This is a genomic window from Streptomyces sp. NPDC005566, from assembly GCF_040605575.1.
GTDB lineage: Bacteria > Actinomycetota > Actinomycetes > Streptomycetales > Streptomycetaceae > Streptomyces.
On record NZ_JBEXDB010000009.1, the window covers coordinates 18,188 to 133,530 of the forward strand.

Sequence of the window (115,343 nt, forward strand, 5' to 3'; positions counted from 1 at the left end):
GAAGCAGCAGCCCGACCTCAACGTCGCCAACCCGGCGGTCCGTGACGAGATAGCGCGCATCATGGGCTTCTGGACGCAGCTCGGACTGTCGGGATTCCGGGTCGACGCGGTGCCGTTCCTGCTGGAGACCGACGGCCAGGAGGACGCGAACCTGCTGCCCGACCCGCACGAGTACCTCGCCGACCTGCGAGCCTTCCTCGGACGTCGCAGCGGTGACGCGGTGCTGCTGGGCGAGGTGAACCTGCCCTACCCGGACACCGCGAAGTTCTTCGGCGACTCGGAGTCCTCCCGCGGTGACGAGCTGACCATGTGCTTCGACTTCATCGGTATGCAGCAGATGTACCTGTCGATGGCGCGGGGCGAGGCGGCCCCTCTGGCGGCGGCTCTCCGGGAGCGCCCCGCGGCGCCCCGCGACGCGCACTGGGCGACGTTCGTCCGCAACCACGACGAGCTCACGCTCGACAAACTCGACGACGACGAACGCGCCGAGGTGTTCGCCGCCTTCGGCCCCGACAAGGACATGCAGCTCTACGACCGGGGCCTGCGCCGCCGCCTGCCGCCGATGGTCGACGGCGACCGGCGGCGCGTGGAACTGGCGTACAGCCTGCTCTTCTCCCTGCCCGGCACACCGGTGCTGTTCTACGGCGAGGAGATAGGCATGGGCGAGAACCTCGCGGCCGAGGGCCGGCAGGCCGTCCGCACCCCGATGCAGTGGACACCCGCCAAGGGTGGCGGCTTCACCGCGGGGGAGGGAGTGGAGCTGCCCAATCCCGTCGTGACGGGTGCGTTCGGCCCGACGAAGGTCAACGCGCACGACCAAGCGCACGACCCGGCTTCGCCGCTGGGTCGGATGCGGACGCTGATCGAACGCTACCGGGAGACCCCCGAGTTGGCCTGGGGCGACTACCGGGTCATCGACGCGGACGATCCGGGCGTGCTGGTCCACCTCAGTTCGCTGGAGGGCGGCGCGGTGCTCGTGCTGCACAATTTCTCCGAGCGGTCCGTCACCGCTTCCGTCGAGGTCCCGGGACTGAGGGGCGGCCGGCTGCTCACCGATGTCTTCACCGGTGACACCCTCAAGTCGGCGGCCGCCGGCCTCGTCGATGTCGCGCTGGACCCGTACGGCTACCGGTGGCTGAGGGTCAACACCCCCCTTGACGACCCGGATCGGGCGACAGCGGTGTGATCCGACGCGCGCGAGGTGTCCGGCCGCACGGAGTGGGCCGGGCACCTCGCGCGATGGTCGTCCCGCCGGCTAAGGCGCGTCCACCAGGGTGCGGCCGTCGGCGGGAACGAGCGAGGCGAGGCCGCCGGCGTAGGCGGACTCGACGCGGGATCGTTCAGTCGCGTTCGGGACCGCGTTCGTGCAACCGGTGCCCGCGGCCGACCCCGACATCAGCTGGGAGCACGGGCCGGGCTTGGTGTCGGGCAGGCCCAGGCTGTGCCCCATCTCGTGGGTGGCGATGCGGGTCTTGTCATAGCCCTGGGACACGGCCTGGCTGCCGAGTTCGACACGCACCTGGCCACCCGGGCGCACCGGTCCGAGTGTCGCCTGCGGCCAGCCACTGGTGGCGACGATCTGGATCTCGGCCCGGGTGCCGGGTGCGGCTTCGACGAGCCTGACGTTGCTGACGTTCCGGTTCCACGAGGCGACTCCGGCGGCGATCGCCGCTTCCCAGCCGCCTGCGCGGCTGTCGTCGTAGCGGAGTGTCACTACGGCAGCCACGCTTGTTGCTGCGGTCAACTCCGGTGCGGGCGCGGGTGCGGCGTGGGCTGCTGGTGCTGTGGCCAGGGCGACCGCGAAGGCGGCGCCGACCGCCTTCAGCCATGAGGAGTGCGGCATGTCTGTCCCTTCACTCGTGGGGGCTCGGCTCGCTCGGAACCGAGAGCGGGGAGGGGGCGCGACCGGCGGAGTGGCCGGTCGCAGGTTCTCCGAGGGCCTCAGAACTATGCCCATCGCTCCGCGCTTATCATGCCCCTGTCATCAAGGGAGGCCGGAAAGGAGCGGTGCGGACCGCGTCCGAGGTCCGGAGCGGGCCGCCTGCGCCGTGTGAGACGGCGCTCCTGACGGTCTGGGTGATGCGGCGTTCCCCTGCGCGGAGGGTTCTTCAGTGGAGGTACGGATTGGTTGTTCCGTAGGCCGGAATGTGTCGTTCCTCAGTGCGTGATCGCCGTCATCGGCTCCCTCGGTGCCGCGGCCCCCGCGTCATCGCCACCCCTCGCCCCACCCCGCAATCGCCGGTGGCGGCGGGGTACGGGGGAGCCGTCTCGAGTGTCGACGCCGACGCGTCGGCGGCCGGCTTCGAGGTGCAACACGCGCCCTTCGACACCTGCCCGAATCTTCTCGGTATGCCACCCGGCTGGCGTACTCCCGGCCTGGACACCCTTGACCTCGGCGACCGCCGCTCGTCACGGCAGGCGGCCAGGAGCCGCTCGCGGGTGTCCCGTCCGGCGGCGAGGTCGGCGACGGCCTGGCACGGCGGGATTTTGGCGGCGATCACGCGGGGCTCGTGCTGGTTTCGCGGCGAGGCCAGCTGTGCCGACCGGCATCCAGCGTTCCGAGGCCACTTCGGCGGCCACCCTCCGTCAAGGCTGACGGCACTCAGGCGTGACTGACGCATCGTCAATCACGCAAGATCATAATGCACGCGCGTTGCACAAGGTGCTGAAGGGTTGCGGTGATCAGTGAAAGGTGGTGAGGGCGAATATTCCCTGGTCAGCTGGCATGGCGGGGTGTTGTGCCCCTTGCCGCGAAGGGGCACGGCACCCCACCCCTCAGATGTCCCGGAAGATCTCGATCTGCGCACCCACCGAGTTGAGCCGCTCCGCCAGTTCCTCGTACCCGCGGTTGATCACGTACACGTTGCGCAGGACGGACGTGCCCTCGGCCGCCATCATCGCCAGCAGCACCACCACCGCCGGCCGCAGCGCGGGCGGGCACATCATCTCCGCGGCGCGCCAGCGGGTCGGGCCCTCGACCAGGACCCGGTGCGGGTCCAGGAGCTGCAGTCGGCCGCCGAGCCGGTTGAGGTCCGTGAGGTAGATCGCGCGGTTGTCGTAGACCCAGTCGTGGATCAGGGTCTTGCCGTGCGCGGCGGCGGCGATGGCCGCGAAGAAGGGCACGTTGTCGATGTTGAGCCCGGGGAACGGCATCGGGTGGATCTTGTCGATGGGCGCCTCCAGCTTGGAGGGCCGGACCGTGAGGTCCACCAGCCTGGTGCGGCCGTTGTCGGCGGCGTACTCCGCCGTGCGGTCGCAGTCGACGCCCATCTCCTCCAGGACCGCGAGCTCGATCTCCAGGAACTCGATCGGGACCCGGCGGATCGTCAGCTCGGACTCCGTGACCACGGCGGCGGCCAGCAGGCTCATCGCCTCGACCGGGTCCTCGGAGGGGGAGTAGTCGACGTCCACGTCGATCTCCGGCACACCGTGCACGGTGAGGGTCGTCGTACCGACCCCGTCGACCTTCACGCCGAGCGCCTCCAGGAAGAAGCACAGGTCCTGGACCATGTAGTTGGAGGAGGCGTTGCGGATGACGGTCGTGCCGTCGTGCCGGGCGGCGGCCAGCAGCGCGTTCTCGGTCACGGTGTCGCCGCGCTCGGTCAGCACGATGGGTCGGTCGGGCCTGACCTCGTGGTCGACCTGCGCGTGGTAGAGGCCGTCGGTCGCCGCGATGTCCAGGCCGAAGCGGCGCAGCGCGATCATGTGCGGCTCGATCGTCCGCGTGCCGAGGTCGCAGCCGCCCGCGTAGGGCAGCGTGAACCGGTCCATGCGGTGCAGCAGCGGGCCGAGGAACATGATGATCGACCGGGTCCGGCGCGCGGCGTCCGCGTCGATGGCCTCCAGGTCGAGGCGTGCGGGCGGCTGGATCTCGAGGTCCACGCCGTCGTTGATCCAACGGGCGCGCACGCCGATGGAGTTGAGTACCTCCAGGAGCCGGAAGACCTCCTCGATGCGGGCCACCCGGCGCAGTACGGTGCGGCCCTTGTTGAGCAGCGAGGCGCAGAGCAGTGCGACGCAGGCGTTCTTGCTCGTCTTGACGTCGATGGAGCCGGAGAGCCGGCGTCCGCCGACGACCCGCAGGTGCATGGGACCGGCGTAGCCCAGCGACACGATCTCGCTGTCGAGGGCTTCGCCGATGCGGGCGATCATCTCAAGGCTGATGTTCTGGTTGCCGCGCTCGATGCGGTTGACGGCGCTCTGGCTGGTGGCCAGCGCCTCGGCAAGCTGAGTCTGTGTCCAGCCGCGGTGCTGGCGGGCGTCACGGATGAGCTTGCCGATACGTGCGAGGTAGTCGTCTTCCATGGCTGCACGCTATCTCACATATGAGATGAAGATCGTGCGGGGGTGTGAGGTTGGAGTGGACATCAGGTACCGGACGGCGTGCCGGACGGTGCTTCCGACCGCCGAGCGGCACGCCGTCCGGCACGCGGAGCGGCGCCGGACCGCCGGCGGACGCCCGTCTACACGGTCGTTCGCGCCATGCGGTCCGGCGCGCGGGGCTCCGCCGAACGGGTGAGAGGTCAGCTGCGGCGGCGCCGGGTCGTCTTCCGCCAGCCGAAGGGGCCCGGCAGGTCCATCGACGTGGTGCGTCGGCCGGTGCTGCTGGTGGTTCGCTTCGGGCCGTGCCGTCCGCCGGTCGTGACGGACCACGAACGACGGTTGATGTTCAGCCGGACGCCAGGAAGGATCCGGAAGCTCTTGCGGAATGTGAGCGGCATCTGCGCCTCCTTCGTCAGGAGTACGGGTATCCCGAAGTCGTCCGTCCATGCCTGGGGTTGAGGGGGCGCTCCCGTCGGGAGCGCCTCTGCCCTCCCGGGGCGGCGGGCCTCTTTACCGGGTCGGGCCCCCGCAACGCGCTGTTCGGCGAGCCCGGTGCCGTCCATCCGGAGGCCTCGTACAGGGCGCGGCCCTCCGATGTCGCGGCCGGTGTGTCCACCGCGGCGCCCTGTCCCGGCGGAGGCGGAGGCGCCGGCGAGAGTGCGCGTGGTCCGCCGCCCGGGCCGCGGCGCCGGTGGGCGGACAGGTCTCCACCCTGACGGCGACGGTGGTGGCAGCGCTGGTGACAGCGGTCCGGCCGCGCGTGGCGCTAAGGCGTCTGGGGCATCAGGTGCCAGGCCTGGGGTACCCGCACTCGTGCGCCGAGGGGTTGTTCGACCTGCACCGCGCTTCCGACGGAAACCGCTCGATCTTCGCCGGGGGACGCGCGGCGTCGCGGAGTGGCGCCGGACACGGGCGCCCGGGCATGACCGCGCGGCGGCGATGTACTAGAGTTATCTCGACATCGAGATATCTGCCGAGGCGCACCGCAGTCGCCGCCGGTAAGGGTTACCTAACTAATCCTTACCTTAGCGGATGGTGGGGGCCGTAGGCGGCGCCGGCCGCACATGAGGCGCGGCGCGGTTGAACGCGCACATTGAAGAAGGAGACTGTCGTGTCGGCGAACAGCTTCGACGCCCGCAGCACGCTGCGCGTGGGCGACGAGTCGTACGAGATCTTCAAGCTGGACAAGGTCGAGGGCTCCGCGCGCCTCCCTTACAGCCTGAAGGTGCTGCTGGAGAACCTGCTCCGCACGGAGGACGGCGCGAACATCACCGCCGACCACATCCGGGCGCTCGGCGGATGGGACTCGCAGGCCCAGCCCAGCCAGGAGATCCAGTTCACGCCGGCCCGCGTGATCATGCAGGACTTCACCGGCGTCCCCTGCGTCGTCGACCTCGCCACCATGCGTGAGGCCGTCAAGGAGCTCGGCGGCGACCCGGCGAAGATCAACCCGCTGGCCCCGGCCGAGCTGGTCATCGACCACTCCGTCATCGCCGACAAGTTCGGCACCAACGACGCGTTCGCGCAGAACGTCGAGCTGGAGTACGGCCGCAACAAGGAGCGCTACCAGTTCCTGCGCTGGGGCCAGACCGCCTTCGACGAGTTCAAGGTCGTCCCCCCGGGCACCGGCATCGTCCACCAGGTCAACATCGAGCACCTGGCGCGCACGGTCATGGTCCGCGGTGGCCAGGCCTACCCCGACACGCTCGTCGGCACCGACTCGCACACCACGATGGTCAACGGCCTCGGTGTGCTGGGCTGGGGCGTCGGCGGCATCGAGGCCGAGGCCGCGATGCTCGGCCAGCCGGTCTCCATGCTCATCCCGCGTGTCGTCGGCTTCAAGCTGACCGGCGAGCTTCCGGCCGGCACCACCGCCACCGACCTCGTGCTGACCATCACCGAGATGCTCCGCAAGCACGGCGTCGTCGGCAAGTTCGTCGAGTTCTACGGTGAGGGCGTCGCCGCCACCTCCCTCGCGAACCGCGCCACGATCGGCAACATGTCGCCGGAGTTCGGCTCCACCGCCGCGATCTTCCCGATCGACGACGAGACGCTGAAGTACCTGCGCCTGACCGGCCGCGACGCGCAGCAGGTCGCGCTCGTCGAGGCGTACGCCAAGGAGCAGGGCCTCTGGCTGGACCCGGCCGCCGAGCCGGACTTCTCCGAGAAGCTGGAGCTCGACCTCTCCACGGTCGTCCCCTCCATCGCCGGCCCGAAGCGCCCGCAGGACCGCATCGTCCTCGCGAACGCCAAGGCGCAGTTCGCCCAGGACGTACGCAACTACGTGTCGGACGACGAGGAGGCGGGCAAGGAGTCCTTCCCGGCTTCCGACTCCCCGGCCGCCACCAACGGCGTCCCGTCGAACCCGGTCACCGTCACCGCCCCCGACGGCACGACGTACGAGCTCGACCACGGCGCCGTCACCGTCGCCGCGATCACCTCCTGCACCAACACGTCGAACCCGTACGTCATGGTCGCCGCGGCGCTCGTGGCGAAGAAGGCGGTCGAGAAGGGCCTGACCCGCAAGCCGTGGGTCAAGACCACCCTCGCCCCGGGCTCCAAGGTCGTCACCGACTACTTCGACAAGGCGGGCCTGACCCCGTACCTCGACAAGGTCGGCTTCAACCTCGTCGGCTACGGCTGCACCACCTGCATCGGCAACTCCGGCCCGCTGCCGGAAGAGGTCTCCAAGGCGGTCAACGAGCACGACCTGGCCGTCACCTCGGTGCTCTCCGGCAACCGTAACTTCGAGGGCCGGATCAACCCCGACGTCAAGATGAACTACCTGGCGTCCCCGCCGCTGGTCGTCGCGTACGCCATCGCCGGTTCGATGAAGGTCGACATCACCAAGGACGCCCTCGGCGTCGACCAGGACGGCAAGCCCGTCTTCCTCCAGGACATCTGGCCCTCCGAGGCCGAGGTGAACGACGTCGTCGCCAACTCCATCGGCGAGGACATGTTCAACAAGTCCTACCAGGACGTCTTCGCGGGCGACGCCCAGTGGCAGGCGCTGCCGATCCCGACCGGCAACACCTTCGAGTGGGACGCCGAGTCCACCTACGTGCGCAAGCCCCCGTACTTCGAGGGCATGACGATGGAGACGACCCCGGTCGAGGACATCACCGGCGCCCGTGTCCTGGCGAAGCTCGGCGACTCGGTCACCACCGACCACATCTCCCCGGCCGGTGCGATCAAGGCCGACACCCCGGCCGGCAAGTACCTCACGGAGCACGGCATCGAGCGCCGTGACTTCAACTCCTACGGCTCGCGCCGCGGTAACCACGAGATCATGATCCGTGGCACCTTCGCCAACATCCGTCTGCGCAACCAGATCGCGCCGGGCACAGAGGGCGGCTTCACCCGCGACTTCACCCAGCCCGACGCGCCGGTGTCGTTCATCTACGACGCCTCGCAGAACTACCAGGCCGCGGGCACCCCGCTCGCGATCCTGGCGGGCAAGGAGTACGGCTCCGGCTCGTCCCGCGACTGGGCGGCCAAGGGCACCGCGCTCCTCGGCGTCAAGGCCGTCATCGCCGAGTCCTACGAGCGCATCCACCGCTCGAACCTCATCGGCATGGGCGTCCTGCCGCTCCAGTTCCCGGAAGGCCAGACCGCGGAGACCCTCGGCCTCACCGGCGAGGAGAGCTTCTCCTTCACCGGTGTGACCGAGCTGAACAACGGCACCACGCCGCGCACGGTCAAGGTCACCACCGACACCGGTGTGGAGTTCGACGGCGTCGTCCGCATCGACACCCCCGGCGAGGCGGACTACTACCGCAACGGCGGCATCCTGCAGTACGTGCTCCGCAGCCTGATCCGCAAGTAGACGCACCGAGAAGTGAGCGAGGGCCGCACCCCCCGGGGGGTGCGGCCCTTCGCCGCTGGCGCCTCTGATCCGGCCCGATGCCGACGAATGGCCCTAGGCTCGAAGGTCTGATGAAGAACACCCTCAGCTCGCCCGCGGCCAAGGCCGGACACGAATCCGTACGGCGGCACAACCTGAGCCTGGTCCTGCGGACCGTGCGCGACGAGGGCGAGGTCACCCGGGCCAGGGTCGCGAGCCTCGTCGGGCTCACCAGGGCCGCGGTCTCCTCGCTCGTCGAGGAACTGCTCGCCCTGGACTGCCTCAGTGAGTCGGGCAAGACCTCCAGCGGGTCGGCCGGGCGCCCCGGCACCGTACTGAAGCTGTCCCGTACCGGTCCCGCCGGGCTCGGCGTGGAGATCAACATCGACTACGTGTCGGTGTGCGCCGTCGATCTCACCGGAACCGACCGGGTCCGCGTCACCGAGCACACCGATCACCGGGGCGTCCCGGCAGCCGACGTGCTGGCGCACGCGGCCAGGCTCACCAACCGGGTCATCGGCTCCACCCGCGAGCAGGAACTGCGCGTCGTCGGCGTCGAACTGGCCCTGCCCGGCCTTGTCTCCGGCGGCGTGGTCCGCCAGGCACCCAACCTCGGCTGGAACAGGGTCGCGGCCGAGGGCATCTTCGGGCAGGCGCTCAGCACGCTGCGCCCCGCCGGGCGGGCCCTGGCCGTCGGTTCCGACAACGAGGCCAATCTCGCGGCACTGGCCGAACTCTGGTTCGGCGGGCTCGGCGGCGTACGCACCTTCCTCTATCTCACCGGTGAGATCGGCGTCGGCGGTGCCCTCGTGCTGAACGGCGAAATGCTGCGCGGCGCGCACGGATTCGCGGGCGAGATCGGGCACATGGTCGTCGACCCGCAGGGCCCGCTCTGCCGGTGCGGCGCGCGCGGCTGCCTGGAGCAGTACGCGGGCCGGGCGGCGCTGCTCGAGGCGGCCGGCATCGACCCGGACACGGGGGTCCGGGGGATCGGTGAGCTGGAGCAGCGGGCCGCAGCCGGGGAGACGCGGGCCGTTACGGCGCTGCGCACCGCGGGGGACCGGATGGGCGTGGTGCTGGCCGGCGCGGTGAACCTCTTCGACCCGGAGGCGGTCGTCCTGGGCGGCATCTACCGGAACCTGATGCCGTGGCTCGAGGAGTCGGCGGACGCCCAGCTCACCGCGCGGGTGGTATCGGGCCGTTGGCACGAGAACGGCAGCCGGCTGCGGGCCTCGTCCGTCTCCGGCGACGCTGCACGGGGCGCGGCGGCCCGGGTGGTGCACGACGTACTGGCGAACCCGGGGGCGTACGCGGCGCGTTGACGGGTGATCCCGCGACCGGTCTGTCCGCGTAGGTCATCCGCGCCGATTCACACGGCCGGTGGTTTCGCCGGTGCGCGCTCGCGGGTCCCCCGGCACCGTCATGGGTGAGGGCGGGCGGACGGCCCGCCGGCAGTAGAGAGGCGTGCTCTTGATCAAGTGGCGCACAACCTTACGGCTGGTGGTGGTCTCCCTGGCCGCTGTCGTTCTGGGCACGGGTGCGACGGCGACGGCCCTCCCCGCCGAGGCGGCGGACCCGGCGGCCCACCGCGCCGGAACGGCGGATCCGGCTGTGAGCGGCCCGGTCGCCGGCTCCGTGCCCGGGGATCCGAAGGCGGACGACGCGGCCGGCACCTACCCCTGGCTCTCCGCGCCCGGTCTCGCCGAAGCCGGATACGTCGAGGAGGAGTTCTACCTGTCAGGGCGGGCCGACGCCTATGGCCCCACCGGGGAACGGCTCGCGGACGACGTGCCGTACACGACCCGCATCATCGTGCGGCGGCCGAGCAACCCGGCGCGGTTCAACGGCACGGTGCTGACGGAGTGGCAGAACGTCAGCGGCGGCTACGACCTGGACGCCCTGTGGGCGCCCGACCAGATCACCCGCGCCGGCTACGCCTGGGTCGGCGTGTCGGCCCAGCGCGTCGGCGTCGACCAGCTGCGCGGGTGGAGCCCTGTCCGCTACGGGCACCTCGACGTGACGGGGCAGGGGCGGTTCACGGCCGACGAGATGTCGTACGACGTGTACGCGCAGGCAGCCGCGGCCCTGCGCGCGGGAACCGGCAAGGTACTCGGCCCGCTCCGGGCGCGAACGCTGCTGGGCATCGGGGCGTCGCAGTCGGCGGGCCGGATGACGGTCTACTACGACCGGGTGCTTCCGCAGACCGAGCCGGTGTTCGACGGCTACGGCTTCATCGTCGGCTCCGCGCCCACCCGCAAGGGCGGCGAGCCGGTGTTCCACGTGCTGTCGGAGACCGACGTACGCACCCCCGTCCGGCGGGCCGACGACAGCGGCTACCGGCGCTGGGAGGTGGCCGGGTCCGCACACTCCGGCCGGTACGGGCAGGCGTACCGCGAACCGCTGCTCACCCGTGACCTCGGTGCGGCCCCCACGTACTCCTGCACGCGGCCGCCGTACAGCGAGGTCCCGCTGCACCACGTGATCGCAGCCGCCTATGCGCACCTGGGGCGCTGGGTGGAACACGGCGTGCTCCCGCCGGCCGCGCCTCCCCTGGAGTTCGCCGCCGACGGCACCAAAACCCGGGACGCCCTCGGACTGGCCCGGGGCGGTATCAGGCTCTCGCAGGTCGGGGTCCCCACCGCGCTGAACACCGGGGACAACACGGGAGAGACGTTCTGCGTGCTGTTCGGGACCCATGTGCCGTTCACCGGCGAACAGTTGGACCAGCTGTATCCCACACACGCCGGCTACGCGGCCCGGGTCGCGGCGGCCGACGCCCGTGCGGTGCGGGAGGGCCACCTCCTGCCGGCCGACGCGCTCGCGAACCTGCGGGACGCGGTGTCCTCGGACGTGGGCCGGGACTGACACTGCGGGGGTGCGCCGGGGGTGCGCCGGGCGCATACGTACACGACCGGGGGCGTACGCGTGGTCCCGCACGCGTACGCCCCCGCCGCGAAGGTGATCAGGCCTTGTGCGCCGCGATCAGCTGCTGGTACCAGCGGTAGCTGTCCTTGGGTGTGCGCTCCAGGGTGTCGTAGTCGACGCGGATGATCCCGAACCGCTTCGCATAGCCCAGCGCCCACTCGAAGTTGTCCAGCAACGACCAGACGTAGTAGCCCTGTACGTCGACACCCGCGTCCATGGCCGCCCGCAGTGCCGTCAGGTGGTCGCGCAGGTACTCCACCCGGTCCGTGTCGTGGACGGAACCGTCCGCCTCGACGCTGTCGAACTCCGCCGAGCCGTTCTCCGTGATGTGCACCGGAGGCAGGGCGTCCCCGTACGTCTGCTTCAGGACGGTCAGCAGGTCGGTGAAGGACTCCGGGACGACCGGCCAGTTCATCGCCGTCCTGCGGACGTCCGGGTAGCTCCCCTCCGCGTACCGGTTGTCCGTGGCGACGCGCAGCGCCGGGTCCGGCTCGCGGTGCGGGGCGGCGGCGATCACGATCGGCCGGTAGTAGTTGATGCCCAGGAAGTCCATCGGCTGGGAGATCAGCTCCAGGTCGCCCTCGCGGCGGAAGTCCTGGCCGGTGATCAGCTCGCCCCAGGTCTCCTCCTCGGTGGCCGGGTAGCGGCCCGCGAGGAGCGGCTCGGTCCACACCAGGTTGTGCTGGGTGTCGGCCCTGACGACGGCGGCGAGGTCGGCGTCCGACTCGGTGGCCGGGACGTTGCGGTCCAGGTTGAGGGTGATGCCCGCCTCGCGGACACCCGCCGCACGCAGCGCGTTCATCGCGTGGCCGTGGCCGACCAGCAGGTGGTGCGCGGCGGCCAGTGCCCCGCGCCCTTCCTGCGCGCCCGGAGCGTGACGGCCCACGGAGTAGCCGAGGAACGCGCTGCACCACGGCTCGTTGAGGGTGATCCAGCGCGGTACCCGGTCGCCCAGGTGCTCGGCCATGATCGCGGTGTACTCGCCGAAGCGCTCCGCCGTCTCCCGTACCCGCCAGCCACCCCGGTCCTCCAGGGCCTGCGGCAGGTCCCAGTGGTACAGGGTGGCGGCCGGCTCGATGCCCGCCTCCAGGAGCGAGTCGACGAGCCGGGAGTAGAAGTCCAGCCCCTTGGGGTTGACCGCGCCGCTGCCCTCGGCCTGGATGCGTGACCAGGCGATCGAGAAGCGGTACGAGTCCACGCCCAGCTCGCGCAGCAGCGCCACGTCCTGCGGGTAGCGATGGTAGTGGTCGCAGGCGACGTCACCCGTGTCGCCGCCGTCGGTCCGGCCGGGCAAGTGGCTGTAGGTGTCCCAGATGGACGGGCCGCGGCCGTCTTCCTCCACGGCGCCCTCGATCTGGTACGAGGCCGTGGCCGCGCCGAAGACGAATCCGGGCGGGAAGACAGGGAAGTCACTCATGGGAAACCCTTACTTGACCGAGCCACCGGTGATGCCGGCGGCGATGTACTTCTGGGACAGGACGAGGAGGACCGCCGCGGGCACCGCGGAGAGCACGGACGCGGCCATGACCGAGCCCCAGTCGCCGACATGGGCCCCGATGTACTGGTAGATGCCGAGCGTGATCGGCTTGACGTCGTCCGTCGTGTTCAGCGTGAGCGCGAACATGAAGTCGCTCCACGCGTACAGGAACGAGAACAGACCCGCGGTGATCAGGGAGTTGCGGCTCATCGGCAGGACGACCTGGATGAACGTGCGGATGCGGCCCGCACCGTCGACCTCGGCCGCCTCGACGACCTCGCGCGGGATGGACACCATGAACGAGCGCATCAGCACGATCGCGAACGGGATGCCCAGCGAGGCGTCCGCCAGCATCAGGCCGAAGTAGGAGTTGACCAGGCCGAGGTCCACGTACGCGCTGTACAGGGCGTTGGCGATGACGATGCCCGGCACCATCTGGGTGATGAGCGTGCCGAAGACGATCGTCCTGCTGCCGCGCAGCTTGAACTGCGCCAGCCCGTACGCCGCCGGCGCGGAGATCGCCAGGCAGATGGCCACGGCGCCGAGTGCCACGGCCAGCGAGGTCAGCAGGTTCGTGCCCTGGTCGGTGATGGCCGAGGTGAAACCGGAGAAGTCGATGCCCGTCGGCACCGGGGCGACCTCGACGAGGCTCGCGTCCGGCTGGAGGGCGGTGTTGACCATCCAGTACAGCGGGAACAGCATGACGGCGAGGATGACGACGCCGAACACGGTCGCACCCCAGCGGCGCTTGGGCCGGTGGAGGGCGGGAGCCGGGGCGGCGGGGATCTGGGTGGTGGTCGCCATGCCGGTCACTTCCCCTCGTTGCGGTTGACCCGCAGGTAGAACACCGCGAAGACGGCGGAGATCAGGATCAGGATGTTGCCGACCACGGCACCGGCCCCGAAGTCCATCTGGACGAAGGAGTTCTGGTACGTGAGCGTGCCGAGGGTCTGCGTGGAGTCGGCGGGGCCGCCGTCGGTGAGGGCGAGGACCAGGTCGAGGATCTTGACCGTCGACATGAAGCCGAGCACCAGCACCACCGTGATGACGGGCTTGAGCATCGGCAGCGTCACCGAGCGGAACGTGCGCCAGGCGGAGGCGCCGTCGAGCGAGGCCGCCTCGTGCAGTTCCTTGGGGACTTCCTGGAGGCCGCCGTAGAGGATCACCATGTTGAACGGGATGCCGATCCAGATGTTCACCAGGATCACCGACACGAGCGCCATGCTCGTGCTGGTCAGCCAGGGCGTGTCGCCGCTGAGGCCGATGGTGCCCAGGAAGGAGTTGAGGACGCCGGTGTCCTGGTCGAAGATGCGCCGCCAGACGATGCCGGAGACGACCATCGGGACCAGCCACGGCAGCAGGATCAGCGAGCGCAGGACCCCGTTCAGCGGGAAGCGGCGGCTGAAGAAGACGGCGAGGGCGAGGCCGATGCAGAACTGGCCGACGAGCGATCCGACGGTGAAGAGGATCGTCTGCCACAGGGCCTTGCCGAACAGCCCGTCGTCGAAGACGTTGCTCCAGTTGTCCGTTCCGTTGAACGGCGCCTCGCCGGTGAAGAAGGTGGACGGCGAGTAGTCCTGGAAGCTCATCACGATGTTGCGGACGAGCGGGTAGCCGAAGAACAGCGCCATGAAGATCACGGCGGGGGCGATGAAGCCCCACTGGGCGAGCTGCCTGCGGTGCTTGGCGCGCCGCGGGCTCACGGGCTTCTCGGCCGCACCGGCCGCAGGGGTCTTCGGCTCGGCGTGCGGCGCGGCGGCGGAGGCTGTGGTGGATGACATGGTTCGGTACCTCAGTTCCCGCTCGTGACCTGCTGCTGGGCACGCTTCAGAGCGGCCTCGCTGGACTCGCCGGTGAGGGCGGACTGGAAGGCGCTCTGCAGGGCGAGCGACACGGACGACCACTGCGCGCCGACCTTGGCGGTACGGGAACGGGCCGTCGAGACCTGGCCGGCCAGGGCCGCCAGCTCCGGGGCCTTCGTGCGCCAGACCGCGGCGGCCTCGGTGTTCGCCGGGACCATCCAGCTGTTCAGGGCGTACGTGATCTGCTCCTGCTCGCCCGCCATGCAGCCGATGATCTCGGCGGCCGTCTTCTCGCGTTGGCTGTCACCGGTGTTCGGCACGGTCAGCACACCGCCGCCCAGCGGGCCGACCGAGTCGTCGCCCGCCTCGGGGACGGGGATCTCGGCGATGCCCCAGTCGAGGCCCTTCTTCGCGTTCAGGGTCTCGACCTGCCACGGGCCGTTGATCATCATGGCGGCGTTGCCTGCCATGAACTGGTCGTTGACGTCGGCCTGGGTCCAGTTGACCGTGGACTTGGAGAGCGAGCCGTCCTTCAGCAGGCTCTTCCAGTAGTCCAGGGCACCTGCGACCTCGGGGCTGTCGAGCTTCGTCTCGTCGCCGCCGTTGGACCACATGAACGGGGTGAACTGGAAGACACCGTCCTCCGCGCCGCCCGCGCTGAGCGCCAGCCCGTAACGCTTGCCCTGGGTCAGCTTCTTGGCCGTCGACCGCATCTCGGCCCAGGTGGTGGGCACCTTCAGTCCGGCCTCGTCGAGGATGTCCTTGTTGTAGAACAGCGCCAGGGTGTTCACGGTGCGCGCGGCCCCGTAGTACGTCCCGTCGAACGAGCCGAAGTCGACGATCCCCTCGGGGATGTCCGTCGTGGTCAGTCCGAGATCCTTCAGCGGGATCAGCCCGCCGGCTTCGGCGAACGTCGGCATCTCGGAGGCGTCGAGCTGGAGGACGTCCGGCAGCGACTTCGAGGAGGCCATGCGCAGCGCCTTCGTCATCAGCTGGGAGGCCGGCACGCTCTGCTGCTCGATGGTGATCCCGAGTTCCTTGCCGCAGCGCGCGAGGGTGTCGCCGTCCCAGCGGTGGTACGACTCGTCGGTCGAGGAGTTCATGACGGTGTAGACGTCGTCGTCCCGCTGCTGACCGCACCCCGACAGCACGGCGCCGGTGAGGATCGCGGAGACGACGGTGAGGGGGACGACGATCCGCCTGGTGCGGCGGCTGGGGCGTCGGTCCGTTCCGTCCGGGGATATTTCTGTCACGGTGGTGCCCTTGCGTGAGGGGGTGGCCGAACCATGGGAACGCTCCCACGGGCTGATCGTCAAGACCGTGCGCGGATTCGGCGAGGCCGCACGCGGAAGCGCGGGTGCCCGGCGGCGGACCGCCGGGCACCCGGTGCGTCAACGGACGCCGAGCAGGTGCTCCATCGCGAGCTGGTCCAGGGCCTCGAAGGCCATCGAACGCTCGGCGGCGGCGTTCACGTCGAACTCCTCGAACGCGGAACGGTCCGCGAGCAGACTCTTGAGCCCGTCGGCGGCGGTCGGCTGGGCCAGCTCGTCCAGGCGGGAGGCGGTCAGGGCCTCCTGCACGGCCGGGTCGGCGCGGAAGGCCGCTGCGCGCTCCTTGAGGATCAGGTAGTTGCGCATGCAGTTCTTCGCGGACTCCCAGACGCCGTCGATGCCATCGGTGCGCACCGGCTTGAAGTCGAAGTGGAGCGGGCCCGCGTAGTCGGAGTTCTCCAGCAGGTCGACGAGCCAGAACGCCTGGCGCAGGTCGCCGGCGCCGAAGCGCAGGTCCTGGTCGTACTTGATGCCGGACTGGCCGTTGAGGTCGATGTGGAAGAGCTTGCCCGCCCACAGGGCCTGAGCGATGCCGTGCGGGAAGTTGAGGCCCGCCATCTGCTCGTGGCCGGTCTCCGGGTTGACGCCGACCAGCTCGGGGCGCTCCAGGCGCTCGATGAAGGCCAAGGCGTGCCCGATGGTCGGGAGGAGGATGTCGCCGCGGGGCTCGTTCGGCTTCGGCTCGATCGCGAAGCGGAGGTTGTAGCCCTGCTCGGTGACGTAGTCGCCCAGGAGGTCGAAGGCCTCCTTCATGCGGTCCAGCGCCACGCGGACGTCCTTGGCGGCACCGGACTCGGCGCCCTCGCGGCCGCCCCAGGCGACATACGTCTCGGCGCCCAGCTCGACGGCCAGGTCGATGTTGCGGATGACCTTGCGCAGCGCGTAACGGCGCACGTCGCGGTCGTTGGACGTGAAGCCGCCGTCCTTGAACACGGGGTGCGTGAAGAGGTTGGTGGTGGCCATCGGGACCTTGAGCCCGGTGCGCTCCAGTGCCTCCTTGAAGCGCGCGATGTGGGCGTCGCGCTCACTGTCGGAGGAGCCGAACGGGATGAGGTCGTCGTCGTGGAACGTCACACCGTGGGCGCCGAGCTCGGCCAGGCGCTCGACCGACTCGACCGGGTCGAGCGCGGGACGGGTGGCGTCGCCGAACGGGTCGTTGCCGCGCCAGCCGACGGTCCAGAGACCGAAGGTGAACCTGTCCGCGGCGGTGGGGGTGAAGCGTTCCGACATTGATCAGCCTCTTGTCGACGAAGGCGCGGGCGGCGGATCAGCCGACCGACCAATTTGTTTGCTTGCAGTACTAATACTCCATCCTGCCGCTGGTTTCCATACCGTTTCCGTGACGTATCGGTCACGTGGCGGCAGCATGTCTGATCTGCGGCCTTCGTCGGCACTCCAGTTATTCGGGCATTCCGGGTGTTCCCCTTGCGTACGGCCCCTCGTGCGCACATTTGTTTTGTGTACGATCAAAATCGAGAGGACCCGTGGGCGCGCTCGCCGCAGACGCACCTGACGTCCCGCACCTCCGTACTTCCTGAACGGCTAAGGACCCCCCATGAAGTTCACCGACGGCTTCTGGCAGTTGCGCAGCGGTGTGCACGCCTCGTACGCCACCGAAGTCCGCGACGTCCGCCTCGACACCGACCGCCTCGCTGCCTACGCAGCCGTCAAACGTGTCGAACGGCGCGGTGACACCCTCAACGCCCCGCTGATCACCGTGGAGGCCCACGCCCCCGCCGAGGGCGTCATCGCCGTACGGCTCACCCACCACGCGGGCAGGCGCCCCAAGGGCCCCGACTTCGAACTGGTGGGCGCTGAGGCGCAGTCCGCCGCCACGGCCCGTGACCTGGGTGCCACCGCCGAGCTCACCAGCGGCCCCCTCACGCTGCGGCTGCCCACCGAGGGTGCCTTCGGTCTGGAGTTCCTCGACGGAGACGGGCAGCTCCTGACCTCCGCCGGACGCAAGGGGAGCGCGTTCGCCACCCTCCCCGACGGCAGCCACCACATGGTCGCCCAGCTCGCTCTCGGCGTGGGCGAGACCGTCCACGGTCTCGGTGAGCGCTTCACGCCGTACGTGAAGAACGGCCAGACCGTCGACATCTGGCAGGCCGACGGCGGCACCAGCAGCGAACAGGCGTACAAGAACATCCCGTTCTACCTCTCCTCGCGCGGCTACGGCGTCTTCGTCAACCACCCCGGCAAGGTCTCCTTCGAGGTGGGCTCCGAGGCCGTCGGCCAGGTGCAGTTCAGCGTCGAGGACCAGACACTCGAGTACGTCGTCATCGCCGGCCCCACGCCGAAGGACGTCCTCGCCCGCTACACCGCACTCACCGGCCGCCCGGCCCTGCCCCCGGCCTGGTCGTTCGGCCTCTGGCTGTCCACGTCGTTCACCACGTCCTACGACGAGAAGACCGTCACCTCCTTCGTCGACGGGATGGCCGAACGCGGAATCCCGCTCAGCGTCTTCCACTTCGACTGCTTCTGGATGCGCGAGTACCAGTGGTCGGACTTCGAATGGGACCCGGCCGCCTTCCCCGACCCGGTGGGCCAGATCGCCCGGCTCAAGGAGAAGGGCCTGCGGATCTGCGTCTGGATCAACCCGTACATCGCGCAGAAGGGCGCGCTGTACGAGGAGGGAGCCCGCAAGGGCTACTTCGTCGAGACCGCCGACGGCGACATCTGGCAGTGGGACAAGTGGCAGGCCGGCATGGCGCTGGTCGACTTCACCGACCCCGAGGCCACCGCCTGGTACCAGGGCAAGCTCAAGGGACTCCTCGACCAGGGTGTCGACGCCTTCAAGACCGACTTCGGCGAGCGCATCCCCACGGACGTCGTCTGGCACGACGGCTCCGACCCCGAACGCATGCACAACTACTACACGCACCTGTACAACAAGGCCGTCTTCGAACTCCTGGAGAAGGAGCGCGGCCAGGGAGAAGCCGTACTCTTCGCCCGCTCGGCGACCGCCGGCGGCCAGCAGTTCCCGGTCCACTGGGGCGGCGACTGCTGGTCCTCCTTCGGTGCCATGGCCGAGTCGCTGCGGGGCGGCCTCTCCCTGTCACTCTCCGGCTTCGGCTTCTGGAGCCACGACATCGGCGGCTTCGAGGGCACCCCCGACCCGGCGGTCTTCAAGCGCTGGCTCGCCTTCGGCCTGCTCTCCTCGCACAGCCGGCTGCACGGCTCCTCCTCCTACCGGGTGCCGTGGGAGTTCGGCGAGGAAGCGGTCGACGTGGCCCGGCAGTTCACCCGCCTCAAGCACCGGCTGATGCCCTACCTGTACGGGGCCGCCGTCGAGGCCCACCGCACGGGCGTCCCGACGATGCGCCCGATGCTGCTGGAGTTCCCCGACGACCCGACCGCCCGCACCGCGGACCGCCAGTACCTGCTCGGCCCGGACCTCCTGGTCGCGCCCGTCTTCACCGAGGACGGCCAGGTCGAGTACTACGTCCCCGAGGGCACCTGGACCCACCTGCTGACCGGCGAGACGGTCACCGGCCCCGGGTGGCGCCGCGAGACCCACGGCTTCGACAGCCTGCCCGTCCTGGTCCGCCCGGGCGCGGTGCTCGCGCTGGGCGCGGACGATTCACGCCCCGACGGGGAGTGGCTCGACAACCTGGAACTCCGTGTCTTCGCCCCCGCCGGCACCGGCGACTTCACCCGCACGGTGACGGTCCCCGACCTCACGGGCGCACCCGCGGCGACGTACGAAGTGGTCCGCAAGGGCGGCGAGGTCCGGGTCGTGACGGACACGGACCAGCCGTACACGGTCACGGTCGTAGGCTGAACCTTTGAGCCGGCCCCGGCCCGGGGCCGGCTCCTCGGCGCGAAGGTGGAGTCCATGGGCGAGCTGATCCTGATCCGGCACGGCGAGACGGAATGGTCCCGCTCCGGACAGCACACGAGCCACACCGACCTGCCGCTCACGGACCTCGGCGAACGCCAGGCCCGCGCACTGGTCCCCCTCCTGGCCGACCGGCACATCGGCCTCACCCTGGTCAGCCCGCTGATCCGCGCCAGGCGTACCGCGGAACTTGCGGGCCTGCGGACGCCCCGCGTCACACCGGATCTGCACGAGTGGGACTACGGGGCGTACGAGGGGGTGACCACGGTCGAGATCCACCGGACCCGGCCCGACTGGAACCTGTGGACCGACGGCGTCGCACCCGGCCCCGAAGGGCACCCGGGCGAGACCCCGGCCGAGGTGGGCGCCCGCGCGGACCGGATCCTGGCGGAGGTCCGGGCAGCTGCCTCACGCCTCGGGGACACCGACATCGCACTGGTGGCGCACTCGCACTTCCTGCGGGTCCTCACGGCCCGCTACCTGCACCTGACTCCGGCGAGCGGCGCCCTGTTCCAGCTCGCCACGGGCGCGGTCTCCCGCCTCGGTACGGAGCACGGCCTGCCGGTTGTCACGGCACTGAACCTCGCGCTCCCGGAGAGCCTGTACGTGGCGGCGCGCGCCTGAGCGCGGACGCGGCGTCAGCGCGGAATCGCCCAGCCCGGCGCCCAGGTCGCGGCGTCGTCGTGACCGGTCACCGTGGCGGCGAGGTGGGCGCGCAGGGTGGCCAGCGCCGGGTGCGGGTTGTCGCGGTGCCAGAGGAGCGAGTGCGGGTAGACGGGGGTCGGGTCGGTCACCGGGATGAGGCGCAGTCCGTGGCCGACGGGCCAGACGAGGCGGGTCCTCCCGCCCATGAAGGTGGCCAGGGCGGGGGTGTCGGCGATGGTGTCCAGGAGTGCGTCGGAGCCGAAGTTGGGGCCGGTCGCCTCGATGGTGAGACCGAACTCGGCGACGAGGTCGTCGTAGTAGGCGGCCCACTCGGTACCGGGGACGATGCCCGGCATCCAGATCCGGTGCCCGGCGAGCTGGGCGAGGGGCACCGACCGGGCGCCCGCCAGCGCGTGTGCGGGGCCGGTGAGGAGCTGGAGCGGTTCGTCGAGCACCCGGACGGACTCGATGTCCTCGGGCAGGGGCCGGCCGGGCACGGAGACGGCGCGGAAGGACGCGTCGATCTCACCGGACCGGATGGCGGCGACGGCCGTCTCGATGTCGAAGAGCCACACCACGTCGAGCTCGATCCCGGGGTGCGCGTCGTGGAAGCCGCGCATCAGGCCGGACGCCGCGCCGCGTGAGGCGATCACGTCGACGCGCAGTGGACGGTGGCCGGTGCGTACGGACGCGACCGCGCGTTCGGCGACACGCAGCAGTTCGCGCGCGTGGGGCAGGAACGCCTGCCCGTCGATGGTGAGCTCGGCACCGCGCGGCGTGCGGGTGAACAATCGCACGCCGAGGCTGCGCTCCAGTGCGGCGATGCGCTTGGAGACGGCCTGCTGGGTGACCGCCAGCTCGGCGGCGGCCTCCTGGAACTGCCCCGCGTCGGCGGCGGCCAGGAAGGTCCGGACGGTGTCGAGATCCATGTCGACACCCTAGGGCCACAACCATTGGTTGTGGCCGAGCGCCTTCTTGGTTGTTTGATCCCCGGGTATCGCGCTCGCTTTGATGCTTCCGATCGCAAAACGGTTGTGCGGGTGAGCGGAGAGGGGTATCGGGCATGAGGAGCGGGCACCGGCTCGGGCGGCCGTTCGGGTGGCTCTGGGGAGCGTACGGGACCAGCGCGCTCGGCACCTGGCTCGCCTTCGGCGCGTTCCCCCTGATCGCCATCCAGGTGCTGGACGCCGGACCGGGCGACGTCGCCGCGCTCGCCTCCGTGGGGGCTGCGGTGGGCGCGGTCGTGGCGGTGCCGCTCGGCCCGTGGGTGGAGTTCCGCCGCAAGCGGCCGGTGCTGATCGCGATGGACCTGGTGCGGTTCGCGGCGCTGCTGACCATCCCCGCCGCGTTCGCGCTCGGCGTGCTCACCTTCGTTCAGCTCCTGCTGGTCTCGGTCGTCGTCGCGGGGGCCGACATCACCTTCCGTGCCGCCTCCGGCGCGTACCTGAAAACGCTGCTGCCACCCGGGGACCTGCTCGTGGCCAACGCCAGATTCGAGTCCACGGCCTGGACGACCACGATCATCGGACCGCCGCTGGGCGGCGCCGCGATCGGGCTCCTCGGTCCGGTGGCGACGCTGGTGGCCGACGCGGTCAGCTACCTGCTCTCGGCCCTGGGCATCCGCGCGATGGGCGGGCACGAACCCCGGCCCGAGCCTCGGGAGGCCGCGCGTATGCGGGCCGGTGACCTGCTCGACGGCTGGCGGTACATCCTCGCCGACGCGACGCTCCGCCCGCTGTTCCTCAACACAGCCCTGTTCAACGGCCTGGTGATGGCCGCCTCGCCGCTGCTGGCCGTCCTGATGCTCGGCCGGCTCGGGTTCGCACCGTGGCAGTACGGCCTGGCCTTCGCCGTGCCCGCGATCGGCGGGCTGCTCGGTTCGCGGCTCGCCCGGCCTCTCGTCACCCGGTTCGGGCAGCACCGGGTCCTGGTCGTAGCGGGGACGCTGCGCGCGTTCTGGCCCGTCGGCCTGGCCTTCGTGGGACCGGGCACCGGAGGACTGCTGCTGGTGATGGGTGTCGAGTTCGGGCTCATCCTCTGCTGCGGTGTCTTCAACCCCGTCGGCGCCACCTACCGCCTCGAGCGCACCGCGACCGACCGGGTCGCCCGCACCCTGTCCGCCTGGGCGGTGACGACCAAGGCCTCGACCGCGCTCCTGACGGCCTTCTGGGGCGTATTGGGTGGCCTGCTCGGCCCGCGCAGCGCCATCGGCCTTGCCGGCGTGCTCCTGCTGGCGACGCCGCTGTTGCTCCCCCGCCGGGCAGCAGGTCACCTCTCCGGGGCGCAGCCGGAGTCGGCACGGAGCCGCACCTGACCGGGACCAGCAGGCCCTGTCAGAGGGTGCCGTTCCTCAGGGCGTCGACGAACGGCGTCCACTGCGCCGCGGGGAAGGCGAGTGCGGGGCCGGCGGGGGTCTTGCTGTCGCGGACGGGGACGAAACCGGGGAAGCCGTCGGCCACTTCGACGCAGTTCCCTCCGTCTCCGTTGCTGTAGGACGACTTGCGCCAGACCGCTCTGCACAGGTCACGTGAGGTGAGCATCGGTCGTATGACCCTTCGCCGCCGACTTGATCAGGGACAGGGACGTCTCCGGGGACAGCGCGGAAGCCCTGGCCAGATCGTATGCGGAACAGAATTGCTCCACCAGTGGTGAGTTTTCTACGAGTTGGCCGCTGTAGGCGCCTTCCGTGTATACGGCCGGCGGGGCGTCGTCGAAGTGCATCAGGGTCACCGACGTGTCGAGGAAGGGGTGGGCCCCGGCTGAGAACGGCAGCACCTGCGTGACGACACGGGGCCGGGAGGCAGTCTGCTCGGCGAGGTGGATGAGTTGCTCAGCCATCACAGCGCCTCCACCCATCGTCACCATGAGGGCGGCTTCGTGGATGACCACCCAAAGTACCGGCGCAGTAGGGGAGTCGAGCAGGCGGCCGCGTTCCATCCGTGTACGTACATGATCCTCGATGACGTCCGTGGCGGCGAACGGATGCGCAGCCCGGGTGAGGGCTCGGGCATACGACTCGGTCTGAAGCAGTCCCGGAACCACCATGGACGAGTACTCCGCGACTGACGCGGCACGCTGCTGGAGCTCCGCCGCGTCCGCGAAGTACTCCGCCACCTTCGACTTCCGTGCCAGTGTGCACAGCCGCTGCAGATGCTCGCCGCTCCCCAGCAGCTCGTCCAGCGCGCGCGACAGTTCCAACTGGGGCCGCCGCTCAGCTGCTTCGAACAGGCCGATGTACGTGCCGGAGCAGAACACCCGCTCGCCCAGCTGGTTCTGCGACAGGCCCGCCGCCTCCCGCAGGCGGCGCAACTCCGCGCCGTAGAAGGCGCGCGGGTTCGCGTACGGGTCGAGCTCCTTGGGCAGCGGCATGCTCCGGAACCTAGCGATCACCCCGCCCCCGCATATACGGATCCACCCGCAGTCACCCGGACGGGTGGGCCCGGAGCACGCCGACGGCGCCGGCGGACAGGAAAGCGGCCGGTACCCCTTCCGGGGTACCGGCCGCCGTGGACGGACCGTCAGGTCAGGAGATCAGCTCGATCTCCGCCAGCGTCGCCGCCGCCGTGCTCACCAGCCGGTACTTGGTGTACGAGCCCGGCGTGTGCACCGAGAACACCCGGGTCTGCTTGTCCCAGAGGAACGTCTGGCCGGACCGCTTGTCGAGGTCCTTCCAGGTGGTGCCGTCCGAGGAGCCCTGCAGCACCCAGCCCGCCGGCGCCTTCGCGGCCGCGGAGGACGTCAGCGTGTACTGGATCGCCTTCGTGGCCGAGGTGACCGGCAGGTCCACCGACTCGACCGCGGCCGAGGTGGCCGAGGAGTTGTCGTACAGCGCGCCGTCGCCCTTGAGCACGTCGCTCTTCGGGGCGGGGACCTTGTCGTCCTGGGTGATGGAGACCGGCGCCGCGGTCTTGCCCGTGCCCCACGCGGAGGGCTTGGAACCCATGTCGAACTCGAGCACGCCGCCCTTGGCCAGCAGGTCGTGCGGCAGCGAGGTGGACGTCCACTTCTTGCCGTTGACCTTCAGGCCCTGGACGTAGATGTTCTTCGAGCTGTTCTTCGGGGCCTTGACCACCAGGTCGCGGCCGTTCTCCAGGTGCACGGTCGTCTTCGTGAAGAGCGGCGAGCCGATCGCGTACTCACCACTGCCCATGACCAGCGGGTAGAAGCCGAGCGAGGAGAAGAGGAACCAGGCCGACTGCTCGCCGTTGTCCTCGTCGCCGTGGTAGCCCTGGCCGATCTCGCTGCCCGTGTACAGGCGGCCGAGGACCTCGCGGACCTTCTCCTGCGTCTTCCATGGCTGCGAGGCCGCGTCGTACATGTACGTGGCGTGGTGCGCGACCTGGTTGCTGTGACCGTACTGGCCCATCCGTACGTCACGCGCCTCGGTCATCTCGTGGATGACGCCGCCGTACGAACCGACGAACTCGGGTCCGGCGGTCTCGGGGGTCGAGAAGTAGGTGTCCAGCTTCTTGGCGAGACCGTCGCGGCCGCCGTACAGGTTGGCCAGGCCCCGGCTGTCCTGCGGGGCGGTGAAGGCGTAGCCCCAGCCGTTGGTCTCCGTGTAGTCGTAGCCCCAGACGCGGGGGTCGAATGTGTCGGAGGGCAGGCGCCAGTCGCCGTTCGGCTTCTTGCCCTGGAAGAAGCCGGCCTTGTCGTCGAAGAGCTTGACGTAGTTCTGGGCGCGGTTGAGGAAGTACGCGGACTCCTCCTTGTAGCGCTCGTTCTTCGTCTTCTTGTAGAGGGCCTGGCCCATCTGCGCGATGCCGTAGTCGTTGAGGTAGCCCTCCAGCGACCAGGAGAGACCTTCGTGCGTCTCGGTGTTCGCGTACCCGGTGAAGACCGAGGTCTCCATGCCCTTGCGACCGACACCGGAGGACGGCGGGGTCACCGTGGCGTTCTTGACGGCCGCGTCGTACGCCGCTTCCGCGTCGAAGTCCACGCCCTTGACGTACGCGTCCGCGAAGGCCACGTCCGAGCTCGTGCCGGTCATGAGGTCGGAGTACCCGGGGGAGGACCAGCGGGAGATCCAGCCGCCGTCCTTGTACTGCTGGACGAAGCCGTCGACCATCTTGCCGGCCTGCTTCGGGGTGAGGAAGGAGTACGCGGGCCAGGTCGTCCGGTAGGTGTCCCAGAAGCCGTTGTTGACGTACACCTCACCCTTGACGATCTTCGCTCCGGTGTGCGTCGGGGTGTCCGTGCCGGTCTGCGGCGAGAACGGGCTCGCGTAGGTGCTCTTCCCGTCGACCTGCTCGAAGCCGGAGTTCGGGTAGAGGTACAGCCGGTACAGGCTCGAGTAGAGAGTGGTCAGCTGGTCGGCGTTGGCACCCTCGACCTCGACCTTGCCGAGGATCTTGTCCCAGGCCTTCTGCGCGTTCCTCTTCACCGCGTCGAAGGAGGTCTTCGCCGGCAGCTCCATGGCGAGGTTCTTCTTCGCCTGGTCGACGCTGATCAGCGAGGTGGCCAGGCGCAGGTTGACCGTCCGGTCCTTGCCCGCGTCGAAGCGGAAGAACCCGGTGACGTCGTCACCGCCGCCGCCCTTCAGCTTGCCGCTGTCGGTGACCGGTGCGTCGAACTCGCCGAACACGAAGAGCCGGGTGGCCCCGGTGGAGCCGCCGCTCTTCACATCCGAGAAGCCGGTGAAGGAGCCGGTCTTCGCGTCGAGGGTGAGGCCGCCGTCGTTGGAGACGTTGTCGAAGACCATGCTGGCGTCGCCGGACGGGTAGGTGAACCGCATCCGCGCCGCGTGGTCCGTGGGCGTCATCTCGGCCTTGAGACCGTTCTCGAACGTCACCCCGTAGTAGTGGGGGTTCGCCGTCTCGTTCTCGTGGCGGAACGGCAGCCCGCGTGCCGTGCGGGAGGCGTCCGGGGTTCCGGAGGCCGCCGACGGCATCATCTGGAAGGTCTGGCGGTCGCCCATCCAGGGACTCGGCTCATGGCTGGCGCTGAAGGCCTGCAGCGTCGGCAGGTTGTCCGCGTTGTTGCCGCGCGCGTAGTCGTACAGCCAGCTCGTGGAGCCGGCGTTGGTGACCGGCGTCCAGAAGTTGAAGCCATGCGGGACCGCGGTCGCGGGGAAGTTGTTGCCGCGAGAGAAGCCGCCGCTGGAGTTCGTGCCGCGCACCGTGGACGCGTAGTCCGAGAGGTGCGCCTTGCGCTTCTCCGGGGCCTTCGGGGCGATCTTGATGTCGTCGAGCCAGCCCTGGAACTTCGCGGAGCCCTTGGGGGAGTCGTACGCCACCAGGATCCGGTCGACGGTCTTGCCCGCCGCTACCGTGCCGATGCGCGAGGCGACCTTGTTCCACTGGTTCACGTACAGCCGCTTGGCGTCGGCCTGGCCCTGCGGGGTCAGCAGCCCGCCGTGGCTGTCGGTGGCCTTCAGCTCGCTCAGGTAGCTGCCGTCGGTGAAGGCGAGGTCGACCGCGACGTGGGTGGCCGGATAGTTGAGATCGGTCTGGCCCATCTGGGGGTAGACCAGGTAGGAGAGCTCGGTGTCCTTGGTGACGGCCGTGTCGACGTCGAAGACCTTGTTGTACGAGTAGGCGTGGCCGTCCGGCTTGTGTGTGCCGGCGTAGCGCAGGGCCTTCTTTCCGGTGAATCCCGCACCCGATTTGGCAGTGGGGGAGCCGGAGGGGCCGCGGTCGATCTGGCTGCGCATGTCGCCGGGCGCCGGTGTGGAGGTGTCGCCGTCGGAGAACTGGACGTCGGCGAGCTGGATCGCGTCGGCGGCGCCGTTGTTCTTCGTGATGTCCAGCCGGAAGTGCTTGTAAGCCGTATCCGTAGTGAAATCGTATGATTTGGTCTGGAAGCGCTCCGAGAAGGCCTGACCGGTCCGGGTGTCCAGGTCCGTCCAGGTCTTGCCGTCCGCGGAACCCTTCAGCGTCCAGTCCTTGGGGTCGCGCTCGTCGTGGTCGTTGGCCGAAGTGAGTGCGTATGTCACTACCTTGGTGGGTTCGACGAGGTCGAACTCGACCCAGGCCGACGGCTGGAAGGCCAGCCACTTGGTGCCGGACTCCACGTCGACGAGGTTCTCCTTCCCCTCGCCACCTCCGGAGTTCTCGCTGCTGGCCCGCACGTCGGTGACCTGATCGGTGACATTGCCCGGTATTCCGGCGGAGAATCCGCCATCGATACCCGATGCCCTCTTCTTTCCGTCGGAGCCTTCTTCGACGGTATTGCGCCAGTCCGGCTGCTTTTCGTCCTCTTCGAAGGAGGAGCTGAACGAACGCTCCCCGGAAGGCTTTTGGGACGGTCCGGCCGGTTGTGCGAAGGCCGCGGTGGGGGCTGCCGCCACAAGGACGAGAGAGGCCGCGATGACTGCGGCGGAGGTGCTGTGTCTCTTGCGAGGGCCTTGCTGAAGACCACGTAGGGGCTGCATACGGAGCCGATCCTCCCGGGGGGCGTGCTTGGACAACGTTGTCATTACGGGACTCGGGTACCAGTAGGGAGCCAAGTGGCCGGATGTGTCAAGAGTGTTGCGAGGTGTCGGCCTGTCGAATCGGCCGCAATCCGGAAATGTTGGTTCCGGTACGAGGGCGCACGGTGCCGAAGTATCCGCGAGGTCTCAACTCGGGAAAGACTGCCGCTCAAACCTGCATTCGATCTTGCTCAGTTGGCGACAAGTGGACTATACCTGTCGGCATCTGGACGGCCGTTCGTGCGTCACGGGCAAGGGCGACGGGGGACGTCTGCGGGGCCGCTGTCAGCGACTTCGCCGTAAGGCTCCCGAAAACCCGCACTGCACGGAAGAACTGCAATTCCGCATGACCCAAGCGCAACTGACCGCGGTGGTGTAACCCTTCGCCTGAGGCGATATCGATGGGGTGACCGGTACACCGCCTGAGTCCTGGAGAAGGCGAGGACTTGAGCATGGGATCCACCCCCGGCGTAGGCCATTGCGATTTGATCAAGCGGAGCGCGACTGTGGCTCGGGCCGCGGTTACGGCGACCGCTTTTCCGACATCGCTCAGGTGATCACCATCGGTGCCGCTGAGCGGCTCCGAGACGACGGCTGAACGACCCGCTGTGCATCTCCGCCGACATCGCAGGCGGAGACCCACATCAGGATGCGCTCAAAGAGAAGTGCGGCAAGCACGGGGCCAACCCGGCCCGGCAGCCGAACACGCAGCAAACCCGTAGAGATCCAATTGATCAGTGAGGATGCAGAGATGACCATTCGTGCCGGCTCTCTTGACAGGCGAACGCTCCTGCGCGGGGCGATCGCGACGGCAGCCATGGGTTCGTTCGCGGTTGCGTGTGGCTCTCCCTCCAGCAACGACAACGGTGGCGGCGGCCCGAAGGGCAAGAAGGGTGCCAAGAACCCGTTCGGCGTCGCCAAGAACTCCAAGGTCGAGGCGGCCATCTTCGACGGCGGCTACGGCACCGACTACGTCGCGTTCGTCAACACGGTGATCGGGGCCCAGATCGCCGGCACCAAGATTGACGTCAAGCCGGTCGTCGACATCGGCCCGGAGCTCCAGCCCCGCTTCGTCGGTGGCAACCCGCCGGACCTCATCGACAACTCCGGTGAGGACCAGATCGGCTTCCTGGGCATTCTCGACCAGCTCGAGGAGCTCGACGACGTCTTCGAGGCCAACACCTACGAGGGCAAGAAGATCGCCGACATCGTCTACCCCGGCGTCAAGGACCCCGGCACGTTCAAGGACAAGTTCGTCGCGCTCAACTACGTGATGACGGTGTACGGCGTCTGGTACTCCAAGACGCTGTTCGAGGCGAACGGCTGGACCCCGCCGAAGACGTGGGACGAGGCGCTCGACCTCGGCCAGGCGGCGAAGAAGAAGGGCAAGTACCTCTTCGTCCACGGCAAGGAAGCTGCGACCTACTACCGGACGCTCCTGATCGACTCGGCGATCAAGGAGGGCGGCGACGAGGTCCGTCTCGCGCTGGGGAACCTGGAGAAGGGCTGTTGGTCGCACCCGGCGGTCCAGGGCGTCATCAAGGTCATGGAGACCATGGTCAAGGAGAAGATGTTCGTCCCCGGCGGCTCCGGCACCCAGTTCCAGAAGGCGCAGGCGATCTGGAGCAACGACCAGAAGGCGCTGCTCTACCCGTCCGGTGGCTGGATCGAGAACGAGATGAAGGACGCCACCAAGGCCGACTTCCAGATGACCGGTGTTCCGGCGATGACGCTCACGGGCAGTCCGAAGATCCCCTACGAGGCGCTCCGTGCGGCCGCGGGCGAGCCGTTCATCGTTCCCAAACAGGGCAAGAACCCGGCCGGCGGCAAGGAGGTCCTGCGGGCGATGCTGTCCGAGAAGGCGGCCGCCAACTTCTCCAAGACGAAGCTGGCCCCGACGATCGTCAAGGGCACCGTGCCCGCCGACGGCTACGGCTCCACGGCCCTCGTCTCGCAGACGACGATGCTCGAGGCCGCGGGCGAGAACATCTTCAACTACACGTTCGTCGAGGCCTACGGCATGAACACCGACCAGCTGGTGCCGTGGAACTCGTTCCTCGCCGGCGACATCGACGGCAAGGGTCTGACCTCGGCTCTGCAGAAGATCTCCGACAAGATCCGGGAAGACGACTCCATCGAGAAGATCAAGGTCAGCTAGTAGCGCGATGAGTGACACGATCACCAAACTCGAACCCACGAGCGGCCGGCTCAAGTCGGCCGCTCGCGGCGGGCGTCCCGGGCGCCGCAAACTCACCTTCGACCGGGTGACGTTCTTCCTCGCGTTCCTCGGTATCCCGCTGGCCGTCTTCATCCTTTTCGTCCTGATGCCGTTCGTCCAGGCGATCTACTGGGCGATGACGGACTGGCGCGGCTTCAGCCCGGACTACAACTTCGTCGGGCTGGACAACTTCATCAAGATGTTCGATGACGACATCTTCCTGAAGGCGTTGCGCAACGTCTCGCTGCTGGCGGCCGTCGTACCGCTGGTGACGTTGACGCTCGCCCTCGGGGTCGCGGTGGCCGTCACGCTGGGCGGGCCCAGCAAGGGCCCCGTCCGGGGTATCCGGGGTGCGTCGTTCTACCGGATCATCTCGTTCTTCCCCTACGTCGTGCCGGCGATCATCGTCGGCCTGATCTGGGCGCAGATGTTCGACCCGAACGCCGGCCTGGTCAACGGCTTCCTCACCAAGATCGGTCTTGACGGCTTCGTGGCGTTCGCCTGGCTGGGCGAGGTCTCGACCGCCATGCCGTCCCTGATGTTCGTCTTCGTCTGGGGACTCGTCGGGTTCTACGCGGTGCTCTTCATCGCCGCGATCAAGGGAGTTCCCGCCGAGCTGTACGAGGCGGCCAGGATCGACGGGGCCGGACGGTTCCGGACCACGATCTCGATCACCCTGCCGGCGATCCGGGACAGTGTGCAGACGGCGTACATCTATCTCGGCATCGCCGCGCTGGACGCGTTCGTCTACGTACAGGCACTGTTGCCGAACGGCGGGCCGGCCAACTCGACCCTGACGATCAGCCAGCGGCTGTTCAACGTCGCCTTCGCGAAGCAGCAGTTCGGATACGCCACCGCGATGGGTGTCGTCCTCGCCGTCGTCACCCTGGTGTTCGCGGCGCTGGTGTTCACCGTCTTCCGCCTGACCGGCGGTGGTGAGGGCAAAGAGAATGCGCGTGGGTTCAAGGCTCGGCGTGCTGGAGCCAAGGGAGGTGCTCAGTGAGCGCCACAACCGCCGACCGGAAACTGGTCAGAGTCACCGCAAGCAGCGACCGCAGGTTCGCCGCGATCTCGCACGTCCTGCTGGTCATATGGTCCGTGGTCGTGATCGTGCCCATGCTGTGGGTACTGATGTCGTCGTTCAAGTCGACCGGCGAGATCCTGTCGTCGCCGTTCTCGCTCCCGGACCACTGGCGGGTCGAGAACTACGCGAACGCGTGGACCGACGCGAACATCGGGAAGTACTTCCTGAATTCGGTGATCGTCGTTGTCTCCGCGTTGTTCCTGGTGATGTTGCTGGGAGCGATGTGCGCCTACATCCTGGCCAGGTTCCAGTTCCCCGGGCGCCGGCTGATCTACTACACGATGCTGGCCGGACTGACGTTCCCGGTCTTCCTGGCGATCGTGCCGCTGTTCTTCCAGTTGCAGAACCTCGGGTTGCTGAACACGCGTCTGGGACTGATCCTCACCTACGTCGCGTTCGCGCTGCCGTTCACGGTGTTCTTCCTCTATTCGTTCTTCCGGTCACTGCCGCATGACGTCTACGAGGCCGCGTTGATCGACGGTGCCGGTGACTGGCGGGCGTTCTTCCAGGTCATGCTGCCGATGGCCACTCCGGGCATGTCCGCGGTGGCGATCTTCAACTTCCTGGGGCTGTGGAACCAGTTCCTGCTGCCGGTGGCGCTCAACACCGACCAGGACATGTGGGTCCTGACCCAGGGGATGGCCGCGTACGCGTCCTCGCAGGTCTACGACGTCGACTACGGTGCGCTGTTCGCGGCGATCGTGGTCACGGTGGTGCCTGTACTGGTCGTGTACGTCATCTTCCAGCGCCGGATCGCCGGTTCGGTGTCACAGGGCACCTTCCGCTGACGTCCGCCGTCGCGCCGTACGGCCGGCCGGGTCGCTTCGCCGGTCCGCCGGCCGGCGCCATCACGTAACCGCTGCTTCACCTGTTGCGCACAGGGGTCGGGCCCCGGAGAGACCACTCTCCGGGGCCCGACCCCTTTGTAAGGGGCAGGAGCCGATTTCCGTCAAGGGGTTGACGGCATAGGTATCCTCAGCGGAGCTTTGGAGTTCATAACTTGTACAAGGTTCGGTCACCCAGGGTGACGCGGGCCACGGATAAGGGTGGGTCAATGGAGACTCCGGGGTCGCAGACATCTCTGCATCGCGCCAACCTCGAGCGGGTTGTGCGCGCCGTGCGTATGGCGGGTTCGCTCACCCAAGCGGAGATCGCCAGAAGCACCGGCCTCTCCGCGGCCACTGTCTCCAATATCGTTCGCGAACTGAAGGACGGCGGCACGGTCGAGGTGACCCCCACCTCGGCGGGCGGACGCCGCGCCCGGAGCGTCTCCCTCAGCGGGGACGCGGGCATTGTCATCGGGGTGGATTTCGGACATACTCACCTTCGCGTGGCCATCGGTAACCTCGCCCACCAGGTGCTGGCGGAGGAATCCGAGCCGCTGGACGTCGATGCTTCGTCGGCGGAGGGCTTCGGCCGGGCGGAACAGCTGGTCAACCGCCTGATCGAGACCACCGGGATCAGCCCCGGGAAGGTGATCGGCGTCGGTCTGGGCGTACCCGGACCGATCGATGTCGAGTCCGGCACGCTGGGCTCCACCTCGATCCTGCCGGGCTGGACGGGCATCAACCCGAGCCAGGAACTCTCCGGCCGCCTGGGCGTGCCCGTGTACGTGGACAACGATGCCAACCTCGGGGCCCTGGGCGAGCTGGTCTGGGGCAGCGGCAGGGGGGTCAAGGACCTCGCCTACATCAAGGTCGCCAGCGGTGTCGGTGCCGGTCTGGTGATCGACGGGCACATCTACCGCGGGCCCGGCGGCACGGCCGGCGAGATAGGGCACATCACGCTCGACGAATCGGGCCCTGTGTGCCGCTGCGGCAACCGCGGCTGCCTGGAGACCTTCACCGCCGCCCGGTACGTCCTGCCCCTCCTGCAGCCCAGCCACGGGCCCGAGCTCACCATGGAGCGGGTGGTCCAGCTGGCCCGTGAGGGCGACCCGGGATGCCGCAGGGTGATCGGGGACGTGGGACGGCACATCGGGAGCGGTGTGGCCAACCTCTGCAACCTGCTCAACCCCAGCCGGGTGGTGCTCGGCGGATCACTCGCCGAGGCGGGCGAGTTGGTGCTCGGGCCCATCCGCGACTCGGTCTCCCGGTACGCGATCCCCAGTGCGGCGCGGCAGCTCTCGGTGCTGCCCGGAGCGCTCGGCGGCCGGGCCGAAGTGCTGGGGGCGCTGGCCCTCGTTCTCAACGAGATGGGTGATTCAACCCTTTTGGAGAGCACGGCCCCTGTCGGGACTCCTGCCTTCACTTAGATAACGAATGGCACCGTTGTCATCTCGTTAAGGATTTACTCCTTGACGCTGGCGGCGCGGCCGAGTTGACTCCAACCCACCTCGGCCGCAACGTCGCGGCCTCGTCAGGGAGGTTCGAAATGAACACGCGTATGCGTCGTGCCGCCGTTGCCGTTGCCGCCACCACGATGGCCGTCTCGCTTGCTGCTTGCGGGAGTGCCAAGGAGTCGGGCGACAAGACCACGGACACCGGCTCCGGCAAGAAGGGCGACGATCTCAAGATCGGTCTGCTCCTTCCCGAGAGTGAGACGGCTCGTTACGAGAAGTTCGACAAGCCGATCATCGAGAAGAAGGTCAGCGAGCTGACCGGTGGCAAGGGCGAGGTCGTCTACGCCAACGCCAAGCAGGACGCCACGCTGCAGGCGCAGCAGGTCGACACCATGATCACGAACAAGGTCGACGCGCTCATCGTCGACGCTGTCGACGCCAAGGCCATCGAGAACAGCATCAAGAAGGCCAAGGACGCGGGCATCCCGATCGTCGCCTTCGACCGCCTCGCCGAGGGCCCGATCGACGCCTACACCTCCTTCGACAACGAAGAGGTCGGCCACGTCCAGGGCAAGGCCCTGCTGGAGGCCCTCGGCGACGCCGAGAAGCCGACCATCGTGATGATGAACGGTGCCATCACCGACCCGAACGCAGCGCTCTTCAAGAAGGGTGCGAAGGCCGAGCTCGACGGCAAGGTCACGTACGGCAAGGAGTACGACACCAAGGAGTGGAAGCCGACCAACGCCAACGCCAACATGGAGGCGGCGATCACGGCTCTCGGCAAGGACAAGATCGCCGGCGTCTACTCCGCGAACGACGGCATGGCGGGCGGCATCATCACCGCCCTCAAGGCCGCCGGTCTCTCCAAGCTCCCGCCGGTCACCGGTCAGGACGCCGAACTCGCCGGTGTGCAGCGCATCGTCACCGGTGAGCAGTTCATGAGCGTCTACAAGCCGTACCCGCAGGAGGGCGTCATCGCCGCGGAGATGGCCGTCGCGCTGGCCAAGGGCGAGAAGCTCGACACCATCGCCACGTCGAAGATCGACAGCGGCAGTGCGAAGGGCATCCCCACCGTCCTCGTCCCGGTCGTCTCGCTGACCAAGGCGAACATCAAGGACACCGTCCTCAAGGACGGCATCTACACGATCGACGAGATCTGCACGGCCAAGTACAAGGCCGCCTGCGACGCCGCCGGTCTGAAGTAGGCCCCCCGCGAGACCGCCCGCAGGACGGTCCCGCACGGTCTGCCCCGAAGCCTGTCCGGCGCCCCGCCCACCAACTGTCCCGCTACCGGGCGGGGCGCCGGACGGAACGCTTCTTCAGTTCATACTCTTCTGCTCGACCACCGCGCCTTCCCCCAGGCGCGGCATCCCCGCCGGTCAGGCGGCGAAGGAGATGGTTCACGTGTCCGCTACGCCCGTGTTGGCGTTGCGAGGGGTCTCCAAGCGATTCGGTGCCGTCCAGGCGCTCACCGATGTAGAGCTTGAGGTCCACGCCGGCGAGGTGGTCGCCCTGGTGGGCGACAACGGCGCCGGTAAATCAACGCTGGTCAAGACGATCGCCGGAGTCCACCCCATCGATGACGGAGTCATCGAGTGGGAAGGCCGGCCGGTCAAGATCGACAAGCCGAACGACGCACAGACGCTGGGCATCGCGACCGTCTACCAGGACCTCGCGCTCTGCGACAACATCGACGTCGTCGGCAACCTCTACCTCGGCCGGGAGATCCGCAAGTTCGGAGTCCTGAACGAGGTCGAGATGGAGCGCCGCTCCCTCGAGCTCCTCAGCACGCTGTCGATCCGCATCCCCAGCGTCCGCATCCCGATCGCCTCGCTCTCCGGTGGTCAGCGCCAGACCGTCGCCATCGCCCGTTCGATGCTCGGCGAGCCCAAGCTCGTCATCCTCGACGAGCCCACCGCCGCCCTCGGCGTCGAGCAGACCGCCCAGGTCCTCGACCTCGTCGAGCGGCTGCGCGAGCGTGGCCACGCGGTCATCCTCATCAGCCACAACATGGCCGATGTGAAGGCCGTCGCCGACAAGGTCGCCGTGCTCCGGCTGGGCCGGAACAACGGGGTCTTCGACGTGAAGACCACCTCGCAGGAAGAGATCATCTCCGCCATCACGGGCGCCACGGAAAACGCCGTGACCCGTCGTGCGGCGCGCAACGCGGAGGTCCAGAAGTGAAGACCGACAAGACGTCCACCGCAGTGATCAACCCGGAGGCCGCCAAGGGCGCGGACACCGCGGTCGACCCGCGGCTGCTCGTGCGCGAGCAGGGCTTCGGCGGATACGTCACCGAGTTCAAGCGCAAGATGCGCGGTGGAGACCTCGGCTCGATCCCCGTGGTCATCGGCCTGATCATCATCTGCGTGATCTTCCAGAGCCTGAACTCCGAGTTCCTCTCCGCGAAGAACATCAGCGACATCGCCGTGACGATGGTGGCCACCGGCATGATGGCCGTCGGCATCATCTTCGTGCTGCTGCTCGGCGAGATCGACCTCTCGGTCGGCTCCGTCAGCGGTGTCTCCGGCGCCGTCGTCGCCGTACTCAGTGTGACCAACGGCATGAACGAGTGGCTGGCCGTCCTGGTCGCCATCGTCAGCGGTGCGGTCATCGGAGCCGTCCACGGCTTCTTCTTCGCCAGGATCGGCGCACCCGCGTTCGCCGTCACCCTCGCGGGCCTGCTGTTCTGGCTGGGCTTCATGCTCCAGCTCCTCGGTGACACGGGCACGATCAACCTGGACGGCGACGGTGTCGTCGGCAAGCTGACCACGTACTACTTCACGGACGTGGCAGCCGCCTACGGCCTCGCGGCCCTCGCCGTGATCGGCTACTTCCTTTCCGCGTTCCTGGACAGCCGCCGCCGCGAGGCGGCCGGCATCCCGGCCCGGCCGACCACCGACATCGTGGTGCGCACCGTGGTGCTCGCGGTGTTCGCCTTCGCCGCGGCCTTCATGTTCAACCAGTACCGGGGTCTGCCGCTGGCGCTGGTCCTCTTCCTCGTCGTCCTGGTGGGTTCGGACTTCGTCCTGCGCCGCACCTCCTACGGCCGGAAGATCTTCGCACTCGGCGGCAGCGTCGAGGCTTCGCGCCGCGCCGGTATCAACGTCACCGCGATCCGTATCTCGGTCTTCTCGATCGCCGGTACCTTCGCGGCGATCGGCGGCCTGTTCTGGGCCTCCAAGATCGCGGCGGCGAACCAGGGCTCCGGCACCGGTGACCTGCTGATGAACGTCATCGCCGCAGCCGTCATCGGTGGCACCAGCCTCTTCGGTGGCCGTGGCCGCACGTGGAACGCACTGCTCGGTGTCATGGTCATCGTCTCGATCCAGTACGGCCTGTCGCTGGAAGGCATCGCCACGCCGGTCCAGTACATGATCACCGGTGGTGTGCTTCTCGCCACGGTCGTCATCGACTCCGTCACCCGCAAGACGCAGAAGACCGCAGGCCGCGCCTGACCGCGGTTCCGCACACGTGCCCGGCATCCCTCGTGGTGCCGGGCACGTGCGCGTACTCATGTCCGGCCCCGGCACGGCGCGGAACGCGCCCGTGGCACGAGGCCGAACGCACCCGCGGCAGCACGCGGAATGCGCTGCCCGATGACCGACGCCGCCGACGGAACATTAGACTCATCGGATCGGCACGCTCGACCAGCTCAAACGCAAGGAGGCACGGGTGGACCTGCTGACCCGCATCGGGGGACCGCGCGACCTGGACCGGCTCAGCCTCGAGCAGCTGGACCAGCTCGCCGAGGAGATCCGTACCTTCCTCGTCGACGCGGTGTCCAAGACCGGAGGCCACCTCGGCCCGAACCTGGGCGTGGTCGAGCTGACCATCGCCCTGCACCGGGTGTTCGAGTCCCCGCAGGACAAGGTCCTCTTCGACACCGGCCACCAGAGCTACGTGCACAAGCTGCTCACCGGCCGGCAGGACTTCTCGAAGCTCAAGAGCAAGGGCGGCCTCTCCGGATACCCGTCCCGCGCCGAGTCCGAGCACGACGTCATCGAGAACTCGCACGCCTCGACCGTCCTCGGCTGGGCCGACGGCCTCGCCAAGGCCAACGAGGTCCTGAAGAGGAACGACCACGTCGTCGCGGTCATCGGTGACGGCGCGCTCACCGGCGGTATGGCCTGGGAGGCGCTGAACAACATCGCCGCCGCCAAGGACCGCCCCCTCGTCATCGTCGTCAACGACAACGAGCGCTCCTACGCCCCGACCATCGGCGGCCTCGCGAACCACCTCGCCACCCTGCGCACGACCGACGGGTACGAGCGGTTCCTGGCCCGCGGCAAGGATCTCCTGGAGCGCACGCCGGTCGTCGGCAAGCCGCTGTACGAGACCCTGCACGGTGCCAAGAAGGGCCTCAAGGACTTCATCGCCCCGCAGGGCATGTTCGAGGACCTCGGCCTCAAGTACGTCGGCCCGATCGACGGCCACGACATCGAGGCCCTGGAATCCGCGCTGACCCGTGCCAAGCGCTTCGGTGGCCCGGTCATCGTCCACTGCCTCACGGAGAAGGGCCGCGGCTACACCCCGGCCCTCCAGGACGAGGCCGACCGCTTCCACGCCGTCGGCAAGATCCACCCCGACACCGGCCTGCCCATCTCCACCTCCGGCCTCGACTGGACCTCGGTCTTCGGCGAGGAGATGGTCAAGCTCGGCCACGAGCGCGAGGACATCGTCGCGATCACCGCGGCCATGCTCCAGCCCGTGGGCCTCGGCAGGTTCGAGGAGGCCTTCCCGGACCGGATCTACGACGTCGGAATCGCCGAGCAGCACGGCGCGGTCTCCGCGGCCGGACTCGCCACCGGCGGACTCCACCCCGTCTTCGCGGTCTACGCGACCTTCCTCAACCGCGCCTTCGACCAGGTCCTCATGGACGTCGCCCTGCACAAGTGCGGTGTGACCTTCGTCCTGGACCGGGCCGGAGTCACCGGTACGGACGGCGCCTCGCACAACGGCATGTGGGACATGTCGATCCTGCAGTGCGTGCCGACCCTGCGGATCGCCGCCCCGCGCGACGCCGACCAGGTCCGCGCCCAGCTGCGCGAGGCCGTCGACGTGGACGACGCGCCGACCGTCGTCCGCTTCTCCAAGGGTGCGGTCGGTCCGGCGGTCAAGGCCGTCGGCACGGTCGGCGGCATGGACGTGCTGCGCCACGCGGGCACGGACGCTCCGGACGTCCTCCTGGTCTCCGTCGGCGCGCTCGCCCCGATGTGCCTGGAGATCGCCGCGCTGCTGGACGCCCAGGGCATCTCCACGACGGTGGTCGACCCGCGCTGGGTCAAGCCCGTCGACGAGGCACTCGCCCCGCTCGCCGCACAGCACCGCGTCGTCGTCACCGTCGAGGACAACAGCAGGGCGGGTGGTGTCGGCTCCGCCATCGCCCAGAACCTGCGGGACGCCGGGGTGGACGTACCCCTGCGCGACTTCGGAATCCCGCCGGTCTTCCTCGACCATGCCTCCCGCAAGGAGGTCATGGCCGAAATCGGCCTGACCGCACCGGACATCGCCCGTCAGGTCACCGGACTGGTGGCCAAGCTGGACGGCCGGTACGAGAGCCGGGCCGTGGAGCCCGTGCGCGACTGACGCCGCACCGGCCGGCACGGCGACTGCGCCCCCTCGCTCCGTACGGAGTCGAGGGGGCGCAGCCATGTGGTCACCGGGAGGTGAGGGCGTGTCCCGTGGGCGCTTTCACCGGCCGGGGCGCGAACGGGTGCCGTGTGTGCCCGCAGTACTCCGTTCGGCCGAGAAAGTTTCCCTCTCCCGTGCCCCATCGGGTGAATCGCCCCCTTCCGCCTCCCCTCAGCCGCGCGCCGTCTCGATCATGACCGTGATTCGGGTAACGCGAGGACGCGGCGACGGACGATCACGGAGGCAGACCGGTGAACACACTGTTTCGGACGAAGACGGTCGAACAGTCGATCAGGGACACGGAGGAACCGGAGCACGCGCTCAAGAAATCCCTCTCCGCGCTGGACCTCACGGTCTTCGGAGTGGGCGTCATCATCGGCACCGGAATCTTCGTTCTCACGGGCAAGGTCGCCAAGGAGACGGCGGGCCCCGCGACCGCTCTCGCCTTCGTGGCCGCCGGTGTCGTCTGCGCCCTGGCCGCACTCTGCTACGCCGAATTCGCCTCCACCGTTCCCGTGGCGGGATCCGCGTACACCTTCGCGTACGCCTCCCTCGGCGAACTCGTCGCCTGGATCATCGGCTGGGACCTGGTGCTCGAATTCGCCCTGGGCACGGCGGTGGTGGCGGTCGGCTGGTCCGGCTACGTCCGCTCGCTCATGGACAACATCGGCTGGACGATGCCCGACGCGCTCTCCGGTCCCGACGTGGCGGACGGATTCGGCTTCGACATCCTGGCCTTCGTGCTGGTCCTGATCCTGACGGTCATCCTCGTGCTCGGCATGAAGCTCTCCGCACGGGTGACGACGGTCGTGGTCGCCATCAAGCTGGCCGTGGTCGGCATCGTGATCGTCGCGGGCCTGTTCTTCATCAAGTCGGCCAACTACTCGCCGTTCATCCCCGACGCCCAGCCGCAGGAAGGTGGTTCGGGCCTGGACGCCCCGCTGATCCAGCTGATGTTCGGCTACGAACCGACGAACTTCGGCATCATGGGCATCTTCACCGCCGCCTCCGTCGTGTTCTTCGCCTTCATCGGCTTCGACGTCGTGGCCACCGCGGCCGAGGAGACCAAGGTCCCCCAGCGGGACATGCCGCGCGGCATCCTGGCCTCGCTCCTCATCTGCACGGTGCTCTACGTCGCCGTGTCGCTCGTGGTCACCGGTATGCAGCACTACTCCGAACTCTCCGTCAGCGCCCCGCTCGCGGACGCCTTCAAGGCCGTCGGCCACCCCTTCTACGCGGGCGTCATCAGCTTCGGCGCCGCGGTCGGCCTCACCACGGTCTGCATGATCCTGCTCCTCGGCCAGACCCGGGTGTTCTTCGCGATGAGCCGCGACGGGCTTCTCCCGCGCTTCTTCTCGGTGACGCACCCGCGATTCGGCACTCCGTACCGCCCGACCATCCTGCTCGGCGTGATCATCGCGATCGTGGCGGGGTTCACGAGCATCAACGAGCTCGCGACCCTGGTGAACATCGGCACGCTCTTCGCCTTCGTGGTCGTCGCCCTCGGCGTGATCGTCCTGCGCCGCACCCGCCCCGACCTGCACCGGGCCTTCCGTACCCCCTGGGTACCCGTGCTCCCGATCGTCTCGGTCGCGGCCTCGGTGTGGCTGATGCTGAACCTGCCGGCCGAGACGTGGCTCCGGTTCGCGATCTGGATGGCCATCGGCGTGGCCGTCTACTTCCTGTACGGGCGCCGGAACAGCCGTATGCAGAAGGAGACGGCCTCCTGAACCCTCAGGTCGCCCTAGGTGGCCCTCCGTGACGGCGGCAGCGGCCGTACCGTACGCGGGCCCGTGCACCGGGCCCCGTACGCCTCGACCCGCTGCCGTAGTCCGCGGTCGGCCGTGACCACGACGCAGGACCGTACGCCACGGGCGGCGGCGGCCAGTTCGGCGATCAGATCGTCCCCGCTGCCGGGCGCCGCCTCCGTACGTACCCCCGGCACGGACACGACCCCACGCGCCGCACCCTCCACGACCAGTACGAGCTCGACGGGACCGGCGTGCCCCGGCAGCCCTTCGGCGGCGTAGGGGACCAGCGCGTCCCGCAGCCGTTCGGCCGCCCCGCGCCGGTCCCGCCACCAACCATCGGGAACCGATCCCACCACATTGGCGGCGTCGACGATCACGAGCGTCCTCTCACCGGTCATCCCCGAAGGATGCCAGGTCAGCCGCCGGTGGCCGGCGACTTCTTGGCCGACTCGGGAATCGTGCCGTCCGTTCGGATCGCCTTCCACAGAGCACCGGCCCGCGGCTCCGCAGCGACCACGCGGTTCGGGTCCTGCTTGTCGTACGAGACCGGCAGCATGATCGTCTCCATGGAGGAGGGATCGACGCCGTTCATCGAGCGGGCGAACTCGGTGAGGGACGTCAGCGAGGCCAGCCCCTCGTCGGTCGTGAGCGACTTGGTGGCCGAGTTGGCGATCCTGTACGCGGTCGTCGGACTGCCGAGCAGGTCCTGAGACTTGATCTCGGTCAGCAACGCGAGCAGGAACTGCTGCTGGAGCCCGATCCGGCCGAGGTCGCTGCCGTCACCGATGCCGTGCCGCGTCCGGACGTAGGCGAGGGATTCGGTGCCGTCGAGCTTGTGCGAGCCGGCGGCCAGGTCGAGCCCGGAGGCCTTGTCCCGGATCGGTTCCTCGACCTCGACGGTGACGCCGCCGATCGCGTCGACCAGATCCTTGAACCCGGCGAAGTTGATCTCCAGGTAGTGGTCGATCCGGACCCCGGACATCTTCTCCACGGTCTTGACGACACAGGCCGGACCGACCTGGGAGTACACGGAGTTGAACATCACGCGCCCGGCGGACGGCATCTTCGAACCATCGGCCTTGCTGCACTCCGGACGGGTCACCAGGGTGTCGCGCGGAATGGACACGGCGACGGCCTCGGTCCGGCCCTCGGGTATGTGCACCACCATCGCGGTGTCGGACCGGGCGCCGCCGACGCTGCCGCCGCCGCCCAGCTCCTTGTTCTCAGCCCCGGCCCTCGAGTCCGATCCCAGCACCAGCAGGTTCTGCCCGGTGGTGGGGAGCTTCTCGGGGCGGTCCTTCTCGTCGAGCGCCTTGTTGATGTCGACGCCCTTGATGTTGCCGTCGAGGTCCTGGTACATCCAGTACGCCGTGCCGCCGCCGGCGAGCAGCAGGACGAGCACGACGCCAAGAGTGATCTTGAGGCCGCGGTGGCGCCCGCGTCCCTTCTTGCGGCCACGGCCTCCCGCTTGCGAAGCCGAGGAATCCTGGCGAGGGCCGGGTGTGCTCTGGTCGTGGCTCATCGTGGTCGAGTCCTCAAATCTCGTTGCCCGTTGCGGGCAGGGGAGTACGTGGGACCCGGGTGGGGGGTTTGACCGGCCCGTAAAAAAAGTTCGACTGACCGAGCACTATAGAACAGACAGGCGATGGAGCAGGTGAACCACGTGAACCTGGGGCGGATGATGCGGGTGATGTGCGGCCCTTCGCCCCGCATGACGTGGTTGATTGCGTGACGGGTCGTCAACGTGTCGGTGACCGTGCCGAGGTGAGGCCTCGCGCCCCGCTTCGCACACACGAACGGACGGGCCGCACAGGGAAAGATCCCTGTGCGGCCCGTCCGTGGGAGAAGTACGCGGTTACGCCGGAACGCTCGCCACGCCCTGCGCCAGGAACTTCTTGCCCGTGACCCGCTCGGAGACACCCTCGCGGTCCAGGTACGGCGTGATGCCGCCCAGGTGGAAGGGCCAGCCCGCGCCGGTGATCAGGCAGAGGTCGATGTCCTGGGCCTCGGCGACGACGCCCTCGTCCAGCATCAGACCGATCTCCTGCGCCACCGCGTCCAGGACGCGGTCGCGGACCTGCTCCTCGGACAGGACGGTGTCGCCCTGCTTGAGGAGGGCGGCGACCTCCGGGTCCAGCTCCGGCTTGCCGGAGTCGTAGACGTAGAAGCCGCGCTTGCAGGCCTTGACCACCGCGGCCAGGTTCTCGGAGACGGTGAAGCGCTCCGGGAAGGCGCGGTTCAGGGTCTCGGAGACGTGCAGACCGATCGCCGGGCCCACCAGCTCCAGGAGCACCAGCGGGGACATCGGCAGACCGAGGGGCTCGATGGCCTTCTCCGCGGTCTCGACCGAGGTGCCCTCGTCGATGATGTTCTGGATCTCGCCCATGAAGCGGGTGAGGATGCGGTTGACGACGAACGCCGGGGCGTCCTTCACCAGGACCGCGGTCTTCTTCAGCTTGCGGGCGACACCGAAGGCCGTGGCCAGCGAGGCGTCGTCGGTCAGCTCGCCGCGGACGATCTCCAGGAGCGGGAGGATCGCGACCGGGTTGAAGAAGTGGAAGCCGACGACCCGCTCGGGGTTCTTCAGCTTCGACGCCATCTCGGTGACCGAGAGGGACGAGGTGTTGGTGGCGAGGATCGCGTGCGCCGGGGCGACCGCCTCGACCTCCGCGAACACCTGCTGCTTGACGCCGATCTCCTCGAAGACGGCCTCGATGATGAAGTCGGCGTCGGAGAAGCCCTCGGCCTTGTCCAGCACACCGGAGACCAGGCCCTTGAGGCGGTTGGCCTTGTCCTGGTTGATGCGGCCCTTGCCGAGCAGCTTCTCGATCTCGGCGTGGACATAGCCCACACCCTTGTCGACGCGTGCCTGGTCGATGTCGGTCAGGACGACCGGCACCTCGAGGCGGCGCAGGAAGAGCAGGGCGAGCTGCGAGGCCATCAGGCCCGCGCCCACCACGCCGACCTTGGTGACCGGACGGGCCAGGGCCTTGTCCGGGGCACCGGCCGGGCGCTTGGCGCGCTTCTGGACCAGGTTGAAGGAGTAGATCCCGGAGCGCAGCTCGCCGCCCATGATCAGGTCCGCGAGGGCCTGGTCCTCGGCGTCGAAGCCGGCGCTCAGGTCGCCGTCCTTGGCCGCCGCGATGATCTCCAGCGCGCGGTACGCGGCCGGGGCCGCACCGTGCACCTTGGAGTCGGCGATGGCCCTGCCGCGGGCGACGGCCTGGTCCCAGGCCTCACCGCGGTCGATCTCCGGGCGCTCCACCGTGAGCGAGCCGTTCAGCACGGACGCGGTCCAGATCAGCGACTGCTCCAGGAAGTCCGCGCCCTCGAAGAGTGCGTCGGCGATCCCGAGCTCGAAGACCTGCTTGCCCTTGAGCTGACGGTTCTGGTTCAGCGAGTTCTCGATGATCACCGAGACCGCGCGGTCGGCACCGATCAGGTTGGGGAGCAGCGCACAGCCGCCCCAGCCGGGGACCAGGCCGAGGAAGACCTCGGGCAGCGAGAACGCGGGCAGCGCCTTGGAGACGGTGCGGTACGAGCAGTGCAGACCGACCTCGACACCGCCGCCCATGGCCGCGCCGTTGTAGTACGCGAACGTCGGGACCGCGAGGCCGGACAGCCGACGGAAGACGTCGTGGCCGCCCTTGCCGATGGCCAGCGCGTCCTTGTGCTCCTTGAGCAGCTCGACGCCCTTGAGGTCGGCGCCGACCGCGAAGATGAACGGCTTGCCGGTGATGCCGATACCGGTGATCGTGCCCTCGGCGGCCTCTTTCTCGACCTGGTCGATGGCGGCGTTCAGGTTCGCCAGCGACTGCGGTCCGAAGGTGGTCGGCTTGGTGTGGTCCAGGCCGTTGTCCAGCGTGATGAGGGCGAAGTTGCCCGCACCGGCCGGAAGGGCGAGGTGGCGTACGTGCGCCTGCGTGACGACTTCACCGGGGAACAGCTCGGCTGCACCCTTCAGAAGCTCGGTGGTGGAGCTCACTTGCTGCCTCCGGCTGCGTTCTCGAAGTGCGGGTTCTCCCAGACGACCGTCGCGCCCATGCCGAAGCCGACGCACATGGTGGTCAGGCCGTAGCGGACCTCCGGCTGCTCCTCGAACTGGCGGGCCAGCTGAGTCATCAGACGGACACCGGAGGAGGCCAGCGGGTGGCCGTAGGCGATCGCGCCGCCGTACTGGTTCACACGGGCGTCGTCGTCGGCGATGCCGTAGTGCTCCAGGAAGGCGAGCACCTGCACGGCGAACGCCTCGTTGATCTCGAAGAGACCGATGTCGGAGATGGACAGGCCCGCCTTGGACAGGGCCTTCTCGGTCGCCGGGATCGGGCCGTAGCCCATGACCTCCGGCTCGACGCCCGCGAAGGCGTACGACACGAGGCGCATCTTGACCGGGAGGCCCAGCTCGCGTGCGACGTCCTCGGCGGCGAGCAGCGAGGCGGTGGCGCCGTCGTTGAGACCCGCGGCGTTACCGGCCGTCACGCGGCCGTGGGCGCGGAACGGGGTCTTCAGACCGGCCAGGGACTCCATCGTGGTGCCCGGGCGCATCGGCTCGTCGGCGGTGACCAGGCCCCAGCCCGTCTCGCCCGCTTCGGGGTTGGTGCGGCGCACGGAGACCGGCACCAGGTCCTGCTGGATCTTGCCGTCGGCGTACGCCTTGGCGGCCTTCTCCTGCGAACGTACCGCGTACTCGTCGGCGCGCTGCTTGGTGATCGTGGGGTACCGGTCGTGCAGGTTCTCCGCGGTCATGCCCATGAACAGGGCGGACTCGTCGACCAGCTTCTCCGACACGAAGCGCGGGTTCGGGTCCACGCCCTCGCCCATCGGGTGGCGGCCCATGTGCTCGACACCACCGGCGACGACGACGTCGTACGCGCCGAACGCGATCGAACCGGCCGTCGCGGTGACGGCGGTCAGGGCGCCCGCGCACATGCGGTCGATCGAGTAACCGGGAACCGACTGCGGCAGACCGGCCAGGATTCCGGCGGTGCGGCCGAGGGTGAGGCCCTGGTCGCCGATCTGGGTGGTCGCGGCGATGGCGACCTCGTCGATCTTGGCGGGGTCCAGGTCCGGGTTGCGTCGCAGCAGCTCCCGGATGGCCTTCACGACGAGATCGTCGGCGCGGGTCTCGTGGTAGATGCCCTTCGGGCCCGCTTTGCCGAACGGGGTGCGGACGCCGTCGACGAAGACGACGTCCCGGATGGTACGAGGCACGGTGGCTCTCCTCCAGGGTGCGGGATGGCACTGCTGCGGGGCACGCCAGGAGCGCGCCGCCGCCCTCATGCTACTTGCGGGTAACCAGACTGCCCAGTCCCCACGGCCGGAGCGGCGAAGGTCACATGCCGGAAGTGGGCGGACCGGGTGCGGCGGGCGGGTGCGAGGAGAGCTCTACGGCCGCGGTCCGGGCCGCGAACGTGGCGTGAATTCGCTCCTTGCCGCGTGCCGTCAGGCCGCCTCAGCGGATGCAAGCCACGGAAGTCCCCGAAGCCGGCGCAACCGAACAGAACACCCCCGGCCCGGAGGCCAGGGGTGTTCAGGAGTGCAAGGGGTGAGCGGTCAGGAGCTCGCGCCGGCGCCCAGGGCACGCAGCAGCAGCGGGCCGACCTGCTCGATCTGCCAGTGCCTCGCGCCGTGCCCGGCGAGGGCGCTCTCGACCGCGTCCGGGGTCAGGTTCCTGGGCGGCTCCCAGCAGACCCTGCGCACGGTGTCCGGGGTGATCAGGTTCTCCTGGGGCATGTGCAGCCGCTCGGCGAGCTCCGACACCGCGGTGCGGGCCGCGGACAGCCGGGCCGCGGCGGCCGGGTCCTTGTCCGCCCAGGAACGGGGCGGCGGCGGTCCCGCGGGCTGCTGGCCGGGCTGCGGGAGCTCGGAGTCGGGCAGTTCCTTGGCCCGGTCGACGGCCGCCTGCCACTGCTCCAGCTGACGGCGGCCCATGCGGTGGCCGAAGCCGGGCAGCGCGGTCAGGGCCTGCACATTGACCGGCATGGCGAGGGCCGCCTCGACGATCGCGGCGTCACCGAGCACTTTGCCGGGCGAGATGTCACGGCGCTGCGCGACCTGGTCGCGGGCCGACCACAGCTCCCGTACGACCGCGATCTGGCGGCGCCGGCGCACCTTGTGCATGCCTGAGGTGCGGCGCCACGGATCCTTGCGCGGGGGTGCGGGCGGCGCCGAGGCGATCGCGTCGAACTCCTCCCGCGCCCACTCCAGCTTGCCCTGCCGGTCCAGCTCCTCCTCCAGGGCGTCGCGCAGGTCCACCAGCAGCTCGACGTCGAGCGCGGCGTAGCGCAGCCACGGGTCGGGCAGCGGGCGGGTGGACCAGTCGACCGCGGAGTGGCCCTTCTCCAGGGCGTATCCGAGCACGTTCTCGACTATGGCGCCGAGGCCGACCCGCGGGAATCCCGCCAGCCGTCCGGCGAGCTCGGTGTCGAAGAGCGAGGTGGGAACCATGCCTATGTCGCGCAGACAGGGCAGGTCCTGGGTGGCGGCGTGCAGGATCCACTCGGTGCCGGTGAGGGCTTCGCCGAGGCCCGACAGGTCAGGGCAGCCGACCGGGTCGATCAGCGCGCTTCCCGCGCCTTCGCGGCGCAGCTGAACGAGGTAGGCGCGCTGCCCGTAGCGATAGCCGGACGCACGCTCGGCATCGACGGCGACGGGGCCGCTGCCCGCGGCGAAGGCCGCGATGACCTCGGCCAGCGCGTCGTCGGTCGCCACCACCGGGGGAATGCCCTCGCGCGGTTCGAGCAAGGGGATCGGCGCCGGGGCGACGTCGTCCGGGGGAGCGCCCCCGGTGGTTCGCAGTGAGGTGTCTGCTGCGGTCTCTTGGGCGTCGGTCACATGCCAAGGGTATCTGTGTATGTACTGCGCCCGCCGACGGAACCTTCCGTCGACGGGCGCTGATGCGCGTAAACCGGCCTGGTGCGCATCTGTGCGCGCACCGTGGGACCGGGGTCAGTGGATGATGCCCGTGCGCAGGGCGACGGCGACCATTCCCGCTCGGTCTCCGGTGCCCAGCTTGCGGGCGATGCGGGCGAGGTGGCTCTTGACGGTGAGGGCGGAGAGGCCCATGGAGACGCCGATGGCCTTGTTGGACTGGCCTTCGGCGACCAGGCGGAGAACCTCCACCTCACGGCCGGACAGTTCGCGGTAGCCGCCCGGGTGGCTCGGGGAACCGGGGGGCCGGCGGTGCATACGGGCGGCATTGGCGCCGATCGGGGCGACGCCGGGGCGGGTGGGGTGACCGATGTTGGTGCGGGTACCGGTGACGACGTAGCCCTTCACGCCGCCCGCGAGGGCGTTGCGAACGGCGCCGATGTCATCGGCGGCGGAGAGGGCGAGGCCGTTCGGCCAGCCGGCGGCTCGGGTCTCGGACAGCAGGGTCAGCCCGGAACCGTCGGGCAGGTGGACGTCGGCAACGCAGATGTCGCGAGGGTTGCTGACGCGGGGGCGGGCCTCCGCGATGGACGACGCCTCGATGACGTCACGTACTCCGAGTGCCCACAGATGGCGGGTGACGGTGGAACGGACGCGCGGGTCGGCCACGACGACCATGGCCGTCGGCTTGTTCGGGCGGTAGGCGACCAGGCTTGCGGGCTGCTCGAGGAGAACGGACACCAGGCCTCCTGGGGAGTGGCGGGACGGGCCGGCTCGGGGATGAAGCCGGGGCGAACCGTGCTTGAAGGGTCATTGACCTCTTCGGCAGCAGACCCGTCCTCCTTTAGAGGAAGATCACGATTTGATGAGTAACAATTCGGGCAAATAGGACGCGCGATCGATTGTACGAAAAGAGAGCCGGCCTCTGTGCGACCGGCTCTCCCTGGGGCGACGCAGTGTTACGACACCTGTGGTCCACGCCGCTGAGGCAGGGTCACCACCGCGGCGTCGGACGTTCCCGACGGCGGCAGACCCGCGATCTGGCAGAGCAGATCACCCCACGCCACCAGGTGCGCAGCCACGTCCGGCACCCCGCCGCGCCCCTCGCGCGGCGTCCAGGAGGCCCGGATCTCGATCTGGGTCGCCGGCCGCCTCTCCGACAGCGCGCCGAAGTAGTGCGATCCGGCACGGGTCACCGTGCCGCCCGCTTCGCCGTACGACAGGCCGCGCGCGTCCAGCGCACCCGTCAGCCAGGACCAGCACACCTCGGGAAGCAGCGGATCGGCCGCCATCTCAGGTTCCAGTTCCGCCCGGACGAGCGTCACCAGGCGGAAGGTGCCCTGCCAGGCATCGTGCCCGGACGGATCGTGCAGCAGCACGAGGCGGCCGTCGGCCAGATCGTCCTCTCCGTCGACGACCGCGGCCTCCAGGGCGTACGCGTGCGGGGCGAGCCGTTGGGGCGGTCGTGTCGGCTCGACCTCCAGTTCGGGTCGCAGACGCGCGGAGCGGAGCGCATCGACAGCTGACCGGAACGCGGGTGGGACGGAATCACCCTCCGCACTCTTTTTGGTGTCAGCGCCATCGGAATGTTCGGAGAATTGTCCCTGAGCCGGAGCCATGCGGGGAAGAGTAGGCGGAACCGGAGCCTCGCGCAGGGAGGACACCCGGCCGGGGCAGCCCAGTACCGCTTCATGCGAAGATTCTGGCGTGAGTGCCAACGAAGGCCCCTCGGGCCCGCAGACGACATCCGCCACCCATGAGTCGGCGTTCCTCAAGGCGTGCCGGCGCGAGCCCGTACCGCACACGCCGGTCTGGTTCATGCGCCAGGCGGGGCGTTCGCTGCCCGAGTACCTGAAGGTCCGTGAGGGCATCGCGATGCTCGACTCCTGCATGATGCCGGAGCTGGTCACGGAGATCACGCTGCAGCCCGTGCGCCGTCACAAGGTCGACGCCGCCATCTACTTCAGCGACATCGTCGTCCCGCTCAAGGCCATCGGCATCGATCTCGACATCAAGCCCGGCATCGGCCCGGTGATCGCCGAGCCCGTCCGGACCCGCGCCGATCTTGCCCGGCTGCGCGACCTCACGCCCGAGGACGTCTCGTACGTCATCGAGGCCATCGGCATGCTCACGGCCGAACTGGGTGCCACGCCGCTCATCGGTTTCGCCGGTGCGCCGTTCACTCTCGCGAGCTACCTCGTCGAGGGCGGTCCGTCGCGCAACCACGAGCGCACCAAGGCCATGATGTACGGCGACCCGGAGCTCTGGGCCGATCTGCTCGACCGGCTCGCGGAGATCACCGGTGCGTTCCTGAAGGTCCAGATCGAGGCGGGCGCCTCGGCGGTCCAGCTCTTCGACTCCTGGGTCGGCGCGCTCGCCCCCGCCGACTACCGGCGCTCGGTCCTCCCGGCCTCCGCGAAGGTGTTCGACGCGGTCGCCGGATACGGCGTGCCCCGCATCCATTTCGGCGTCGGAACCGGTGAACTCCTCGGCCTCATGGGCGAGGCGGGCGCGGACGTCGTCGGCGTCGACTGGCGGGTGCCGATGGACGAGGCCGCACGCCGCGTCGGCCCCGGTAAGGCGCTCCAGGGCAACCTCGACCCCGCGGTGCTGTTCGCGCCGACCCCGGCGGTGGAGGAGAAGACCCGCGAGGTGCTGGACGCGGCTGCCGGCCTGGAGGGCCACATCTTCAACCTGGGCCACGGCGTCATGCCGTCCATGGACCCGGACGCGCTGACGCGGCTCGTGGAGTACGTGCACGAGCAGACCGCACACTGAGCCACGCCCCTCGCTACGCCCCGTCCGACAGCCCCGCCCGCACCGCCGTCACCGCCTTGCGGGCAGCCACCAGAACCGGGTCCCAGACCGGCGAGAACGGCGGGGCGTAGCCGAGGTCGAGCGCCGTCATGGCCTCCACCGTCATACCGGCGGTCAGCGCCACGGCCGCGACGTCCACACGCTTCGCCGCCCCGTCGCGGCCGACGATCTGCACACCCAGGAGCCGGCCGGTGCGGTACTCCGCCAGCATCTTCACCGTCATCGGCTGCGCTCCCGGGTAGTAGCCCGCCCGGCCCGTCGACTCGATCGTCGCCGTGACGTAGCGCAGGCCCACCGCGCGCGCGTCCTTCTCGCGCAGCCCGGTCCGGGCGATCTCCAGGTCGCAGACCTTGCTCACCGCCGTACCGACGACGCCGGGGAACGTGCCGTAGCCGCCGCCCACGTTGGAACCGATGATCTGGCCGTGCTTGTTGGCATGGGTGCCCAGGGCGATGTGCCGGGTGCGGCCTGCCACCAGATCGAGCACCTCGACGCAGTCGCCGCCCGCCCAGATGTTGTCGTGGCCCACGACCCGCATGGACAGGTCCGTCAGCAGCCCTCCGTGCGGACCGAGCGGCAGGCCGACCGCGCGGGCCAGAGCGGTCTCCGGCTCGACGCCGATGCCGAGCACCACCACGTCGGCCGGGTAGGTGCCGTCCTCGGTCGCGACCGCCGTGACACGGCCGTCCTCGCCGGTGAGGATCCGGGTGACGGCGGCGCCGTTGACGGTCGTGATGCCCAGGCCGTCCATCGCGTCGTGGACGAGGCGGCCCATGTCCGGGTCGAGCGTGGCCATGGGCTGTGCGCCGCGGTTGAGCACCGTCACCTCGAAGCCGCGCTTCAGCATCGCCTCGGCCATCTCGACGCCGATGTACCCCGCGCCGACCACGACGGCCCGGCGCCCCGGGGCCCGGTCCAGCGAGTCCAGGAGAGCCTGTCCGTCGTCGAGCGTCTGCACGCCGTGCACCCCGGGGGCGTCCATGCCCGGAAGACCGGGACGGACGGGCCGGGCTCCGGTCGCGATCACCAGCTTGTCGAAGCCCGTCCAGTACATCTCGCCGCTCTCGCGGTCCAGGGCCCGTACCCGTCGGCCGGCGACGTCGATCTCCGTCACCTCGGTGCGGGTGCGCAGATCGATCGAGCGGGCCCGGTGCTCCTCGGGCGTTCGGGCGACGAGGTCGTCACGCTTCTCGACGTCGCCGCCGACCCAGTACGGGATGCCGCAGGCGGAGTACGAGGTGAAGTGGCCGCGCTCGAAGGCGACGATGCTCAGCTCGTCCGGTTCCTTGAGCCTGCGGGCCTGCGACGCGGCGGACATGCCCGCCGCGTCGCCCCCGATGACCACAAGTCGCTCCGCTGCCATGCCGGGTCCCTTCGCCGTGGTGTCAGGGAGCCCACGCTACGGCGCTCACGGGGCCGGTGGGACCTCCCGGCCGGCAGGAGCCGCGGGCGAGGCCGCGGAAGCCCGTGCGGGCGCCTGAGCCGGCGTGCGGCGGCGCGGCAGGCGGCCGCGCAGAAGCCGCCACAGGAGCAGGAGTACAGCCGCGGCGGCCAGGAACGGCGCGGTGGCGCCTATGGCCACCGCGATCCACCGCAGCATCGTCACGAACGCGTCCCAGCCGCCGTCCAGCGCGTCCAGGAACCCCGTGTCCTCGTCCTCGGGATCCTTGTCGCGCCCGTACGGCTCGCTGAGTTCGAGCGTGATCGTCGCCAGCGAGGTGCGGTCCTTCAGGGAGGCCTGCTGGGCGAGCAGCGACTCCAGGGCGGCCTGGCGGTTGCTCAGTTCACCCTCCAGGGTCACCACATCGGTGAGCTTGGTGGCCTGGTCCATCAGCGCGCGGACCCGGTTGACGCTCGCCCGCTGGGTGGCGATACGGCTGTCGACGTCGACGACCTGTCCGGTGACGTCCTTCGCGTTCGACGTACGGGACAACAGCTTCCCGGACCCGGCGAGTTTGCGCAGGACCGCGTCGTACTGCTCCTGCGGGACACGCAGCACGAGGTGGGACACGTCGTGCGTGTCGTCGAGGCGTTCCGTGGTCTCGTCCGCGACGAGCCCTCCGGCGCCCTCCGCGGCGCTGCGGGCGGCGGCGACCGCCTTCGGCACGCTCTTCACCTCGACGTCGAGCGTCGCCGTGCGGATGACGTGCACGGCGACCGCACTGCCCGGCTTCGGCGCCGAGGAAGCCCTGTCCGCGGCCTTCCCGCCGTCCGAGTCCGCCTGGGCCGCCCCCTCCGCGCCCGGTGCCGCAGCCTTCTGGTCGGCCGCCACACCCTTGCTCTGCGAGTCGGCACCGCCATTGGCGCCGCACGCACCGGTGCCGAGCAGCACCACGAGCAGTCCGGCTGCCAGGGCGGCGCGTGAGCGGCGTCGGAGGACATGGGCGGGTGGATGACTGTCCGTGTGGCGTTCGATATGCATAACGCGTCCCCCCAGGGCCGTTGTTGATGGTGCCGGTTCGACGTACGAGGGGCCTGTGGGGGTTGCCTGTCAGCGGTTTCGAAGCGGTCACGGTAGGGACTCGGTCCGGGTTTGAGAGAGTGGACCCATGCAGGGTTCTCTTCAGCGCGACAACACGCGTACGGGTCATGTCGTCGTCATCGGTGGCGGCATCGCCGGACTGGCAGCCGCCCACCGGCTGCTCTCCACCGGTCTCCGGGTCACCCTCCTGGAGGCGACGGAGCGGCTCGGCGGCAAGCTGATGACCGGCGAGATCGCGGGCACCCGGGTCGACCTCGGCGCGGAGTCGATGCTCGCGCGGCGCCCGGAGGCGGTCGAGCTCGCCACCGCCGTCGGCCTCGGCGACCGTCTCCAGCCGCCCGCCACCGCCACCGCGTCGCTGTGGACGCGTGACGCCCTTCGGCCCATGCCCAAGGGACACGTCATGGGCGTGCCCGGCGACCCGGCTGCCCTCAGCGGTGTGCTCTCGCCGGAAGGGCTGGCCAGGATCGCCCAGGAGCGCGACCTCACGCCGACCGCCGTAGGCGACGACGTCGCGGTCGGTGCCTACGTCGCCGACCGGCTCGGCCGCGAGGTCGTGGACCGGCTCGTGGAGCCGTTGCTCGGCGGCGTGTACGCGGGCGACGCCTACCGGATTTCGATGCGTGCCGCCGTACCGCAGTTGTTCGAGGCGGTGAAGGAGGGCGGCTCGCTCCTCGACGGCGTGCTCCGCATCCAGGAGAGGGCCGCCGCCCGGCAGCAGACCGGACCGGTCTTCCAGGGCATCGACGGCGGCATCGGGACCCTGCCGGACGCCGTGGCCGACGCCGTGCGCGCCGGAGGCGCGGAGATCCTCACCGCCACCCCCGTGCTCGGGCTGACCCGGAGCGCCCGGGGCTGGGACATACGTACCGACACCCGGGTGATCTCCGCCGACGGCATCGTCCTGGCCACACCCGCCTGGTCCGCGTCCACACTGCTCGCCGCCGAGTGCCCGGCCGCCTCCGTCGACCTGGCCGCGGTCGAGTACGCCTCGATGGCCCTGATCACCATGGCCTTCCGGCGCTCCGACACCGCCGGTACCGAAGCACTGCGGGGGCGCTCCGGATTCCTCGTACCGCCCGTCGACGGGCGCACGATCAAGGCATCGACCTTCTCCAGCAACAAGTGGCAGTGGGTCGCCGACGCCGACCCCGGCCTCTTCGTCCTGCGCACCTCCGTCGGCCGCTACGGCGATGAGGACCACCTGCACCGTGAGGACTCCGAGCTCGTCGACGTGTCGCGCAGCGACCTCGCCGCCGCGACAGGGCTCACGGCCGTGCCCGTCGACACGGACGTCACCCGGTGGATCGGCGGCCTGCCGCAGTACCCCGTCGGGCATCTGACCCGCGTCGCCCGGATCCGCGACGAGGTCGCCGAGCTGCCGGGACTGCGGGTGTGCGGCGCGGTGTACGACGGGGTCGGGATCCCCGCCTGCATCGCGAGCGCCCGGCGGGCCGCGGACGAGATCGTCCAGGACCTGACGGGGAGGACCGCCGGTGGGACGCCGGGGAGCGCGGGGGAGATCATCGCCACGCCGCCCCCGGTTCAGGGCACTCGGAGCGAGGCGGGACAATAGCCGTATGAGTGCGCCAGAGAAGCTTCCGAACGCCGGTAAGAAGGCCAAGGACCTCAACGAGGTCATCCGCTACACGCTGTGGTCCGTCTTCAAGCTGCGAGATGTGCTCCCCGCCGACCGCGCCGGCTACGCCGACGAGGTCCAGGAGCTGTTCGACCAGCTCGGAGCCAAGGACATCACGGTCCGCGGCACGTACGACGTGTCCGGTCTGCGCGCCGACGCCGATCTCATGATCTGGTGGCACGCCGAGACCTCCGACGAGCTGCAGGAGGCGTACAACCTCTTCCGGCGCACCAGGCTGGGACGGGCACTGGAGCCGGTCTGGTCGAACATGGCGCTGCACCGTCCCGCCGAGTTCAACAAGTCGCACGTGCCGGCGTTCCTGGCCGACGAGACGCCGCGCGACTACATCAGCGTGTACCCGTTCGTGCGCAGCTACGACTGGTACCTGCTGCCGGACGAGGACCGCCGCCGCATGCTCTCGGACCACGGCAAGATGGCCCGCGGCTACCCCGACGTGCGTGCCAACACCGTCGCCTCGTTCTCGCTCGGCGACTACGAGTGGGTCCTCGCCTTCGAGGCCGACGAGCTGTACCGCATCGTCGACCTCATGCGTCATCTGCGGGCCTCCGAGGCGCGGTTGCACGTGCGCGAAGAGGTCCCGTTCTACACCGGGCGCAGGAAGTCCGTCGCAGACTTGGTGGCCGGGCTCGCATAGCCAGCGTTTCCGATCACCCGACCCGGAAGATCAGTTGGCGGGCAACGCCGTGCAATGGCGCCGCCCGTCGTTCCAGCGACACCGGGTCCGGTTCCGGGGCCACTTCGGCCTCGGACCGGCGAACTGCGGTGGTCTGCGGGGGAGTCAGCCATACCTCCCCGCAGGCCGCCGTTCCTCGTTTTCGCAGGGCCGATGACCGGCAGCTGTGTCCCGGGCGTTCATCGGCCCGAATACGCCGTGCGGCCGCTGCGCAGAGCCGCACGCAGTCCCGGGTCCTCCACGGCACCCACACCCCGTACCGCCACCGCCGCCAGCAGATCGCGGTCCGCTCCGTACGCCGGCGCGGGCAGTGAGTCCAGCCACTGCTGTCCGGACGGCGAGGCCCACGGGCTGTACGGATGGTTCTCGACCCGGGCGATGGCCAGGCAGCCCAGCGTGAGGACGAGCGGCAACCCGAACCAGGCCACCACCGGACCCGCGTACCCGGGGTCCTGACCGGGAATCAGGGTGGCGGCTGCGGCCAGCACCACCACCAGCGCGGCCGCGCCCCGTACGGCCCGCACCGCCGACTCCAGGGTCGTCCGGGTCCCGTGCGGTACGGCGAGGCCCGCCGCGACGAGCCGGTCGGCGAGGGTGCGTACGGCCTCGGCGGCCGCGGCAGCGGCCCGTATCGGGGCTATCCGGGACTGCCCCTCCGGGCCGATCGCACGGATCACCGTGCGCTCCACCTCGTCCCGGCCCTCCGGATCGACGACCGTCGCCCAGCCGGTGTGGGCGAGCAGCAGCCGGCGCCGCAGGTGCATGGAGACCAGTACCAGATCGGCGACCCGGTGCGGGCCGCCGGCCAGGAAGGCCGTCTCGTACAGGTTGAGTTCGTGCAGGGCGGGTTCGCGCGCGGCCTCGGACGGCCGCTGGGCCGCACCTGCGGTGACGAGGCAGAGCCGGATGCAGGAGATGGCCGCCGCGCCCCACGCGACCAGAAGGAACAAGACCCAGAGCATGGCGGAGTTCTATGCGAGACGGGCATGCGGGCGCCATGGGCTGTTCACGATATGGACGAATTGTGGTCACGGACGGTTATCGGTGGCCGAAACCATGCGTTCAGGAACTGCTGCCACAGCTCGAACCACTGCTGCTGCCGCAACTCGATCCGCTGCTGCTGCTACAGCTCGACCCGCCACTCGATCCGCCGCAGCTCGATCCGGAACTGCAGCTCGATCCGGAGCTGCAGGAGGATCCCGGCCCGTGGCCGCCACCGCCGCCGGAACTTCCGCAGCCCCCACCACCGCCGGGGCTCGACCCGGCGCACCACATCACCGGCAGGAGCGCGGCGCTCGCGGCGTAGGAGTCCGTCGAGGGGGAGGGCGACCGGGAGGACGACGAGGAGCGCCCGGCGGGCCGGTGGCGCGCGGCTGCGAGCAACTGCCCCTGGAGTGCGGGGTCGGGGAGCGCGCCCAGCCCTCGTGTGGCCACCAGGTGGGCCGGGTCGCCCACGTAGGCGTGGGCGGCCGTGTAGCCGTCGGCGGCCCGGCGCCCCGCCCGGGTGATCCGCGCCTTGGCCGACGCGGCCATGAGACCGCCCACCAGGGCTCCGCCCGCGAGTGCGGGTAGCACCTTCACGATGAACGGGAACGGCATGTCCGCGTAGCCCTCGTGCAGGCCGTACTGGACGAAGGTCAGCAGCAGACTGACGGGGCCGGCCACCAGGCACACCGACAGCTGGGCGATGGCCCACCGCCGGCGGGTCCGGTTCTCCTCCGGGGCGACCATCAGCCCGCGCGCCGCGAGTCCGTCGCCGATCTCCTGCACCGCCGGATGCCGCATCACGGCCCGCCGCAGCGTGTGCAGGGCTCCGCTCGGGGCGGCGCCCAGCTCCTGGAGCACGGCACGCTCCACCGCGTCCCTGGCCTCCGGGCGCTGTACGGCGACGATGCCCGGACCGCCGATGGCCAGCCGCCCGTCGGTGTGCAGGGCGGTGAGCGCGGTGTCCACGACCCTGGCCGGACCGCCGTTCAGGAAGGCGGCCTCGGAGAGGTCGTGCACGTACGCGTCGGGGCCGCCGTGGCGGCCCGATTTGCGGGTCGCGACGATCAGGAGCGTCGAGGAGACCACGACGGCGAGAGTCATCAGAAGGGCAAGGGCGTTCATCGGGGTCACCTTCCCATGAGAGCGGTACGGGCTGCCCGGACGAGACGGGTGCCGCGGCGTGGCGGCCGGGCGGCCGCCCGGTCCTGCCACCAGTGGGTCAGCCTGCGGCGGGCCACGTCGTCGGCCGGAGCCCCCGCCACGAGCAGCTGCTCGGCGAAGGCCAGGGCGTCACGACGGTAACCGCCGGACATGGGCCGGGTCCTGGCGTACGCGAGGAACGCGCTCCGGTAGCCGTCGCCGAGGATCTCCGGGAGCTCCGGTGCCACCTTGGCGACGACCTCGGCCCGCTTGGCGGCCAGGGCGCGGCTCTGCACCCCGAGCCGCCGGTGGTCGAAGCCCTCCGGCGCGGGCGTGCCCGCGACGAGCGACGAGAGCAGTGCGGTCTGCGCGACGGCGGTCCGGTCGCGGGCGCCGGCGGCCCGGCCGGCCGGTTCCCGGGACCGGGCGGGCGGCCGTCGCACGGGTGCCGGGACGTCGGCCGCCCCGGCCAGCGTGGCGCGGATCGCGGCCAGTTCACCCGCCAGTTCGGCGGTCGGCGGGAAGTCGTCGTCGCGCTCCAGCAGGACGCCGGGCGGATCGACCCGGGAGCGGAGCTCGGCCAGCACGTCCAGGACGGGCTGCGTCACGGGATGGGCGTGCGTGTCGTGCCAGACCCCGTCCCTCTCCATGCCGCCCGCCACATGGACGTACGCGATGGCCTCGACCGGCAGTTCGTCGAGGGCCGTCGCAGGGTCCTCGCCCCGGTTGACGTGATTGGTGTGCAGATTGGCGACGTCGATCAGCAGCCGCACGCCGGTGCGCTCGACCAGCTCCGCGAGGAACTGCCCCTCGGTCAGCTCCTCGTCCGGCCAGGAGATCAGCGCGGCGATGTTCTCCAGGGCCAGCGGCACGGGCAGCGAGTCCTGGGCGATCCGCACGTTCTCGCACAGCACCTCCAGCGCGTCCCAGGTCCGCGGCACGGGCAGCAGGTGCCCCGCCTCCAGCCCCGGCGACGCGGTGACCGGCCCCCCGGCCCGTACGAACGCGATGTGCTCCGTCACCAGCGGCGCGCCCAGCAGCGTGGCCCGCGCCGCCATGTCGGCGAGGCGGCCCGCGTCGGGTCGGTCGGCCCCGCCGAGGCCCAGCGAGACGCCGTGCGGGACGACGGTGACGCCGCGCTCCCTGAGGCGCGCGAGAGACGCGGGGAGGTGGTCGGTGCAGATGTTCTCCGCAACCGCCTCGACCCAGTCGATCCCGGGCAGCGCTTCGATGACGTCCTCGATCTCAGGCCGCCAGCCGATTCCCGTTCCCAGCTTCATCCGTCCCCCTCCTCGGTCCGTCGCTCCGTGCAGGGGTCATGGCCCCGTCACGCGGCGGCGAATCCGAAAAGGGGGACGTTCAGAGCTTGATTTGAGGTTCCGCGGCTACGGCTGGGGCAGCGGCTCCATCGTGGGCGGCACCGGGCGCGAGGTGAACGACTGGTCCCCGGTCGGCGTCACCGGTATCGGGACCTGCGGGACTCCACCGCCCGGCACGGGCGGGCCCGAAGGGCTGGCCGTCGACGCGCCGGCCGCCTCGCGGGCCAGGCCGTCGAAGTCGACGAACCCGGTGCGCTCCAGCATGGTGATGTGGTCCAGGACGGTCTGGTTGGCGTCCGAGGCCAGCTGCCTGATCAGCGAGTTGCGCGTGGTGTGCCGGACCTGCGCTATCAGCGCGAACACCTTGCCGTGCGCGTTGCGCAGCAGATTGGCGAACTTGCGCTCGTACTCCTGGCCGCTCGCCGCCGTCAGCTCGTTCAGCCAGCCCTGCTGGATGTCCGACGGCTGGTTCGGCAGCTCCACGCCGAGTTTGGCGGCCACGTCCCGCGCCCGCCGGTCCAGATCCGTGTGCCCGACCACCAGGTGGTCGCCCGCCTCCTTCATCGCCTCGCTCGGTGCGCGTTCGATGGCCTGCTGCCCCGCCGGCAGCTCCCACAGTCCGGCGAGGCGCACCTTCACCAGGAAGTCCCGGTCGGTCGCGGAGAGCGGGCCCCACTGGGTGGCGACACTGGACGCGTTCAGGTTGGCTTCGCCGGTCCCTGAGCGGTCGGCATAGGACCAGACGGGATAGGCGAGCGCGCCGAGCGTGGCGACAAGTGCCGCGATGATGAGGGCCGTTCCGTTGATGCGTCGCAACAATTGTGTCTCCCGGGCCGATACATGACAGCTCTGAACCAACCGCCAACTGACTCGCCGATCAACCTACTCGTCAGTAATGGCGGTGCGGCAGTACCCGGAGGTACGTATTTCGGCGCAGGGATGTTCAGCGGGAGGACGAGCGATCTTCAGCGGCGCAGTGCCGGATGGTCCGCGACCACCGTGCAGGACCCCGGCGCGATCTCGGTGAACCCGGCGTCGCGCACCACCGGCAGGCCGCTCACGGTGAGTTCACGCCAGCGGTCCGGGGCAGGGGTGGCCACGGAGAGGGGGAAACCCGCCTCCCGCCACGTCTTGCGCTCCGTGTCCGACAGCTCCCACCAGGCGAGCTGCGCGCCGTGCCCGGCCTGGGCCATCGTCTTGCCCGCCGACATGCCGAGCTCCGGATTCAGCCAGAGCACCGGCTCGGTCCCGTCGGGCGCGGCCGGTGGCTCGGGGTCGTCCAGATCCGTGCCCGACACCTGGAGCTTGGCCAGTTCCTTCGGCCAGCCGTCCAGCGGCACCGGCGGGAACACCCGCACCTCGGCCTGCTCGCCCGTGACCGTGATCCCGGGCAGCGCGGACGCCTTGCGCCACTCCGCACCGCGTGCGCGCCGCACCACCTTGCGAATCCGGGCGTCCTGCCAGTCCCGCATGAGCTGCGCCCACTCACCCTCACCGAGCGAACGCTCGTCGGAGAGCATCGTGAGCACCGCGCGGGCGGCGGTCCGAAGCGCGTCGGTCCGTGCCGGTGGATCCGTCTTCTCGATGTGCACCACCAGCGGCAGCACGAACTGAGGTGCCTCGTCGCGCGCCGTCGGCTCGGTGCGGAACGGACTGTCCGCAGGGTCTGCGGGAAAGGACTCGGGAAGGTCTTCGCTGCTCACGCAGTCCAGTCTGCCAGGCCCTCGCAAACCGGTTCTTGGCGGAACGCGGGGCTCCGGGTGAGGATGCACTGCATGAAGAGCGACCTCTTTTCCAGCGAGCACATGGCCCAGCAGGCCACCACCCCCGGTATGTCCCTGCAGAACGCCAAGTCCATCAAGTACGCCGTCAACGGTGAGATGCACGCGCGTCAGGGATCGATGATCGCCTTCCGCGGCAGTCTCCAGTTCGAACGCAAGGGCCAGGGCATCGGCGGCATGCTCAAGCGCGCGGTCACCGGCGAGGGGCTGGCGCTCATGGCGGTCCGCGGCCAGGGCGAGGCGTGGTTCGCCCACGAGGCGGCCAACTGCTTCATCGTCGAGATGGACCAGGGCGACGTCCTGACCATCAACGGCCGCAACGTCCTCTGTTTCGACGCGAGCCTCTCGTACGAGATCAAGACCGTGAAGGGTGCCGGAATGACCGGCGGCGGCCTCTTCAACAGCGTCTTCAGCGGCTACGGCAAACTCGGCCTGATCTGTGACGGCCAGCCCATCGTGATACCCGTGACCGCCCAGCAGCCGGTGTACGTCGATACGGACGCGGTCGTCGGCTGGAGCGCCCAGCTCTCCACCTCGCTGCACCGCTCGCAGAGCTTCGGATCCATGGTGCGCGGCGGTTCGGGCGAGGCCGTCCAGCTGATGCTCCAGGGCGAGGGGTTCGTGATCGTACGGCCCAGCGAGCTCAAGCCGGAGAAGGCGTCGGCCAACTGAACCTCCACGGGGTGGGCCGCCGGTACGGCCTCCGCGGCCCCTGGGTGCTGCGGGGGGTCGATCTGGTACTGCCCGCGCGCGGCCTGGTCCGGATCGAGGGAGCCAACGGGACGGGCAAATCGACCTTGTTGCGGCTGCTCGCGGGTATCGACGCGCCGTCCGAGGGACGGATCACGGGCAGGCCGCGTACCGCGTACGTCCCCGAGCGCTTCCCGGCCGCCCTGCCCTTCACCGCGGCCGGCTATCTCGTCCACCTCGGCCGGATCCACGGACTGCGGACCGCCGAGGCGGCTTCGCGTGCTGAGGAGTGGCTGACGCGCTTCGGGGCGGCGGAGCACGCCCGTACACCGCTCGCGGAGCTGTCCAAGGGCACCAGCCAGAAGGTCGCCGTCGCCCAGGCGCTCCTGGCCGAGCCGGACCTTCTCGTCCTGGACGAGGCATGGACCGGGCTGGACACCGGGGCCCGGGACGAACTGGACCGGGCCGTCGGCGCACGGGTCCTGGCGGGGGCCACCGTCGTCTTCGTCGACCACGATCCGCGCCGTCTGGCCGACAGCGTCGATGCCGCGTACCGGCTGGAAGGCCGCACCCTTGCCCCGGCGGGACTTCCGGCGCTTCCGCTCGAACAGCACGGCCCTCGTGTCCGGATCGACGCGACAGGTCCGGCGGGCGGAGTCCTCCCGCCGGGACTCCGGAGTGCGCTCGCCGTGGAACGGACCGGGGACGACGCCACGGAACGGGTGAGCCTCACCGTCGCCGCGGCACACTCGGACGAGGCCCTGCGCGCGCTGCTCGCGGCACGGCCGCCCTGGCACATCGCCGGGGTCGCGCCGATCCCGCTCAGGGACCGGGCCGTCGCGCGGGACCGGGCGGCCTCGGACCGGGGTGTGGCACCGGGCCGGGCACCGGCTCCGGACGTGACCCCGGACCGCAGTGCGGCAGCAACGGACCGGGCCGTGGCAATGGCACCGGTCACGGTCGCGGTCCCTGCCCTGGTCCCTGCCCTGGTCCCTGCCCTGGTCCCTGCCCGGGACATCGTGTCGGCCCCGGCGCCCCGGCCCGCGCGCCGGGGTGCCACGACCGCTCTGACGCGCTGTCAGGCCGCACTGATGGTGCGCTCGCAGCGGTGGCTCGCGCCCGTTCTCCTCTACGTGGCCTTCCTCGGTGTCGGTGTGCGGGCCGGGCAGCCCCTGCTGGATTCGCTCGGTTACGCGGCCGCCGCGCTGCTGCCCGTCGCCGCGTGGTTCGTCCGGCTCTGCGTCACCCAGGAGCCGCCCGCCGCCCGGACGGTCGCGGCTGCCGCCGCCGGGCAGCCGCGGGTCCACTGCGCCACGCTGCTCACCGCCCTCGGATCCGCACTGGCCCTGGGCGTCGTGGCCGACGGGGTCGTGCTCCTCATCAGCAGACCGGTCAGTACCGACGGCACTGTCGACCTACCGATTCCTCCTGCCGTCTGCGCCGGACTGTTCGCCGCCGTCTGCTGCGCCCTGCTGGGAGCGGCGGTCGGAGCGCTCTGTTCCCGGCCGCTGCTGCACCGCCGCGGCTGGTCCCTGGCCGCCACCGTGTGCGGGAGCCTGCTCGCCCTGGTGGCCGGCGGGTCACCTGCGAGGTACGCCGTGACGAGCCTGGTCACCGGTTCGTCGACCGGGACCGTCCCGGCCCCTGTCCTTCCGCTGGCCGGGGCCGCTGTCATCGCCGCAGCGGTGGCCGCCGCCACCTCTCGGCTCACATCGCTGCGCGGGTGAGTACGCTCGCAGGCATGGACGACGCCTACTGCGAGACGCCCGCGCCGGCCCCGGTCCCCGTCGACGCGGGCCCGCCGTACGCCGAGTGCGTGCTGTGCCGGGAGCCGACCGAGTACCCGGAGGCGACCAAGGGCAGCACCCTCTGCCCCGTCTGCGAGTGGCAGGAGGCGGGGCGCACCGCCTGCTCGGGCTGACCCGGCTCTCAGCCCCGCATCAGCTCGGAGACCTTGACGAAGCGGTAACCGCGCGCACGCAGCTCGGGGACCACGCGCCGCACGGCCTCATCGGTGACGGGCGCCGCGCTGCGCGTGCAGTGCATGACGACCAGCGAGCCCGGCTTCACCCCCGCCAGCACCTGCTCGGCCACCGCGCCGGCGTCCGTGGCGAACGCGTCGCCGCTGACGACGTCCCACTGGACCGCCGTCACCCCGGTGGCCGCCAGGGCCTTCAGCGAGGCGTCGTCGTAGCAGCCGCCGGGGAAGCGGAAGTACGGCACGACGTTGCGCGCCCCCGTCCTCCGGATCGCGGTGAACGCCCGCTCCACCTCGGCGCGCATATGGTCCTTCGCGACGGCCGGCAGCCCGTAGCAGGGGGAGGAGAAGGCGTAGTGGCTGTACGAGTGGTTGGCGACCTCGAACAGGGGGTCCGTGCCGATCGAGCGGGCCTGGGCGGGGTACTCCTCGGCCCACCGGCCGGTCATGAAGACCGTCGAGGGCACCTTCAGCCGACGCAGCAGCGTGATCAGCCCCGGGTTGTCGAAGTGCTCGCCCGCGGCGGCGCGCGGACCCTGATCTGCCGTCATGTCCGCGTCGAAGGTGAGCGCCACGACCTTGTCGGTGCTGCCGGCCTTGTCGGCCCTGTCACCGGAGCCTTCGGAGCGGCGCTCGAAGACGGGAGTCAGCCCGGCCGGCCCGGGCGCCATCGTGGGCGGCTCCGCCGGTGTGCCCGGCGCCTCGGCCGCGTGGCTCGGGCTCGGTGCGGCTGTGTGGCTCGGGCTCGGTGCGGCCGGGGGTGCGAGGGTCTGGGTGCGGGAGGCCTCCGGGTCCCCGCAGCCGGCGAGTACCGCACCCAGAATCGTCAGCATGGTCATCGTACGAAAAGATTTGATCACTGAAGGACGCTAGCTGATGGGTGGTCAGCACCCCTCGCGGCACTCCGGTCCAGCGCTCAGGCACCGGCGCTCCCGCCCCGGCAACGCACCGGGGCCGGGCGGCAACGTGCCGCCCCGGCCCCGGTCCCGCTGCCGGCCGCTCAGCGCCAGGGGCCCGTCACGGCGAACGTCGTCCCCGGCGTGTAGCAGTTCACGAACATCGTCCCGCCGTCCGGCGAGAACGTCACCCCGGCGAACTCGCCCCACTCCGGCTCCTCGGCCGTTCCGATGTTCTGCCGCCCCCGCGCCATCGGATAGACCTCACCGCGCCGTGTCACCCCGAGGACATGCTGTACGCCGCCGCCGTCCTCGCACACCATCAGCCCTCCGTCGGAGGCCAGGCAGATGTTGTCCGGGGACTCGCCGGGCAGCTGGATGTCCGAGTCCGGGCCGAAGACCACCACCAGCGTGAGCCGGCGCCGCTTCGGCTCGTACCGCCAGACCTGGCCGAAGTGGTCGGCCGCCGACCCCTCCGAACTGTGGGCGAAGCTGGAGACGAAGTAGACGGACGAGCCGCCCCAGTAACAGCCCTCCAGCTTCTGGGCGTGCGTGATGCCCTTCGGTCCGAAGTCCTGCAGCCGGATCGGAGTCCCTGCGGCCTGCGGATCGGGGACGGGCACCCACTCGATCCGGTCGAAGCTCGCCCCGGTCTCCTGGACGGCGGACAGGTCGGGTACCCCGGGCACCCGCATGGCTTCGAGTGCGCCCCCCGCCCGCAGCGAGCCCGTGCCGCCGAGCGGCTTCTCGGGGAGGAAGCGGTAGAAGAGCCCGAACGGCTGCTGGAACGCGTCCTCGGTCTCGTACACGATCCCGTTCTTCGGGTCGACCGCGATCGCCTCGTGCTGGAAGCGGCCCATCGCGGTCAGCGGTACGGCTCCGGTGCGGCGCGGATCGGCGCCGTCCACCTCGAAGATGAAGCCGTGGTCCTTGGTGTAGCCGTTGGTGCCGGCCTTGTCCTCGGTCTCCTCGCAGGTCAGCCAGGTGTTCCACGGGGTGGGGCCGCCCGCGCAGTTGACCGCCGTACCGGCGATGGCGACGCGCTCCCCGAGGACGTTCCCGCGGCTGTCGAGCTCCAGGGCCGTACAGCCGCCCTTGCCCACCGGGTCGTACGTGAGGCCCTCGACCGTCGGCACGCCGATCCTGCCGGTGGGCCGGTTCTCGTGGTTGCGCACGAGGTGGACCCGGCCGCGGCGGCCGGCGAAGGCGGCCATGCCGTCGGGGTTGCTCGGGACCCGGCCCTCGCCGGAGCTGAGGGGGTCGCCCTCCCGGGAGAGGACCCGGTAGCGGAAACCCTTCGGCAGATCGAGCAGTTTGTCGGGGTCGGGCACGAGGGGCCCGTAGTCGCCGTGGCCCCGGGCGGCTGCGGTGCCGGCGAAGAGTTCGATGAAAGCCCCGGCGAAGGCGATCGAGGCGGCGGTCGCGCCGGTGCCGGCCAGGACCTGTCGTCGTGTCGCGTGTCCTTGAGGTGCTGATGACATGAGGCAACTCCCTGTTGGCGGACAGGTGAAGTGACCCGCATGTGTGTACCACGCAAAGTGTCGCGCGGGAACCATGCGGGCCACTGTGCCTCGAAGTGACCCAGGGACGGACGTGGCCCCCGGGGCAGGTGGAATCAGGCCAGCGAAGCGCTGAGCGTGATCGTCGTGCCCGTCAGCGCCTGGCTGACCGGGCAGTTCACCTTGGCGTCCTCGGCGGCCTTCACGAAGCCCGCCTCGTCCAGACCCGGGACCTCACCCTCCACCGTGAGGTGGATGCCGGTGATACCGGTACCGGGCTGGAAGGTGACCTCCGCCTGGGTGTTCAGCTTGGTCGGCGGGGTGCCCGCCTTGGCCAGGCCGTTGGACAGAGCCATCGAGAAGCAGCTGGAGTGCGCGGCCGCGATGAGCTCCTCCGGGCTGGTCTTGCCGTTCGCCTTCTCCGCGCGGGACGGCCAGGAGACCTGGAACTCCCCGCTCCCGGAGGAGTCGAGGGTGACAACGCCCTTGCCCTCGAGCAGGTTGCCTTCCCAGACCGTGTGCGCCTGACGCGTGGTAGCCATGCTGGATCCCTTCAAACGGTGTGCGCGGTTATACGGGAGGTACGCGGCGCTGTGAGGCTCCTCGTACGCGGTACGCCCCCGAACCTACTGCGCCACCAGTCCCTTTGCGTCACGCGCCAGTGCTGTCAGCCGGGAGATCGCCCGGAAGTACTTCTTCCGGTACCCGCCGTTCAGCATCTCGTCGCTGAACAGTTGGTCGAACGGGCGACCGGATGCGAGCACCGGGACCTCCCGGTCGTACAGCCGGTCCGCGAGCACCACCAGACGCAGCGCCGTCGACTGGTCCGGCACCGGCTGCACATCGGTGAGACAGACTGCCGTGATGCCGTCGGTCAGTGCTCCGTAGCGGCTCGGATGGACCCGGGCGAGATGGTCGAGCAGGCCGGGGAAGTCGTCCAGGGCGGCGCCCGGGGTCGCGTACGCGGCCCTGGTGACCTGCTCGTCGGAGTACGGCGGCGGGGCCTCGGGCAGCCCGCGGTGGCGGTAGTCCTCGCCGTCGATCCGCAGCGGCCGGAAGTGGGAGGAGAGCCCCTGGATCTCGCGGAGGAAGTCGGCGGAGGCGAAGCGGCCCTCGCCGAGCTTGCCGGGCAGGGTGTTCGAGGTGGCGGCCAGCGCCACACCCGCCTCGACGAGCCTGCTGAGCAGTGACGACACCAGAACCGTGTCGCCCGGGTCGTCCAGTTCGAATTCGTCGATGCACAGGAGCCGGTGACCGCTCAGGGTCTGCACGGTCTGCTGGAAGCCCAGCGCACCGACCAGATTCGTCAGTTCGACGAACGTGCCGAAGGCCTTGAGCGAGGGGGCGGCCGGAGTGGCGTGCCAGAGGGAGGCCAGCAGATGGGTCTTGCCGACGCCGTAGCCGCCGTCGAGGTAGACACCCCGCGGGCCGGTGGGCGGCGCGGGCTTCTTGTTGAACCACTTGCGCTTGCCCGCGCCGCTGGCGTGCGCCCCACCTAGCCCGCCGGCGAACTCGGCGAGAACCTTGACGGCCTCGGTCTGGCTGGGCCGGTCGGGGTCGGGTACGTACGTATCGAAGCGCACCGCGTCGAAGCGCGGCGGCGGCACCATCTCCGCGACCAGGCGGTCGGCGGGGACGCGCGGCTCGAGGGCGCACAGGGACTGCGGGGCCGTTTCGGCTATGGGGCTCTGCCCCGGCACGGCGGTGGAGGACGACACAACTCTCCACCTTAAGGGCCGTGCCAGACTGCGGGGCATGCGACGCCTGCTCCCTGTGACGGACCTGACAACCGCGGACCCGGCAGATGCCGCCGGAAAGACATCCGCAGCCAGCGATCGCGAGTGGACACTCGACGAGCTGGCCGACGCCTACGCCTACCCCCAGGGCGGCCGCCCCTGGTTTCGCGCCAACATGGTCTCCACCCTGGACGGTGCGGCCCACCACGAGGGCCGCTCCCAGGGCATCTCCGGTGCGACGGACATGCGGATCTTCGGCACGCTGCGAGGGCTGGCCGATGTGATCGTCGTCGGCGCGGAGACGGTGCGGCTGGAGGGCTACCGGCCCGCGCGGGCCCGCGATGCCTTCGCTGCCCGGCGCGCGGCGGCCGGGCAGGGCTCCGCCGCCGCGATCGCCGTCGTGAGCGCGAGCCTGGACCTGGACTTCTCGCTCCCGCTCTTCGTCTCGCCCCTGGTCCCGACCTTGGTGATCACCGGGGCGGCGGCGCCCTCCGACCGGATCCATGCGGCCCGGGACGCGGGTGCCGAGGTGCTGATCGCCGGGGACGGAGCCGCCGTCGAGCCGGCGCGGGCGATCTCGGAGCTGGCCGCGCGCGGTCTCACCCGGCTGCTCACGGAGGGCGGACCTCGGCTGCTGGGGCAGTTCGTGGCGGCCGGGGTGCTGGACGAGCTCTGTCTGACCGTGTCCCCGATGCTCACCGCGGGGGACGCGCAGCGCATCGCGGGAGGCCCCGGGGTGGCCCTGCCGGAACGTTTCTCCCTCACCTCCTTGCTGGAGGAGTCAGGATTCCTCTTCACCCGGTACGGGAAGATCTGACACATAGCGGAATTTCCCGTTCCGGTTAGCTTCGGATGGGCACACTTAGTCCTGCAGACCCCGTGCAATTGCGGGGAAGGATGGTTTCGGCAGCAGCGGCCGTCCAGGGCCGACGAGATGAAACGGAAGGGCGCCTGTCGTGTTCACAAGCGTTTTGATGATCGAGAAGCCCCTCACTCCCGAGGACGTGGAGTTCGTCACCACCCTCCACGGTGAGGAGCGGATCTCGTTCGTCGTCCTGATGCAGCCGCGCGGTGACCAGGCCGATGTCCTCCTGCGGGCGATCGACGACGTGGCGCTCGGCGAACTGAGAGAAGCGGTCCGCGAGGGCGAGGAGCCGGAGGGCAAGGCGGCGCAGGAGCCCGCCGCGGTCGCCCTGGAGTACTCGCTCCAGGAACTGCGCAAGGCAGGGTCCGAGGCCGTCGGACAAGTGATCGAGGACCATCCCCTGGACAAGCTGAAGACCGTGGTCGACGACTCCGGGGCCGACGAGGTCATCGTGCTGACCGCACCGCACTACGTGGAGGAGTTCTTCCACCGCGACTGGGCGTCCCGGGCCCGTCACAAGGTCGGCGTACCGGTGCTCAAGCTCTTCGCGCACAGCGAATAGGCTGGGCGGACCACATCCACGTCACATCTTCGGGAGACACACGCATGGCACCCGGTATTCCTGCCGCCCTTGAACGGCCGCACTTCATCGGCATCGGCGGGGCCGGGATGTCGGGCATCGCGAAGATCCTCGCCCAGCGGGGAGCGAAGGTGGCAGGCAGCGACTCCAAGGAGTCCGCCACCGCGGAGGCCCTGAGGGCGCTGGGGGTCACCGTCCACATCGGGCACGCCGCCGGTCACCTGGCGGACGACGCGTCCTGCGTGGTCGTCTCCAGCGCCATCCGCCCGGACAACCCCGAGCTGGTCCGTGCCGCCGAGCTGTCCGTGCCCGTCGTGCACCGCTCCGACGCGCTCGCCGCCCTGATGCAGGGCCTGCGCTCCATCGCGGTCGCGGGTACGCACGGCAAGACCACCACCACGTCGATGCTCGCCGTCGCCCTGTCCGAGCTGGCCCTCGAACCGTCGTACGCCATCGGCGGCGACCTGGAGGGTCCCGGCACGAACGCCGCGCACGGCGGCGGTGACATCTTCGTCGCCGAGGCGGACGAGAGCGACCGCAGCTTCCAGAAGTACGACCCCGAGGTCGCGATCGTCCTCAACGTCGAGCTGGACCACCACGCGAACTACGCGTCGATGGAAGAGATCTACGACTCCTTCGAGACGTTCGTCGGCAAGATCGTCCCCGGTGGCACCCTCGTCGTCTCCGCAGACCAGCAGGGCGCCATGGAGCTGGTCCAGCGGGTCCGTGACATCTCCACGCTCAACGTCGTCTCCTACGGCGAGTCCGACACCGCCGACGTGCGGGTCCACAAGGTCACCCCGCGAGGGCTGACCAGCGAGGTCACCGTCGTGCTCGGCGGCAAGTACCTCACCTTCACGGTCTCCGTGCCCGGCAGCCACTACGCACACAACGCGGTCGCGGCTCTTGCCGCCGGTGTCGCCCTCGGTATCCCGGCGCACAACCTGGCCTCCGCCATCGGCAAGTACACCGGCGTCAAGCGCCGCCTCCAGCTCAAGGGCGAGGCCGCCGGGGTCCAGGTCATCGACTCCTACGCGCACCACCCCACGGAGATGACCGCCGACCTGGAAGCCATGCGCGGCGCGGCCTCGGAGGCCCGCCTCCTCGTCGTCTTCCAGCCCCACCTCTTCTCCCGCACCCAGGAGCTCGGCACCGAGATGGGCCAGGCTCTCGCCCTCGCCGACGCCTCGGTGGTCCTGGACATCTACCCGGCCCGCGAGGACCCGATCCCGGGCATCACCAGCACCCTGATCGTGGACGCCGCCGAGGCGGCCGGTGCCGACGTCACGGCGGTCCACGACAAGGCGGCGATCCCCGCCGTCATCGCGGGAATGGCGAAGCCGGGCGATCTGGTTCTCACGATGGGAGCGGGCGATGTCACCGACCTCGGCCCGCAGATCCTGGACCACCTGTCGAGCTGAGGAGCCACCGTGTCGTACGACGTCGAGAAGCCCGACGAGCAGTGGCGGGCGGAGCTGAGCCCCGCCGAGTACGCCGTGCTGCGCAAGGCAGGCACCGAGCCCGCCTTCGTGGGTGAGTACACCGACACCAAGACCGCGGGCGTCTACTCCTGCCGCGCCTGCGGGGCGGAGCTGTTCCGCTCCGACACCAAATTCGAGTCGCACTGCGGCTGGCCGTCCTTCTACGACCCGAAGGACACCGACGCGGTCGAGCTGATCCAGGACACCAGCCTCGGCATGGCCCGTACCGAGGTGCGCTGCGCCCGCTGCGGCTCGCACCTGGGCCACGTCTTCGAGGGCGAGGGCTACGCCACGCCGACGGACCAGCGCTACTGCATCAACTCGATCTCGCTGACCCTGGCGCCGGACCAGGGCTGAGCACGGAAGGCGGCGCCGCGGTCGGTCCTCCTGGGACTCCGCGGGTGCCGCCGGTCGGTCCGCCCCGGGCCTCTGCATTCGCCCGTCAGCCCGCCCCTGGCCCCTGCGGTCGCCGCCGGTCGGCCCTCCTCGGACTCCGCAGGGCTCCGCCGGTCAGTCCTCTTCGGGCGTCTCGGGCGCCTCGGGGCGCAGCAGCGGGTGCGCGACGCCGGGGAACACCCGGGCCCGCACGACCTCCTCGGCGGAACCGCCCTGCACCACCGTCTCGGCGACGCCCCACGGCCGGCCGGCCAGCCGCACGGTCAGGGTGTACGAGGACGAGCAGCCGGTGCACTCGTAGCGGTCGGCCCAGATCTCCACGTCCGTGACGCTGCCCGGATACCGCCGCACATGCAGGTGCCGGGCATGGCAGTGGTCGCACGTCTCGCCCGGCTCGCAGGTGCCGCCGCACGGACAGGGCACATCCAGCGACTCCGCCGGCTGCCAGCGCTGGATCAGCCTGGCCTCGCGGGTCGCGCCCATGTCCTTCATGGCCTTCAGATTGCGCGCGGCGACGTTGTACGACTCGCCGGTCGCCGCCATCCGGTCCCGGATGACGTCCTTGCGCCCGCGGTTCGTCGTCATGTGTTCCTCCTGGGTGTACGCAGCCCGCCAGGAGGCCCACGAAATCGTTCTCCCTACGGTACCTGGCGCACCACCCCCGCCGCCCCGGCCCCGGCCCGCAGCCCGGGCGGTCCCGGTGTACCCACCGTACGACCGGCTGTCCGGTACCTGTCCGAAGGCGGCCGGATGCAGCCGGAGGACGGTGTGTTCGTGTACCTCGAGCCGGGCAGAATCTACCGGTCCGGTGACTTCGGGACCGTTGCGGTCCGTACCGCGAGGTGCGGTGCCGAGTGGGCCGACGGACGCGGTGAAGACGGTCGGAGACGCCGGTTCGGGCGGGCGCACGGCGGGGCAGGACGACGAGGGACAGCCCGAGAGCCGACGCATCACCTGGGTAGAAGGAGCACCACGATGGCAACGCCCCTGTCCGCCGACAAACTGCTCAAGGCCCTCCGGAACGAAGGTCTGCATGTCGTCGAGCACCGGAGCTGGCGCACGCACAACCGCAACCACAAGGGCCCGTGGGGGCCCGTCCACGGGGTGATGATCCATCACACCGTGACCTCGGGCACCCAGAGCTCCGTCGACCTCTGCTACGACGGCCATTCGAGCCTGCCGGGCCCGCTGTGCCACGGCGTGATCGCCAAGGACGGTTCGGTCCACCTGGTCGGCCACGGCCGCGCCAACCACGCCGGACTCGGCGACGACGACGTCCTGCGCGCGGTGATCAACGAAACGGCGCTCCCCGCCGACAACGAGGCCAACACCGACGGCAACCGCTCCTTCTACGGTTTCGAGTGCGTCAACCTCGGCGACGGCAAGGATCCGTGGCCTGCCGCTCAGCTGGAGGCCATCGAGAAGGCCGCCGCCGCGATCTGCCGGGCGCACGGCTGGAACTACCGCTCGGTGATCGGCCACAAGGAGTGGCAGCCGGGGAAGATCGACCCGCGCGGGTTCACGATGGAATCGATGCGCAGCCGGATCAAGGCCCGGCTCGGCGGCCAGCCGGACGGCCCGTCGAATCCGCCCCCGCCGACGTATGAACCGTTCCCCGGTGCCGCGTACTTCCGGGCCGGTCGGCACAGCGCCGTCATCACGGCGATGGGGAAGAGACTGGTGGCCGAGGGCTGCGGAAGGTACGCGGTCGGCCCGGGCCCGGACTGGTCGGAGGCGGACCGCACGTCGTACGCCGCCTGGCAGCGCAAGCTGGGCCACTCGGGAAGCGGCGCGGACGGCATCCCGGGCAAGGCCAGCTGGGACAAGCTCAAGGTGCCCAACGTCTGAGCCGCTCCACCGAAGCCGGCCGGGTCACCCCCGGCGCACCCGCCCCACGATCCGCTTGCCCAGCCGCCCGATCGAGCGGGACGGCCGGCGGTTCCAGGTACGGAAGGCGTCGAGCGTGCGGCTGTTGACCTCGCGCTCGACGGCCTCCTCCACTGCCGCGACCCCATCGGCGGACAGGGCGCGCACCGCCGGGCGCAGCACCTCGTCCAGCAGCGCGGTGCGGGTCCTGGTCCAGGCGTCGCCGGCGTGCGGGTGGGCGGTCCATACGGTGAAGCAGTCCGCCACGTACGCGGGTTCGGCCCGGAGCCGGGTCAGGACCTCGTCGCGGCGGGCGACCCTGCCGTAGGCCGCGATCAGGTCCTCGTCACCGCTGTGCACGAACGCGTACAGCTCCGCCTCCGGGCGGTCCGGGGCGAGCAACCGCTGGGCCAGGGCACCGTAGGCGTGCTCCAGCACCAGCGGCTCCACCGGTTCGGCGAGGCCGCGCAGCGACCTGGCCCGCTCCGCCCAGCCGGGCTCGGCCGCACCGGAGCGGACATCCCGGGCGAACTCCAGAAGCAACAGCGAAGCACGCACCCGGGCGCCGATGTCCTGCGGAAAGCTGCGCAGCAGGTCGTGGGCGAGTTCCGGGGCGGCCTCGTCGTCGAAGGACGCGGCGAGTGCGGCGGCGACGAGATGCTTCCAGGTGCCGGCCGTCCGGTGCGCGTCCGACGTGGTCTCGCCCAGCAGCGAACGCGCCTCGCCCGCCGTCGGGGTGTCCTCGCCCCACACCAGGCCCACGGCGGTCCGCAGCACCAGCGGCTCGGCGAACGGGGACATGCCCGCCGCCCGCAGCACCGTGTGCAGGACCATCACCCGGTCGGCACCGCGGGCCTTGGCGCCGGGAGCCTCGGCGCACATCCGCAGATGGGGCAGCGCCTGCGTCCCGGTGAACGGCAGGGCGACCCGGATCAACAGCCGCTCCGTCCCTGCGGGGTCGTCCGGCGCGAGCCGGTCCAGTTCGCCCAGCAGTGCCGTACGCACGTCGAACTGCTCATCCAGCAGGTCGAGCAGCGCGGGACAGGCGCCGGCCTCCGGGTCATCGAGCAGCGCACGCGCCAGCCCGCGTACGACCCCGGGCAGCAGCTCCGCACACTCCACGCCGAGCAGCCGCACGATCCGCAGCACCTGCACGGTCCGCGCGACCCCCCGCGGAACTCCGGCGGTGAGCTCGGCCAGCAGGTCCTCGCCGAGCTCCGCGACCAGCGCGGCGACGGCACGCTCCCCGGCCGGCTCGGCGAATGCCGAACGCGGGGGCGGCTCGAGGGCGACATCGTCGCCCCGTACCGCCTCCGTCACCAGCAGCGCGGCCAGGGGCGCCGTGACAGCGGCGGGGGAGCGGCCGTCGAGCGCCGTGAGCAGCCGGAGTGCGGAGGCGCATTCGGCGGCCGTCCGGTCGTCGGCGGGCGCGGTCAGGGCGTCGGTCAGCTGCCGGGTCTGCTTCTCGTCCAGGGCGTAGGGCCGATCGGCGGCCCAATCGGCCGCCGCAGCACGCTCGTTGGACCCGAGCGCGATGCCGGCGCCGAGCGCTGTCACGGCGAGCGGCCCTGCGGCGAAGGGCTCGCCCGGCAGCTCCGCCGCGTCCTGGAAGAGCTCGGGTGACCGGCTGCGCCAGATACGGGCAGCGGTTCCGGCCCAGGCGTCGTCGACGGGAACCGCGGGGCGCGGACCGGTGCTCGCGTGCACCCGGAAACGGGGGTTGCCCGCGTCGGGGGCGTCCTGCGGCAGCACGCCGATGACCTGGTGCGACGCGCGCGCCGGATGCCGGGTGTAGGTGGTGAACGTCAGCCGTTCGGCGTGCTCCCGGGGCAGTACGGCGGCGGCCAGCGCGACCCACCGGGCCACGTCCGCGCTGTGGCGCTCGACGAGGACGACGGGCGGCGCGGACGGATCCTCGCTCACCCGGCGCAGGTCGGCGAGTACGGCCGCGAGCCAGGGGCTCCGGGACACGGCGAAGTCGCCCAGCCCTTCGCGGGAGAGGCCGCCGGAAGCGGACGGTGAGGTGGAGCGCGCGGTCAGCGGGTCGGGAAGCGCACGGTCCGGTGTCGTGGCCAGCCAGCCCGCGGCTCCCCACGCCGCGACGGGGAGGGCACCGCCCGGCAGCGGTGTACCGGCCGGCAGGTGAACGCCGTGCGCGTGGAACGCTCCGGCGCCGACGGCCACGGTGCGGCCGAGCAGATGACTGCCGTCGGACAGCGCACTGAAGCTGAACGCGACCGGCAGCGCGCGCAGTTCGGCATCCGTGAGGCGCCCGGACGCCCCAGGTATCTCAGAGGTGCCCGGCATTCCTGCCGGAGGTTCGTACCCGAGGAGCTGCCCGGCCTCCGCTCGTACCGGCCCGGGTATCGCGGGATCGACGGCGGTGAACCGGCCGCCGGGCTCCCCGTCCCCGGCCGCGGCGGAGGTGTAGTGCAGCTGAGCGAGGCTCATGTGAGTCGGTCCTTTTTCCGTGCCACGTCCGTCCGGGCCCACCGCGGTCACAACTCCGTGAAGGGAGCGGTCCGTAGTCGCGTGGGCGACGCTATCAAGGCCCGGGCCATGAGCTGTCGTTGTCGCGGTACGAGGGCGGCGCCCGGGCGCTGTGCGGCCCCGGACGCACCGGAGCCCGGGGCATCCGCGGCACCCTCGACATGGCCGGAACCCGCACTCCGCGCCACCCCTCGCGGGGGGTGACGGCGGTTTAGGTTGGTCACATGACCGATGCGCTGCTTTCCGCAGGAGTGGTGGAGTACGAGGACACGGGTGGCGACGGACCCGTGGTGGTTCTGCTGCACGGGGTCGCGATGAACGGCTCGCTCTGGCGGCACGTCGTCTCAGAGCTGCGCGACGACTTCCGGTGCATCGTGCCCACCCTGCCCCTGGGGGCCCACCGCAGGCCCATGCGCCCGGACGCCGATCTGACGGTCCCCGGGGTCGCGCGGCTGGTGGCGGAGTTCCTGGACGTACTGGACCTGACCGACGTCACGCTGGTGATGAACGACTGGGGCGGGGCGCAGGCCCTCGTCGCGGACGGGCGGGACCAGCGGATCGGCAAGCTCGTGATCACGTCCTGCGAGGCCTTCGACAACTTCCCGCCGGGCCTGCCCGGCCGCAATCTGTACGCCTCGGCGAAGATGCCCGGCGGCATCGGGCTCGCCTTCGCGCTCCTCAAGCTGAAGCCGATGCGCAGACTGCCCATGACCTGGGGGTGGATGAGCAAGCGGCCCATCCCGGACGAGGTGCTGGACGCGTGGTTCCAGCCCTTGTGGACCTCCACCGAGATCCGCCGGGACCTCAGGGCCTACGTTCTCGGGGTACCGCCCAAGGACGAACTCCTGCGATGGGCGGAAGGGCTGCGCGCGTTCGACCGTCCCGCGCTCGTCGTCTGGGCGACGGAGGACAAGGTCATGCCGCTCGCCCACGGACGCAGACTCGCCGAGCTGCTGCCGCAGGGCCGGCTCGTGGAGATCACCGACAGCTACACCCTGATCCCGGAGGACCAGCCGCGGCAGCTGAGCGCGGCGATCAGGGCGTTCCTGCTGGAGACCTCAGCGGCCTGAACAGCGTCCCGGCCGCCAGGTGCCCCTGCGGTACGGCCGGTGCGGATCCGGAATGCCGTGTCACACCCTCCGTACGTCCACGCCCACCGCTCTCAGTGCCTCGACCTCGTCATCGGGTGCCGCCGCGTCGGTCACCACCGTGTGCAGGGCGGCGGCGGGGGTGACCAGAGCCAGGGCGGTGCGGGAGAGCTTCGGGGCATCCGCCACGGCGATGACACGGCGGGCCGACGCGATCGCCGCGCGTTTGACCGCCGTGTCCTCGAGGTCGTAGGCGGTCAGCCCGTCGGCAGCGGTCAGGCCGCAGCAGCCGATGACGGCGGTGTCGAAGCGCAGCGAGGCCAGGGACGCCTCGGTCAGCGGGCCCGTCAGCGCGAGCTCACCGGGGCGCGGGCGGCCTCCCGGCAGCAGCAACGTCAGCCGGTCCGCCCCGGTGAGGGCGTTGGCCGCGTGCAGGGACAGCGGCATGACGGTCAGTCGGCGGTGGGCGAGGGCGTGGGCCACTTCCAGACACGTGGTGCCGCTGTCGACGACGACCGACTCGCCGTCCGCGATCAGTGCGGCGACCTCGGCCGCGATGCGCCGTTTCGTCTCCAGACCCTCCTGCGCCCGCAGGGCGAACGGCGGCTCCTCGCCCCGCAGCACCAGGCTTCGGGCCCCGCCCCGGTAACGCTCCAGGACTCCCTGGCCGGCGAGGGTCTCCAGATCACGGCGGACGGTCATCTCCGAGGCGCCCGTGAGCTCGGCCAGTTCCGCCACGGTCTGCCGGCCCGCCCCGAGTACCGCGTGCGTGATCTGCTTCAGTCGGTCTGCGCTCGCCATGGACAAAGTGAACACCAATGGTGTGCGTAAAACAAACTTACGAACAGAAAATCTGTTTGTTAGGTTTACGCGCATGGAAAGACTTCTGCGGGTCGGCCGGCTGGCCACCTTCGTGTACTTCACCCTCTGCGGCTTCATCCTGGGGATGTGGATCGTCCACATCCCCACCATCGAGCACCGGGTGGGTATCAGTCACGCCGTCCTCGGCTGGCTCCTCCTCCTGCTCGGCGGTGGGGCGTTCGCGGGGATGCAGCTGATCGGTCCGCTCAGCGACCGCTTCGGCGCCCGCAAGACCGTCCCGGTCAGCGCCGTACTGTCCTGCGCCGCTCTCGTCCTGCCCGGCCTGGCCACCAACGCCTGGACCCTGGGCGCCTCGCTGTTCGTGCTGGGCTGCGTCACGGGATGCCTGGACGTGGCCATGAACGCCCATGCGGTGCAGGTCGAGCGGGGCTACGGCCGGCCCGTCATGTCCGCCTTCCACGCGATGTTCTCCATCGGCGGGGTCTTCGCGGCACTGGTCGGCGCCTTCACCCTCGGCCGGAACTGGAGTCCGGCGGTCACGCTCGGCGCCATGGCCGTGCTCAGCCTCGCCGTCACCCTGGCCGCGATACCGGCGCTGCTGCCCCCGGACGCCGCCCCGGCGGAGACGGACGACGCCCCGAAGTCCGCCAAGGGCCCCGTGCCCCGCAGGATCTGGATCATGGCGGCACTCGCCCTCGTGCTCATGCTCTCCGAAGGGGTGGCCGGAGACTGGAGTGCCCTGCACCTCAAGGACGTCCTGGACGCCTCCCCGTCCACCGCGGCCTTCGCCTACGGCGCCTTCGCCACCGCGATGACCATCGGCCGCCTGCTCGCCGACCGGGTCTCCGCACGATTCGGACCCGTCGCCATTCTCCGGTACGGATCCGGCCTGGCCGCCGCAGGGCTCGTCCTGGCCGCGCTCTCGCCCACCATCCCCCCGGCCCTGATCGGCTGGACGCTCTTCGGCATCGGCCTGTCCGGCACCATCCCGCAACTCTTCAGCGCCGCGGGCCACATCGACCCGGCCGCCGCGGCGACGAACGTCTCGCGGGTTGCGGGCCTCGGCTACATCGGCATCCTCGCGGGCCCCGCGGTGATCGGGCCGATGACCCACTTCATGCCGCTGAACCTCACCTTCTTCCTGCCGGTGGCCTTCTGCGTCATCGCCTGCCTCGCGGCCCCGATCCTCATGACCGACTCCGCGGAGCCTGCCGAGGCGGCGGGCAAGGAGCCCGCACGCCAGGAGGCCTGAGCACTCCCGCCGTCCGTGCCTGCGTAAATCGTGATCAAGGGACCATTGACCGTGGCACGGTGCGGTGGGGACGCTGCTGGTTCGAACCAGCGGGGCGGGAACATGCAACGGCAGCAGTACATACAGCGGTGCTCGGAGCTGTACGCGGTGGGCGGCTACACCGGTGTCAGGGAAACGGCGGAGGCCGGGCTCGCCGAGCTCGGGCCCGACCCGGTCCTCTTCCGCTGGCTCGGGCAGGCGCACGCCGCCGAGGACGAGGACGACCACGACACCGAGGCCGAGGGCGCGTACCGCAAGGGGCTCGCGCTCGCGGCGGACGACCTGGGGCTCCTCGTGTCGTACCTGGAACTGTGCCTCCGGTCCGATTCCTTCACCTACCCGGGGCGCGCGGCCCGCGCCGCCGCCATGAAGGCGCGGCTCGAGGAGCTGGCCCCGCCCGGGTCGGCGGAACGCGCGCGCGTCGACGAGGTGACGGGGTGGGCCGGCCGCGGTTACTGGGACGACTTCAAAGCGGCACACGCGGAAGGGCGCGCCCGGCGCGAAGGGGCTGCCGCACAGAGCGCCCTGGTCACCGACGCGCTCCGGAGATCCGCTCGCGGCGAGTCCACCGACGAGCCCGGGGAGGAGCTCGCCGCCGCCGAGCTGGCAGCGGCGGTCGAGCTCCTGCAGGGGCCCCGCAACGCCCTACTGCGTCTGCTCCTCGCCCATCGGACCGGTGCGTACGTGCTGACCTTCGCGCTCGGCCTCGGCGTGAACCACGCCCTGGTGCTGAGCGGCACCCTGACGTACAGCCTGTGGGGCTGGCTGCTCTGGATCCCGGTGCTGACCGCGGAAGCCAGACTCCGCCAGGCCAAGAGGCTGGGGCGTGAGCGCGTCATCGCCCGCATGCGGGAGCGGCACGAGCGGGTGGACGCCGCCGCCTGACACCGGGAGTACGGAGACGGGCCGGGCGTTCTCAGTCCTCCACGGCCTCCGCCCGGTGCGACGGCGCATGCCGAACCCGGCCAGCAGTGCGCCGGCGGCACACAGGACCGCGGTGACGATCACGGCGGTGTGCACACCGTTCATGAACGCGTTGCCGCTGCCCTCGATCACCGCGGCCTTCAGCTGGGCCGGCATGTCGGCCGAAACGGGCGAGACACCCATGGACACCGCGTCCTCGGCCTCTTCGAAGCCCGCCGCCGCCCCGGCCGGGACACCGGCGGAGGTCAGCTCGCCGGTCAGGGTGGAACCCACCTTCCCGCTGATCAGGGAGACCAGTACGGACGTGCCGAACGCACCTCCGATCTGCAGCGAGGTGGCCTGCAGCCCGCCCGCCACTCCGCCGTCCTTCCTCGGCGCGTTGCCGACGATGGCGTCGGAGGAGGCGGACATCACGATGCCGACGCCCAGACCGATGGCGAGGAACGGCGGCCACAGGGCGGAGTACGGGGAACCGGTGTCCCAGGTCAGCATCCACAGGGCTGCCGCGGCCTGGAGGGACATGCCGACCGGCATGGTGAGCCGCGGGCCGAAGCGCTGGGGCAGGGCGGCGCCGAGCGGCGCCGCCACCACGGTGGCCAGGCTGAAGGGCAGGGTGCGGACACCGGATTCGACCGGGGAGAAGCCCCGCACGTTCTGCAGGTACAGCATCACGAAGAACCCGGGGACCGGACGGGCGGCTGACGCGGGGCTCTTCGCCGTGGTGGTATAGCTGCAGTTGAGAGCCCCGGCGCACGGTGAAGACAGCCGAGAGAAGGACCATGGACAAGCCCACGCACTTGATCGAGTTCGAGACCATGCTGCTCGGGCGGCACCTCCAGCTGAGCGCGCCCCGGCTGAGACGGAACAGCCAGAACCTGGACCGCAGCGCGTACACCCTGCTCAGCCGCATCCGGATGGAGGGCCCGATGTCCATCGGGCAGCTCAGCGACGCCTTCGGGCTGGACGCCTCCACTCTCAACCGGCAGACCGCCGCGATGCTGCGGGCCGGGCTCGTCGAGCGCATCCCGGACCCCGACGGGGGGATCGCCCGTAAGTTCCGCATCACCGAGGAGGGCTCGCACGGCCTCGACTCCGAGCGGTCCGCGAACATTCGCGGCCTGGAGAAGGTCATGGCCGAGTGGGATCCGGAGGAGGTCGCCGCCTTCGCCACGTATCTCAAGCGCTTCAACACCGACATCGAGGACCTCGACGGGCGCCCCTGGCCCCGCCCCTGATCAGCCGCGCGTGGTGGTCGGCGGCACCCGCGGTGTGCGGGGCGGGACGGGAATCCTCCCCTGCCGGATCGAGGGCTGCCGGGCCCGCCGGCTCGGTCTCCGCACCACGGTGTGAAGCACAGCTGCGGCGGAGCTTAAGAAATCCTCGATGGACCTGCGGCCCGGCGTGCGGCACTGTCGTTGTGACGGCAGTGGGCGGCGAATCACGGTGTTCGTAGGACGTACGAACGCACGCGTTTCGCCCTTTCCCGTCCGCCGTACCCCCATGCACCCCGGGCCGCAGGCCGCCTTCGGCATGCCCCCGGCCCGGGGTATTCACCAGGTACCAGGTACAGGGAGCCGCAGCCGTGAAGGCACTCGTGAAGCACAAGGCCGAGCCGGGACTCTGGCTGATGGACGTGCCGGAGCCGGAGATCGGCCCCGCGGACGTGCTGATCAAGGTCCTGCGCACCGGAATCTGCGGCACCGACCTGCACATCCGGAACTACGACGGCTGGGCGCAGCAGGCCGTGCGCACCCCGCTCGTCCTGGGCCACGAGTTCGTCGGTGAGGTCGCGGACCTCGGCTCCGACGTCGTCGACATCAAGATCGGTGACCTGGTCAGCGGCGAGGGCCACCTGGTCTGCGGAAAGTGCCGCAACTGTCTGGCCGGACGGCGCCACCTCTGCCGCTCCACCCTCGGCCTCGGCGTCGGCCGGGACGGAGCGTTCGCCGAGTACCTGTCGCTGCCCGCCTCCAACGTGTGGGTGCACCGGGAGAAGGTCGACCTCGACATCGCCGCGATCTTCGACCCGTTCGGCAACGCGGTGCACACCGCGCTGTCGTTCCCGCTGGTCGGCGAGGACGTGCTGATCACCGGCGCGGGACCGATCGGCATCATGGCCGCCGCCGTCGCCCGCCACGCGGGCGCCCGCAACGTCGTCATCACCGACGTCAGCGAGGCCCGTCTCGAACTGGCCAGGAAGGTCGGCGTCAGCCTCGCCCTCGACGTCAGCAAGGAGACCATCGCCGACGGCCAGCGCCACCTCGGACTGCGTGAGGGCTTCGACATCGGTCTGGAGATGTCCGGCCGCCCCGAGGCGATGCAGGACATGATCGCGAACATGACGCACGGCGGACGCATCGCCATGCTCGGACTGCCCGCCACCGAGTTCCCCGTCGACTGGTCCCGCATCGTCACCTCGATGCTCACCGTCAAGGGCATCTACGGCCGTGAGATGTACGAGACGTGGTACGCCATGTCCGTCCTGCTGGAGGGCGGCCTCGACCTCGCGCCCGTGATCACCGGACGGTACGGGTACCGAGACTTCGAAGCCGCCTTCGACGACGCCGCGAGCGGCCTCGGCGGGAAGGTCCTGCTCGACTGGGCCGCCTGACCCGCACCCCGTACCTCGCCCCGCACCTCGTACCCCCGGCCCGTACCCACCTGGGAGACATCCTTCATGTTCGACTCCGTACGCGACGACCTGCGCCTCACCCTCGACGAGATCAGGGACGCCGGACTCCAGAAGCCCGAGCGGGTGATCGGGACCCCGCAGTCCGCCACCGTCGGTGTCACCTCCGGCGGGCGCGCAGGTGAGGTCCTCAACTTCTGCGCCAACAACTACCTGGGCCTCGCCGACCACCCCGAGGTCGTCGCCGCCGCCCACGAGGCGCTGGACCGCTGGGGCTACGGGCTCGCGTCCGTCCGCTTCATCTGCGGCACCCAGGAGGTCCACAAGGAGCTGGAGCAGCGCCTCTCGGCCTTCCTCGGCCAGGAGGACACGATCCTCTACTCCTCCTGCTTCGACGCCAACGGCGGTGTCTTCGAGACCCTCCTCGGCCCCGAGGACGCGGTGATCTCCGACGCCCTCAACCACGCCTCCATCATCGACGGCATCCGGCTCTCCAAGGCGAAGCGGTACCGCTACGCCAACCGCGACATGGCCGACCTGGAGCAGCAGCTCAAGGAGGCCTCCGGGGCCCGGCGGCGCCTCGTCGTCACCGACGGTGTCTTCTCCATGGACGGCTACGTCGCCCCGCTCGCGGAGATCTGCGACCTGGCCGACCGCTACGACGCCATGGTCATGGTCGACGACTCGCACGCCGTCGGCTTCGTCGGACCCGGCGGCCGGGGCACCCCCGAGCTGCACGGCGTCATGGACCGCGTCGACATCATCACGGGCACGCTCGGCAAGGCGCTGGGCGGCGCGTCCGGCGGTTACGTGGCGGCGCGCGCCGAGATCGTCGCCCTGCTGCGCCAGCGCTCGCGCCCGTACCTCTTCTCCAACTCGCTCGCCCCGGTCATCGCCGCCGCCTCCCTCAAGGTCATCGACCTGCTGGAGTCCGCAGGCGACCTGCGCGAGCGCCTCAACGCCAACACCGCGCTCTTCCGGTCCCGGATGACGGCGGAGGGCTTCGACATCCTGCCCGGTGACCACGCCATCGCCCCCGTGATGATCGGGGACGCGGCGAAGGCAGGCCGGATGGCGGAGCTGCTCCTGGAGCGCGGTGTGTACGTGATCGGGTTCTCGTACCCCGTCGTCCCGCAGGGAGCCGCACGCATCCGCGTCCAGCTCTCCGCCGCCCACTCCACCGAGGACGTCAACCGCGCGGTGGACGCGTTCGTCGACGCGCGGGCCGCTCTGGGGGAGTAGTCGCCGGTCTCCGCCGACCTGGGACAATGAGCGCATGATCGATGCACGGCGGCTGCGCATTCTCCGTGCGGTGGCAGACCACCGCACGGTGACCGCGGCAGCCGCCGCGCTCTACCTCACTCCCTCCGCCGTCTCCCAGCAGCTCGCCGCCCTGGAGCAGGAGACCGGACACCACCTGGTCGAGCGCGGTGCGCGGGGTGCCAGGCTCACCGCGGCGGGGGAGATCCTGCTGACCCACGCCAACGAGGTGCTCGCCCAGCTGGAGCGCGCGGAGGCGGAGCTCGCCGCCTACAGCGCGGGCGTGGCGGGCACGGTCACGGTCGCCGCGTTCGCCACGGGCATCGGCCTCGTCCTGGCCCCCGCCATCGCCGAGCTGACGCGCACAGCCCCCGGTATCCGGGTCCGTGTGCAGGACGCCGAGGGCGACGCGAGCGTGCCGATGGTGCTGGACCGGCAGGTCGACGTGGCCGTCGCCGTCGAGTACCGGGGCGCGCCCGGTGACGACGACCGGCGCCTCACCCGGGTGCCGCTCTACTCCGAGCCGTTCGACGCGGTGCTGCCGGTCGGCCACCGCCTCGCCGGGCAGGAGCACGTCGCCGTCGCCGACCTCGCCAAGGACCCGTGGATCGGCCCGTACCCCGGCAACCCCTGCCATGACGTGGTGGTCCTGGCCTGCGAGTACGCCGGGTTCGAACCTCAGCTGGAACACTCCTCCGACGACTTCCACGCGGTCGTCGCACTGGCCGGGGCGGGCGCCGGGGTGGCGCTGGTGCCCCGCTCGGCGTTGCGCGGCATGGACCTCGGCAGTGTCGTCGTACGGCCCGTGGAGGGCAGCGCCCCGACACGGCGGGTCTTCGCCGCGGTGCGGCAGGGTGCCGAGGGGCACCCGCTGATCAGGCCGGTCCTGGACGCGCTCGGGTCGGCGGCGGGACTGGCGTAGCCACACGGGTCGTGGCGGCTCACGCACACCTCGGGTGCAGCTCAGGCGGGCTGCAGCAGGTCCCACCGGTTGCCGTACAGGTCCTCGAAGACCGCGACCGAGCCGTACACCTCGTGGCGCGGCTCCTCCAGGAAGCGGACCCCGGCGGCCCGCATCCGCTCATGGTCGCCCGCGAAGTCCTCGGTGTGCAGGAAGAGGCCGACGCGGCCGCCCGCCTGCGCCCCGACGGCTGCCAGCTGGGCGTCGCCCTTCGCACGCGCCAGCAGCAGCCCCGTGCCCTGCGTGCCGTGCGGCCGCACGACGACCCAGCGCGAGCCGTCGCCCCGGTCCGTGTCCTCCACGAGCTCGAATCCGAGCGCGTCCGTGTAGAAGGAGAGAGCCTCGTCGTAGTCGCGGACGACCAGGGTGACCAGGGCGATGTGGGACATGGGGGCCTCGGGTTCCTCGAGTGGACGGACATGCACGTCTGTACGGATGTGCATGTCGGTTATACGTAACACTAACGCCGGCCCGACGCATCCGGGGACAATGCCCGGCATGGTCACGAGCGACTTCACCGGACTGACGGCCCGCGCCCGCCGCCTCACCGCATCCGGCAGGCGCCACATCCTCGGCATCACGGGACCGCCCGGAGCCGGGAAGTCCACCCTGGCCGCCCGGCTCGTCGAGTCGCTCGAAGGACACGCCGTCCTCGTCCCGATGGACGGATTCCATCTGGCCGGTGCCGAGCTGGAGCGCCTCGGCCGTGCCGGCCGCAAGGGTGCCCCCGACACCTTCGACGCCGCCGGATACGCGGCCCTGCTCCGGCGGCTGCGCCTCCCCGAAGGGCCGGGCCCGGTGTACGCGCCGGCCTTCGACCGGAGTCTGGAGGAGCCGATCGCCGGGGCCGTAGCCGTCCCTCAGGACACCCCGCTCGTGGTGACCGAGGGCAACTACCTGCTCCTGGCCGAGGGGCCCTGGGCGCCGGTGCGCGGGCTGCTCGACGAGGTGTGGTTCGTCGACGTCGACCCCGGGTTGCGGACACGCAGGCTCGTCGACCGGCACGTGCGGTTCGGCAAGCCGCGCCCGTACGCGGAGCGCTGGGTCGCCCGGTCCGACGAAGCCAACGCCCGGCTGGTGGAGCGGTACCGCGACCTCGCCGACCTGGTCGTGCGGCTGCCGGGCACACCCTGAATTCATCGGTTCCCCCTGTCCCGGGGCACGCCCCCTTCTGGATCCCGGGCGAAGCGGCGCGCCCCGTCGCGACCGCCCGGCATCGCTGCCGACCGGCCTCGTCGTACACCTCGACGGCGCGTTCCGAATGCGTTCGCATCCACCGGCACGTACGGGCAGGATGCTGTGTGCCGCGTCGTCCCGCCAGGAGGTCCGTCATGTCCAGCCCCGACCAGCCCGTGCCCTTCACCGCCGACGACTACAGGGCCCGGATGACCAGGGCGGCCGAGTCCGCCGACGCCGCAGGCCTCGCGGGCGTCCTCGTGGCGCCGGGCCCCGACCTGGTCCACCTCACCGGATACCGGCCGACCGCCGCCACCGAACGCCTCACCCTGCTCGTCGTCAGGGCGGGCCACGACCCCGTCCTCGTCGTCCCGGCCCTGGAGGCCGCGGACGCCGAGCGTGCCGTCGGCGCCCCCGTCCTCACCCTGCGGGACTGGACCGACGCCGCGGACCCGTACGCCCTCACCGCCGAACTGCTCGGCGACAAGGGCCGGTTCGGGGTCAGTGACAACGCCTGGGCGCTGCACCTGCTCGCGCTGCAGGAACTCCTTCCCGCCACCTCGTACGCCTCCCTCACCGCCGCCCTGCCGATGCTGCGCGCCGTCAAGGACGCCGCCGAGCTGGAGCGGCTCGCGGCGGCGGGGGCCGCCGCCGACGCGACGTACGAACAGATCCTGAAGGTCCGCTTCTCCGGCCGGAAGGAGACCGACGTCGCCGCGGATCTCTCCGCCCTGCTCGTGGAGTTCGGCCACTCGCAGGTCGACTTCACCGTGGTCGGCTCAGGTCCGAACGGCGCCAACCCGCACCACGAAGCAGGGGACCGCACCATCGAGCAGGGCGACATGGTCGTCCTCGACTTCGGCGGCCTCAAGCACGGCTACGGCTCCGACACCTCCCGTACGGTGCACGTCGGCGCACCCACCGCGGAGGAGCAGCGGGTGCACGACGTCGTACGGGAGGCGCAGGAGGCGGGCTTCCGCGCGGTGCGGCCCGGCATCGCCTGCCAGGAGATCGACCGGGCGGCGCGTGCCGTCGTCACCGAGTTCGGCTACGGCGAGCGCTTCATCCACCGCACCGGCCACGGCATCGGGGTCACCACCCATGAGCCGCCCTACATGATCGAGGGCGAGGAGCAGCCGCTGGTACCCGGCATGTGCTTCTCCGTGGAGCCCGGTATCTACCTCCCGGGCCGCTTCGGCGTCCGGATCGAGGACATCGTCACCGTCACCGAGGACGGCGGCCGGCGGCTGAACAACACCCCGCGCGAGCTGGCGGTCGTCGACTGATCAGTCCTGCGGCTCACGGTCGCGGAAGCGGTGCAGCACGTCGTACGGGTAGGGCAGCGGCCGTGCACTCGCCTCGTCCAGCCGCACTGTCTGATCCGGCGTGAGGTCCCAGCCCACGGCGCCCAGATTGTCGGTCAGCTGCTCGACCGTGCGGGCCCCGATGATCGGTGCGGTCACGCCGGGGCGACCGAGGAGCCAGCGCAGCGCCACCTGCGCGGGGGTGCGCTCCGCCTCCTCGGCGACCGCGACCAGTGCTTCGACGACCCGCCAGGTCTCGTCGTTGTCCCGTTCCCTCCATGCCTCGCGGCCCAGCTCCTCCTGGTAGCGGGCCTCGCGTGTGCCGGGCGCCGCGGCCGTCATGCCCCGCCGGTACTTCCCGGTCAGCCAGCCACCCTGGAGGGGGCTCCAGGGGATGATGCCGACGCCCTCCGCCAGGCTCACCGGGACGAGCTCCCACTCCACCTCGCGGGCCAGCAGGTTGTAGAGCGGCTGGAGGCTCACATAGCGCTCCCAGCCGTTCCGTCCGGCCACGTCCTGTGCGCGCTGGAGCTGGGAGGCTGAGAGGTTGCTCGCGCCGAGGTAGCGCACCTTCCCCGACGTCACCAGGGTGTCGAGCGTCGAGAGGGTCTCCTCGACGGGTGTCGTCGCGTCCCACACATGCGTCTGGTAGAGGTCGACGTACTCCGTGCCGAGCCGCCGCAGGCTCGCCTCCACGGCCGACACGATGTGCTTCCGGCTCAGTCCGCCCGCGTTGGGCGCTTCGCCCATCGTCCCGAACACCTTGGTGGCGACGACCAGATCGTCCCGCCTGCGGCCCTTCAGCCAGCGGCCGACGATCTCCTCGGAGACGCCGCGGTGATAGACGTCCGCGGTGTCGACGAACGTCCCGCCGGCCTCCGTGAAGACGTCCAGGATCCGGTGGGCGCTCGCCTCGTCGGTGTCCTGTCCGAAGGTCATGGCGCCCAGGCAGAGCTCACTGACGCGCAGCCCCGAACGGCCGAGGAATCGCTGCTTCATTGGGTCCCCTTAGCTTGTTCCCGTTGCTCAGTGGTGAAGCTACGAGTTGAAGTGCACCCGAAGGCAAGGGACTTGTTCAGTCGTCGGCCAGAACCACGCACGACTCCGGCGGCAGGTGCAGCAGCCCGTCGCTGCCCGGGGCGTCGACCGGATCCCAGGCTGCCAGCACCCTGCCCCCGCCGGTGCGGTGACGGCCGCCGCCCAGCGCGATGGTGACCGGCTTCCCGGAGAGGTTGACCGCGATCCGCAGGTCGCCCCTGCGGAACGCCAGCCAGCGCGCCTCCTCGTCGTACGCCGTCCTGACGGAGGCCAGATCGGGATCGGAGAGGTCGGGCATGGCCCCGCGCAGCGCGATCAGCTCGCGGTACCAGGCCTGGACGCGGGCGTGCGGTTCGCGCTCGGGTTCGCTCCAGTCGAGGCAGGAGCGGGCGCGGGTGAGCGGATCCTGCGGATCGGGGATGTCCTCCTCCGCCCAGCCGTGGGCCGCGAACTCACGCCGCCTGCCGTCGCGTACGGCCAGGGCGAGCTCCGGGTCGGTGTGGTCGGTGAAGAACTGCCACGGTGTGCGGGCGCCCCACTCCTCGCCCATGAAGAGCATCGGGGTGAACGGGCCGGTGAGCACGAGGGCCGCCGCGCACGCCTGGAGCCCGGGGGAGAGAGTGGCGGCGAGCCGGTCGCCGAGCGCCCGGTTGCCGATCTGGTCGTGGGTCTGGGCGTAGCCGACGAAGCGGTGGGCGGGGGCGCGGGTGACGTCGACGGGACGGCCGTGCACACGGCCCCGGAAGCTCGAGTACGTACCGTTGTGGAAGAACGCACTGGTCACGGTCTTGGCGAGGGCGGCCAGCGGGCCGGAGGCGAAGTCGGCGTAGTAGCCCGTGGACTCACCGGTGAGCGCGGTGTGCAGGCAGTGGTGGAAGTCGTCGTTCCACTGGGCGTGCAGCCCGAGGCCGCCCTCCTCGCGCGGGGTGGTCGTGCGCGGATCGCAGAGGTCGGACTCGGCGATCAGGGACAGCGGCCGGCCGAGCTCGGCGGCGAGGGCGTCGACGGCCCCGGACAGCTCCTCCAGGAAGGTGAGCGCCCGGCTGTCGGCCAGCGCGTGGACGGCGTCCAGGCGCAGCCCGTCCATCCGGTAGTCCCGCAGCCAGGCGAGCGCGCTGCCCAGCAGGTACGAGCGGACCTCGTCCGAGCCGGGGGCGTCGAGGTTGACGGCCGAGCCCCAGGGCGTGTGATGCGTGTCGGTGAAGTACGGGCCGAAGGCCGGCAGGTAGTTGCCCGAGGGGCCGAGGTGGTTGTGGACCACGTCCAGGACGACCGCGAGGCCCAGCCCGTGCGCCGTGTCGACGAAGCGCTTCAGTCCGTCCGGGCCGCCGTACGGCTCGTGCACGGCCCACAGCGACACCCCCTCGTACCCCCAGCCGTGGGTTCCGGGGAAGGGGCAGACGGGCATCAGGGACACATGGGTGATACCGAGCTCCACGAGATGCCCGAGGCGTTCGGCCGCGGCGTCGAAGGTGCCCGCCTCCGTGAACGTACCGATGTGCAGCTCGTACAGGACGGCGCCCGGCAGCCCCCGCCCGGCCCACTCGTTGCGCCAGGTGTACGCGGTCGGGTCCACGACCGCGCTCCTGCCGTCGGGCCCGTCCGGCTGGCGGCGCGAACGCGGATCGGGGAGCAGGGGGCCGTCGTCGAGCACGAAGCCGTAGCGGTCACCGTCGTCGGCCTCGGCCTCGGCCGTCCACCAGCCCTCCCGCAGCGGATCGCGCTCCATCTGCTGCCGCCCGCCTGCGGTCTGCAGCACGGCCGACTCGGTCCGCGGGGCCCACACCTCGAACTGCATTCACCACTCCTCGTCCATGAACCGGATGCCCTGCAACGGGCCCAATGATCGGCCGAAGTCGCACTCGGGGCCCCGGGGGACTGGAGCGAGCCCATAACTGGCGATCAGGGTCTGGTTCTGATCATTGCCCTACCGGGTTCTGCTCATACGTAGAGAACCCAGGAAGTACGGATGAGGATGGGCCGCGTGGGGATCCTCCGTCCGCGGGCCGGGCTCGGCCGTTGATCAGGGAGCTGCGGGTGCTGCTCCATCGGTTGCCGTCAACGCCGTGTGTGCGGCGGTGAGGATCTCCTCGGAGAGCGGGGAGCCCTTGGTGGCCCGGGCCAGGACGAGTGCGCCGAGCATGGTGCACAGCCGGGCGATGCCGTCCTGGTCCTCGGTCGCGAGCCACTCGGCGAAGTCGCCCACCCCCTCGGTGTAGACGCGGTGGGCCTCACGGTCTCCGGGTTCGCGCGCCATGTCGCCGGCGAGTGCGGCGGTGGGGCACCCGTCCGCCCTGCTGTCGCGGTGCTCGATGGAGAGGTAGGTGTCGATCAGCGCCCGCTGGGCGGCATCGCGCTGCCCGGCGTACCGCTCGAGGCCGTCGTCGCGGCGCCGGGTGAGCTCGTCGAACGCGTGGGTGGTGGCTTCGTCGATGAGCGCCTCCTTGGAGGCGAACTGCTTGTAGAAACCGCCGTGGGTCAGGCCGGACGCCTTCATGAGATCGGCGACGCTGACGTGTGTGCCCTGTTCCCGGAACAGCCGGGAGGCGGTTTCCACGACCCGCCGCCGGTTCTCCTCCGCCTGTGCCTGCGATACGCGGCCCATGAGCCACCTCCCGTTTGGATGTCGGTTGGCATCTATTCTAGACCCGTGTTTAGATTGTAGTCGTAATCTAATGAGCGCGGGCTGTTCGTCGCCCGCTACGCCGGGAGCAGACATGGAACTGAAGGACGCGATCGCGGTAGTCACCGGTGCCAACCGGGGACTCGGACGGCATCTGGCCGCTCAGCTCGTGGAGAGCGGAGCGAAGGTGTACGCGACGGCCCGCCGGCCCGAGACGGTGGACCTGCCGGGCGTCATCCCGCTGCGGCTGGACGTGACGGACCAGGAGTCGGTGCGGGCCGCGGCCCGCACCGCATCCGACGCGACGCTGCTGGTGAACAACGCCGGCATCTCCACCGCCACGCCGCTGATAGCGGGCGGCCTGGACGCGGTGCGCCTGGAGATGGAGACGAACTTCTTCGGTCCGCTCGCAGTGACGCGGGCTTTCGCCCCCGTCATCGAGGGCAACGGCGGCGGCGCCGTGCTCAACGTCCTGTCCGTCCTGTCCTGGCTGCACCCGGCAGGCCTCGGGTCCTACGCCGCGGCCAAAGCCGCGGCATGGGCGCTGACCGACGCGGCCCGGGAGGAACTGGCACCCCGTGGCGTCACCGTCTCGGCGCTCCACGTCGGATACATGGACACCGACATGGCCGCGGGCGTTCCCGCCGATCAGAAGGCCGACCCCGCCGACGTCGCCGCCCAGGCGCTGCGCGGCATCGAATTGGGCCTGCCCGAGATCCTCGCCGACGAGACCACCCGGTACGTCAGGCAGAGCCTGGCCGCTTCGCCGAATGCGGCGTGAGGCACGCGCCGGCAGGTGCCGTCAGGGGAGGCGACGCCGGCTGCGTCCTCGCCCCGGACGCCCGGGGAACTGAAGTCCGAAAGCGGTGCGGCAGGTTCCCGGTAGCGGCGCTGCTCCTGAGGCCCGCGGCAGATGAAGCGTCGTGATTGCCGCCCGTTGCATCGGCGAGGGGCTCCAGGAGACCGAAGCGAACACCACAAAGTGTCTCGTGCTGGGAGAAGCCCAGGATGGACTGCGATCCGTCCCTTTGCGGACGAGAACGGAAGCGACCATGAAAGCCTTCATGATCGAGCGGTACGGCGACATGGCCGGTGTGCGCGCCGGTGACGTGCCCGACCCGCAGGCGGGCGTCGAGGACATCCTGGTCCGGATCCACGCGGCGAGCATCAACCCGTTGGACCTCAGGCTCCGCGACGGGGCCTTCAAGGCAATCCTGCCGTACCGTCTCCCGCTCATCCTGGGCAACGACCTCGCGGGGGTGGTGGTCGAGGTGGGCTCGGCCGTCACGCGGTTCGCGGTGGGCGATGAGGTCTACGCGCGGCCCGACAAGAACCGGATCGGTACGTTCGCCGAACTCATCGCCGTCCACCAGGACGATGTGGCGGCCAAACCGGCCACACTCACCATGGAGGAGGCCGCATCCCTTCCGCTGGTCGCCCTGACCTCTTGGCAGGCGCTGGTCGAGCGGGCACAGGTGCAGCCAGGTCAGAAGGTCCTCATCCACGGGGGTTCCGGTGGCGTCGGCACCATCGCGGTCCAACTGGCCAGGCACCTGGGCGCACACGTGGCCGCCACAGCGAGCACGGCCAAGGTCGAACTGGTGAAGGAGCTCGGCGCGGACGTCGTCGTCGACTACCGGAAGCAGGCTTTCGAGACGGTCCTCGACGGCTACGACGTCGTCCTGGACACCCTCGGCGGAGAGACGCTCAAGAAGTCCCTGCAGGTACTCAAGCCCGGCGGGAAGGTCATCAGTGTCGCAGGCCCTCCCGACGCGGCCTTCGCCCGCGAGCTGGGCCTGAACGCGATCCTCCGACTGGTGATGAGCGCGCTGAGCTTCCGGATCCGGCGCCGTGCGAAGCGCCGCAACGTGACGTACTCGTTCCTGTTCATGGAGGCAGGCGGCGAACAGCTGCGCACGATCGCGCCGCTCGTCGACGCCGGGAAGATCCGTCCCGTCGTCGACCGTGTCTTCCCGTTCGACCAGACCCGGGAAGCCATGGAGTACGTCGAGAAGGGCCGTTCGGAAGCAGGCAAGGTCGTCGTCGCGATGACATGAGGGCAGGCCCTCGCCGGACCGTCCTGCGGACCGATCTGTCGGCGGGCGAGGTCGGCGCCGCGCACGGACACGGGGGATCTTCCGGGACCACGACGAATTCGGCGCCCAGGCACGCGAGTTCCTCGAAACGTAGCGGGCCAGGTCCGGCACCGCCCAACGCGGCGGCAGTAGCCGTGGCACCCCGGAGAGTGATAAACAAGATCCCCCTTACGGCTGCTGGAGGCCGAGATGACCGTGCCGACGTTCCCACCCGGATTCCTCTGGGGAGCCTCCGCGTCCGCTTTCCAGACCGAAGGGGCGTTCGACGCCGACGGCAAGGGGCCCTCCGGCTGGGACGCCTTCGCGGCGCAGCCCGGCCGGATCAAGGACGGCACCGACACCACCCGCGGCACCGGCTTCCACGAGCACTACCGCGAGGACGTCGCCCTGCTCGCCGGACTCGGCGCGGACGCCTTCCGCTTCTCCATCAGCTGGCCCCGCGTCGTACCGGGCGGCAGCGGAGCGCTCAACCCCGCGGGGCTGGACTTCTACGACCGGCTCGTCGACGAACTCTGCGCCCACGGCATCACCCCCGCCCCGACGCTCTACCACTGGGACACCCCGCTCCCCCTGGACGAGGCCGGCGGCTGGCTCAACCGGGACACCGCCTACCGCTTCGCCGAGTACGCGGGCATCGTCGCGGAGCGCCTCGCCGACCGCGTACCCATGTGGATCACCATCAACGAGCCGGCCGAAGTGACGATGCTCGGCTACGCACTCGGCGAGCACGCGCCCGGACGCACCCTCCTGTTCGACGCGCTGCCCGCCGCCCACCACCAACTGCTGGCCCACGGACTGGCCGTACGGGCGCTGCGCGCCGCCGGCGCGGACAACATCGGCATCGCCCTCTCGCACACGCCCGTGTGGACCGCGGGGGAGACCGAGGAGGACCGCATGGGGGCGGAGCTCTACGACACCCTCACCAACTGGCTTTTCGCCGACCCGGTCCTCACCGGCCGCTACCCCGACGAGGGCTTCGCCGCCCTCATGCCGGGCCCGGTCGAGGACGACCTGAAGGTGATCTCGACGCCGCTCGACTGGTACGGGGTGAACTACTACAACCCCACCCTCGTGGGCGCCCCGAGGCCCGAGGCGCTGGACTCCTTCTCCGGCTACACGATGCCGTCCGAACTCCCCTTCGGGATCCGGGAGATCGAGGGGTACGACACGACCGACTTCGGCTGGCCCGTCGTCCCCGAAGGGCTCGCCGAGACGCTCGGCGAGCTGCAGAGCCGCTTCGGCGACCGGCTGCCGCCCGTCTACATCACGGAGAACGGCTGCGCGGTCGACGAGCCCGTCGCCGACGGCCGGCGCATCGCCTTCCTGGAAGGGCACCTGGGGGCGCTGCGTACGGCCATCGACGCGGGCGTCGACGTGCGCGGCTACTTCACCTGGTCACTGACGGACAACGTGGAGTGGACCGAGGGCGCCAGCAAGCGGTTCGGTCTTGTCCACATCGACTACGAGACGCTGCGGCGCACCCCCAAGCAGTCGTACGCCTGGTACCGCGACGTGATCAGCGCCCAGCGCGCCGCCGGGACGGGCTGACGCCCCGGCGTCCGCGGGCGGCTCACACCAGGTGGATGCGCTCCTGCACGATGCGGTGACCGGCCCGGGAGAACGCGGCAGCCATCGGAATGTTGCCCCGGTCGGTCGCGCCCGCGATCGACGTCGCACCCTGGTCGGCCAGGAAGTGCGTGGTCTCCACGAGCAGGTCGTAGCCGTAGCCGTGGCCGCGCGCCTCGGGCACGACCCCGATGAAGCCGACGCACGGCCCGCCCGGATTACGCGCCGGGACGTGGATGCCGGCGAGCCTGCCGTCCCGGGTGTGGGCGAGCTGCCACCAGGAGCGCGGTGAGGGGCACCAGTTGAAGAAGTCGAGCTCCTCCTGGGCGGCCTGATCGAGGCCGCCCGGGCCCTCGATGGAACGCCGGGCATGGGCGTCCAGGGTCACGGTGTGGACCCGCCGCAGGACGTCCAGGATCACCGCGTCATCCGGTTCCTCCCGGAAGTCGAGCCTGCCGGGCCGCTCGGGCAGGCCGTCCTCGGGTGTCCATTCGTAGCGGTAGCGCTCGACCAGCAGCTTCATACCGGCCGACTCGGCCGCGGCGATCCGTGCCCCCGCGGCTGCCCGCACCTCGGGGGTGTCCCGCCAGCCGGCCGGCACGATCAGCTCGTACTCGACCGACCACGGTGCCCGGCGCAGCAGTTCGGCGGCCGCCTCCTCCTCGCCCTCGGCGAAGTCGAAGTAGTTGATCAGCACGGGCTCGGTGTCGTCGGGGCCGCCCCACCAGGCCGCCCTGGCGATGACGACCCCGTCGCGCAGAGCGACCCACGTCCACTCGGGGCGGTACTCACCGCCGTCGTGAACAGTGGCGTAGCGGTGGCCGAACGCGGCGCGGCCGACGAGGCAGGGGGCCTGCAGGGAATCGAAAAGGTGTGCGTCGCTCTGGGTGAGCGCGCGGATGACCGTATCGGTCATGGGTGTGTCCTCCGGGGACTCGTGACGAGAAGCGTGGTGCGCTCCCGGTCAGACCGAGTCCGACACCGCCCTGCGGACGGGACGGGAGCGCGGGAACGAAGCTGTACGCATCCGACTCGCCTCCTTCCGCATCCGGGGCCTGGGTTCCGCACCGACGGTACGGTCCCCGAGCCTTCCTCGTCCACCCGTTTTACGGCCGGTCCCACACCATGTCGAAGGAGCGCTCGAAGTTGACGTAGCCCAGGCGCTCGAACGACTTCGCCATCGGGACGTTCCCGACGTCGGTGCTCGCCCTGATGCGCTCCACGTCCTGCGCGGCGAGCACCCTGGTGCCCTCGGCCAGGATGTCGTCGATGTACCCGTGCCCGCGGTGCGCCGGCAGCACCCCGATGTACGCGATCATGGGGTGGTAGTTGTTGCGGGCCGGAATGACGAAGCCGACCGCCTCGCCGTCCGGCAGCTCCGCGATACGCCACCACTCCTGCGGAGTCCTGAGACCCGCGAACTCCTCGTCGTACTGCTTCTCCGCGGCCTCGCGGGCACTCAGGCCGGACGCCAGGTCCGCCTGGCCGTGTGCGTCCAGGGTGCCCGCCATCACCGGGGTCATCAGGGCCACGAGGTCCTCGCGTCCGGTGACCGGGCGGAACACCAGCCGGCCGGTGTCCTCGGGCACGGGCGTGCCGGCGCGCCACTCCAGGCGCAGCCGCTCGACCAGCATCCGGGCGCCGCTCGCCTCCATGACCCGTATCCGGGCCTCGACGACATCGCGAGCCGCCGGGTCCTCGCGCCAGTCCGGCGGGATGTAGCGGCCGTACTCGGGCCGGACGGCCCCGGCGGGCACGACCGCGGCGGTCGCCGTCTCCAGCAGCTTCAGCCCGATCGCGCCGCGCTCCGGCTCCGGCAGGGTGTCGTCCAGGTCGAAGAAGTCCAGGAACTGCGGGGTACCGCCGTCCTGGCCCGTCCACCAGGCGATCCGGGCCACGGGACGGTCGCCCCGCAGGGCCACCCACATCCACTCGGGGCGGCGGCGGCCGGTGGCGAGGTCGTCGGCGAGCTCGTGGTCGAGGACGTACGGAAGACGGCAGAAGAGACCGAGCTCGTCCGCTCCGGTGAGCGGACGGATGGTCAGTTCCGTTGATGCAAGGGTCACAAAGGCTCCTGGGTGCGGTGAGGCCGCCCGAAGGAGGCAGCGGGCGACGATAACAACATCCGTGCGGCCGGTGTGCGGTATTTATCCGCCGCCCCGCAGGTCAGAACGGCCGGAACCGGGCTCCTTCTGGACACCCCAGGCCTCTCGGCCCGACAATCGGTACTGTGACGTCCTCCTTCGAGCCCTACACGTACCCCGCGCGGCTGTCCGACGCCCAGCGCGACCGTGTCCTCGGTGTGCTCAGAGACGGCGCGGCGCAGGGGAAGCTGTCCCACGACACCTTCCTGCGACGCATGGAACTGGCCCTGACAGCCCGGCGCTCCGAGGAGCTGGCGGCGCTCACCTCCGACCTGGAGACCCGCGGGCGCTGGTCCCGCAGGCTCTTCCGTGCGGTGGGCGGTGTCTCCGCCTTCCCCGCCGGGGTGCGCAGGGCCTGGCAGTCCGAGCGGCTGCCCAAACTGCTGCTGCCCGTGCCGGGACCGCACCCGCTGCGCATCGGCCGGGACCCGGGCAACGGACTGCGGCTCAGCCACGAGACTGTGTCGCGGCTGCACGCCGAACTGACCGCGCACGGAAGCCGTTGGATCCTGCGCGACCTCGGTTCGACGAACGGCACATGCGTCAACGGCCAGCGGGTCATCGGATCGGCCGCCGTGCGCGACGGCGACCAGGTGAGCTTCGGCCGGATGACCTTCCGGCTCTCCGCCCCCCTTCCCGGACCCCCGGCCTGAGGGGCTCTCCGCCCCCTTGCCCGCCCCCGAGCCCGAGGGACCCGCCCCCGAGCCCGAGGGACCCGGCCCACTTCCCGGACCCCCCGACCTGAAGGGGGCGCGGCTCAGACGCGGTCCGCGGGCTCTCCCTCCGCGGCCTTCACGAGCAGCGCCACCGGCCGTTCGGCGAAGAGCTCGGCCACCGCGACCGTGGTCCCCGTGAACTCCCGGCCGGGGGACAGCAGGTCGTGCCACGGGCCCGCGTCGGGCAACGTCAGCGCCGTATCGCCCCAGCCGCCCTCCTCCTCGAGCCTCAGCGAGAGCCTGGTCACGGCCGTGACGGCCTCGCCCGAGCGGCAGAACGCCAGACAGTGGGCGGCGGCCGGCCCGTGTGCCGCCAGCGGGGCGTACGTGCCCGACTCGCCGAAGAGCCCGGGCCGCTCCCGCCGCAGCCCCAACGCCGCCACCGTCAGACCGGCCTTCTCGTCGGGCACGTCGGCGGGAGGCCGGCTGAAGGGCCGGCGGTTGTCGGGGTCGACCAGGGCGATGTACTCCCGCTCCGTGCCCTGGTACAGATCGGGCACGCCCGGCATCGTCAGATGCACCAGCGCCGCACCCAGCACATTGGCCCGCACGAAGGGGGCGAGGGTGTCGGCGAACCGCGTCATCATCGCCCGCGCCTGGCCCGTGTCGGCGCCCGGACCCGCCGCGACAAATTCGCTCACCGCATGTTCGTACGCCGGATCCGGCTCCGTCCAGCTGGTGAACAGGCCCGCCTCCCGTACGGACTTCAGCAGGGCCGGCTCCAGCCGGCCCGTCATCTCCCCGGTCGGCAGGCTCGCGCAGCCGTACGCCGACTGCCAGGCCTGCCACGCCAGCTGAGGGTCCGGCGCGGACACGGTCGTCGCCCTGGCCAGCTGCGCCACCAGCGAGGCCCACCGCTCGGGGCACTCCGACAGAACCGCGATCCGGGCACGTACGTCCCCGCTGCGCTTGGTGTCGTGCGTGGTCAGCACCGTGCCGGTGGCCGGCCAGTCGCGGGAGAGCCGGGCGCAGAAGGCGTGGAACTCCTCCGGGCTCACCGCCGGCCGTCCGGGATCGCCGCCCACCTCGGTCGCCGAGATCAGCGGAACGTAGCGGTAGAACGCGGTGTCCTCCACCGACTTGGCGTGCAGCGCGGACGCCGTCTGGGCGAACCGGGCGCAGAAGGCCGTGTGTTCCGGCCCGTCACCGAGCCGGCCCAGCGCCAGATCCCGCACCACCTCCACGGCCGCCGCCTCCTGCGGTACGGAGAAGACCGCTCTGGCCTCCTGGACCGCCTCGGCCGGAAGCGCCGACTCCGCGACCTCCGTGAGCGGGCCGCCCGCCGTGACGTACGGACGGTAGACCGGGACCCGGACGAGCAGTTCGCGCACCGCCGTGTGCAGGGCCCACGGGGCGTGGTCCTCGAGTGCGGGATCCCCGGAGCACGCCTGCACGGCGAGGCGGGTCAGCCACTCCGTCTCCGCGGCGAGCTCATGGGTGACGACGCGGTACGCCGCCCGACGGACGGTCGCGGTCCAGTAGCCGCCGCGGTCGCCGGGCGGGCCCGCGAAGTCGCGGTAGCGGCCGAGCATGTCCGCCGCGCCCGTCGGATCGGTGAACAGACCGTCGATCCGGTGCAGCGCGTCGTAGCCGGTCGTCCCCGCGACCGCCCAGCCGGCGGGCAGGGGTTCGGTTCCGGTGAGGATCTTCTCGACCACGGTCCACCGCCCGCCGGTCGCCCCGCCGAGCCGCTCCAGGTACGCGGCGGGGTCGGCGAGGCCGTCCGGATGGTCGATGCGCAGACCGTCGAGGACCCCCTCACCGACCAGTTCCAGGACCTTGCCGTGGGTGGCGGCGAACACATCCGGGTGCTCGACACGGACGCCGATCAGTTCGGAGATGGTGAAGAACCGCCGGTAGTTGAGCTCCGTGCGGGCCAGCCGCCACCAGGCGAGCCGGTAGTGCTGGGCGGCGAGGAGTTCCGGCAGGGGCAGTTCCGCGGTGCCCGCGCGCAGCGGGAACTCCTGGTCGCCGTAGCGGAGCACCGGTGAGCCGTCGTCGCGGGCGCCGACCTCGAAGCGGCCGGCCTCTTCGCCGATCCGCCCCGCGAGCACGGGCAGCAGCACCTTGCCGCCTCCCGCCGCCCAGTCGATGTCGAACCAGTGGGCGTACGGCGACAGCGGTCCCTCGCGCAGTACCTCCCACAACTGCCGGTTGTGCCGGGGTGCGGCGGCCATGTGGTTGGGCACGATGTCCAGGATCAGTCCGAGACCGTGCGCGCGTGCCGTGGCGGCCAGCTGCCGCAGCCCCTCCTCCCCGCCGAGCTCGGCCCGCACCCGGGCGTGGTCGACGACGTCGTAGCCGTGCCCGGAGCCGGGCACGGCCTCCAGGACGGGCGACAGGTGCAGATGGGAGACGCCGAGCGCGGCGATGTACGGCACGGCTTGTCCGGCGGCGGCGAACGGGAAGTCCGGTTGGAGCTGGAGCCGGTACGTGGCGGTGGGCGTCATGGACACGTACGTACCCAGCCTGACGGCTTCTGTGTCACCCGACCACGTACCAGGGCTCCACCGGCGGTGCCCGGGTCGCCCCGGGCACACCATTGGCCTACGCCGGACGCTTGAGCACCGTCAGGCTGCGCCCGATGAGCGTCACCCGGTCACCCGCGGACACCTTGGGACCCGCACCCGGCGCCACTCCGTCCGGGATGCCCGTGTCCACGACGACCTGCCACTGTCTCCCGTGGTTCATCGGAACGGCGAACTCCAGTGTGTCGGCGCCCGCGTTGAACATCAGCAGGAACGAGTCGTCGGAGATCCGCTCGCCGCGCGGTCCCGGCTCCGAGATCGCACGGCCGTTCAGGAAGACCGTCATGGCCCTGGCGTGTGCGGCCTGCCAGTCCCGCTGGGTCATCTCCTCACCCCTGGGGGTGAACCAGGCGATGTCGGAGAGCTCGTCGTGGGTGCCCTCCACCGGGCGGCCGTGGAAGAAGCGCCTGCGTCTGAAGACCGGGTGGTCACGGCGCAGCCAGACCATGGCCCGGGTGAACTCCAGCAGACTCGTGTCCGTGCCGCCGGTGCCCGCGCCGTCGCCGTCGCCGTCCTGTGCGACCGCGGCGGCCGGATCGGGCCAGTGGACCCACGCGAGCTCGTTGTCCTGGCAGTACGCGTTGTTGTTGCCCCGCTGGGTGCGGGCGAACTCGTCGCCGTGGCTCAGCATCGGGACGCCCTGGGAGAGCATCAGCGTGGCGATGAAGTTGCGCATCTGACGGCTGCGCAGCTCCTGGACCTCCTTGTCCTCGGTCTCGCCCTCCGCACCGCAGTTCCAGGAACGGTTGTGGCTCTCGCCGTCCCGGTTGCCCTCGCCGTTCGCATCGTTGCGCTTGTCGTTGTACGACACCAGGTCGTTCAGTGTGAAGCCGTCGTGGCAGGTGGTGAAGTTGATGGAGGCCAGAGGACGTCTGCCGTCGTCCTGGTACAGGTCGGAGGACCCGGTGAGGCGCCCGGCGAACTCCGCGAGCGTCCGGGGCTCGCCCCGCCACAGGTCCCGCACCGTGTCGCGGTACTTGCCGTTCCACTCGGTCCACAGCGGCGGGAAGTTGCCCACCTGGTAGCCGCCCTCGCCCACGTCCCACGGCTCGGCGATGAGCTTCACCTGGCTGACCACCGGATCCTGCTGCACCAGGTCGAAGAACGACGACAGCCGGTCCACCTCGTGGAACTGGCGTGCCAGTGTCGCGGCGAGATCGAAGCGGAAGCCGTCCACATGCATCTCGGTCACCCAGTACCGCAGGGAGTCCATGATCAGCTGCAGCACGTGCGGCGACCGCATCAGCAGGGAGTTCCCGGTGCCCGTGGTGTCCATGTAGTACCGCTGGTCGTCCGCCAGCCGGTAGTACGAGGCGTTGTCCAGACCCCGGAACGAGAGCGTCGGACCCAGGTGATTGCCTTCGGCGGTGTGGTTGTAGACGACATCGAGGATCACCTCGATGCCGGCCTGGTGGAGCGCCCGCACGGCCTGTTTGAACTCGAGTACCTGCTCGCCGCGGTCGCCCCAGGAGGCGTACGCGTTGTGCGGGGCGAAGAACCCGATGGTGTTGTAGCCCCAGTAGTTGGCGAGGCCCGCGTCGGCCAGACGGTGGTCCTGGACGAACTGGTGCACCGGCATCAGCTCGATCGCCGTGACACCGAGCTCGGTGAGGTGGGCGATGATCTCCGGGTGGGCGAGCCCGGCGTAGGTGCCGCGCAGCTCCTCGGGCAGGCCCGGGTGAAGCATCGTCAGGCCCTTCACATGGGCCTCGTAGATCACCGTGCGGTGGTAGTCGGTGCGGGGGCGGCGGTCGTCGCCCCAGTCGAAGTACGGGTTCACCACCACGGAGCTCATGGTGTGCGGTGCGGAGTCCAGGTCGTTGCGCGCGTCGGGCCTGCCGAAGGGGTAGCCGTACACCGCCTCGCCCCACTTGATCTTCCCGGAGATCGCACGCGCGTACGGATCGAGGAGCAGCTTCGCCGAATTGCAGCGCTGCCCGCGCTGCGGCTCGTACGGGCCGTGCACCCGGAAGCCGTACCGCTGACCCGGCATCACTCCGGGCAGGTAGGCGTGACGGACGAAGGCATCGGTCTCGCGGAGCTCCACCGCCGTTTCTGAACCGTCGTCGTGCAGCAGGCACAACTCGATTCGGTCGGCGGCCTCCGAGAAGACCGCGAAGTTGGTCCCGGCGCCGTCGTACGTGGCACCGAGGGGATACGCCTGTCCCGGCCAGACCTGCATAGATAGGACTCTTCCACTTCTGATCCGGGTGCTGCGGGCTTAGACCGGCCGGCACATGGGGGGCGGCGTCGCGGGGCTGGGCACGCACATCTGCGGCGCTGTCGTCAATCAACAACGCTCCGCGTTGCCTCGATCCTCCGCCTTGCAGCTGCACGCACCCAGCCCCCGCTCCTTCTTCCACCCCCATGTGCCGGCCGGTCCTATTGACCCGAATACTCCCCGAAAGAAGTGCGCCTACCTAGTACGTCGACCGGTGCGGCCGGGTCCGGTCGGCCCGCGCCCCGCCGGACCGGTCAACTTCGGACACTTCGGTGTCGCCCGTACAGGGACCGCGGGTAACAGGGGGAGGCGGCCGTCCGGTATGTGGCATGCGCGGGGGTGCCTAACCCCTATGAACCGTCTCACTCCACCCGAACCTGCCGTCGGGAACAAGCCTGTGTCATAGGGGAGTTGAGTAAGGAGCCTGTGCATCCGGCTGCACCGGATCCCGGTCCCGGAGTACCCTTCCTTGATCGTTGGTGGGGGAGTGGAAGGCGGTACGCGGGTGAGCTCGGGCGGGTTCGAGCTGCCCCCAGGTGACGCAGGTCACGAGGGGGAATCGACCGATGCCCCGCCGGGGGCGGTGTCCCTGGCGCAGCCCATGGAGATCGGTGCGGAACTGGACTGGGGCGCGGACGCCTGGAACGAGGTGCGCACACGGGCGCAGCGCGCCGGGCGGGCGTACATCTGGCTGAATCTGGTGGAACAGCGGCTGCGTGCCGTGGTCGCCGCCGTGATCCGGCCGATCTACGAGCCGGTGCACGGCGAGGACTGGGTGGTGGCCGCGGCGGGACCCGCCGGGCAGGAGTGGGTGCAGCGCGCCGTCGCGGTCCGCGAGGTCTCGCGCCGCAAGGGGTACCTGCTCGACCCGGCCGACGACAACGTCCTCAGCTTCCTCACGCTGCCGCAGCTGCGTGAGCTGATGGTCCAGCACTGGCCGTGCTTCGAGCCGTACTTCGACGACCGCCGCGAGGTGGAGCTCGCTCTGGACGAGCTGGAGGTGGCGCGCAACGTCGTCTCCCGCAACCGGGCGCTGAACGAGGCGGTCCTGGCCCAGGCCGAGCGGGCCTCCGCCCGGCTCCTGGAGATCCTCGGCAGCGGCGCGGCGGTCCCTTCCGCCGACCGGCTGCCCGTCGACGCCGTCGAGGAACTGGTCGGCGACCGGTACGCCGACGTCGTCTCCGTCCACCCGGACCGGGTGCGGCTCCAGCGCCAGCTGCCGGCCGAGGACCTGTTCGGCGGCGCACGCAGGCTGGACGCGATCGGCATAGGGCTCAACCTGCTCGTGCAGAACTTCTCCGGGCGCCGGCTGGTCCGCCTCGCCGAGTCGGGCTGCCGGGTCCGGCTGCTGTTCATCAACCCGGCGAGCAGCGCGGTCAAGCGCAGGGAGCGGGAACTGGGCCTCAAGAAGGGCGAGCTGAGCCGCTCCGTGGAGATGAACATCCTCCATATGCGCCGGGTCCGCTCCAAGCTCCGCGATCCGGGCGCCTTCCAGATCCAGGTCTTCGACGAGACGCCGCGCTTCACGGCCTACCTGGTGGACGGCGACGGGCCGGACGCCGTGGGGGTCATCCAGCCGTACCTGCGGCGCGCACGAGGCATGGAGGCGCCCGTACTGGTGCTGCGGGGCGGCGGGCGTGCGGTCGTCCGCGCGGGGCAGGACAGCGAGCACGGCCTCTTCGAGACGTACCGCGAGGAGTTCGAGTCGGTGTGGACGGACTCCCGGCCGGTCTCCTGACGCTCCACCCGTGTTGTCAGTGGTGCGTGCGAAGGTGTTCATCACTTGGGGGAAAGCACCACAGAAGGAGGTACGGGAGTGAGCTGGATCAGCGGCCCGTTGATGTCGTTCGACCTGGAGACCACGGGGACGGATGTCGAGACCGACCGGATCGTGACGGCGGCGGTCGTCCGGCTGGAGGCGGACGGATCCATCTCGGAGGAGCGCACCTGGCTGCTGGATCCCGGTGTGGCCATACCCGAGCAGGCATCGGCGATCCACGGCATCTCGACGGAACGCGCCCGCGAGCACGGGCTGCCGGCCGCCTCCGCGATCGAGGAGATCGCCCGGGCTGTCGCGGACGGGCTGCGCTCGGGGACGCCGCTGGTGGTGATGAACGCGCGCTACGACCTGTCCCTGCTCGACCGTGAGTGCCTGCGGCACGGCGTCGATTCGGTCAGCGAGCGGCTGGGCGACGCACCTTCGCCCGTCATCGATCCTTTGGTGATCGACAAGCACGTCGACAAGTACCGGAAGGGGAAGCGGGCCCTCCACGCGCTGTGTGCTCATTACGGGGTGACGCTCGACGACGCACACGACGCGCGGGCGGACGCCGTGGCCGCCGCCCGCGTGGTGCGACGCATGGGGGAGAAGCACGAGCCCGTCGGAGTGATGCCGTTGGAGGACCTGCACGGACTCCAGGTGCACGCGGCGGCCGAGCAGTCGCTCTCCCTGCAGGCCTATCTGCGGCGCACCGCGGATCCCGCGGCGGTCGTCGAACCGGCCTGGCCGCTCATCCCCCGGATGCGATGACTCAGGCGGTCGCCGCTGTCCGGGAGAGGGCGTGTTCGCGTGTGCGGATGATCCGATGCCGTGGCTGTGGAGGGCCGGAGGTCAGTTGGTGGCCGGGGAAGGCGTGTCGTCGGCCTTGATGTCGAAGTTGATCTTGTCTCCCTCGACCGAGGTGACCTTGACCGACACGCCCAGCGTGCTGCCGTCCTTCGCCGTGAGCGTGCAGCGGGTGGTGGTGCCGACCTTCCCGGCGAGGTCCTCGGGACAGGTGATGTCCGGCTTCGGCTGGCCCGTCGTGCTGGCGAGCTTCTCGGCGACCGTGTCGGCCAGCTTGTCCGAGGACAGCTTCGGATCGGAGCTTCCGACACTGACCGACCCCGAGCAGCCGACGAGCAGCACGCCGGCTGCCGCGGCTGAGAGGCTCCACGTCGCTGCTGTGGTCAAGCGGGCTATGGGCATGGGGGAGTCCGTTCCGGGTTATCAGGAGAGGGAGATGCCGGAATCATACGCGGCACCGTACTGCCGGGAGGCGGCCGGAGACGCCGGCGCCCGCCCGCTCAGAGCTTGCCGAAGAGCAATCCGCGCCAGGTCCAGCCCGCTTGGACGGCGGTGTTCCGCAGGGGGCCGGTCAGCTGCGCGCTGTCGAAGCTGAACGTCTCCGTCGCTTCGAGGCGGCCGCTCTCTCCCCGCTGGAGCGAATACCGCCGGGAGACGGTCCTGCCCGCACCGCGCCCGTACTCCGCCGAAGTCTGGAGCCGCGGAGGATTCCCGACGCGGGTGACCTCCCACTGCTCCTCGATGGCACGCACCTCGGGGACGTCCTCGGCCAGGCGCATCCGGATCCGGATGGCGTGCGTCAGCTGGGACCCGATGAAGAAGGTCTGCCAGGCGGGCTCGGCGATCCGCCACTCCGCCACCAGATCGGCCCCGTGCGCCGCACCGTCGCTGATGATGTACGGGACATCAGGCCCGTTCAGACCGAGCAGGGCTGTCCGCAACTCCTCGGCCGATCGTGGCACGACCCCGTCCTCGGGGCGCTTGGTTCCGGTCAGCATGTCGAAGAATCCCATGAGGTCAACCTATGAGGGGTCGGATTGCGGGGGCAAGGAGGGGCCGTTCCGGTGGGACGTCCTAGGAAGCCGTGTCGGTGTCCGGGCGGACCGTGCGCACGAAGTCCCGGAAGTCCTCCAGGACGGCGGAGTGCTGGGACGCGGTCACCGTCAGGATCAGACGGATGACCGCCCGCTTGCTCGGATCCGCGACGTCCAGCAGGGACAGATACACCTGCGACTGCACGAGGTTGCGGAGCGCGCCGCCGGCGACAGCCGAGACGGCAAGGGTCTGGGTGAGTCCCGGAGCGTCCTCGGAACCGACCTCGCGGCGTTCCACGATCTCGACCGACGCGGCCGACCGGCGCAGGTTCTCCACCGATTCGTCGGCGATCTCGGGGAGCGTCGCCTCGTCCGGGCGGAACTCGCCGTCGATCGTGATGTTCGCGGTGAAACCCTCGTCCGGGTGCGGGTGCAGCGCGACGAAGGCCGAGCCCGTCGCGCCCACTCCGTCCGGCGGTGTGGCGCGCCAGCCGTCAGGCAGCTCGAACGCGACAGGTACGGGCAGGGTGGTGGTCATCCCGGTCTCTCCTTACGGCAACGGTGTGCTTACGGCAGCGGGTCCGCGGTTGCGGGTGTCAGAACAGGCTGCCGATTCCGTCGCCTACCCAGTTCGCCGCATCTCCCACGGCCCCGGCCGCATCACCCACGGTATCGACGACCTTCCCGGGGTCCACGGTGAGCTCGAAGCCCACGGCGCCACCGAGGGCGGGGGAGAGCCCCACCTTCGGGCCGAAGTGCCATACGCCGTTGGCGTCCTTGCTGGCGTTCAGACTGGCTTCCGCGCCGGGACCGGCCCAGCCCTCGGCCGTGACACCCGCGCCGATTCCCCCGATGTCCGCGCCCGCGCCGACGCTGCCCTTCGCGCCGGCAAAGGCCTCGGCGCCCACGTTGAGCCCGTCCAGGCCCGCTTGCGCGTTGACACCGGCCTCGGCGCCCGCCATGGCCTCCGCCCGCCCGTACACCCCGACGGGGCCGGCGTCGGCGGTGCCGGTGGCCGAAGCCTCGCCCCCCGCGAAGGCGCCGGCCTCGGCCTGGGCGCCCTCGTTGGTGATGCCGGCGGCCGCCGAGGCCTTGGCGCCCGCATAGGCTTCGGCCTCTCCGGCCAGCTTGAACGGACCGTTGGTGAGCGATCCCTCAGCCTTGGCGCGGCCCAGGTCGGCGTGTGCCTCCGCCTCGGCCAGCTTGCCCTTCGAGATGTTGGGACCGCTGGCCTCCGCCCCGACCCCCGGTCCAGAGGCCTCGGAGTCGGTCTCGGAGACCCACCCGTCCTCCTTGCCCGGCTTGGGGTCGGGCTTACCGGCCTTCGCCAGATCGCCCTCGGCCTGCGTGTTGAACCCGCCGATGCCGATGCCGTCGAACGAGACGTCGTTCGTCGCGCGGGACAGCGCCCGCTTCACGCTCTGGTCGGCGGCGTCGACGGCCTTGACGGCCTTGGCTATCTCGTCGGTCCAGCCCTGCGCCTTCACCCGGGCATCGGCCAGCAGCCGGCTGTGATCGGGGTCGTGCTGGAAAGCGAACCGCTCCTGCGTGGAGAGGTTGTCGTACCCGACGTAGGTCGCCTTGCCGGAGCTGTCGACCTTGTATTCCTTCTTCTCGGCGTCCTCGACCAGGTCCTTGACGGCCTTCTGCAGGCGGGTCAGCTCGGTCTGCGCATCCGTGATCAGGCTGGCTATCGCCAGTGCCTCCGTCTTCGCAGCCCCGAACTCGAAGGCCGTGGCCGCGGCGTTGTTCTGCTGGGCGCCGAAGGCCTGGCCCTGCCAGTTCCCGTTGGCCAGCACGCCTTGCACGTTCTGCTGGTAATCGGTCTTCAGCTCACCGAAGCGTTCGCCCATCTTCTTCCACGCCCCGGACACGTCCGCGAGGGAGGACAGGTCGGCCGTCACCACGTCCTGGTAGTTCAGCGTCATGGTGGTGCCCGTCACATCCCGTCGAAACTGCTGGGGAGCCGTATGGAGTTCGCCTGGGCGCCCGCCGCGAGGTCCTGGTTGTGAAGGATGTTCTTCGCGCCCTTCAGCCCGTTCAGCTCCTGCTGCAACCGGGCCATCAGCCGGTTCGCCTGCCCCTGCCAGGCGCCCAGCGCGTCGGAGACGCCCTGGTCCGAGGCCCAGCCGGAGAGGCCCTTCAGTCCCGTGTCCTGCTTGATGAGGGGGCTCGGGGGAGCCGCCGACGGGGCGAGGAAGGGGGTCCTCACCGTTCCCCCGCCGGCTGCCATGCGGCCGGCGGCCTGGGTGTCCGGCATCAGGTGTTCTTCCATGTACGTCGCCGCGCGCTTCTTGTCGCTCGCCGAGCTCGCGAGCCTCTGCTCGCCACCTTCTCCGGTTCCCATGGGCAACCCCCGTTGCAATCGCACCTGTTCGGCCTCACGGCCAAGACGCATAGTACGGAAGGATCATCGGACAACGGACCGGCGGCCCCCAGGTTGTTTCAGAAGGGGTACCAACGGACCTCGGGATCGTCCTCGCGCAGCGATGCCACCCTGCGGCGGAATTCCGCCAGCGCCTTCGGGTTGTCCGGGGCGTGCTGGGAGACCCAGGCGCAGCTGGCCGTCTCCCGGGCGCCGCGCAGGACCGCGCAGCCCTCCCAGGTGCGGACGTCCCATCCGTAGGCCTCGGTGAACGCGTCGTACGACGCGGCGGGCAGGCCGTACCGGTCGCGGGAGAGCGCGAGGACCACCAAGTCGTGCTCGCGGAGATCGGCGGAGAACGTCTCCAGGTCGACCAGCACGGGCCCGTCGGGGCCGACATGGACATTGCGGGGGAGCGCGTCGCCGTGGACCGGGCCCGGCGTCAGGTGCGGGGCAAGCGCAGCGGCGGCCTTCGCGAAGCCGTCGCGCCGGCCGCGCAGATAGTCGGCGTCGGCCGGATCGATCGCATCGCCCGCGAGCCGCAGCCAGCGCTCGACCCCGCCGAGCAGTTCCCGGCGCGGCAGTGTGAAGCCGTCCGGGGCGGGCAGGGCGTGCACCCGGGTCAGCAGGGGGGCGAGATCCCGCGGCTCGGTCGGGCGTACCGCCTCGGGGAGCCGGTGCCACAGCGTGACCGGGTGGCCCAGGGCCATGCGTACGCCGGGTTCCGCGGCCCGTACGGCAGGTACGCCCGAGGCGGCGAGCCACTCGGCGACGGCCGTCTCGCGCTCGGCGCGTTCCCGTAGTTCCGGGTGCAGCGTGGCATCCCGGCCGACCTTCGCGACCAGGTCGCCCACGGAGAACACCGCGTTCTCGCCCAGCGCGAGCAGCTCCGCGCCGCCGGGCAGCCCGGCGGCGGTCAGTACCTCTCGCGCACGCAATTCGTCCATGGCCCGATTTTCGCATCCGTGCAGGCCACCTTGACGAACGGACGGACCGTCAGCACGATGACGGAGGCCGCCCGATCGGCCATACAGGTGTGAAACCGATCCAATGATGTAAAGGGGTCGTATTCATGACATTGGCGACCGCAGTGACGCGGTCCGGGCGCGGAGGTCCACGGAACGGACAGGGTGAACGGGGTAAACGGGACGGGGCTTCCTGGTTCCTGGTGCTGCCCGCGCTGATACCGATTCTGATCCTCAGCGTCGGACCTCTTCTGTACGGCATCGCACTGGCCTTCACCGACGCCCAGTCCGGCCGCACCCGCTCCACGCAGTGGATCGGCGGACTCAACTTCCAGGACCTGCTGCACGACTCCCTCTTCTGGGACTCCTTCCGGATCGGTCTGCTGTGGGCCGTCGGCGTCACGGTCCCGCAGTTCGTGCTCGCGCTCGGCCTGGCCCTGCTGCTCGGCGCGAACCTGCGGATGCGCTGGCTGGCCAGAGCGCTGGCGATCATCCCCTGGGCGATGCCCGAGGTGGTCGTGGGCATGATGTGGCGCCTCGTCTACAACCCCGACGCGGGCATCCTCAACGAGACCATCCGCGACCTCGGCCTCGGTGACGGCAGGGACTGGCTCACCGGACTCGCGACCGCCCTGCCCGCGGTCATTGTCGTGGGCATCTGGGCCGGCATGCCGCAGACCACCGTCGCGCTGCTGGCCGGACTGCAGAACACCCCGCACGAACTCCACGAGGCGGCGGCGCTCGACGGTGCGGGGGCCTGGCGCCGGTTCCGTACCGTCACATGGCCCGCGCTCAGGCCGGTCGCGCTCGCGATCACCGCGCTCAACTTCATCTGGAACTTCAACTCCTTCGCCCTCGTCTACGTGCTGACCAGTGGCGGTCCGGGAGGGCGAACCCGGCTTCCCATGCTCTTCGCCTACGAAGAGGCGTTCCGTTACGGGCAGTTCGGCTATGCCGCCGCGATGGGCTGCGTGATGGTCGCGGTGATCTCCGTGATCCTCGCGTTCTATCTCGTCGGCCGGCTCCGGGGAGGGGACGACGCATGAGTCTGCGAACCGGTCGGACCGCACGGGCGGGGCAGTACGCCGCGCTCCTGTGCTACCTCGTGTTCCTGGCGTTCCCGTTCCTGTGGCTGATCTCGACCGCGTTCAAGCCTGCCCGGGAACTGGGGTCGCTGCATCCCACCTGGATCCCCGAAGCCCCGACGCTGGACAACTTCCGGCAGGCCTTCGACGAGCAGCCGCTTCTCGGGGCCGCCGCCAACTCGCTCGTCACCGCGCTCTCGGCGGCGGTCATCGCGGTCGTCATCGCCACCCCCATGGCGTACGTGATGGCCCGCCACCGGGGCAGGCTGTCCACCGCCGCCACCGGATGGGTCGTGGTCAGCCAGGCGTTCCCGTTCGTCCTGGTGATCATCCCGCTCTTCCTCGTGCTCAAGAACCTGCACCTGATCAACTCGCTGTGGGGGCTGATCATGGTGTACGTGGTGTGGTCGCTGCCCTTCGCGCTGTGGATGCTGGCCGGTTACGTGCGGGCCGTGCCGCCCGAACTGGAGGAGGCCGCAGCCGTCGACGGGGCGGGCAGGGTGCGGATACTCGTCTCGGTCACCGCCCCGCTGCTGGCACCCGGAATCGTCGCCACCGCACTCTTCGCGTTCATCACCGCATGGAACGAGTTCTTCTTCGCACTCGTCCTGCTCAAGACACCGGAGAAGCAGACCTTGCCGGTCGTACTCACCCACTTCATCGGCGCGGAAGGCGCGGCCGACCTCGGGCCGCTCGCCGCCGCCGCGTTCCTCGCCACCCTCCCCTCCCTCGTCCTCTTCGCGGTCATCCAGAAGCGGATCACGGGCGGACTGACGGCCGGGGCGGTGAAGAGCTGATGCGCGCGCCCACCATGACGAGGGCAGCCGCCGCCGCGGCCGCCGCGCTGGTCCTCCTGCTCGGCGGCTGTTCGGGCGACGGCGACCGCGGTAGGGACGCCGACGGCACGATCCGGCTGAGCTTCCAGTCGCTCGCCTGGCAGAAGGAGTCCGTCGACGCCAACAAGCAGCTGGTCCAGGAGTGGAACGCGACCCACCCCGACATCCAGGTGGACTACGTCCAGGGGAGCTGGGACAACGTCCACGACCAGTTGCTCACCTCCTTCGAGGGCGGTGAGGCTCCCGACATCATCCACGACGCCTCCGACGACCTCGCGGACTTCGCGTACGGCGGCTACCTCGCCGATCTGCGTACCCTCCTGCCGGAGCGGCTGGCCGCGGACATCCCGCGGCAGTCCTGGCGGACCACCACCTTCGGTGACGGTGTCTACGGGGTGCCGTTCCTCCAGGAACCCCGGGTCCTGATCGCCAACACCGAGATCCTCGAGTCGTCGGGGGTACGGATCCCGACCCCCGAGAAGCCGTGGAGCTGGCCGGAGTTCAGGCAGATCACCGGGAAGCTGACGGAGAAGGGAAGGTACGGAGTCGCCTGGCCGCTCAAGGAACCGGTCTCCGTCACCCTCAACCTCGGCCTCTCCGCAGGGGGACAGCTCTTCCACCACGGGGCGGACGGCAAGGTGACCATCCGCTTCGAGGACGGTGACCACGTCATGCCCGGCACCGTCCAGGCCCAGGTCGGCAGCGACCGCAGCGCCGCCCGCACCGCGCTCGGCATGAGCGGCTCGGACACCCTCCCGGGCTTCTTCGGCGGCAAGTACGCCATGGTGCCGCTCGGATTCTCCTACCGCCAGCAGATCGTCGAGCAGGCCCCGGAGGGCTTCGAGTGGACGGTCCTGCCCGCACCGGCCGGCAGTGACGGGCTCGCCCAGGGCGTGAGCCCGCAGACGCTTTCGGTGGCGGAGGACAGCGCTCACAAGAAGGAAGCCGTGCAGTTCATCGACTTCCTGCTGCGCCCGCGGAACATGGTGCGCCTCGCGCGGGGCGACTGGATGCTGCCGACCGGTACGAAGGCCCTGGCCGACCCCGCGCTGCACACCGCCGAGAACGGCTGGGCCACCGGTACGGCACTCGCCCGCGCTCTGCGCCCCGCCCCCGCGCAGTCGGTGCGCGGCTACCCCGAATGGAAGGACAAGGTCGCCACACCCGCACTCCAGGAGTACTACAGCGGGGCGATCGACACGGAGGAGCTGAAGAAGCGCCTGGTCGAGGACGGGAACCGGGTGCTGGCCCGTTACCAGCGCTGATCGAGGACCCCATTAGACTGGACGAGACGTATCGTCTCGCTTATGCTGGCGGACATGACACCGACCCCGCGCGCCCATATCGCCATGTTCTCCATCGCCGCCCACGGGCACGTGAACCCGAGCCTGGAAGTGATCCGGGAGCTCGTCGCCCGCGGGTACCGCGTCAGCTACGCCATCCCGGCCTCCTTCGCCGAGAAGGTCGCCGCCACCGGAGCGGAGCCGGTGATCTACACCTCCGTGCTGCCCACCGAGGAGAACCCGGAGGACTGGGGCACCGAACTCATCGACAACGTCGAGCCGTTCCTGGAGGACGCCGTGCAGGCTCTCCCCCAGCTCGCCGAGGCCTTCGCCGGTGATGAACCGGACCTGGTGCTGCACGACATCACCTCCTACCCGGCGCGGGTCCTCGCCCACCGCTGGGGCGTCCCCGCCGTCTCCCTGTGGCCCAACCTGGTCCCGTGGGAGGGGTACGAGAAGGAGATCGGCGAGCCGATGACCGCCGGGCTCAAGGAGACCGAGCGGGGCCGGGCCTACTACGCGCGTTTCCAGGGCTGGCTCGCGGAGAACGGCCTGGAGGGCGTCTCCTCGGACGACTTCGTCGCCCGGCCGCGCCGTGCCGTCGTCCTGATCCCCGAGGCGCTCCAGCCCCACGCCGACCGGGTGGACCACGACGTGTACGCCTTCGTCGGCGCCTGCCAGGGAGAGCGGGCCGACCAGGGCGAGTGGCACCGACCGGCCGACGCCGGGAAGGTGCTGCTGGTGTCGCTCGGTTCCTCGTTCACCGACGAGCCGGAGTTCTACCGCGCGTGCGTCAAGGCCTTCGGTGATCTGCCGGGCTGGCACGTCGTGCTCCAGATCGGCACGCATGTCGCCCCGTCCGCGCTCGGGGACATACCGGCGAACATCGAAGTGCACTCCTGGGTACCGCAGTTGTCCGTTCTCAAGCAGGCGGACGCCTTCATCACCCATGCGGGTGCCGGCGGCAGTCAGGAAGGGCTCGCCACCGGCACCCCGATGGTCGCCGTCCCGCAGGCCGTCGACCAGTACGGCAACGCGGACATGCTCCAGGCCCTCGGTGTGGCCAGGCACCTTCCCAAGGAGGAGGCCGACGCGGCGTCCCTGCGCGCCGCCGTCCTCGCCCTGGTGGACGACCCGGAGGTGGCCGAGAAGCTCTCCCGGGTGCAGGAGCGGATGGCGGGGGAGGGCGGCACGAAGCGGGCAGCCGACCTCATCGAGGCCGAACTGCCCGCCTGATTCCGGACGCGGCCACCGTGCCGCAGTCGCTCCCGGCGCCGGTCAGACCGTGACGCGCTCCGGCTCGTCGTCCCCGCGCACCGCAGGCGCGGCGGCCGGAGCGGCATCGGTCAGGGCCGACTCGTCATGGGTCAGGTCCGGCAGCCAGCGCAGCCACGCGGGCATGTACCAGTTGCGCTCGTCGAGCAGCGCCATGACCGCCGGGAGCAGCACCCCGCGGATGATCGTGGCATCGATCAGGACGGCGGCGGCGAGGCCGACGCCCATCTGCTTCATGGACTGCATGGACAGCGTGCCGAAGATGGCGAAGACCGCGACCATGATCACCGCCGCGCTCGTCACCACGCCCGCCGTCGACACCACTCCGTGGGCGATGGCGTCCCGGGTCGTGCGGCCCTGCATCCGGGCCTCACGGATCCGCGACACCACGAACACGTGGTAGTCCATCGAGAGTCCGAAGAGGATCACGAAGAGGAACAGCGGCAGCCAGGAGATGATCGCGCCGACCCCCTCGGCGCCGACGAGCGAGGCGCCCCAGCCGTGCTGGAAGACCGCGGTGAGGATGCCGTAGGCGGCGCCCACCGAGAGCAGGTTGAGCAGGATCGACGTCACCGCGATCGTCAGCGAGCGGAAGCAGAGCAGCATCAGGACGAAGGCGAACACGATCACGAAGGCGAAGACCGGGACGACCGAGCCGACGATCTGGTCGTTGAAGTCCTTCGAACCGGCGACCTGGCCGGTGATCGGTGCCTCGACCCCGTCGGCCTTGAGCAGGGTGTCCGGCCGTACATGGTCGCGCAGCAGGTCCAGGCTCTTCTCCGCCTTCTCCTGATCGGACCCCCCGACCAGCGGGACGGAGATGATCGCGATGTTCTCCGCGTCATGCGTCACCATGTCCACGGGGCCCTTGGAGGCCCCCGAAGCGACGGCCTGGCGGCGGAATTCGGCCAGTGCCTCACGTACCGGGGCTGCGTTGATGTCCTCGGCCTTCACCACGACCCGCGCAGGGTCGGCGCCGCCGGGGAACGCCTCGTTGAGCCGATCGTACGTCTGCACGATCGGGAGGGAGTCGCCGAACTCCTGGTCCAGGGTGAGGTTCTGTGTGTTCATGCCCAGGGCGGGCAGGGCGATGGCGGCCAGTGCGCCGGCCGCGAGGACCAAGGAGGTCCACGGCCTGCGGAGCACGGAGGTGAGCACGGCACGCCACACCCGGCTCTCCCCGCTCCCGGAGCCCTCGCCGCTTCCGGAGCCCTTGCCGCGGGAGCGCTTGATCCGGTCGATGAACGGCAGGCGGCCCTTGTCGACGCGCTCACCCAGCAGGGAGAGCAGCGCGGGCAGGACCGTCACCGAGCCGACCATCGCCACCGCGACGACCATCAGCGAGGCCAGGCCCATCGCCTCGAACTCCGCGATCCCGGTGAACAGCATGCCCGCCATCGCGACGCACACCGTCACTCCGGAGACGATCACGGCGCGCCCACTGGTCGCCGCGGCGATCATCAGGGCCGTGCGGGCGTCGCGTCCCGCGGCCCGCTCCTCCCGTTCACGGCGCAGATAGAACAGGCAGTAGTCGACGCCGACCGCGAGGCCGACCAGGAGCATCACCGAGTCGGCGGTCTCGCTCATCGGCTGGACATGGCTGACCAGGGCCATCAGCCCCATGGTCGCGACGATCGCCGTCATGGCCAGGGCCACCGGCAGCAGCGCGGCGACCAGCGCCCCGAAAGCGATCAGAAGGATTCCCAGGGCGACCGGTACGGCGGAGAGTTCCGCCCGTTTGAAGTCCTCGCCGAACGCGTCGTCGAAGGTCTTGTTCATGCTGGCGTCGCCGATCTCCTCGATCACCAGCCCGTCGTGCTCCCCCTGGACCTTCTCGACGGCGGTGAGGACGGGCTCGATGCGCTCCGTCGCCGTCTCCCGGTCGCCGCTGATCTCGAACTGGACGAGCGCGGTACGCCCGTCGTCGGAGATGGACTTCGAGTCGTAGGGCGAGGTCACCCCGGTGACCTCACCGGTGGCCTCGACCGCCTCGATCACCGAGTCGACCGCGGCGCGGACCTCGGGTGCCGTCGCCTTGACCGAGGCGTCCTCCGCCTGGATCAGCACCGTTTCGTCGACCGAGTTCTTGAGCCCCGCGCTCTCGGTGATCTGGACCGCCCGGCTCACCTCGCCGGACATCGCCTCACTGTCCTTGACGTCGACCCGGCCGGCAGCCGTGCCGAGGCCCATCGCCAGGACGACGAAGAGCACCCAGATGCCCACGGCCGCCCACCGGTGCCGCGCACTCCAGCCACCCGCTCGGGCGGCGATGCCGCGTACCCGCGGCGTTCCCTTGCGCGCCGAATCCGTTTTTCCCATGACCGGGACAGCCCCCTCGTGAGCGACGCCGGCGGGGTGCCACCGTCTCCACTTCGAAGCTATGGGCGGAATAAAGGCCGCTCCTCCTGCTCCCTGGTGAACCGGCGCGGGGCATTTCTCCTCCTTGCGGGGTGGGTGGATCCCCGACGAGGAGGATGTAAGCCCCTTACACGTAAAGGCGGTTGGTGTCGGTTGCCCGACCCGGCCGGGAGGTGCTGTGTTTTTTATGTCGAAAGTCTGGTGACTGCGTGACGGCTGCATGAAGGTCTTGATCTGGGCGCGTCAATCGAGCAGGGTTTCGAGGCAGCCCCCGGAGAATTTCCGGCCGAGGGTCAATCCCCCCACAAAGAATGACGAGGAGCGCCCTCTTCATGGCAATTCACAAGCGCGCACGCCGGATCAAGCTGACCGCCGCGATAACCGCCGTGGCAGCCGCGGCCGGTGTCACCCTGATG

General features: G+C 70.3%; 95 protein-coding genes and 2 pseudogenes (1 of these 97 cut by a window edge). 48 read left to right on the forward strand and 49 right to left on the reverse strand.

All coding sequences use genetic code 11. The features are described from left to right. On the forward strand, positions 1-1,186 hold a 1,186-nt coding region (locus tag ABZS61_RS15990), incomplete at its 5' end, for an alpha-amylase family glycosyl hydrolase (protein ID WP_356420352.1). A 69-nt stretch (positions 1,187-1,255) separates the two neighbouring features. On the opposite strand, the gene ABZS61_RS15995 is transcribed toward ABZS61_RS15990, so the two are convergent. The 3 genes from ABZS61_RS15995 to ABZS61_RS16005 form a co-directional block, all read right to left on the reverse strand. Beyond that, the gene (locus tag ABZS61_RS15995) at positions 1,256-1,843 is read right to left on the reverse strand and encodes a snapalysin family zinc-dependent metalloprotease (protein WP_356420354.1); all 588 of its coding nucleotides are present in this window, start codon (positions 1,841-1,843) and stop codon (positions 1,256-1,258) included. 932 nt (positions 1,844-2,775) lie between these two features. Beyond that, positions 2,776-4,305, reverse strand: coding sequence for a UDP-N-acetylglucosamine 1-carboxyvinyltransferase (locus tag ABZS61_RS16000; protein ID WP_356420356.1), 1,530 nt, complete (start codon positions 4,303-4,305; stop codon positions 2,776-2,778). 218 nt (positions 4,306-4,523) lie between these two features. After that, positions 4,524-4,721, reverse strand: a complete 198-nt coding sequence (locus ABZS61_RS16005; protein ID WP_356420359.1) for a DUF4236 domain-containing protein — start codon at positions 4,719-4,721, stop codon at positions 4,524-4,526. Positions 4,722-5,434: 713 nt separating this feature from the next. On the opposite strand from ABZS61_RS16005, the gene acnA reads away from it, so the two are divergent. From acnA to ABZS61_RS16020, 3 genes are all read left to right on the forward strand, one after another. Then, positions 5,435-8,149: an aconitate hydratase AcnA gene (gene acnA / locus ABZS61_RS16010; RefSeq protein WP_356420362.1), complete on the forward strand. Its 2,715-nt coding sequence runs from the start codon at positions 5,435-5,437 to the stop codon at positions 8,147-8,149. A 110-nt stretch (positions 8,150-8,259) separates the two neighbouring features. Continuing rightward, on the forward strand, positions 8,260-9,489 hold the full coding sequence (locus ABZS61_RS16015) for an ROK family protein (RefSeq protein ID WP_356420365.1): 1,230 nt from the start codon (positions 8,260-8,262) through the stop codon (positions 9,487-9,489). 142 nt (positions 9,490-9,631) lie between these two features. Then, the gene (locus ABZS61_RS16020) at positions 9,632-11,032 is read left to right on the forward strand and encodes an alpha/beta hydrolase domain-containing protein (protein WP_356420367.1); all 1,401 of its coding nucleotides are present in this window, start codon (positions 9,632-9,634) and stop codon (positions 11,030-11,032) included. Positions 11,033-11,129: 97 nt separating this feature from the next. On the opposite strand, the gene ABZS61_RS16025 is transcribed toward ABZS61_RS16020, so the two are convergent. The 5 genes from ABZS61_RS16025 to xylA form a co-directional block, all read right to left on the reverse strand. Beyond that, the gene (locus ABZS61_RS16025) at positions 11,130-12,509 is read right to left on the reverse strand and encodes a GH1 family beta-glucosidase (RefSeq protein WP_356420370.1); all 1,380 of its coding nucleotides are present in this window, start codon (positions 12,507-12,509) and stop codon (positions 11,130-11,132) included. Positions 12,510-12,518: 9 nt separating this feature from the next. Beyond that, on the reverse strand, positions 12,519-13,373 hold the full coding sequence (locus ABZS61_RS16030; protein ID WP_356420373.1) for a carbohydrate ABC transporter permease: 855 nt from the start codon (positions 13,371-13,373) through the stop codon (positions 12,519-12,521). A gap of 5 nt (positions 13,374-13,378) precedes the next feature. Continuing rightward, the gene (locus ABZS61_RS16035) at positions 13,379-14,350 is read right to left on the reverse strand and encodes a sugar ABC transporter permease (RefSeq protein WP_356420376.1); all 972 of its coding nucleotides are present in this window, start codon (positions 14,348-14,350) and stop codon (positions 13,379-13,381) included. Between the two features lie 11 nt (positions 14,351-14,361). Then, complete coding sequence (locus ABZS61_RS16040) at positions 14,362-15,624, reverse strand: sugar ABC transporter substrate-binding protein (protein WP_356420379.1); 1,263 nt, start codon at positions 15,622-15,624, stop codon at positions 14,362-14,364. A 138-nt stretch (positions 15,625-15,762) separates the two neighbouring features. Continuing rightward, a complete protein-coding gene (gene xylA, locus ABZS61_RS16045; RefSeq protein WP_356420382.1) occupies positions 15,763-16,932 on the reverse strand; it encodes a xylose isomerase in 1,170 nt (389 codons plus the stop codon). A gap of 325 nt (positions 16,933-17,257) precedes the next feature. Here xylA and yicI point away from each other — a divergent pair, with 325 nt between their 5' ends. Both yicI and ABZS61_RS16055 read left to right on the forward strand, forming a co-directional pair. Beyond that, entirely contained in the window at positions 17,258-19,486 is a 2,229-nt protein-coding gene (yicI, locus tag ABZS61_RS16050; RefSeq protein WP_356420385.1) for an alpha-xylosidase, read from the forward strand. Between the two features lie 54 nt (positions 19,487-19,540). Continuing rightward, entirely contained in the window at positions 19,541-20,167 is a 627-nt protein-coding gene (locus ABZS61_RS16055; RefSeq protein WP_356420388.1) for a histidine phosphatase family protein, read from the forward strand. A 14-nt stretch (positions 20,168-20,181) separates the two neighbouring features. Here ABZS61_RS16055 and ABZS61_RS16060 read toward each other — a convergent pair whose 3' ends face one another. After that, positions 20,182-21,117, reverse strand: a complete 936-nt coding sequence (locus ABZS61_RS16060) for a LysR family transcriptional regulator (RefSeq protein WP_356420391.1) — start codon at positions 21,115-21,117, stop codon at positions 20,182-20,184. 134 nt (positions 21,118-21,251) lie between these two features. Here ABZS61_RS16060 and ABZS61_RS16065 point away from each other — a divergent pair, with 134 nt between their 5' ends. Then, positions 21,252-22,502 (forward strand): MFS transporter, encoded by a 1,251-nt coding sequence (locus tag ABZS61_RS16065; protein WP_356420394.1) that lies wholly within the window; start codon positions 21,252-21,254, stop codon positions 22,500-22,502. A 19-nt stretch (positions 22,503-22,521) separates the two neighbouring features. On the opposite strand, the gene ABZS61_RS16070 is transcribed toward ABZS61_RS16065, so the two are convergent. The 3 genes from ABZS61_RS16070 to ABZS61_RS16080 all read right to left on the reverse strand — a co-directional run bounded on the left by ABZS61_RS16070 (position 22,522) and on the right by ABZS61_RS16080 (position 27,560). Further along, on the reverse strand, positions 22,522-22,728 hold the full coding sequence (locus tag ABZS61_RS16070; protein ID WP_356420397.1) for a DUF397 domain-containing protein: 207 nt from the start codon (positions 22,726-22,728) through the stop codon (positions 22,522-22,524). Then, positions 22,712-23,557, reverse strand: coding sequence for a helix-turn-helix transcriptional regulator (locus ABZS61_RS16075; RefSeq protein ID WP_356420400.1), 846 nt, complete (start codon positions 23,555-23,557; stop codon positions 22,712-22,714). The genes ABZS61_RS16070 and ABZS61_RS16075 overlap by 17 nt, the downstream gene beginning before the upstream one ends. 154 nt (positions 23,558-23,711) lie before the next feature. Further along, positions 23,712-27,560 (reverse strand): GH92 family glycosyl hydrolase, encoded by a 3,849-nt coding sequence (locus ABZS61_RS16080; RefSeq protein ID WP_356420403.1) that lies wholly within the window; start codon positions 27,558-27,560, stop codon positions 23,712-23,714. Between the two features lie 790 nt (positions 27,561-28,350). Between ABZS61_RS16080 and ngcE the strand changes: the two genes are divergently transcribed. From ngcE to ABZS61_RS16125, 9 genes are all read left to right on the forward strand, one after another. Continuing rightward, complete coding sequence (gene ngcE, locus ABZS61_RS16085) at positions 28,351-29,757, forward strand: N-acetylglucosamine/diacetylchitobiose ABC transporter substrate-binding protein (RefSeq protein WP_356420405.1); 1,407 nt, start codon at positions 28,351-28,353, stop codon at positions 29,755-29,757. A 7-nt stretch (positions 29,758-29,764) separates the two neighbouring features. Beyond that, the gene (locus ABZS61_RS16090; protein WP_356420409.1) at positions 29,765-30,820 is read left to right on the forward strand and encodes a sugar ABC transporter permease; all 1,056 of its coding nucleotides are present in this window, start codon (positions 29,765-29,767) and stop codon (positions 30,818-30,820) included. After that, positions 30,817-31,689, forward strand: coding sequence for a carbohydrate ABC transporter permease (locus tag ABZS61_RS16095; RefSeq protein ID WP_356420412.1), 873 nt, complete (start codon positions 30,817-30,819; stop codon positions 31,687-31,689). The genes ABZS61_RS16090 and ABZS61_RS16095 overlap by 4 nt, the downstream gene beginning before the upstream one ends. 266 nt (positions 31,690-31,955) lie before the next feature. After that, positions 31,956-33,155 carry an ROK family transcriptional regulator gene (locus ABZS61_RS16100; protein WP_356420415.1) on the forward strand — a complete coding sequence of 400 codons (1,200 nt, stop codon included), beginning with the start codon at positions 31,956-31,958 and terminating at the stop codon, positions 33,153-33,155. A 119-nt stretch (positions 33,156-33,274) separates the two neighbouring features. Next, positions 33,275-34,387: a substrate-binding domain-containing protein gene (locus ABZS61_RS16105; RefSeq protein WP_356420418.1), complete on the forward strand. Its 1,113-nt coding sequence runs from the start codon at positions 33,275-33,277 to the stop codon at positions 34,385-34,387. A 190-nt stretch (positions 34,388-34,577) separates the two neighbouring features. Then, positions 34,578-35,366 carry an ATP-binding cassette domain-containing protein gene (locus ABZS61_RS16110; RefSeq protein ID WP_356420421.1) on the forward strand — a complete coding sequence of 263 codons (789 nt, stop codon included), beginning with the start codon at positions 34,578-34,580 and terminating at the stop codon, positions 35,364-35,366. Then, entirely contained in the window at positions 35,363-36,640 is a 1,278-nt protein-coding gene (locus ABZS61_RS16115; RefSeq protein WP_356420425.1) for a sugar ABC transporter permease, read from the forward strand. The genes ABZS61_RS16110 and ABZS61_RS16115 overlap by 4 nt, the downstream gene beginning before the upstream one ends. A gap of 217 nt (positions 36,641-36,857) precedes the next feature. Next, entirely contained in the window at positions 36,858-38,771 is a 1,914-nt protein-coding gene (dxs, locus tag ABZS61_RS16120) for a 1-deoxy-D-xylulose-5-phosphate synthase (protein ID WP_356420428.1), read from the forward strand. 305 nt (positions 38,772-39,076) lie between these two features. Next, positions 39,077-40,546, forward strand: coding sequence for an amino acid permease (locus ABZS61_RS16125; protein WP_356421110.1), 1,470 nt, complete (start codon positions 39,077-39,079; stop codon positions 40,544-40,546). A gap of 14 nt (positions 40,547-40,560) precedes the next feature. Here the strand turns inward: ABZS61_RS16125 and ABZS61_RS16130 are convergent, their stop codons facing one another. From ABZS61_RS16130 to ABZS61_RS16160, 7 genes are all read right to left on the reverse strand, one after another. Beyond that, entirely contained in the window at positions 40,561-40,965 is a 405-nt protein-coding gene (locus tag ABZS61_RS16130; RefSeq protein ID WP_356420431.1) for an NTP pyrophosphohydrolase, read from the reverse strand. Between the two features lie 17 nt (positions 40,966-40,982). Beyond that, positions 40,983-42,089, reverse strand: a complete 1,107-nt coding sequence (locus tag ABZS61_RS16135; protein ID WP_356420433.1) for an LCP family protein — start codon at positions 42,087-42,089, stop codon at positions 40,983-40,985. 333 nt (positions 42,090-42,422) lie between these two features. After that, a complete protein-coding gene (locus ABZS61_RS16140) occupies positions 42,423-44,552 on the reverse strand; it encodes a 3-hydroxyacyl-CoA dehydrogenase NAD-binding domain-containing protein (RefSeq protein WP_356420435.1) in 2,130 nt (709 codons plus the stop codon). Further along, positions 44,549-45,778 (reverse strand): acetyl-CoA C-acyltransferase, encoded by a 1,230-nt coding sequence (locus tag ABZS61_RS16145; protein ID WP_356420437.1) that lies wholly within the window; start codon positions 45,776-45,778, stop codon positions 44,549-44,551. Before ABZS61_RS16145 ends, ABZS61_RS16140 begins: the two co-directional genes overlap by 4 nt. 342 nt (positions 45,779-46,120) lie before the next feature. Continuing rightward, positions 46,121-47,401 (reverse strand): ribonuclease D, encoded by a 1,281-nt coding sequence (locus ABZS61_RS16150; protein WP_356420439.1) that lies wholly within the window; start codon positions 47,399-47,401, stop codon positions 46,121-46,123. Between the two features lie 114 nt (positions 47,402-47,515). Further along, the gene (locus tag ABZS61_RS16155; protein ID WP_351180313.1) at positions 47,516-48,178 is read right to left on the reverse strand and encodes a response regulator transcription factor; all 663 of its coding nucleotides are present in this window, start codon (positions 48,176-48,178) and stop codon (positions 47,516-47,518) included. Between the two features lie 218 nt (positions 48,179-48,396). Continuing rightward, positions 48,397-49,056, reverse strand: coding sequence for a DUF3000 domain-containing protein (locus ABZS61_RS16160; protein ID WP_356420442.1), 660 nt, complete (start codon positions 49,054-49,056; stop codon positions 48,397-48,399). 88 nt (positions 49,057-49,144) lie between these two features. Here ABZS61_RS16160 and hemE point away from each other — a divergent pair, with 88 nt between their 5' ends. Continuing rightward, positions 49,145-50,215 (forward strand): uroporphyrinogen decarboxylase, encoded by a 1,071-nt coding sequence (hemE, locus tag ABZS61_RS16165; RefSeq protein ID WP_356420444.1) that lies wholly within the window; start codon positions 49,145-49,147, stop codon positions 50,213-50,215. 13 nt (positions 50,216-50,228) lie between these two features. On the opposite strand, the gene ABZS61_RS16170 is transcribed toward hemE, so the two are convergent. Both ABZS61_RS16170 and ABZS61_RS16175 read right to left on the reverse strand, forming a co-directional pair. Then, on the reverse strand, positions 50,229-51,617 hold the full coding sequence (locus ABZS61_RS16170; protein WP_356420447.1) for an FAD-dependent oxidoreductase: 1,389 nt from the start codon (positions 51,615-51,617) through the stop codon (positions 50,229-50,231). 45 nt (positions 51,618-51,662) lie between these two features. Continuing rightward, positions 51,663-52,676 carry a DUF4349 domain-containing protein gene (locus ABZS61_RS16175; protein WP_356420449.1) on the reverse strand — a complete coding sequence of 338 codons (1,014 nt, stop codon included), beginning with the start codon at positions 52,674-52,676 and terminating at the stop codon, positions 51,663-51,665. A 127-nt stretch (positions 52,677-52,803) separates the two neighbouring features. Between ABZS61_RS16175 and hemG the strand changes: the two genes are divergently transcribed. Further along, complete coding sequence (gene hemG / locus ABZS61_RS16180) at positions 52,804-54,312, forward strand: protoporphyrinogen oxidase (protein WP_356420452.1); 1,509 nt, start codon at positions 52,804-52,806, stop codon at positions 54,310-54,312. A 4-nt stretch (positions 54,313-54,316) separates the two neighbouring features. Next, positions 54,317-55,030, forward strand: a complete 714-nt coding sequence (hemQ, locus tag ABZS61_RS16185; RefSeq protein WP_356420454.1) for a hydrogen peroxide-dependent heme synthase — start codon at positions 54,317-54,319, stop codon at positions 55,028-55,030. 218 nt (positions 55,031-55,248) lie between these two features. On the opposite strand, the gene ABZS61_RS16190 is transcribed toward hemQ, so the two are convergent. The 5 genes from ABZS61_RS16190 to ABZS61_RS16210 all read right to left on the reverse strand — a co-directional run bounded on the left by ABZS61_RS16190 (position 55,249) and on the right by ABZS61_RS16210 (position 60,218). Next, positions 55,249-56,031, reverse strand: a complete 783-nt coding sequence (locus ABZS61_RS16190; RefSeq protein ID WP_356420456.1) for a TIGR04222 domain-containing membrane protein — start codon at positions 56,029-56,031, stop codon at positions 55,249-55,251. A gap of 100 nt (positions 56,032-56,131) precedes the next feature. Next, positions 56,132-57,178 carry a TIGR04222 domain-containing membrane protein gene (locus tag ABZS61_RS16195; RefSeq protein ID WP_356420459.1) on the reverse strand — a complete coding sequence of 349 codons (1,047 nt, stop codon included), beginning with the start codon at positions 57,176-57,178 and terminating at the stop codon, positions 56,132-56,134. A 5-nt stretch (positions 57,179-57,183) separates the two neighbouring features. Further along, a complete protein-coding gene (locus ABZS61_RS16200; protein WP_356420462.1) occupies positions 57,184-58,476 on the reverse strand; it encodes a DUF692 domain-containing protein in 1,293 nt (430 codons plus the stop codon). Positions 58,477-58,581: 105 nt separating this feature from the next. Then, complete coding sequence (locus ABZS61_RS16205; protein ID WP_356421113.1) at positions 58,582-59,331, reverse strand: DUF4142 domain-containing protein; 750 nt, start codon at positions 59,329-59,331, stop codon at positions 58,582-58,584. A gap of 149 nt (positions 59,332-59,480) precedes the next feature. Continuing rightward, positions 59,481-60,218, reverse strand: coding sequence for an aminoacyl-tRNA hydrolase (locus ABZS61_RS16210; RefSeq protein WP_356420464.1), 738 nt, complete (start codon positions 60,216-60,218; stop codon positions 59,481-59,483). A gap of 72 nt (positions 60,219-60,290) precedes the next feature. Here ABZS61_RS16210 and ABZS61_RS16215 point away from each other — a divergent pair, with 72 nt between their 5' ends. The 4 genes and pseudogenes from ABZS61_RS16215 to ABZS61_RS16230 all read left to right on the forward strand — a co-directional run bounded on the left by ABZS61_RS16215 (position 60,291) and on the right by ABZS61_RS16230 (position 62,907). Next, the gene (locus tag ABZS61_RS16215) at positions 60,291-60,968 is read left to right on the forward strand and encodes an AIM24 family protein (protein ID WP_356420467.1); all 678 of its coding nucleotides are present in this window, start codon (positions 60,291-60,293) and stop codon (positions 60,966-60,968) included. A 44-nt stretch (positions 60,969-61,012) separates the two neighbouring features. Beyond that, a pseudogene (locus ABZS61_RS16220) lies at positions 61,013-61,348 on the forward strand (ATP-binding cassette domain-containing protein); the annotation flags it as partial. A gap of 729 nt (positions 61,349-62,077) precedes the next feature. Then, positions 62,078-62,713 carry an ABC transporter gene (locus ABZS61_RS16225; protein WP_356421116.1) on the forward strand — a complete coding sequence of 212 codons (636 nt, stop codon included), beginning with the start codon at positions 62,078-62,080 and terminating at the stop codon, positions 62,711-62,713. A gap of 14 nt (positions 62,714-62,727) precedes the next feature. Next, a complete protein-coding gene (locus ABZS61_RS16230; protein WP_356420470.1) occupies positions 62,728-62,907 on the forward strand; it encodes a hypothetical protein in 180 nt (59 codons plus the stop codon). Positions 62,908-62,915: 8 nt separating this feature from the next. Here the strand turns inward: ABZS61_RS16230 and ABZS61_RS16235 are convergent, their stop codons facing one another. The 4 genes from ABZS61_RS16235 to zapE form a co-directional block, all read right to left on the reverse strand. Continuing rightward, complete coding sequence (locus ABZS61_RS16235; RefSeq protein WP_356421119.1) at positions 62,916-63,803, reverse strand: polysaccharide deacetylase family protein; 888 nt, start codon at positions 63,801-63,803, stop codon at positions 62,916-62,918. Between the two features lie 161 nt (positions 63,804-63,964). Further along, complete coding sequence (locus tag ABZS61_RS16240) at positions 63,965-65,341, reverse strand: alkaline phosphatase PhoX (protein ID WP_356420473.1); 1,377 nt, start codon at positions 65,339-65,341, stop codon at positions 63,965-63,967. A 134-nt stretch (positions 65,342-65,475) separates the two neighbouring features. Next, positions 65,476-65,901, reverse strand: coding sequence for an OsmC family protein (locus ABZS61_RS16245; protein WP_356420476.1), 426 nt, complete (start codon positions 65,899-65,901; stop codon positions 65,476-65,478). An 84-nt stretch (positions 65,902-65,985) separates the two neighbouring features. Beyond that, positions 65,986-67,077: a cell division protein ZapE gene (zapE, locus tag ABZS61_RS16250; RefSeq protein WP_356420479.1), complete on the reverse strand. Its 1,092-nt coding sequence runs from the start codon at positions 67,075-67,077 to the stop codon at positions 65,986-65,988. Between the two features lie 37 nt (positions 67,078-67,114). Between zapE and ABZS61_RS16255 the strand changes: the two genes are divergently transcribed. From ABZS61_RS16255 to msrB, 4 genes are all read left to right on the forward strand, one after another. Next, complete coding sequence (locus ABZS61_RS16255) at positions 67,115-67,912, forward strand: pyrimidine reductase family protein (protein ID WP_356420482.1); 798 nt, start codon at positions 67,115-67,117, stop codon at positions 67,910-67,912. A gap of 157 nt (positions 67,913-68,069) precedes the next feature. Continuing rightward, positions 68,070-68,522 (forward strand): indole-3-glycerol phosphate synthase, encoded by a 453-nt coding sequence (locus tag ABZS61_RS16260; protein ID WP_356420485.1) that lies wholly within the window; start codon positions 68,070-68,072, stop codon positions 68,520-68,522. Between the two features lie 44 nt (positions 68,523-68,566). After that, positions 68,567-69,961, forward strand: coding sequence for a UDP-N-acetylmuramate--L-alanine ligase (gene murC / locus ABZS61_RS16265; protein ID WP_356420488.1), 1,395 nt, complete (start codon positions 68,567-68,569; stop codon positions 69,959-69,961). A 9-nt stretch (positions 69,962-69,970) separates the two neighbouring features. Beyond that, complete coding sequence (msrB, locus tag ABZS61_RS16270; protein ID WP_356420491.1) at positions 69,971-70,378, forward strand: peptide-methionine (R)-S-oxide reductase MsrB; 408 nt, start codon at positions 69,971-69,973, stop codon at positions 70,376-70,378. Between the two features lie 153 nt (positions 70,379-70,531). On the opposite strand, the gene ABZS61_RS16275 is transcribed toward msrB, so the two are convergent. Beyond that, a complete protein-coding gene (locus ABZS61_RS16275) occupies positions 70,532-71,002 on the reverse strand; it encodes a hypothetical protein (protein ID WP_356420494.1) in 471 nt (156 codons plus the stop codon). 390 nt (positions 71,003-71,392) lie between these two features. Here ABZS61_RS16275 and ABZS61_RS16280 point away from each other — a divergent pair, with 390 nt between their 5' ends. Continuing rightward, entirely contained in the window at positions 71,393-72,265 is an 873-nt protein-coding gene (locus tag ABZS61_RS16280) for a peptidoglycan-binding protein (protein ID WP_356420497.1), read from the forward strand. 24 nt (positions 72,266-72,289) lie between these two features. Here ABZS61_RS16280 and ABZS61_RS16285 read toward each other — a convergent pair whose 3' ends face one another. After that, positions 72,290-74,734 carry a GTPase-associated protein 1-related protein gene (locus ABZS61_RS16285; protein WP_356420500.1) on the reverse strand — a complete coding sequence of 815 codons (2,445 nt, stop codon included), beginning with the start codon at positions 74,732-74,734 and terminating at the stop codon, positions 72,290-72,292. Positions 74,735-74,997: 263 nt separating this feature from the next. Here ABZS61_RS16285 and ABZS61_RS16290 point away from each other — a divergent pair, with 263 nt between their 5' ends. Continuing rightward, positions 74,998-75,843 (forward strand): alpha/beta hydrolase, encoded by an 846-nt coding sequence (locus ABZS61_RS16290; protein WP_356420503.1) that lies wholly within the window; start codon positions 74,998-75,000, stop codon positions 75,841-75,843. 60 nt (positions 75,844-75,903) lie between these two features. Here ABZS61_RS16290 and ABZS61_RS16295 read toward each other — a convergent pair whose 3' ends face one another. Next, the gene (locus ABZS61_RS16295) at positions 75,904-76,662 is read right to left on the reverse strand and encodes a DeoR/GlpR family DNA-binding transcription regulator (RefSeq protein WP_356420506.1); all 759 of its coding nucleotides are present in this window, start codon (positions 76,660-76,662) and stop codon (positions 75,904-75,906) included. Positions 76,663-76,735: 73 nt separating this feature from the next. Here ABZS61_RS16295 and ABZS61_RS16300 point away from each other — a divergent pair, with 73 nt between their 5' ends. Further along, positions 76,736-77,935 (forward strand): MFS transporter, encoded by a 1,200-nt coding sequence (locus ABZS61_RS16300; RefSeq protein WP_356420509.1) that lies wholly within the window; start codon positions 76,736-76,738, stop codon positions 77,933-77,935. 102 nt (positions 77,936-78,037) lie between these two features. Then, positions 78,038-78,859, forward strand: a complete 822-nt coding sequence (locus ABZS61_RS16305) for a hypothetical protein (protein ID WP_356420512.1) — start codon at positions 78,038-78,040, stop codon at positions 78,857-78,859. A gap of 63 nt (positions 78,860-78,922) precedes the next feature. Here ABZS61_RS16305 and ABZS61_RS16310 read toward each other — a convergent pair. Then, a pseudogene (locus ABZS61_RS16310) lies at positions 78,923-79,576 on the reverse strand (MFS transporter); the annotation flags it as partial. Positions 79,577-79,677: 101 nt separating this feature from the next. Here ABZS61_RS16310 and ABZS61_RS16315 point away from each other — a divergent pair. From ABZS61_RS16315 to ABZS61_RS16330, 4 genes are all read left to right on the forward strand, one after another. Further along, positions 79,678-80,133: a MarR family transcriptional regulator gene (locus ABZS61_RS16315; RefSeq protein ID WP_356420515.1), complete on the forward strand. Its 456-nt coding sequence runs from the start codon at positions 79,678-79,680 to the stop codon at positions 80,131-80,133. A gap of 347 nt (positions 80,134-80,480) precedes the next feature. Beyond that, complete coding sequence (gene tdh / locus ABZS61_RS16320) at positions 80,481-81,509, forward strand: L-threonine 3-dehydrogenase (RefSeq protein WP_356420518.1); 1,029 nt, start codon at positions 80,481-80,483, stop codon at positions 81,507-81,509. Between the two features lie 66 nt (positions 81,510-81,575). Beyond that, complete coding sequence (locus ABZS61_RS16325; RefSeq protein ID WP_356420521.1) at positions 81,576-82,769, forward strand: glycine C-acetyltransferase; 1,194 nt, start codon at positions 81,576-81,578, stop codon at positions 82,767-82,769. 34 nt (positions 82,770-82,803) lie between these two features. Further along, positions 82,804-83,709, forward strand: coding sequence for a LysR family transcriptional regulator (locus ABZS61_RS16330; protein ID WP_356420524.1), 906 nt, complete (start codon positions 82,804-82,806; stop codon positions 83,707-83,709). A gap of 41 nt (positions 83,710-83,750) precedes the next feature. On the opposite strand, the gene ABZS61_RS16335 is transcribed toward ABZS61_RS16330, so the two are convergent. Continuing rightward, positions 83,751-84,137 carry a VOC family protein gene (locus ABZS61_RS16335; RefSeq protein WP_356420527.1) on the reverse strand — a complete coding sequence of 129 codons (387 nt, stop codon included), beginning with the start codon at positions 84,135-84,137 and terminating at the stop codon, positions 83,751-83,753. A gap of 109 nt (positions 84,138-84,246) precedes the next feature. Here ABZS61_RS16335 and ABZS61_RS16340 point away from each other — a divergent pair, with 109 nt between their 5' ends. Both ABZS61_RS16340 and ABZS61_RS16345 read left to right on the forward strand, forming a co-directional pair. Continuing rightward, entirely contained in the window at positions 84,247-84,882 is a 636-nt protein-coding gene (locus ABZS61_RS16340) for a nucleoside/nucleotide kinase family protein (protein WP_356420530.1), read from the forward strand. 197 nt (positions 84,883-85,079) lie between these two features. Continuing rightward, complete coding sequence (locus tag ABZS61_RS16345; RefSeq protein ID WP_356420533.1) at positions 85,080-86,210, forward strand: aminopeptidase P family protein; 1,131 nt, start codon at positions 85,080-85,082, stop codon at positions 86,208-86,210. On the opposite strand, the gene ABZS61_RS16350 is transcribed toward ABZS61_RS16345, so the two are convergent. The 3 genes from ABZS61_RS16350 to ABZS61_RS16360 form a co-directional block, all read right to left on the reverse strand. After that, the gene (locus ABZS61_RS16350; protein ID WP_356420536.1) at positions 86,211-87,227 is read right to left on the reverse strand and encodes an aldo/keto reductase; all 1,017 of its coding nucleotides are present in this window, start codon (positions 87,225-87,227) and stop codon (positions 86,211-86,213) included. Between the two features lie 76 nt (positions 87,228-87,303). Continuing rightward, positions 87,304-89,064, reverse strand: coding sequence for a malto-oligosyltrehalose trehalohydrolase (treZ, locus tag ABZS61_RS16355; protein WP_356420539.1), 1,761 nt, complete (start codon positions 89,062-89,064; stop codon positions 87,304-87,306). Positions 89,065-89,289: 225 nt separating this feature from the next. Then, complete coding sequence (locus ABZS61_RS16360; protein ID WP_356420542.1) at positions 89,290-89,871, reverse strand: TetR/AcrR family transcriptional regulator; 582 nt, start codon at positions 89,869-89,871, stop codon at positions 89,290-89,292. A 112-nt stretch (positions 89,872-89,983) separates the two neighbouring features. Between ABZS61_RS16360 and ABZS61_RS16365 the strand changes: the two genes are divergently transcribed. The 3 genes from ABZS61_RS16365 to ABZS61_RS16375 all read left to right on the forward strand — a co-directional run bounded on the left by ABZS61_RS16365 (position 89,984) and on the right by ABZS61_RS16375 (position 93,533). After that, a complete protein-coding gene (locus ABZS61_RS16365) occupies positions 89,984-90,670 on the forward strand; it encodes an SDR family oxidoreductase (protein ID WP_356420545.1) in 687 nt (228 codons plus the stop codon). A gap of 271 nt (positions 90,671-90,941) precedes the next feature. Beyond that, complete coding sequence (locus ABZS61_RS16370; RefSeq protein WP_356420548.1) at positions 90,942-91,946, forward strand: NADP-dependent oxidoreductase; 1,005 nt, start codon at positions 90,942-90,944, stop codon at positions 91,944-91,946. A 228-nt stretch (positions 91,947-92,174) separates the two neighbouring features. Next, positions 92,175-93,533 (forward strand): GH1 family beta-glucosidase, encoded by a 1,359-nt coding sequence (locus ABZS61_RS16375; RefSeq protein ID WP_356420551.1) that lies wholly within the window; start codon positions 92,175-92,177, stop codon positions 93,531-93,533. A gap of 22 nt (positions 93,534-93,555) precedes the next feature. Here the strand turns inward: ABZS61_RS16375 and ABZS61_RS16380 are convergent, their stop codons facing one another. Together ABZS61_RS16380 and ABZS61_RS16385 are read right to left on the reverse strand one after the other, a co-directional pair. Continuing rightward, complete coding sequence (locus ABZS61_RS16380; protein ID WP_356420554.1) at positions 93,556-94,467, reverse strand: GNAT family N-acetyltransferase; 912 nt, start codon at positions 94,465-94,467, stop codon at positions 93,556-93,558. Positions 94,468-94,657: 190 nt separating this feature from the next. Next, positions 94,658-95,617 carry a GNAT family N-acetyltransferase gene (locus tag ABZS61_RS16385; protein WP_356420557.1) on the reverse strand — a complete coding sequence of 320 codons (960 nt, stop codon included), beginning with the start codon at positions 95,615-95,617 and terminating at the stop codon, positions 94,658-94,660. Positions 95,618-95,781: 164 nt separating this feature from the next. On the opposite strand from ABZS61_RS16385, the gene ABZS61_RS16390 reads away from it, so the two are divergent. After that, a complete protein-coding gene (locus ABZS61_RS16390; RefSeq protein ID WP_329206252.1) occupies positions 95,782-96,348 on the forward strand; it encodes a DUF1707 and FHA domain-containing protein in 567 nt (188 codons plus the stop codon). A gap of 104 nt (positions 96,349-96,452) precedes the next feature. Here ABZS61_RS16390 and treY read toward each other — a convergent pair whose 3' ends face one another. Together treY and glgX are read right to left on the reverse strand one after the other, a co-directional pair. Further along, entirely contained in the window at positions 96,453-98,861 is a 2,409-nt protein-coding gene (treY, locus tag ABZS61_RS16395; protein ID WP_356420561.1) for a malto-oligosyltrehalose synthase, read from the reverse strand. Between the two features lie 97 nt (positions 98,862-98,958). Further along, positions 98,959-101,121 (reverse strand): glycogen debranching protein GlgX, encoded by a 2,163-nt coding sequence (gene glgX, locus ABZS61_RS16400; protein WP_356420564.1) that lies wholly within the window; start codon positions 101,119-101,121, stop codon positions 98,959-98,961. Between the two features lie 544 nt (positions 101,122-101,665). Here glgX and ABZS61_RS16405 point away from each other — a divergent pair. Continuing rightward, a complete protein-coding gene (locus ABZS61_RS16405) occupies positions 101,666-102,898 on the forward strand; it encodes an SAV2148 family HEPN domain-containing protein (RefSeq protein ID WP_356420568.1) in 1,233 nt (410 codons plus the stop codon). Positions 102,899-102,976: 78 nt separating this feature from the next. Then, entirely contained in the window at positions 102,977-103,690 is a 714-nt protein-coding gene (locus ABZS61_RS16410; protein WP_356420571.1) for a 3'-5' exonuclease, read from the forward strand. Between the two features lie 81 nt (positions 103,691-103,771). On the opposite strand, the gene ABZS61_RS16415 is transcribed toward ABZS61_RS16410, so the two are convergent. The 6 genes from ABZS61_RS16415 to ABZS61_RS16440 form a co-directional block, all read right to left on the reverse strand. Continuing rightward, positions 103,772-104,128 (reverse strand): DUF4333 domain-containing protein, encoded by a 357-nt coding sequence (locus ABZS61_RS16415; RefSeq protein WP_356420574.1) that lies wholly within the window; start codon positions 104,126-104,128, stop codon positions 103,772-103,774. Between the two features lie 98 nt (positions 104,129-104,226). After that, complete coding sequence (locus ABZS61_RS16420; RefSeq protein ID WP_356420577.1) at positions 104,227-104,739, reverse strand: hypothetical protein; 513 nt, start codon at positions 104,737-104,739, stop codon at positions 104,227-104,229. 61 nt (positions 104,740-104,800) lie between these two features. Next, positions 104,801-105,298, reverse strand: coding sequence for a hypothetical protein (locus tag ABZS61_RS16425; RefSeq protein ID WP_356420580.1), 498 nt, complete (start codon positions 105,296-105,298; stop codon positions 104,801-104,803). Between the two features lie 58 nt (positions 105,299-105,356). Beyond that, positions 105,357-106,703 (reverse strand): hypothetical protein, encoded by a 1,347-nt coding sequence (locus ABZS61_RS16430; protein WP_356420583.1) that lies wholly within the window; start codon positions 106,701-106,703, stop codon positions 105,357-105,359. Then, positions 106,700-107,107, reverse strand: coding sequence for a hypothetical protein (locus ABZS61_RS16435; RefSeq protein WP_356420585.1), 408 nt, complete (start codon positions 107,105-107,107; stop codon positions 106,700-106,702). Before ABZS61_RS16435 ends, ABZS61_RS16430 begins: the two co-directional genes overlap by 4 nt. 98 nt (positions 107,108-107,205) lie before the next feature. Further along, complete coding sequence (locus ABZS61_RS16440) at positions 107,206-108,072, reverse strand: aminoglycoside phosphotransferase family protein (RefSeq protein WP_356420588.1); 867 nt, start codon at positions 108,070-108,072, stop codon at positions 107,206-107,208. Between the two features lie 125 nt (positions 108,073-108,197). Between ABZS61_RS16440 and ABZS61_RS16445 the strand changes: the two genes are divergently transcribed. From ABZS61_RS16445 to mgt, 4 genes are read left to right on the forward strand one after another with little or no spacing between them, the layout of a single operon-like run. Beyond that, positions 108,198-109,136, forward strand: a complete 939-nt coding sequence (locus tag ABZS61_RS16445; protein ID WP_356420590.1) for a sugar ABC transporter permease — start codon at positions 108,198-108,200, stop codon at positions 109,134-109,136. Further along, positions 109,133-109,972, forward strand: a complete 840-nt coding sequence (locus ABZS61_RS16450; RefSeq protein ID WP_356420593.1) for a carbohydrate ABC transporter permease — start codon at positions 109,133-109,135, stop codon at positions 109,970-109,972. The genes ABZS61_RS16445 and ABZS61_RS16450 overlap by 4 nt, the downstream gene beginning before the upstream one ends. Next, a complete protein-coding gene (locus ABZS61_RS16455; RefSeq protein WP_356420596.1) occupies positions 109,972-111,276 on the forward strand; it encodes an extracellular solute-binding protein in 1,305 nt (434 codons plus the stop codon). Before ABZS61_RS16450 ends, ABZS61_RS16455 begins: the two co-directional genes overlap by 1 nt. Before the next feature lie 54 nt (positions 111,277-111,330). Next, positions 111,331-112,530, forward strand: coding sequence for a macrolide-inactivating glycosyltransferase (gene mgt / locus ABZS61_RS16460; protein ID WP_356420599.1), 1,200 nt, complete (start codon positions 111,331-111,333; stop codon positions 112,528-112,530). A 42-nt stretch (positions 112,531-112,572) separates the two neighbouring features. Here mgt and ABZS61_RS16465 read toward each other — a convergent pair whose 3' ends face one another. Continuing rightward, positions 112,573-114,888 (reverse strand): MMPL family transporter, encoded by a 2,316-nt coding sequence (locus tag ABZS61_RS16465; RefSeq protein WP_356420602.1) that lies wholly within the window; start codon positions 114,886-114,888, stop codon positions 112,573-112,575. A gap of 371 nt (positions 114,889-115,259) precedes the next feature. On the opposite strand from ABZS61_RS16465, the gene ABZS61_RS16470 reads away from it, so the two are divergent. Then, on the forward strand, positions 115,260-115,343 hold the beginning of the coding sequence (locus ABZS61_RS16470) for a S8 family peptidase (protein ID WP_356420605.1). The gene runs 1,119 nt beyond the window's last position; 84 of the gene's 1,203 nt are visible here — the first part of the coding sequence; the start codon lies at positions 115,260-115,262; its stop codon lies off the right edge, out of view.

Excerpts from the sequence above, each read along its gene's own strand:
- ABZS61_RS16465 (WP_356420602.1), bottom strand. The coding sequence starts at position 114,888 with ATGGGAAAAACGGATTCGGCGCGCAAGGGAACGCCGCGGGTACGCGGC.
- ABZS61_RS16455 (WP_356420596.1), top strand. The coding sequence starts at position 109,972 with ATGCGCGCGCCCACCATGACGAGGGCAGCCGCCGCCGCGGCCGCCGCG.
- ABZS61_RS16015 (WP_356420365.1), top strand. The coding sequence starts at position 8,260 with ATGAAGAACACCCTCAGCTCGCCCGCGGCCAAGGCCGGACACGAATCC.
- ABZS61_RS16370 (WP_356420548.1), top strand. The coding sequence starts at position 90,942 with ATGAAAGCCTTCATGATCGAGCGGTACGGCGACATGGCCGGTGTGCGC.
- ABZS61_RS16450 (WP_356420593.1), top strand. The coding sequence starts at position 109,133 with ATGAGTCTGCGAACCGGTCGGACCGCACGGGCGGGGCAGTACGCCGCG.
- ABZS61_RS16440 (WP_356420588.1), bottom strand. The coding sequence starts at position 108,072 with ATGGACGAATTGCGTGCGCGAGAGGTACTGACCGCCGCCGGGCTGCCC.
- ABZS61_RS16070 (WP_356420397.1), bottom strand. The coding sequence starts at position 22,728 with ATGCTCACCTCACGTGACCTGTGCAGAGCGGTCTGGCGCAAGTCGTCC.
- xylA (WP_356420382.1), bottom strand. The coding sequence starts at position 16,932 with ATGTCGGAACGCTTCACCCCCACCGCCGCGGACAGGTTCACCTTCGGT.
- hemG (WP_356420452.1), top strand. The coding sequence starts at position 52,804 with ATGCAGGGTTCTCTTCAGCGCGACAACACGCGTACGGGTCATGTCGTC.
- ABZS61_RS16225 (WP_356421116.1), top strand. The coding sequence starts at position 62,078 with ATGGTGCGCTCGCAGCGGTGGCTCGCGCCCGTTCTCCTCTACGTGGCC.
- ABZS61_RS16160 (WP_356420442.1), bottom strand. The coding sequence starts at position 49,056 with ATGGCTCCGGCTCAGGGACAATTCTCCGAACATTCCGATGGCGCTGAC.
- ABZS61_RS16190 (WP_356420456.1), bottom strand. The coding sequence starts at position 56,031 with ATGCTCTGGGTCTTGTTCCTTCTGGTCGCGTGGGGCGCGGCGGCCATC.
- ABZS61_RS16005 (WP_356420359.1), bottom strand. The coding sequence starts at position 4,721 with ATGCCGCTCACATTCCGCAAGAGCTTCCGGATCCTTCCTGGCGTCCGG.
- ABZS61_RS16100 (WP_356420415.1), top strand. The coding sequence starts at position 31,956 with ATGGAGACTCCGGGGTCGCAGACATCTCTGCATCGCGCCAACCTCGAG.
- ABZS61_RS16105 (WP_356420418.1), top strand. The coding sequence starts at position 33,275 with ATGAACACGCGTATGCGTCGTGCCGCCGTTGCCGTTGCCGCCACCACG.
- ABZS61_RS16295 (WP_356420506.1), bottom strand. The coding sequence starts at position 76,662 with ATGGCGAGCGCAGACCGACTGAAGCAGATCACGCACGCGGTACTCGGG.
- ABZS61_RS16065 (WP_356420394.1), top strand. The coding sequence starts at position 21,252 with ATGAGGAGCGGGCACCGGCTCGGGCGGCCGTTCGGGTGGCTCTGGGGA.
- ABZS61_RS16235 (WP_356421119.1), bottom strand. The coding sequence starts at position 63,803 with ATGACCATGCTGACGATTCTGGGTGCGGTACTCGCCGGCTGCGGGGAC.
- ABZS61_RS16245 (WP_356420476.1), bottom strand. The coding sequence starts at position 65,901 with ATGGCTACCACGCGTCAGGCGCACACGGTCTGGGAAGGCAACCTGCTC.
- ABZS61_RS16175 (WP_356420449.1), bottom strand. The coding sequence starts at position 52,676 with ATGCATATCGAACGCCACACGGACAGTCATCCACCCGCCCATGTCCTC.
- hemQ (WP_356420454.1), top strand. The coding sequence starts at position 54,317 with ATGAGTGCGCCAGAGAAGCTTCCGAACGCCGGTAAGAAGGCCAAGGAC.
- ABZS61_RS15995 (WP_356420354.1), bottom strand. The coding sequence starts at position 1,843 with ATGCCGCACTCCTCATGGCTGAAGGCGGTCGGCGCCGCCTTCGCGGTC.
- ABZS61_RS16260 (WP_356420485.1), top strand. The coding sequence starts at position 68,070 with ATGATCGAGAAGCCCCTCACTCCCGAGGACGTGGAGTTCGTCACCACC.
- murC (WP_356420488.1), top strand. The coding sequence starts at position 68,567 with ATGGCACCCGGTATTCCTGCCGCCCTTGAACGGCCGCACTTCATCGGC.
- ABZS61_RS16375 (WP_356420551.1), top strand. The coding sequence starts at position 92,175 with ATGACCGTGCCGACGTTCCCACCCGGATTCCTCTGGGGAGCCTCCGCG.
- ABZS61_RS16365 (WP_356420545.1), top strand. The coding sequence starts at position 89,984 with ATGGAACTGAAGGACGCGATCGCGGTAGTCACCGGTGCCAACCGGGGA.
- ABZS61_RS16030 (WP_356420373.1), bottom strand. The coding sequence starts at position 13,373 with ATGGCGACCACCACCCAGATCCCCGCCGCCCCGGCTCCCGCCCTCCAC.
- ABZS61_RS16350 (WP_356420536.1), bottom strand. The coding sequence starts at position 87,227 with ATGAAGCAGCGATTCCTCGGCCGTTCGGGGCTGCGCGTCAGTGAGCTC.
- ABZS61_RS16290 (WP_356420503.1), top strand. The coding sequence starts at position 74,998 with ATGACCGATGCGCTGCTTTCCGCAGGAGTGGTGGAGTACGAGGACACG.
- ABZS61_RS16035 (WP_356420376.1), bottom strand. The coding sequence starts at position 14,350 with ATGTCATCCACCACAGCCTCCGCCGCCGCGCCGCACGCCGAGCCGAAG.
- ABZS61_RS16325 (WP_356420521.1), top strand. The coding sequence starts at position 81,576 with ATGTTCGACTCCGTACGCGACGACCTGCGCCTCACCCTCGACGAGATC.
- ABZS61_RS16060 (WP_356420391.1), bottom strand. The coding sequence starts at position 21,117 with ATGGATCTCGACACCGTCCGGACCTTCCTGGCCGCCGCCGACGCGGGG.
- ABZS61_RS16110 (WP_356420421.1), top strand. The coding sequence starts at position 34,578 with ATGGTTCACGTGTCCGCTACGCCCGTGTTGGCGTTGCGAGGGGTCTCC.
- treZ (WP_356420539.1), bottom strand. The coding sequence starts at position 89,064 with ATGCAGTTCGAGGTGTGGGCCCCGCGGACCGAGTCGGCCGTGCTGCAG.
- ABZS61_RS16340 (WP_356420530.1), top strand. The coding sequence starts at position 84,247 with ATGGTCACGAGCGACTTCACCGGACTGACGGCCCGCGCCCGCCGCCTC.
- ABZS61_RS16055 (WP_356420388.1), top strand. The coding sequence starts at position 19,541 with ATGGGCGAGCTGATCCTGATCCGGCACGGCGAGACGGAATGGTCCCGC.
- ABZS61_RS16420 (WP_356420577.1), bottom strand. The coding sequence starts at position 104,739 with ATGGGATTCTTCGACATGCTGACCGGAACCAAGCGCCCCGAGGACGGG.
- ABZS61_RS16255 (WP_356420482.1), top strand. The coding sequence starts at position 67,115 with ATGCGACGCCTGCTCCCTGTGACGGACCTGACAACCGCGGACCCGGCA.
- ABZS61_RS16090 (WP_356420409.1), top strand. The coding sequence starts at position 29,765 with ATGAGTGACACGATCACCAAACTCGAACCCACGAGCGGCCGGCTCAAG.
- ABZS61_RS16330 (WP_356420524.1), top strand. The coding sequence starts at position 82,804 with ATGATCGATGCACGGCGGCTGCGCATTCTCCGTGCGGTGGCAGACCAC.
- ABZS61_RS16000 (WP_356420356.1), bottom strand. The coding sequence starts at position 4,305 with ATGGAAGACGACTACCTCGCACGTATCGGCAAGCTCATCCGTGACGCC.
- ABZS61_RS16415 (WP_356420574.1), bottom strand. The coding sequence starts at position 104,128 with ATGCCCATAGCCCGCTTGACCACAGCAGCGACGTGGAGCCTCTCAGCC.
- ABZS61_RS16170 (WP_356420447.1), bottom strand. The coding sequence starts at position 51,617 with ATGGCAGCGGAGCGACTTGTGGTCATCGGGGGCGACGCGGCGGGCATG.
- ABZS61_RS16300 (WP_356420509.1), top strand. The coding sequence starts at position 76,736 with ATGGAAAGACTTCTGCGGGTCGGCCGGCTGGCCACCTTCGTGTACTTC.
- glgX (WP_356420564.1), bottom strand. The coding sequence starts at position 101,121 with ATGCAGGTCTGGCCGGGACAGGCGTATCCCCTCGGTGCCACGTACGAC.
- ABZS61_RS16380 (WP_356420554.1), bottom strand. The coding sequence starts at position 94,467 with ATGACCGATACGGTCATCCGCGCGCTCACCCAGAGCGACGCACACCTT.
- ABZS61_RS16240 (WP_356420473.1), bottom strand. The coding sequence starts at position 65,341 with ATGTCATCAGCACCTCAAGGACACGCGACACGACGACAGGTCCTGGCC.
- ABZS61_RS16200 (WP_356420462.1), bottom strand. The coding sequence starts at position 58,476 with ATGAAGCTGGGAACGGGAATCGGCTGGCGGCCTGAGATCGAGGACGTC.
- ngcE (WP_356420405.1), top strand. The coding sequence starts at position 28,351 with ATGACCATTCGTGCCGGCTCTCTTGACAGGCGAACGCTCCTGCGCGGG.
- ABZS61_RS16360 (WP_356420542.1), bottom strand. The coding sequence starts at position 89,871 with ATGGGCCGCGTATCGCAGGCACAGGCGGAGGAGAACCGGCGGCGGGTC.
- mgt (WP_356420599.1), top strand. The coding sequence starts at position 111,331 with ATGACACCGACCCCGCGCGCCCATATCGCCATGTTCTCCATCGCCGCC.
- ABZS61_RS16080 (WP_356420403.1), bottom strand. The coding sequence starts at position 27,560 with ATGCAGCCCCTACGTGGTCTTCAGCAAGGCCCTCGCAAGAGACACAGC.
- ABZS61_RS16135 (WP_356420433.1), bottom strand. The coding sequence starts at position 42,089 with ATGAGCCACGACCAGAGCACACCCGGCCCTCGCCAGGATTCCTCGGCT.
- ABZS61_RS16025 (WP_356420370.1), bottom strand. The coding sequence starts at position 12,509 with ATGAGTGACTTCCCTGTCTTCCCGCCCGGATTCGTCTTCGGCGCGGCC.
- ABZS61_RS16345 (WP_356420533.1), top strand. The coding sequence starts at position 85,080 with ATGTCCAGCCCCGACCAGCCCGTGCCCTTCACCGCCGACGACTACAGG.
- ABZS61_RS16230 (WP_356420470.1), top strand. The coding sequence starts at position 62,728 with ATGGACGACGCCTACTGCGAGACGCCCGCGCCGGCCCCGGTCCCCGTC.
- ABZS61_RS16280 (WP_356420497.1), top strand. The coding sequence starts at position 71,393 with ATGGCAACGCCCCTGTCCGCCGACAAACTGCTCAAGGCCCTCCGGAAC.
- ABZS61_RS16285 (WP_356420500.1), bottom strand. The coding sequence starts at position 74,734 with ATGAGCCTCGCTCAGCTGCACTACACCTCCGCCGCGGCCGGGGACGGG.
- ABZS61_RS16075 (WP_356420400.1), bottom strand. The coding sequence starts at position 23,557 with ATGCCGCTGCCCAAGGAGCTCGACCCGTACGCGAACCCGCGCGCCTTC.
- treY (WP_356420561.1), bottom strand. The coding sequence starts at position 98,861 with ATGACGCCCACCGCCACGTACCGGCTCCAGCTCCAACCGGACTTCCCG.
- ABZS61_RS16130 (WP_356420431.1), bottom strand. The coding sequence starts at position 40,965 with ATGACCGGTGAGAGGACGCTCGTGATCGTCGACGCCGCCAATGTGGTG.
- ABZS61_RS16335 (WP_356420527.1), bottom strand. The coding sequence starts at position 84,137 with ATGTCCCACATCGCCCTGGTCACCCTGGTCGTCCGCGACTACGACGAG.
- ABZS61_RS16435 (WP_356420585.1), bottom strand. The coding sequence starts at position 107,107 with ATGGGAACCGGAGAAGGTGGCGAGCAGAGGCTCGCGAGCTCGGCGAGC.
- ABZS61_RS16275 (WP_356420494.1), bottom strand. The coding sequence starts at position 71,002 with ATGACGACGAACCGCGGGCGCAAGGACGTCATCCGGGACCGGATGGCG.
- ABZS61_RS16305 (WP_356420512.1), top strand. The coding sequence starts at position 78,038 with ATGCAACGGCAGCAGTACATACAGCGGTGCTCGGAGCTGTACGCGGTG.
- ABZS61_RS16195 (WP_356420459.1), bottom strand. The coding sequence starts at position 57,178 with ATGAACGCCCTTGCCCTTCTGATGACTCTCGCCGTCGTGGTCTCCTCG.
- ABZS61_RS16425 (WP_356420580.1), bottom strand. The coding sequence starts at position 105,298 with ATGACCACCACCCTGCCCGTACCTGTCGCGTTCGAGCTGCCTGACGGC.
- ABZS61_RS16315 (WP_356420515.1), top strand. The coding sequence starts at position 79,678 with ATGGACAAGCCCACGCACTTGATCGAGTTCGAGACCATGCTGCTCGGG.
- ABZS61_RS16445 (WP_356420590.1), top strand. The coding sequence starts at position 108,198 with ATGACATTGGCGACCGCAGTGACGCGGTCCGGGCGCGGAGGTCCACGG.
- ABZS61_RS16215 (WP_356420467.1), top strand. The coding sequence starts at position 60,291 with ATGAAGAGCGACCTCTTTTCCAGCGAGCACATGGCCCAGCAGGCCACC.
- yicI (WP_356420385.1), top strand. The coding sequence starts at position 17,258 with ATGAAGTTCACCGACGGCTTCTGGCAGTTGCGCAGCGGTGTGCACGCC.